Consider the following 115343-nt stretch of genomic DNA (forward strand, 5'->3'; position numbering starts at 1 on the left):
ACCGGGTCGACCTGGTGGACCGGGAACGGCTGGCCCGGCTGGTGCGCCGCGAGGCCGTCACCGTGCTGTTCCAGACCCCGGGCGCGCTCTACCGGTTGCTGCCGCCGTACCTGCGGGCGCTCGAGGAAGACGAGACCTCCCGCATCCGCTACGTCGTCCTGGGCGGCGAGGCGCTGAGCTGGTCGCGGCTGGCGTCGCTGATCGCGGACGCGCCGGGTCTGCGAACGGTGTTCGTCAACATGTACGGCATCACCGAGGGCACCATCCACGTCACGATCTTCCAGGCGTCGGCCGCCGACGTGCCCCGGGTCCCCGAGGGTGCCATCGGCGTGCCGTTGCCGTCGGCACGCTGCTACGTCCTCGACGAGGACCTGCGGCCGACCGGCCTCAACGTGCCAGGCGAGCTGTACTGCGGCGGCGCGCTCGTGGCGCACGGCTACCTGGACAACCCGGAGCTGACCGAGGCGCGGTTCCCGCCCGACCCGTACGGCGGCGGGGTCATGTACCGCACCGGCGACGTGGTGAAGTGGGGCCTCGACGGGAGCATGGTGTACCTCGGCCGCAACGACACGCAGGTGCAGGTGCGCGGCTACCGCGTCGAGCTGGCCGAGGTGGAGGGCGCGCTGCTCACCCACCCCGCGGTGCGGTCGTCCGCCGTGGCCGCCGAGGACGACGAACTCGTCGCGTTCGTGGTCCACGGGATCGGCCCGGACGCCGAGCACGACCTGCGGGCGCACCTGCGCGAGACACTGCCGGCGTACATGGTGCCGTCGCGGATCCTGACCGTGGCGACCATCCCGCTCACCGCGCACGGCAAGGTGGACCTTCCCCGCCTGCTGGCCGACAGTCGCGCGGCACGGACGGCCACCGCGCCGTCGCGGCCACCGGCCGCGGTGGTCGGCACCGGGTTGGAGGAACGGATCCGGGCCTGCTGGGTCGAGGTGCTCCGACGGCCCGACGTCGGGCTGCACGACAACTTCTTCGACCTGGGTGGCCACAGTTTCGCGCTGATCGCGCTCCAGCAGCGAATGTCCGAGGAGGGTCTGGACGTCTCGGTGACCGACCTCTTCCGCTGCGGCACGATCGCCGGCTGCGCGGCGGTGCTCCAACACACCGCGCCCGTCGTCGCGGACCCCAACGCGGCGCAGCGCCGCCAGGGCCGCGCCCTGCTGGCCGACCGGCGGCGCAGCGTGGGAGCCGGCCGTGGCTGAGCTGGACGACAGCGCAGCGGTGGCGGTGGTCGGCATGGCCATCCGGGTCCCCGGTGCCGACCGCGACCTGGACCGGTTCTGGCGACACGTCCACGACGGCGTCGACGCCGTCAGCGTCTTCACGCCCGAGCAGCTCGTCGGTTGGGGCGTACCCAAGGATCTGGTGGAACGGCCGGGCTTCGTGCCGGCCCGCGCGGTGCTCACCGACGCGGACCGCTTCGACCACCGGCTGTTCAGCTACTCGCCGTCGGACAGCGCCCTGATGGACCCGCAGCAGCGGATCCTGCTGGAGTGCGCCTGGGCGGCCCTGGAGCACGCCGGCCACCCGCCGGTCGCCGCCGACGGCAACCGGGTCGGGGTCTACGTCGGCACCGGGCTCAACGTCTACCTGCTGGACAACGTGTGGCCCAACGAGCGCGCGGTCGAGGCGGCCGGCGGCCTGGGCGTGATCATCGGCAGCGACAAGGACTTCGCCGCCACCCGGATCGCCTACAAGCTGAACCTTCAGGGGCCGGCGCTGACCGTGCAGACCGCCTGCTCGACGTCGCTCGTCGCGGTGCACCAGGCGACGCAGGCGCTGCTCACCTACGACGCCGACGTGGCACTGGCCGGCGCGGCCACCGTCGCCCCACCGACCCGGCGCGGACACCTGCACGAGCCCGGCGGCATCTTCTCCGCGGACGGTCGCTGCCGCGCCTTCGACGCCGCCGCCGACGGGACGGTGCCGGGCGACGGAGCGGGCGTGGTGGTGCTCAAGCGCCTCACCGACGCGCTGCGCGACGGCGACACGGTGCACGCGGTGATCCGTGGCTCCGCGGTCAACAACGACGGCGCCCGCAAGGCCGGCTTCACCGCGCCCGGCCCGACCGGTCAGGCCGCCGTCATCGCGGCGGCACTGCAGGTGGCCGACGTCGACCCGGACACCGTGGGCCTGGTCGAGACGCACGGCACCGGCACCGCGCTCGGCGACCCGATCGAGGTGGCGGCGCTGCGGCAGGTGTTCGACTCCGCCCGACCCGACCGGGCGCCGTGCGCCCTGGGCGCCGTCAAGTCGGTCGTCGGACACCTGGACACCGCCGCCGGGGTGATCGGCCTGATCAAGACGGTGCTGGCCCTGACACACCGGACGATTCCTCCGATCGCCCACCTCCGTACGCCCAACCCGGCGATCCGACTGGACGGCTCGGTGTTCGAGCTGCCGACGACCGCCCGACCCTGGGCGCCTGTCGACGGCGTACGCCGGGCCGGGGTGAGCGCCTTCGGCATCGGCGGCACCAACGCCCACGTGGTGCTGGAGGAGGCCCCGCCGATCCCGGCCCGACCCCGCCGGCACGTCCCGCAGCTCGTCCTGGTCTCCGCGAAGACCGCCGCGGTGGCGCAGGACAGCCTGGACCGGGTCACCGCGTTCGCGGCGGCAACCGCCCCCGGGGACCTGGCCGACCTCGCGTACACCCTGCGGACCGGCCGCGCCGAGCTGCCCTGGCGGGCCGCCGTCCTGACCGGCGTGACCGACGGGGTCGCCCGGCTGCGCAAGGTCGACTCGACGGCTCGGGCGCGCGGGGTGGCGCTGCACCTCACCGGGGCCGGAGCGGTGACCGGCAACCGACCCAACTACGACGCCGACCCGGTGTACCGGCGGACCGTCGACGAGGGCGTCGCGCTGCTGCGTGGCCACGATCTGGACGATGCGGTGCGGGAACGCGGCCACCGGCTGCTGGCCTGCGTCGGCCTGACCCGGTCGCTGCGCAGCCGGGGCGTCACCCCGCGCGCCCTGGCCGGCGACGGCGTCGGCGCGGTGGCCGCCGCCGTCGTGGCCGGGGTGATGTCGCTCGCGGACGCGCTCGCGCTGCTGCGCGACACCGACGACCCCGGGGTACGCCTGCACCCCGCCGCTCTGCCGCTGCTCATCGACGGGCGCCCCGACGACAGCGCCTTCTGGCGGGCCGCGGCCCGCCGCCCCCCGACGTCGACGCCGCCCCCCGACCTGCCCGACCCGGTGCTCTGGATCGAGGTAGGCACCACCGTCACCCCACACCTGGACGCCGATCAGCCGGCACTTCCCGCCAACCGGCACGCCCGCCTGCTGGCGACCGTGGGCGCGCTGTGGCAGCTGGGTCTCACCGACGCCTGGGACCCCGTGCACGACACCGGCCGCCGCCGGCTGCCCGCCCCCACCTACCCGTTCGCGGCCACCCGGCACTACCTGGACGCGCCCGGAGCCGACCCGACCACAGAGAGGCGACACTGATGCGCGACGTACACGACCGGACCTGGGTGGCCGGGTTCGAAGAGCTGTGGATGGAGGTGCTCGGCGTCGACACCGTCGACGACGACGACGACTTCCTCGACCTCGGCGGCCACTCGCTCAGCGCGCTGCGGCTGAGCACCCTGATCCGCCAGGAACTCCACCTCGCGGTCATGTTCGGCCACGTACTGGAGAACCCCCGCTTCGCCGACCTGCGCAAGGTCGCGAGCGAGGTGCCGCTGGAGCGGCCCCCGGCGGAGACCGCCTGATGGTCGCCCCCGACCTCGCCGCCTGGGCGCCGCTCGCCGCACGGGTGCTCGGCGGCACCCCCGAGCAGGTCCGCGCGGTGGCCGCCACCGAGTCGTTCGTCGCCCTGGGCGGCACCTCGCTCCAGGCCATCGCCCTCGTCGCGCTGGGCCAACGCGAGCTGCGGGCGGACGTGGACAGCGCCCGCCTGCTGTCGGCGCTGCCGCTGGCCCAGGCCCTCGCGGGCGCCGTGGACTTCGTCGACACCGCGCCACCCGTCGTCGCGCGGCGGCCGGCGGAGCGGGAGCTGCTGCCGGGTCAGCGGTCCATGCTGGCCGCGCACCTGCTGGACCAGGACGCGCCGTACCACCTGATGTTCACGGTGGAGGCGGACGGGCCCCTCGACCCGGCCCGGGTCCGGTGGGCGCTGCGCGAGCTGGCCACCCGACACGAGGCGCTGCGGACACGCTTCGTGCGCGACCCCCGCCAGGCCCGGATCGTGCTGCCCGCGCCCTACGAGCCGCGCCTGCTGCACCAGACGCTGCCCGACGACGACGCGGTACGCGCCGTGCACGACCTGTACGGCCCGGCCGCCGCGCGTCTGCTGCGCCCCTTCGCGCAGCCACCCGTGGTGTTCGTCCTGACCCGGACCGGCCGGCGCGACCTGCTCACCATGCTGGTGCACCACACGGTAAGCGACGGCTGGAGCATCGGACTGTTCGCGCGGGAGTTCGCCGAGTTCTACGCCGGGGACGGCCCGTCCGAGGCGGCCCCGTCGCCGGACTGGGTCGGCACCCGGCTCGCCGCGCAGGAGTCGTCCGGCGCGTTGGAGGCCGCCCTGACCCGGGTCACCGCCCGGCTGGACGGGGCACCGTGGACGGTGACGCTCCCCACCGACCTGCCGCCGGTCGCCGAGGCCGACGGTCGGGGCGCCCGGCTGCGCTTCCACCTGGACGAGACGGCGGCGGAGGCGACGACCGGGTTGGCCCGGGAGTGTGGGGTGACCGTCACGTCGGTGGCTCTGGCAGCCTGGGCGTTGACAGTGTCCCGCCGCGCCGGTCTGGACGACCTGGTGCTCGGGGTGCCGGCGGCGGGCCGGTTCGAGGCGGGCATGGACCGCCTGGTGGGCCTCTGCACCCGGGTCGTCCCGGTCCGCTGCGCGGCGACCGACGACAGCACCGTCCGGGAGTTCGTCCGCGGGATCGCCGACGCCCTGGCCGCGGCGGTCGCCGACGCCGACGTGCCGTTCGAGACTGTGGTCTCCGCGCTGGGCGCCGGCACCGACCCGGGCCGCAACCCGCTGGCCCAGCTCGGCTTCGCCGCCCACCACGAACTGGTTCCCGACGACCTGCGGGTGGGCGACCGTAGCTGGCGGGTGCACGAGGGCCACTGCGCAGGCGCGGTGTTCGACGCCCTGCTCTACCTCCAGTCGTGGTCGGATCGTCCCCGATTCGTGCTGGAGTACGCGACAGCCCTGCTGACCGCCGCCGACGCCGGGGAACTGGTCGAGTCGTTCCAAGCGGCGGTGCGGGAGCTGGCCGCCGACCCGGACGCGACGGTGCGGGACGTCACCACGCTCTCGGCGGGTCAGCACGCCAGGTTGCGCGAGCTGGGCGCGGGCGGGACGTACGACACCGCCGACGACGTGTGGCACCGGTTCGCGGCGTACGCGGAGTCCGCGGGCGAGCGGACCGCGCTCGTCGACGCGCACACCGGTCTGACGCTCACCTACCGGGACCTGCACGACGCCGCCGTCGAGCAGTCCCGCCTCCTGCACGGCCACGGGGTGCGTGCCGGCGACGCGGTTCTCCTGGAGGTGCCCCGCTCGGCCGCCGAGGCGGTGGCGGTGCTGGGCGTGCTGCGACTCGGCGCGCACTACGTGGCCGTGGACCAGCACGCCACCGCCGAGTGGCGTACCCATCTTGCGGCGACCGTCGCGGCACGGGCCCGCCTCGGTGTGGGCGAGCCCTGGCCGGGGGTCGTCGACTGCCCGCTCGTCGATCCGCGGACGCCCGTCGGGGCAGACCCGGTCGAGGCGGCGCCGAGCGACCCGGCGCGCACCGCGTACGTCTCCTTCACGTCCGGTTCGACGGGCCTGCCCAAGGGCGTCGTCGTGCCGCACCGGGCGGTGCTGCGACTGGCCGACGACCCGGGGATGTTCGCCGAGCGGCCGGGTATGCGGATGCTGCGGCTGTCCCCACTGGCGTTCGACGCGTCCACCCTGGAGCTGCTGGTGCCCCTGACCACCGGCGACACGGTGGTGGTCTTCCCGCCGGAGGACCCGACGCCACGCGGGCTGGCCGACGTCCTGAGCACCGCCGGGGTCACCCACGCCTGGCTCACCTCGGGCGTGTTCCACCTGGTCGCCGACCACCGTCCGGACGCGTTCGCCGGGTTGCGGCAGCTGTTCACCGGCGGGGGAGTGGTGTCACCGCCGCACGTGCGCCAGGTGTTGCGGGCCTGCCGGGGCCTGCGCCTGACCAACGGGTACGGCCCCACCGAGAACACCACCTTCACCACCACGTACTCCGTCGAGCACGCCGACGCGACGCCCGACCCGCTGCCGATCGGTGCTCCGGTGCACGGCACCGACCTGTCCGTCGTCGACGCGTCGGGTCGTCTCGTCCCACCGGGCGCCGTCGGCGAACTGCTGGCCGGCGGCACCGGTCTGGCCGACGGGTACCTGGGCGACCCGACGAGGACGGACGCCTCCTTCGTGGGCCACGACGGGGAACGCCGTTACCGCACCGGGGACCTGGTGCGCTGGGGCGCCGACGGCCACCTGCGCTTCCTGGGCCGCAACGACCGCCAGGTGAAGATCGCCGGACACCGGGTGGAGCCGGTCGACGTCGAGCGCCGGTTGCGGGCGCAGCCGGGCGTCCTCGACGCCGTGGTCTTTCCCACCGGTGACCCGGCGAGCGGGGTACGCCTCTGCGCGGCGCTCAAGCCCGACCCGGACGGCGTCGACGTGGCCGCCGTGCGCCGCGCGGTGGAGCCCGACCTGGCCCCGTACGCCCGGCCGCAGCAGTGGGTGACGGTGACCGAGTTCCCGCTGGACCGCAACGGCAAGGTCGACCTGCGGGCGCTGGGCACGCTGGCCCAACCGACAGCGCCGCCGGAGACCTCGGCCGCGTCGGCCCGGGTTCCCGCCCAGCGCTCGGCGTCGCTGGCCGAGTTCGAGGAGCTGGTGACGGGCGCCTGGGTGGAGGCCCTGGGCACCGACGACTTCGACGTCGACGAGGCGTTCTTCGACGTCGGCGGTGAGTCGCTGCGCCTGGCGATCGTGCGCCGGCTGCTCCAGGAGCGGCTGGCCGGCCGGACCATCCCGCTCACCGACCTCTACCGCTTCCCGACCGTCCAGACGCTGGCCCAGCATCTGCACGCGCAGACCGAGAAAGCAGGCGCACCCTCATGAACGACGACATCGCGATCGTCGGCCTGGCCGGTCGGTTCCCCGGCGCCGCCGACGTCTGGGAGTACTGGTCGAACCTGGTCGCCGGGAAGACCACTGTCAGCGCGCTGACCCGGGGCGAACTGCTGGCCGCCGGGGTGCCCGCCGACCGGCTCGACGACCCGGCGTACGTGCCGGCGCGCGGCGTCCTGGCCGACCCGGACCTGTTCGACGCGGCCTTCTTCGGCATCACGCCGAGAGAGGCGGAGACGATGGACCCGCAGCACCGGCTGCTGATGCAGACGGCGTGGGCCGCGCTGGAGTCGGCGGGGCTCGCCACCGAACGGCCGTTCGGTCGGGTCGGCGTCTTCGCCGGGGCCGGGTTCAACTACTACGCGCTGCACCACGTGTTCGCCCAGCCCGACGTCGTCGAGTCGCAGGGGCTGCTGTCGGTCGTGCTGGGCAACGAGAAGGACCACCTGGCTGCGAAGATCGCGTACCGGCTGGACCTGGGCGGGCCCGCCATCACCGTGCAGACCGCCTGCTCGACGTCGCTGGTGGCGGTGCACCTGGCCTGCCAGAGCCTGCACGCCGGCGACTCGGACGTGGCGCTCGCCGGTGGCGCCTGCGTGGCGGTGCCGCAGCAGGCCGGGTACCTCTACGAGACGAAGGGCATCATGTCGCCGGACGGCACGTGCCGTCCGTTCGACGCCGCGGCCGACGGCACCGTGCCCGGCAACGGGGTCGCCCTGGTGGTGCTCAAACGCGTCGCGGACGCCCGCCGGGACGGGGACACCGTGTACGCGGTGATCAAGGGGTCGGCGGTGAACAACGACGGCGGGATGAAGGTCGGCTACACCGCGCCGGGCATCGCCGGGCAGATCGACGTGTTGACCCGCGCGTACGCCTGCGCCGCCGTCGACCCGGCGACAGTTGGCTACCTCGAGGCGCACGGCACCGCGACCGAGGTCGGCGACGCCATCGAGCTGGCCGCGCTGACCGAGGTGTTCCGGCGCGGCGAGCGACAGTGCTCGATCGGCTCGGTCAAGGCCAACGTCGGGCACCTCGACGCCGCCGCCGGTGTCGCCGGTCTCATCAAGGCAGCACTGGCCCTGCACTTCCGGCAGATCCCGCCGCTCGCCGGCCTGAAGCAGGCCCGCCCCGAGCTGCTGGACCCCTCGACACCGTTCACGGTGGACACCGTCGCCCGTCGGTGGGAGGCCGCCGGCGGTCCACGCCGCGCTGCGGTAAGCGCCTTCGGTCTGGGCGGCACCAACGCGCACGTGGTGCTGGAGGAGGCCGACGGCCCGATCCCGCCGGAGCCGTCGGCCGCCGACGGCCCCGCCGAGCTGATCGTGCTGTCCGCGCGGACCCCGGAGGCGGTCCGCGAGGCAGCCGAGCAGGTGCACGAGTACGTGCGGCAGCGCCCCGACCTGTCCGTGCGGGACGTCGCGGTGACGGCGCAGACGTACCGCCGGCACTTCCCGCACCGATTGGCGGTGGCCGCGCGGGACGTCCCGGCGGCGCTCTCCGGGCTGCGCCGGGCGCGGGTGCGCGCGGCGGCGCGCCGACCCCGGGTGGTCTTCCTGTTCCCCGGGCAGGGTGCCGAGTTCCCGGCCATGGCGCGCGGCCTCTACGACCACTACCCGTCGGTGCGGGCCGACCTCGACCACGGGGCGGAGCTGCTGGCCCCGGTCCTCGGGCTGGACCTGCGGGACGTCCTCGTCGACGACGACCCGCACGGTGTCGTGCACCGCACGGACGTCACCCAGCCGGCCCTGGCCCTGTACGAGGTGGCGCTCGGCCGGCTGCTGCTGTCGTGGGGCGTCCGTCCGGCGGCGATGATCGGCCACTCGGTCGGTGAGTTCCCGGCCGCCGCGCTCGCCGGTGAGCTGGCCGACGACGACATGCTGCGCCTGGTCGCCACCCGGGGCCGGCTCATGCAGGACGCCCCGGAGGGTCACCTGCTGGTCGTGCTGGCCGGGCCGCGCACGGTGGAGGAACACCTCGCGGGCCTGGACGACCTCGACATCGCCGCGCGCAACGCGCCTGACGTCACCGTCGTGGCAGGGCCGCCGGCCCCGCTCGCCACGTTCCGCGAACGCCTGGACGCGGCCGGGGTGCCCTGTCGGGCGCTGCCCGCGCAGCGCGCCTTCCACACCCGGATGATGGCCGACGCGGCCCGGCTGCTTGGCGTCGAGGCCGACCGGGTGCCCCACCGACCCCGCACCCTCCCGGTCGTCAGCAGCGTCGACGGCACACTGCTCGACACCGGAAAGGCGCGTGCCGAGGGCTACTGGGCGGCACAGTTGCGCAGCCCGGTGCGCTACCACGACGCCCTGCTGACCGCGCTGGAGCTACCCGACCCCGTGCTCGTCGAGGTCGGTCCCGGCGCCGCGCTCACCGGCATGGCACGGCAGACGCCGCAGGGACGGGGGGTGCCCGGGTTCGCCGTACAGCCGCGACCGACGCCGCGGGCCGACGCCGCCGACGTCCTCGCCGGGCTCGGTGGACTGTGGACGGCCGGGGTGACTGTGGACTGGGCGGCGGTGCGCGGCGACAGACCGGCGCGGCGGGTGGCGCTGCCGACGTACCCGTTCGCCCGTACCCGGCACTGGTTGGAGGCGACAACCCCACCGGCCCCGGACACCGCCGAACCGTCGCCACCTCCCACGGCTACCGGGGAGAGCGCGGTGGTGGACGAGATCGTGGCGCTGTGGGGCCGGCTGCTCGGCTCGCCCGACATCGGGCCGGACACCGACTTCTTCACCGTCGGCGGTGAGTCCCTGCTGTTCATCCGCATGGTCAACCAGGTGCAGCGCCGCTTCGCCGTCCGCATCCCGATGGAGAAACTGTCCGCGCGACCCACGCCGCGCGCCCTGGCCGAGCTGGTGACGGCATGACCGACCACACCGACCTGGCACACGCGGCTGCGGTGGCGGCCGTGCTCACCCACCGACTCTGCGGCGCGACGTCGGTGATGGTGCGCGGCCCGCACGGCGACCACACGCTGCGCGTGCACCCGGAGCAGACGATGACCGAGGTACGCGCGCAGACGCGGACACCGTCACCCGAGCTGTCCCCGTTGGACGTGGTGCTGGTGACACCCGGCCCACCGGGCGGGACGGCGGCAACGGTGGGCCCGGTGCCGGTCTGGCTTACCGGCGAACACTGTCATCCCACCCACCTCCAGGAACGACTGGACACCCTGAGCGGATGGCTCACCGCCCATCCCGACCGCCCGGTGCGCGAGGCGGTGCTCGTCGGTCCCCGGGAGCGGGCCACGCTGCTCGGCTTCAACCCCGCGCCGACCCCCGCCCCCCGGACACCCGTGCACGAGGCGATCTGCCGGCAGGCCGAGCGCACCCCGGACGCCGTCGCACTGCGCGGCGGGGGCCGCGACCGCAGCTATCGGGACCTGCTCGATGAGGCAGCGGCGCTGGCCGGGCGACTGCGCGCCGAGGGCGTGGGCCCCGGCTCGGTCGTCGCCCTGTGCACCGAGCGGAGCCCGGAGATGGTCGTCGCGGTGCTCGGTGTCCTGCTGGCCGGAGCGGCGTACCTGCCGCTGGACCCGTCGCACCCGAGGGCCCGGCTGGACCTGATGCTCACCACCGCCGACGCCGCGCTGACGCTCGCCGACGAGCAGGGACGGGCCGCGCTCGGCAGCGGCGGCGCCCCGGCCGTTCCGGTGCGACCACTGGCCGGCGCCGACCTGCCCGCCTCGCCCGTCGACTGGCGTGGCTACCGCGCGCCGGAGGAGGTGGTGGACGGTCTGTCGTACGTCATCTTCACCTCCGGGTCGACCGGGGCGCCGAAGGGTGTGCAGATGACCCATCTGTCGCTGGCCAACAGGCTGGCGTGGATGCAGGAGGAGTACCGCATCGGGCCCGACGACGTGGTGCTGCAGAAGACGCCGTACACCTTCGACGTGTCGGTGTGGGAACTGCTCTGGGCCTTCCTGGCCGGCGCGACGCTGGTCACGGCCGAGGCCCAGGCGCACCGCGACCCGCAGGAGATGGTCGCCGTCATCGCGCGCGAGGCGGTGACCACAGTGCACTTCGTGCCGTCCATGCTCGCCCTGTTCGTCGAGGAGCCCGGGGTCGCCGCGTGCGCAGCCCTGCGCAGGGTGATCTGTAGCGGGGAGGCCCTGCCGCCGAAGCTCGTCAACAAGCTCACCGCCACCCTGCCGACGGTGCGGGTGGACAACCTGTACGGCCCCACCGAGGCCGCCATCGACGTCACCGCCTGGCCGTGCCGCCGACCCGAACCGGACCCCACCGTCCCGATCGGCAGGCCGATCACCAACGTCACGGCGTACGTGCTTGCCGACGACGGTGCGCTGGCACCGCTGGGCGTACCCGGGGAACTGGTGGTCGGCGGCGCCTGCCTGGCCCGGGGGTACGCCGGACGGCCCGACCTGACCGCCGAGCGGTTCGGCACCGTGCACGTCGCCGGGCGTCCCCAGCGGGTGTACCGCACCGGCGACCTGGCCTGGTGGTCACCGCAGGGTCACCTGAACTACGGCGGACGCATCGACACGCAGGTGAAGATCCGTGGGCAGCGGGTGGAACTCGGCGAGATCGAGTCGGTGCTGAACAGCCACCCGCTCGTCGCGAACAGCGTGGTGCTGCTCCGCGACGACCTGGGAGCGGCCCCGACCCTGGTGGCGTACGTGGTGACCGAGCGGCACACCGACGTGGGCGACGTGAGCGAGGCGGCGCTGCGGACGTTCCTGGCCGAGCATCTTCCCGACCACATGGTGCCGCTGCGCCACGTGGTGCTGCCCGAGTTGCCCGCCACCGCCAACGGCAAGGTCGACCGCCGGGCTCTGCCCGCCCCGCCGGCCCGGGTTCGCCGGCCGGTACGGGTCGGGTCACCCTCGACGTAGGGTGGCGCAGGCCCGGTTCGAGGGCCGGCGAGCCGAGCTGCGGCAGCGACGACGAACCCGTCGTCGCGCGCCCCCGGGCGGCGTCATCCGCCCGCGCGAGATCCGGAATTGGCGGCAAGCCACTCACGCGGCAGGCGGATGGTGTGGAACCACTCGCGCGGCACCTGGTCGAAGAATGGCGCTCTGAGCACCGGCGTTCCTCCACCGACGTGGTCGGCGGCTGCGGCGGCCCGCCGGACGCTGAACCACCAGCCCTCGTTCGCCCGGGACAAGACGATGCTGCCGCCCTGAACGATGCCGATGTGACGGACCGAATTTGGTCTGGAACTGGTCGTCCAGACGCGGCCCCTGAAGTGCACGATGGAGTCGATGTTGGACCACGACTCGCGCATCGCCGGCCGGCCGTACATGTCCGGGCCCAGGTAGACGCCCTGCTCGTCGATGGCGAGGAGCAGTTCCCGTCGCACCGCGCTGCCCACGCGACGACGAAACGCGGCGAGGATGGTGGCCTCGATCCCCAGCCCGACGATGAAGAACATGTAGCGAGTCGACAGGTCCTGAAGGCCGATCGTCATGGCCGTGACCGGCAACAGGCTGCACAACACCACAATGCCCGCGGTTCGGAGCCGGCTCTGTCGAACCTCGTACGTCGACGCTTTCTCCGCTCTCATGGCCCACAAGATAGCGGCGACCCCAAGCGCCATCGATCACGGTGAGCCGCCCGCGTGCCACCGGAAGATCTCGAAGGCGCGGATCTTCGTCTCAAGGAGCCGGCGCCGTTCTGCATCTCCTGACCTGGTTGACCGTGATCGCTTGCCCGTGGGGCACACCGGCTATGGTGTGCGCCACGGGCAATCGGCCGCATCGCCGCCGCCGCTGCCGACGGACCTAGGGGTACGCGGGAACGAGCGGGAGCATGGCGGAGTCCATCGACGATGTTTTTTGTGAGTTCGTTCGGGCTCGTTCGTCGGCGTTGCTGCGGACGGCGTTCCTGCTGACTGGTGACCGGCACCTGGCTGAGGATCTGGTGCAGGATGCGTTGGCCCGCACTCATCGGGGTCGGCGGCGGTTGAATGATCCCGGGCATTTTGAGGCGTACACCCGCACGGCCATGTATCACCAGCATGTGAGCTGGTGGCGGCGTCGGAAGGTGGCTGAGTCCCTGCCTGGGGAGTTGGCTGACGTGGTGCAGCCTGGTAGTGATCATGCTCGTCGTACCGACCTGAAAGTTGCCCTGCATCAGGCCCTTGCCCGCCTGACTCAGCGGCAGCGGGCCGTCCTGGTGGCCCGGTTCTTCGAGGATCGCAGCGAGGCTGAGGCCGCGGAGTTGCTGCAGTGCTCGGTCGGCACGATCAAGAGTCAGACCAGTAAGGCGTTGGCCCGGATGCGGGAGATCGCGCCCGAGTTGCTCTCGGCTGTGATGGAGGAGGCCTGATGACCGATGACCTCGGGCCCCTGCGGCAGGCCATGTCCGATCTGAGCGAGCACGGCGGCGCCGCGGACCTGTACGAGCGGACCCTGCGCAGGTCGCGTCAGTCGCAACGGCGGACAGCGCTCGCCACCGCCGCCGCGGCCACGGTGGTGGTGTTCGCCATCGGCGGTACGGTCGCTGCCGCCACCCGCGACCGCCCCGACCCGCCGACGCAACCCGGGTCGACCCGCACGGGTGACGGACCCCAGAACCCCACCTGTCCGACGACGCAGACCCTCGGAACGCTTGTCGAGCTGCCGGCCGGCTGGTCCTTCGCCCCCCGCGAAGTGGAGTGCGTGCAAACGTGGGCGGCTGCCGACGTGCAGCGCCCGAACGCCGGCGTCGTCATCTACCTGTTCCACTACACCCCGGGAACGGGCTGGCGTTTCCAGGACCAGGGCAACGGGTGGGACTGCAAGGAGATCGGCCTGACCGAAACGGCGTCGTTCTGCACATCCTGACCGCCCGTCTGCGCGTCGCGGATCAGGGTCCCGTCCAGGCCGGCGTCGAGTTCCCGTAGCGTCCGGACCAGTTCCAGTCGGGCGATGGCCGACACGTCGTACCGGCGGTGGCCGGCGGGCGTGCTGGCGGCTGTTCGGCGTTCCGGATGCCTCCCGCTGCGGTGCCTACCCCTGGCAGGGAGTGGTTGGGGCCGGCACGGCTCGCAATACTTCGAGTCATGAACGCGAGAGGACAGCTCGGCGATTTCCTCCAGGCCCGGCGCTCCCAGCTGCGCCCGGAGGACACCGGCGTTCCGACGTACGGCGAGCGGCGTCGGGTGCGGGGGCTGCGCCGGGAGGAGCTGGCCCTGCTGGCCGGGGTGAGCGTGTCGTACTACTCCCGGTTGGAGCAGGGGCAGGCGGTCAACGCCTCACCCGAGGTGCTCGACGCGCTCGCCCGGGCACTGCGGCTCGACGACGCGGAACGCCGCCACCTGGGCGAGCTGGCGGCCGGAACCCGCCGGCGGCCCGCCGTGCGTCGCCCGGCCCCGGAGCGGGTCAGCCCGGCGGTACGCCAGCTCATCACGACACTTGGTGACGTACCCGTGGTGGTGCTCGGTCGCCGGGCCGACGTGCTGGCCTGGAACACCGCCGGTCATTCCCTGTTCGCCGGCCATCTGAACCCGGAGATCCCGGACCGGCCGAACCACTACCCGAACATGGCACGGCTGGTGTTCCTGGACACGCACACCCGCGACCTGTACGCGGACTGGCCCAGCAAGGCCCGCGCGGTGGTGGCGACGCTGCGGATGACCTCCGGGCAGCACCCGGACGATCCGCTGATGGCCGCGCTGGTCGGCGAGTTGACGGTGCGGAGCCCGGAGTTCGCCGCGATGTGGGCCGACCACCGGGTGAAGGCCGGCGGCGACACCGTCTACCAGATGCGCCATCCGTTGGTCGGCGCGATGGACGTGACTCAGCAGGCCCTGCGTACCGAGAACGGCCAGACCGTGGTCGTCGCCACCACCGAACCCGGCTCGCCATCGCACGCCGCCATGACGTTGCTCGTGCACGGCACCGTCACCACCCGTGCCGGTGCCGCGCCGCCGCTCGCCAGGCGCGAATAGCGCCGCTCCCACCGGTTCGACACCAGGTGCTCCGCGAGGAGCGCCGGACCCGTCGCGCCCTTCTCAGCCCACCAACACCCGAGTAAGGACAACAATGCGCAAGAGAACGATGACAGTCGCCGTCGCTGTCGCCGCAGCGGGGCTCGCTGTGGTGACGGTCGTACCGTCAAGCGCCGCACCGGCAGCGACCACCGGGGCCCGCACCGTCGGGCCGACCCGGGCGTCGGCCGCGCCGGTGCCCTCGCGGATCGCGGTCCACTTCGACCTGGCCAAGGGACAGCTGCCGGAGAACGTGGCCCTCGGCCCGGACGGCACGGCCTACGTCACCTTCGCGGCGGCCCGACAGGTCGCCGCGGTCAGCCCGTCCGGCGGGACGCGGATCCTGGCGACCCTGCCGGCCCCCGCCGACGGCGGCGTCAACACGCCGGTGCTCGCGTTCGCGCTGACCACGGGCATCGTCCGGATGCCCGACGGCACCCTCTACTTCCTCTACGCGAGCGGCGATGCCGCCACCACGGGGCTGTACCGGCTACGGCCCGGCAAGGCCCCGCACCGCATCGCGGCGCTACCGGCCGACGGGCTCCCCAACGGCTTGGCGTACGACGCGGAGGCGAAGAGGTTCTACCTCACCGACTCGGTGCTCGGCACGATCTCGACCGTGGCCCTGAACGGCGGCCGCGCCGAGGTGTGGTCCTCGGCACCCGAACTCGCCGCGGCGGGCTTCCTCGGCGCCAACGGCATCAAGGTACGTGCCGACGCGGTGTGGGCGACCAACCTGGACCAGGGCACGCTGCTGCGGATTCCGTTGCGGCACGGCCGGCCCGGACCTGTCCGGGTGGCGGCGACCGGCCTGGTCGGTATCGACGACTTCACCTTCGTCGGTGCCGGTGATCAGCAGGTGATCGCCACGCTGAACGGCCCCAACACGGTGGTGACCATCGACGCGGCCGGTCGTTCACGGACCCTGCTGACCGTCGCCGACGGGCTGCAGAACCCGACCTCGGTGGCCGTGCGCGGTCGCACCGTCTATGTGCTCAGTGCCGCGTACACCACCGGCGTCGATCCCAACCTGGCGCTGGCCACCCTGCCGCTGCGCTGACCCGCCACACGTGGAGGAACCCATGCACGAGATTCAGTTCGGTGACGTGACGATCGCCCGGGTCGAGGAGACGCACGGCCCGATCATGCCGACCGGTGCGTTCTTTCCCACCATCGCGGCCGACGCCTGGCGTACGGAACGCGAGCTGCTGACTCCGGACCACCTCGGGGCGGACGACGACATGGTGCACGTCGCCATGCAGAGTTGGCTGCTGCGCAGCGAGGGCCGCACCATCCTGGTCGACACCGCGGTCGGCAACGACAAGGATCGGCCCGCGGTCGGACCCTGGCATCAGCAGCAGGTCAACTACCTGGACCGGCTGGCCGAGGCGGGGATCAAGCCCGAGGACGTCGACCTGGTGATCAACACACACCTGCACGTCGACCACGTCGGCTGGAACACCCGGCTCGTCGACGGTCAGTGGTTGCCAACGTTCCCGAACGCCACCTATCTGATGCCCGCGGTCGACTTCCACTACTGGAACCCCAGGAACAATCCCGGCATCGCTGGCGGTGTCAACGAGAACGCGTACGACGACAGCATCGCCCCTGTGCACGTCAACGGTCAGGTCCGGCTGTGGGAGGACACGTATGTGATCGACAGCAACCTGCGGCTGGAGGCGGCACCGGGGCACACGCCCGGCCACGCCGTGATCAAGATGGAGTCGGCCGGCGAGCGGGCGCTGTTCGCCGGTGACATCCTGCACACCCCGCTCCAGTTGCGCCACCACGATCACAGCAGTTGCTTCTGCGAGGACCCGACCCAGGCCGCGATCACTCGACGTCGCTTGCTCGACTGGGCGGCCGACACCCGGGCGCTGGTGCTGCCGGCGCACTTCAGCGGGCACTCCGCCCTCGAGGTCGAGCGGCGGGGCGAGTCGTACGCCGTCAAGCGGTGGGGATCGTTCCCCCGATACTGAGCGCTCGGATCGCCCGTCGCCGTCATCTGACGGCGGCGGGCGATCCGAGGCTTCCACCCACGCGGGGGCGGAGCGGATGGCGTGAAAGGTTCCCGCGGCGGCGTCGCTGCCGCTGGCGACTGTTGGTCTGACGGGGTTTCTAGGTCGGCAGGTGAAGGTGTTGCAGGTCCTCAGGTACTGGTAGGTCCGGTCGGTAGATCAGCAGCGGGGGCTGGCTGTCGGTGTCGGCGCGGGCGGCGGGTGCGTCGGCGAGGGTGAACTGGTCCCGGAGCCGGCCGAAGAAGTCGTCGACGTCGGCGACGATGAGCTTTGCGCGGCGTCGGGCGGGGTAGACGGCCACCCAGTCGCCGGGGTCGAGGATTCCGTGTACGCGTCCGTCGACGACGACGGTGACCTGACCGGAGCGGGGGAGTACCTGGACGCCGACTGGTTCGTCCGGGGCGGTGACGATGCTGCGGTTGAACGCCATGTGTGGGGCGACCGGGGTGAAGACGAGGGCGTTGAGGCGCGGCGACAGGACGGGTCCGCCGGCGGCGAACGAGTACGCGGTCGAGCCGGTCGGTGAGGCGACCATGACGCCGTCGGCGGAGTAGGTGGCGAACAGCCGCCCGGACAGGTACACGGCCACGCTGGTCTGCCGGTCCCGGCCGAGTTTCTCGAACACGACGTCGTTGAGGGCGTTCAGGCCCAACGGGACACCCCAACCCACCTCGTCGGGGGTGCTCGGGCGGGGGAGAGGCGGGACGGCATCGGGGCCGCGGCCGTAGCGCAGCAGAGTCCGCAGCTCCGGTGGGACCTGCAGCGGTCGCGACGCGCGCAGGGTGAGCAGCATGCGCTCCTGGACGGGTGCGCGTCCGGCCAGGGCCGCGCCGAGCACCCTGGGCAGGTCCGTCGCGGCGAACGGGGTGAGGAAGCCGACCCGGCCGGCCTTCACGCCGAGAACGGGTGCGTCGGCCTCGACGGCGACGGCCAGTCCGCGCAGGAGAGTGCCGTCGCCGCCGATGGTGACGACGAGCTGAGGTCGTTGCGCCAGGTCTGCCAGCACGTCGGCCGGGCTCTGCTCGTCCTGCCAGACGTTCAGGGTCCGCGACTCGGCACCGTGCTCGGCGCAGATCCGGGAGACCATCTCCGCCGTCTCGGCGGCCTGCGGCCTGGTCGGGTGTACGACGACGCCAACGAGCATTCGAACTCCTCCACGCTCTCTCGGCTGTCACCTCATCCAACGATGAACACTGCGGCATTTTGCCGCATCAGGCATCAGGCGGGTGCACATCGCGCCTGGGGTGTGCGCCACCAGGCTCTGCACACCGCTGATACGCAAGCCGGACGACGCCTTCGACGGCCGCCGTGGGCTTGACCCTGACGCTGCGTCAACCCTCCATGCTGACTGCCATGAGCAATTCGCCAACAACAGCTCAGGCCGAGCAGTACGCGATCCGCGTGCACGGCCTGGAGAAGTCGTTCAAGGACCTGTCGGTCCTGCGCGGCGTGGACATCGACGTGGCGCAGGGCAGCATCTTCGCTCTGCTCGGCTCGAACGGGGCCGGTAAGACCACCGTGGTGAAGATCCTCTCCACGCTACTCAAGGCCGACGCGGGGACCACCCGGGTCAACGGCTTCGACGTCGCGGAGGACGATCCGCGGCTGGCGGAGGCCGCCGACATCATGGCCTGCCTGGCAGAGCAGGCATACGCCGCCGGCAAGGTGACTCCCGGTGAGGAGGTCGACGACGATCTGCCGCACGACCTGATCGACGCGCTTGCCGTCGAGTCCGACCCGCGGGTACGGCGGCTGCGGGAGCGCGGCTGGTCCGGTTGGAACCGGATGGAGCGGCTGGCCGAGCCGCCCGGCTGACCTGCCGGCGCGGCTTCGCGCGCCTGACGCCACGGGCAGGCACGTGCTCGCCGGGGTTGGCGGGTGGGCGGCCGAGGACCCGTCCGGACCGGGTCCTGGCCGGCAGGGCGTACACATCAAAGACCAGCAGTTCCTATCCACGCCGACGTGGCATCGCCGCATCCATCCCGAGCGAGACCGACGAGCTGGCCGGGGGGTTGACCTCCTCCGGTCTGGCCTCAGGGTCATGAGTTGCTGACGGTAGGGGGCGCCAGTTCCGATCGTGGGCCGCCTGCCGTGCCAGCAGCTTTTCCTTCGCTGCTGGCCAGGCATCGTCAACGATCGCGTACAGCACGGTGTCGCGCCAGCTGCCGTCCGCCCGGCGCCGGTGTTTACGCAGTACGCCTTCGCGAGACGCTCCCAGTCGCTCGATCGCCCGCTGGGACCGGATATTCTTGATGTCGGTGTGCAAGGCGACCCGGACCGCGCCGAGGGTTTCGAACGCGAACGTCATCATGGCGAGCTTCGAGTCCGTGTTCAGCCCCGATCGCCACCAGGCCCGGCCGAGCCAGGTGTAGCCGATGGACAGTGCCAGCAAGGCGGGTTGCGGGTCGGCGAACGATGTCGTTCCGACGAACTCCTCGGTGCGCGTGTCGATCTGGGCGTAGGGGAGCCTGGTGCCGGCGGCTCTGGCGGCGAGCGCGATGGTGATGTGCCGCGTCGCGCCCTCGATGGTGACGGGTTGGCCCAGCGCGCCGCCGGGTGGGCTCTGCCAGCGGAAGACTTCCGCGTCGTCAGGTTCGGTGCCGGCCGCCGCCAGGTAGCCGGGGGCATGTTCAAGCGTCAACGGTTCCAGCCGGATCCTCCGACCGGTGAGGACGGGTAACGCGTACCAGAAATGTTCGTGAACCACGTCGCGCATGTTTCCCACAATCTTCAGGGTCCGTGCCTCAGCGCGGCCGGCTCGGTGAGGGTGCGGAACAGGAGCCAACTAAGCGCGGGCATGAGGATCAGCGGGGCGAGGGCCGCCTGGAGGGAGATCGCGTCGGCGACACCGCCGATGAGTGGACTGACCAGGCCGCCGACGCTGACGGTCAGGCCCAGGGTGATGCCACTCGCGGTACCGACGCGGGTCGGAAGATAGTCCTGGCCAAGGGTGATCTGGGGCGAGAACGGGATGTACAGCCCCGCCGAGGTGAGCGCCACGAACAGATAGAACGCCGGCCCGGGGACGAACACGACCCCCGCGACGGCGGCGACGCTCACCAGGTACGACCAGCGCACGACGGTGACCCGGTCCCAGCGGCCGGCCAGGCTGCCCCCAGTACCGTGCCCACCGCCCCACCGAGGTAGAGCACCACCAGCGCCGCCGTTCCCGCAAACGTTCCCCCACCGGCGCGCTGCGGCGCGTAGAGCGCCAGAAACGTACTCAGACCGGCAAAGGCGATGGAGCGGCAGACCACGGCCAGCGACAGCCGGCCGAACGCGGCCCTGTCGTCGGTCCCGACCCAACGCGGGGTTTCGGAACCTGCCCCCGTCGTTGGGCGCAGCGCGCGAAGGACGGGCAGGCACAGCACAGCGCCCGCTAGGGCTGGCACCACCAGCAGCGGAGTGAGTCGCAGACCGCCGCTGCCGACGACGGCAGCGACCAGCACGGGCGCGACGGTGAAGCCGAGGTTGCCGCCGAGGGAGAACCAACCCATCCCGGCGTGGCTTCCACCGCTGGCGATCCGCGCGACCCGGGCGGCCTCGGGGTGGTACGCCGCCACTCCGATCCCGGAGACGGCCACGAACGCCAGCATCAGCGGGTACGAACCGGTGATCCCGCTGCACGCGATCCCCAGTCCGCCCAGGACCGTGCTCAACGGCAACAGCCAGGGCATTGCCCACCGGTCCGTCAACGCACCGAACAGCGGTTGCGCCACCGAGGAGAGCAGCGAGGCGGCGAGCACCACGCCGGAGGCCGCCGCGTAGGTGTAGGCACGCTCGGCGATGAAGAGCGGTACGAGCGCGGCCACCGCGCCCTGGTACACGTCCACGCAACCATGCCCGACGGACAGCAAAATGATCGTTCTGTTTCTCCGCACGCCGCCATGTTCGCCGCTTCCCGACCTGTCGGGCTTCCGATAACCTGCCAACCAATGACGGGAATCCGCCATCGGCCGGTGGCGCCGACCCGCGCCCAGCGGCTGGCGTCCGGGTCCGTGATCGACCTGCACCGCCACGACGACCATCAGATCGTCTACGCCGCCCGCGGCGTGCTGGCCATCACCACCGACGCGGGTGCCTGGGTCGTCCCCGCCAGCCGCGCCATCTGGGTGCCCGCCGGAACCGCGCACGCCCACCAGGCTCACGGCGCACTCGAACTGCACCTGATCGGCCTGCCCGCGACCGAGAACCCGCTGGATCTGACGGAGCCGACCGTGCTGGCCGTCAGGCCGCTGCTGCGTGAGCTGGTCCTCGCTTACACCCGCGCCCCCCAGGATGACAGCCCCGCGCGTGCGCGGCTGCGGGCCGTCCTGCTCGACCAGCTGCGATCCTCGGCCGTGCAGCCCGTGCACCTGCCCACGCCCAGTGAGCCCCGGTTGAAGGCACTCTGCGCGATCCTGTACGCCGACCCGGCCGACAACCGCACCCTGGCCGCGCTCGGCAGGCAGGTCGGCGGGAGTGACCGTACGCTGTCCCGCCTGTTCCGCTCCAACCTCGGCATGACCTTCCCGCAGTGGCGTACCCAACTGCGGCTGCACCGTGCCCTGGTGATGCTGGCCGAGGATACCCCGGTCACCACTGTGGCCCATCGGTGTGGATGGTCCTCCGCCAGCGCGTTCATCGACGTCTTCCGGCGCGCCTTCGGGCACACCCCGGGCAGACACGAGCGCCGGTAGCCCGGACAATCCTGACCGCGCCGTGACCTGTGGGCGCGTCGGTGGTCGTCTAGCAGGTCGAGTGGAACAGCCCCGCGACGGCGGTGCCACCCCTAGCGAGGCTGTTGTAGATCTGGACTGCCTCCGTGGTCTCGGCCACGTGGACACTTACCCCACACTCCTCGAGCAGCCCGAGGGTGCGCGCGTCGACCCGCAGCTGCAGGTGCATGCCACGCGACAGAACGACGGTCGTGGCACCATGAGACAGAAGTTCCTGGACATCGTCGGGCTGGACGCCGGGGCTGTGGCGGGTGCCGGTTTCGGACCAGTCCCACGGGCGGCCACCGCCGGGGTAGAGCTTGAAGTCTTTGCCAACCCCAATGTCCTCGACGTCCATCCGGCCCCACGAGACTGACAGGACGAGCGGCGAACGAGGTGTTTTGCTAGACACGGCGTCTCCTCGTTGAAGGGAGCCGCGTGGGCTGCGGCACGGACGTAGCTCGAAGGCCCGGCGCTGGGCGGACTCCGGCCCGTACTCGTCCAACAGTCTGACAGGGCCGTACACGTCGGCGAGGAAGCGGCCCAGCTCGAGCTAGCTAGGCCGTGTCTTCAAAGGTTGAAACTTAGATATGAGCGCGGCGATGGTGACGGTGGCCTGGAGTGACGTTGCGGTCATGTCGTATCGGGTCGCGGCGTCCGTGCGGGCCGTCGAGGTGGACGAGTGTCGGCTGGCCAGGTGCGGGAGAGAGCTGGAGCCAGGAATCGTGCAGAACTGACTCCAGCGCCGAAGGTGACGATGACGGCAGGTGTTTCCGGCAGCGCGACGACGGCCAGGTCAGCCGGCCGGGGTGGGGCTTGCGGGGACAGGGAGCAGGTTGCGCTCCGCGAAGACCTTCTTGGCGACGAGCGTGGCGTTGACGGCCCGTGGCACCCCGCAGTAGACCACCGCCTGCAGCAGCGCCTCGACTATCTCCGACGGCGTCAGGCCCGCGTTGAGTGCCCCGTTGACGTGTACCTCCAGCTGGGCCCCGGCATCACCGAGGCCGGTCAGAATGCCGAGGGTGAGCAGTTCCCGGTCCCGGCGCGCGAGCTGGGGGCGGACGTAGAGATCCCCGTAGGACCAGGCGACGGAGCGACGGCTGAGCTCGGGTGAGACGTCGGCGAGGGCTTCCAGGAGCTTCTGCGCGGCGCCGCCGTCGGCCTGTCGCAGAGCCTCGAGACCCCGCTCGTACTGCTCGTCTTCCGCCATGGTCACGCCCTGCCTCTGCCAATTGTCCTGCCGGCTGATTCGGCGCCTACCCGTTGCCGTGCCGGACAAACGGGTCGCGGCCACGCGTCAGTCGGTAGGGGCCTGGCCGGTGAGATCAAGGTCGGTACCGGCCTTCGGTCGCTCGGCGGTGATGCGGAGAAGTCCTTCCACGCCGCGGAGGAAGGTCTCGGACACCAACGCGGGGTCGAAGAGGCATCCGGCTGCCATGGCGCCGTCGCGGAGCATGACGAAGTGACGCGCGGCGGGCTCTGCCGCCTCCTCCTGGACCTGCGCCATCAGCGTGGTGAGGGTGTCCAGGAACCATTGCCGGTGGGCGATGATCTCCTGTCGTACGGGGTGTTCCGTGTCCGGGTACTCCGCCGCAGCGTTCAGGAACGCGCATCCACGGAACCCGGGGGACTGGATGCTCTCAGCGATGGAGTTGGCTATGGCCAGGAGTGGGGCGACCGGCTGCGAGTCGGTGGTGATCACCGTGTCGACCGCGCCGCGATCCATCTCATGGATCTCTCGCAGATAGGCGAGGATGAGATCGTCCTTGCTGGGGAAGTGCCGGTAGAAGGTGGCCCGGGTCACCTTCGCCTCGGCGATGATCCGATCTACGCCGACGGAATGGATGCCCTCCGAGTAGAAGATCCTGGTGGCCGTGCTGAGGAGCCGGTGACGCGCCTCGGAGGGCCGGGCACCGGGTGCGGTGGACGTCATGTCGCCATGGTAGCGGATAGAACGTTCGGTCTTGACGATGTGGGTGGAGCCTGTCATGCTCGACAAGACAGAACGTTCGGTCTCCCTCACCCCTCCGCTGAAAGGGTCACCCGTGACCACCATTGCTGCATCGCCAGGTATCTCCCAGACGGCTTCCGCGCTGCGGCGGCTGTACTTCGTCCGCTTCGCGTTCGCCATCGTCTGGGCTGGTGTGACGATCGCCGCCGCCAAGGATTTCGGTCCGCTCGCGGTGGCGCTGTTCGTGCTCTACCCGTTGTTCGACGTGGGCGCTGCCATCTACGACCTCCGTTCGTCGCGGGCCACCGGCTCACCGACCCTGCTGTACGTGAACATCGCGGTAAGCCTGATCACGGCGGTCGGAGTCGGCGTCGCGGGTGCGTCCGGTGTGCCCGCCGTCCTGCGGGTCTGGGGCGCCTGGGCGGTCGTCGCCGGTCTGGTCCAGTTGGTCGTCGGTGTCACCCGTCGGAAGATGGGCGGCCAGTGGCCGATGATCATCAGTGGCGGCATCTCGGTGTTGGCCGGCGGGTCCTTCATTGCCGGCGCCGCAGCGGACAACCCCTCGCTGACAAATGCTGCCGGGTACGCCATTCCCGGTGCCATCTTCTTCCTCATCGCGGCCATCCGACTCGGCCGTGCCGCGAAGGGCAACTGACATGACCGCAATCGAGTACGACGTGGTCGTGATCGGCGCCGGTCCGGTCGGGGAGAACGTGGCCGACCGGGTCGTGCGGGGCGGGCTGACCGCCGCGATTGTCGAGCGGGAGCTGGTCGGCGGTGAATGCTCGTACTGGGCGTGCATGCCGACCAAGGCGTTGCTGCGCAGCGCGTCGGCGTTGCGCGCGGCTCGCCAGCTGCCGGGTGCGCGGGAGGCGGTGACGGGAGACCTGGACGCGGCCGCGGTGCTGGGCCGGCGGGACTCCTTCGCGTCGCACTGGCAGGACGACGGTCAGGTTTCGTGGCTGGAGTCGGCCGGCATCGCGCTGCACCGCGGTCAGGGGCGGATCAGTTCCGCCCGCGTTGTCGAGGTGACCGACGTCGACGGTGTCACGACGACGCTTACCGCGCGGCACGCCGTGGTCGTCGCGACCGGCAGCAGCGCCCTGTTGCCGGATATCCCGGGGCTGCGCGAGGCGGCGCCGTGGTCCAGCCGCGAGGCCGCTTCGGCCAGTTCGGTTCCCCGTCGCCTCGCCGTCATCGGTGGTGGCGTCGTGGCGGCCGAGATGGCGACCGCGTACGCGGCCCTGGGGTCCGCAGTGACGGTGCTGGCCCGCGACGGCCTGTTGCCGTCGGCCGAGCCGTTCGCCGGTGAACTGGTCACCGAGTCGTTGCGCGAGGCCGGTGTGTCCGTACGCCTCGGCGCGGACGCCGTCGCCGTCGACCGCGACGACAGCGGAGCCGTCCACATCAGAACTGCCTCCGACGAGCGGATCGAAGCTGACGAGGTGCTGGTGGCGGTCGGTCGCACACCGAACACCCAGGACATCGGCCTCGACCGCATCGGGTTGGCGCCGGGTGCCTGGCTGGCGGTCGACGACACCCTGCGCGTCGTCGGCGGTGGCGAGTGGCTCTATGCGGCGGGCGATGTGAACCGGCGGGTGCTGCTGACCCATCAGGGCAAGTACCAGGCGCGGGCGGTCGGCGACGTGATCGTGGCCCGGGCGAAGGGCGAGACGGTCGAGGACGGCCGGTGGGGCCGGCACGTGGCGACGGCCGACGAGCGTGCGGTGCCGCAGGTGGTCTTCACCGACCCGGAGATCGCGTCGGTGGGCCTGACCGAGGCTGCGGCCGAGGCGGCCGGGTTGCGGGTCAGGGTCGTGGATTACGACCTCGGGGCCGTCGCCGGAGCTTCCCTGCACGCCGATGGCTACCGGGGGCACGCCCGCATGGTCGTCGACGAGGACCGAAGGGTGATCGTCGGGCTCACCCTTGTCGGCCCGGACGTGGCGGAACTGATCCACGCCGCGACCATCGCCATCGTCGGCGAGGTACCGCTGGACCGGCTGTGGCATGCGGTCCCGGCCTACCCGACAGTCAGTGAGGTGTGGCTGCGGCTGTTGGAGACCTACGGCCGCTGAGTTCAGGTCTGCGGCGTTGGTTATGTCCGAAATAGAAGAAACATTCTTCCACTTCGAGGAGAGTCCGGTGCCCACCAAGATCACAATCATCATCGACAACCCGGCGAGCCCCGACGACTTCGAGCGGGCCTACGCGGACGTGAAGGCTGCCGCAGCGACGTTCCCGAAGCTGCGGCGACTCGAATCCGCGAAGGTGTGGCCGAAGGAAGATGGCACCGCTGCGCCCGCGTACCGGACGCTCGACCTCTACTTCGACAGCTACGAAGACGCCTCCGCGGCAGTCGCGACAACCGTTGCCGCTGATGTCTTCGGCACCCTCGCAGGGACGCAGGTCACGTTCAAGGGCCTGTTCTCGGACATCGAACAGGCTTGACGATTAGCGCAACCCGGGCGTAGGCGGAAAGGACGCCTGCGCCCGGTTCGTGAGCTGCAGCGGCCTCGGGGACCGCTTCCGCCCTGCGGCGGACGAACTACCTGATCGACCTTGAGCTACGGCGACGAAATGTCAGGGTTGGAGCGTGCGCAGCATCAGTGCGAGATAGCGCTGGGAAGCCGTCGCGGCGTCGAGCCCGCCGGCCAGGACGACGCCGTGATGGGCGGCGATCAGCAGCCGGAAATCGGCGACGGTCAGATCGGCGCGGACGGTGCCCGTCGCCTGTGCCTGCCGCAGCAGCCGGGCGATGACCCGTTCGGTCTCCTGCGGCCGAACGCGGTGTGCCGCGCGGCATCGACGTGCTGGTGAACAACGCGGCGATCGGCGGGGCCACGCCGACGCTGGCCACCGCACGGCCGGACGACTTCGACGAGTTGTTCGCGATCAACGTGAAAGCGCCGTTCTTTGTGATCCAGCGGGGCCTGAACCTGCTCCGCGACGGTGGCCGGATCGTCAATGTCTCGTCCGTCGCCACCCGAGTCGCGATACCCGGCACTCTTGCGTATGCCATGACGAAGGGCGCGATCAACACGTTGAGCGTCACGCTGGCACAGGAACTGGGCGCTCGGGGTATCACGGTGAACGCGGTGATGCCTGGGACCACCGCCACCGAGAACAACATGGCCTGGTTCGACGCCCAACCGGCGCTACGCGAGGTCGTCACCGGGCTCTCGGCCCTCCGTCGTGTCGGAGAGCCGGCGGATATCGCGGACGTGGTGGCCTTCCTTGCCTCTCCAGCCGCGCGATGGGTGACCGGCCAGGTGATCGACGCCTCCGGTGGGGCGCATCTCGGTCTCTCCGTCGACCAGGGGCCGCCGGAGTAGATGCGACCGGCGTCCGTCCGGTACCTGACCGGAGCGGTGGGTTGGCCGGAGGTCGTACCCGACCATGTCCCGCTCTGGGGCAGCCTCCTGCACTTCCGGCGGATCTTCGAGGGCGCCGACCGGGAAGCCGTCCTCCAGGAGACGATCACCTGTGCGGCGGCATCCTCTCCGACCTCGGCCCGGCCTGCATCGGCAGCTCGCGCTCATGGCCGATGAGCGGATGGCTGTGCCTGCGCGCTCCCCGGCGGATCAGGGTGATGCCGTAGGCGGCGACCCACACGACCCAGATCAGCCAGCCGACAAGGCCGAGGAGACCGACCGTACCGGGGTCGTCGATGGCCAGCGGGCTCAGCACGGTCGAGCCGAACTGGAGTGCGGCGGCAAGCAGACCGATCCCGCTGTGCCAGCGGCGGATCAGGCCGGCGCGTCGGCCGCTGATGGACAGGCCGGTAATGGCCAGTGCCAGGAAGGTGCCGTTGAAGACGAACAGCGCGTTGTGTAGTGCCCAGAGCCCGGCGATCGTGCTGCTGTCCTGCGCGGTCGTCGACGCGAGCGCGAGCCGGGTGGCCATCACGCCGGTGAAGGTGATGTTCTGCATGAGCACCCCGGCGAACCCGACCAGGGACCAGGCTGTGCCGTGCTCGAGGTCGGAACGCCACAGTATGGAGACCGCGCCGGCGCCGAACAGGGTGGCCAGCACCCAGGCGATCGGGGCGAGTGCTGACGCGAGGCCGACGGTGTTCTGTTGGGTGGTGAAAAATTGGACAACGTCGTTGGTCTCAGCGCCGCTGTGGGGCAGGCCGGCTGGCACCAGGAAGGCGTTGGTGGAGGCGATCACGATGGCGAAGCCGAGTCCGGCGAGTCCGGCGATCCGTGGGAACGTCCAGGCGCTTCCGACGTCGAGTTTACGCAACATATATTCAATATAAGGCCCGAAAAATGAAAGAGGCAAGCCATTGACCGCCGAGACAGGCAGGCGAAGGTACGAATCACTGCGCCGGGTGGCGCAGGCGGCAGAGACGAGGGGTGAGATCGCCAGCGCCGCTCGTCGACTGTTCCTCTCCCGCGGCTGGGCGGCGACCACGGTACGTGACGTGGCACGGGAGGCGGGGGTCTCGGTGCCGACCGTCTACGCGGTGTACGGGAACAAGATCGGGCTGATCCAGGCGCTGGCCGACGCAGCAGACATCGCCGCAAATCCGTCGCAGTCGCTCGCCGAACTGGAAGGGGCCGAGAACGATCCGGCGCGGCAGCTCGCGGCGATGGCCGGCTACGACCGACGGCTCTTCGAGCGTGCCGGTGACATCATCGCGCTCGTACGCGAGGCGGGCCGCACCGAACCTGCGCTGGCGAGCGCCTACCGCGACGGCCGTCAGCGGGGGGACGAGACCAGGATCCAGGTGTTCTCGTCGTGGCCGGGCGGCGTTCTCCGGCAAGGACCAGACGTACGGTCGGCCGTCGATATCTACGCGGCGATCTGCAACATCGACGTCTACACCACGCTGACCGGCGAACGCGGCTGGCAACCCGATCGAGTAGAGCGCTGGTGGACCGAGGCCCTGGCCCGCGAACTCCTGACCTGAAGTGTCATGAGGCGGGGTAAGCCGGTCGCAGGTGATCCGGTATCGGCGACCGAGAGGGCGACGAGCAGGAAGGCCGCGAGATAGGCCCACGAACGGTATCCCTGAAGCCACTCCCAGCGGTTACGGCGCTCCTGCCAGCGCTCCGGAGGGAAATCCTTGTCCCACCGCAACCCACCGCAACACCTCGGGCAACCCCGCCCCGTCAGGCGGGCTGCGTAGCTGATAGCCAGCACGAGCGATGCCGTCATCAGCACCGGCATCACAATCCCGAAGGTACGCAGCAGGCCCTGTTCGACCAGGATGTGGTCACGCGGCGCCAGGCGCTTGACCACCCCGGATGATCGCCGGCGCTCACGCCGAGCAATGTCGAGCTTCTCAGGACCGTCACCGGTGCCCACGATGGCGTCGCCCCTCGACAGGGTGAGGCCGGCGACTGATCCGCTGGTCGGTCAGGTCAACGACGGGACGGTCGGAGCGCGGATGTTCATCGAGCGTCCTCGCCCGGCCATGGCGCCCTGACCCGGTGCCGGGCTCAAACTTCCGTATTGTCGACCCAGCGACAAAACGGGTCCGTGGTGTCCTCGTCGCCCATCTCGGCGGGCTCCGCCACGATCTCCAGCCCGGTCGCCGGGGCGGTGACACCGAAGGTGCGGTGCAGCCAGTCCCGGTAGGGCGCATTGACGATTTCGTGGTCGGCGTCCCACGGCTCGGGCGGCGCGCTGAACTCCTCGTTCCAGCAGATCTCCCGGTAACCGATCGCCAGCAGCCGCAGAAAGTCGACCGCGTCGTCGGCGAGCACGCACGTCATCATCGAACCGCTGCCCGAACCGAGATGAACGATCCTCACCTGTCCCTGACCGTCGCGCCACAGCGCGGCCATCGAACCCTCGCCACCGGTCTGCGCGAACGGCCACAACCGTGCGGCCGCATCCGGGACCGACTCGTCGAACCAGGACCGTGCGTACGACAGGGTCTGCTCGGCGGTGTAGCCACGCAACTCGATCGAGGTGCCCACCCCGTCGTTGTCGCTCAACGAGCCGTACAGATCCCCGTCGTGCCCTTTCACCACGAAGCCCTGCTCGTCGACCCAGGCGAAGAGCAGGCGCAGCGGCTCCGGCAGGTCGAATCCGTCCGGCACCCGGGCCAGCGTCGTCTTGAGGAAGTCACCCACGCCCGGCAGCGTACGAGATCACCTCGCCCTCCCACAGTCGCAGCCGGATTGCCCGGTCGCCGACGTGCAGGATGCCGCCGACCAGTTGGCCGACCTCGTCGTGCTCCGGGTTCCAACCGCTGAGCACTCCCGCGATCACCGAGGCGAAGGGCTCCTCGCCGGAGGCGTCCCGACCGACCCAGCGGCCCCCGTCGTAGTCGTAGTCGTAGGTCGACCGCCAGCCCTCGTCACCCGGAGCCGTCGGCACGATCGTCAGGGACCAGTCGCTGCGCCCGTCGAACAGCAGGCCACGGCCGTCGTCCACGACGAGGTGGACCGGCCCGGTGGTGAGATCGACCGGGTCACCGGGCCAGTGCCAGGCCAGCCGCGTGACCGCGGCCAGGCGGCAACCGATCAGCATGCCGATCAGAATAGTCGGCGCCGTGGCCGGCCTGGTCGTGCCTACGGTCCACATCGCACGCTGGTCGGCTTGCCGGCATCGAGTCGGACATCCGGCACCGTGCCGTCGACTTCGCACTTACGCTGGACCTCGTCGCGGCCGGGCCGGGCGCCGCGCTGGTGCCGGAGCTGGCGCTGCGCCACCTGCCGCCCGGGGTGCACGTGAAGCCACTGGTCGAGCCGGTCACCGAACGACGCATCTTCTTTGTCACTCGCGCCCTCGGTGGCACGCCGCAACGGCCCGCAGTGGACGCCCTCCTGGTGCAGTTGAACGGATCGGCTCGCGTCCCTGGTGGACAGCAGCTGCCGATCATCGCCTGAGGTACGCCGTCTGACCCCAGATCGACGAGCGCGCGGACATGATCGGGAAAACGGACGTTGCCGTCCGGCATCCTTGCCGCCTACCTGGCCTTCGGGACGAGGAAAACCGGCCTTGCCGAGTTGAGTGCTCCCTGACAGGGGCTCTGTGGTACGGCTACGTTGGGGCCCATGACGACGACCTTGGGCCGGTTTACCGGCGTCACGATAGATTGTCAAGACCCACAGAAGCTGGCTGATTTCTGGTCCGCAGTGCTCGGCGGCCGGGTGATGGAGTCCCTACCCGGCTGGCGGCGAGTCATCGTTTCCGACGGCGGGCCGGTGTTGACGTTCCAACCGGTACCGGAGCCCAAGGTCGGCAAGGCGCGTCTGCACGTGGACATCGCAGTCGCCGACGTCGGTGAGGCGGTGGACCGGATCGGGACGCTGGGCGGCCGGTGGACCGGCGAACGGCACGACTATCCGGAAGGCGCGGTTCTGGTGATGGCCGACCCGGAGAACAACGAGTTCTGCGTCGTGCAGTACTACCAAAAATGACGTCCCGGCAGCACGCTGGCGGCTGAATATCCAGCCGCCAACGGAGAGTCTCGGGTCAACCCGTCGGCACGAGTCTGGAGGCAAGACGAGCATCACACCGTCGGTGTGGCCACCACGGGACGGTACCCAGTCCACGACGAGTAGCCGACCTGGCGTCAGGCTCATGCATAGCTCTTCGCGGCACTCCCGCCCTGCGGCCTTGCCGCGGCGACTCGTCGGCCTCGACCCTCCCGCCGGGAATCTCCCAGTCTGTTTTGTAGGCCGGCTCGACCAGCAGAACCCGATCCTGCGGATCGGTGATCAGCAGTCCGGCTGCCCTCCGCTTGCGCGGGAGACCAGCGGTGAATTCCTGGGGAGCGAAGGGCATGAGGGGCACGGTAGAACTCCAGGCGGCCGACCCGCCCGAATCGCCAGGCACCAACAGTGCCGGCGCATTCCGATACCAACTCCGACACCCGCTGCCGTGAGCGCGCGGGTCAGGCGCTCCGGCGTCAGCCCTGGTCTGTCCATCACGCACCCCCCATTTGCCTACGGCAATTACGTAACTGCCTAATATCCGTAGGCAAATCCGACCGTGAGGATGAAACTGATGGCGGCGGCCTTGCGGGCACCAGGGGACTGGCAGGCCTCTGCCGCTGACAGGACGCAGCGTCCGTGGGGCGGCTGGTGACAGCCCGGCGCCGGGGGAGCAGGTCGGGCGCGCCCGGGGCTCTTGCCTGAGCTGACAGAGTTCACGGCATGACCGAGTTCCGCACCGACATTCCCCGGGCCGACCTCACCGACCGGCTGGCCCGTACCCGCTGGGCCGACGAGCCGCCCGGTGCCTGCGATGACTACGGTGTGCCGCCGGTCCGGGTCCGAGTGCAGGCCGGGCGCTGGCAACATGGGTACGACTGGCGGGCGCGGGGGAGGCGCTGATGGATCTCCGAGCGCTCAACCGGGCCACGCTCGACCGCCAGCTGCTTCTGCGCCGCTCCGGTATGGACGTCCCGGCGGCCCTCGCTCACCTCGTCGGCCTGCAGGCGCAGACCCCGCACACCTGGTACGCGGGACTGTGGAGCCGGCTCGCCGACTTCCGGGCGGTCGACGTCGCGACGCTGCTGGAGAGCCGGGCGGTGGTGAGGATCGCGCTGATGCGATCGACCATCCACGTGATCGGCGCCGCGGAGGCCGCGTGGATTCGGCCACTCGTGCAGCCGGTGCTGGACCGGGACCTGTTCGCCAATCACACCCACGGGCGGTGGATGCGCGGGCTCGACACCGCTGCGGTGGCGGCGCACGCGCACGACCTGCTCGCCGAGCGGGCGATGACGCCCGCCGAGCTGGGCGCCGCACTGCTGCGGCGGTGGCCGGACAACAACGCGGCAGCGCTCGCGTACGCGGCCCGCAACCTGCTTCCGCTGGTGCAGACGCCACCTCGCGGGGTGTGGGGCCGCAGCGGCCGTACCGTCCACGCGCCGCTCGACGTCCGAGCGGACCCGCCGCCGTACCGAATGAAGATCGATGACCTGGTGCTGCGTTACCTGGCCGCGTTCGGCCCGGCGACCGTGGCCGACGCGCAGACCTGGAGCGGCCTCACCCACCTCGCGGAGGTGGTCGACCGGCTCCGGCCGCGACTGCGGACGTTCCCCGGTGGGTACGTCGACCTGCCCGACGCGCCGCGGCCCGACCCGGACACCCTGGCCCCGGTGCGGTACCTGTACGACTTCGACAACCTGCTGCTGTCCTATCGGGACCGGACGCGGGTGCTCACCGACGAGTTCCGCAACCGGGCGGTGACCCGGCACGGTCCGGTCCCCAGACCGGTACTTGTCGACGGGTTCACCGCGGGAGCGTGGACGGTCGCAGCCGAGGTTCTCACCGTTCGGCTCTTCGTACCGCTGATTGCCGCTGACCGCGACGCGGTGACCGCCGAAGGCGCGGCGCTGCTGGGTTTCCTGCACCCGGAGGCCGCGCCCGACGTGCGGCTCGTCGAGGAAGTCGAATAGGGAGGGGAACAGCACACGAACCGGCGTGTCCGCGCCGCCGTCCGGGAGAACAAGTCACATAGCGTTGGCCGCAGCCCGAGCAACGGTAGTCGATCATGAGCTGCCATGAGCGCCTTCGTACGCCTTGTCGGCGAGGGTCATCACGTTGGCGCTGGTGAGCGCGTCGATCAGGCCGTGGGTGCGGGCGGCGGTCAGGTCGTGCACGGCGCCGGGCAGGGCCGGCGAGACCCAGATGAGGCGTGCCCTGCAGTCCGTGGGGCGTCGGATCTTGGTCGACTGCTGTCCTACCGGGAGTCTCGTCCTATGTCGACACACGCTGCCTGCCACCGATCGCGACCAGGCCCATCACGATGAAAAGCCCTCAATGCCCGACCCGTACCACAACATCGCAACGCCGCCATATCGACGCCGAGCTATCGTGATCTGACCCCTGCAGCGACAGCGCGAAGGTGAGTCATGGACGTAGTCAGCACCACCGAGGTCCCGGTTGAAGACGGGTTCGCCTTCTGGCGCGAGGTAAACTCGAAGCTCTGGGTGCCCTACGATTTACGCTGTGAATCGCAGTGGGAGCCCGGATTTCGGGCTCAGGTCGGAATCAGTGAGTTCGGTCCCGTGCAGGCGACATTAATGACCACGATGCCGCACTCGGTCCACCGCACTCCCAAGCTCATTCGGCAGGCCGATCCCGAGGTGTTCAAGCTGGGTTGCCTTGTGCGCGGTGGCGGCATGATCACGCAAGACGGCCAGCGCGCAGAATTCGGCGTGGGGGACCTGATACTGTATGATACCTCCCGGCCCTACCTGGCCGAATTCACCCCCGATGTGCCAGTTAGTCAGCTGCTACTCCTGCGCTTCCCGCGTTTGTTACTGCCGTTGCCCGCTCGGGAGTTGCGGCGCCTGAGCGCAGTTCGCATCCCTGGTGCCCAAGGCATCGGCGCGTTATCTTCACAATTCCTGCTGCACCTTGCCCGGCACATGGACGAACTCAGTCCGTTGGACGCCGCCCGGCTGTCCACCCTCACCATTGACGTGTTGACAGCGGCACTGGCCAACGCGCTGGACGTCCACAGCGCGGTGCCCTCCCACACCCGACGGCGAGCGTTGATGGCTCAGATCCACGGCTTCGTCCGAGAGAATCTGGGCGATCCGCGCCTCACACCGGACGCGATTGCCGCAGCGCATCACATCTCGCTGCGATACCTGCACAAGCTGTTCCACGAGGAAGGGCGCACGGTTGCCGGCTGGGTCCGCGAGCGTCGCCTGGAGCAGTGCCGACGCGACCTCGCCAACCCCCATCTAGGCGCGCGCCCGATCCACGCGATCGCCGCCCAGTGGGGGTTCACCAGCCCGGCGCACTTCAGCCAGGCATTCCGCAGCGCCTACGGTCTTTCGCCACGCCAGTTCCGTGAGCAGTGCGCGAAAGTACGCGCAGACTAAAGACCTGTGCGCTTACCGGTAACGACAGACCCGGCTGTGGCCTGCACTCTTACCTTAGGAAGTCCGCTCAGTCATCGATTCGTGTTTTCGCGATGGAAGGGGAGCGAGGAAGTACATCGATCACTTCATGCAGCCAGCAGCATCATCTAGGCCGCAGCGGCGGCTGACAGGAGACCATTGTGAAAATGTTGTACAGAACGGCGTTTCGGATCTCGGCAGTAACCGCGATCCTCGGCGCACTCACCCTGTCCGGGACCGTGGCACAGGCAAGTCCGAGTGCCAGCTCCCGCCTGTCCCAACCCGAAACCACCGCGGTTTCGGGGCAGGCCAAGCCCGGCAGCGAGGACGTCTCCGCGCAGGTTTGCGGCTACTACGAAGACGCGGTGACGGCCTGGTACAACCACTGCGGGAGCACCCATGTGATCATCTACGTCGACGCGACGTGGCCCCGCAACGACTGGACCTGGTGCATCGGCCCGGGAACGTGGGACATCGGCGGCGCCAACGCCGTATCCAACGCCTGGTACTCGGGTCAAACTTGTTGAACCGCCAGCCAAGCGCTGCGCGATTCTCCACCTGCGTTCGGTGGTTGCGGATCAGGTCAGCGAGGCAAATGAGGGTGCGGTCGGACAGGGAAATCGCGGCAGGGTAGGACAACAGCGAGGCTTCCGGTTGGGGCATCGGATCTTGGTCGACTGCTGTCCTACCGGGAGCCTCGCCCTACATCGATCCCGGCCCCCCACCGCTGCGCTATCCACTCTTCTGCCTGCTCGGCGCTGTGGCCGCTACCGGTCAGCGCTGGGCGGGTTGTCCGTTGTCCTGCCGGCGGCGGGACTGCCGTGCGTGCCTTGACAGGAGGGCGGAGCAGCAGGACAGTCGACATTCTCATAGACGTTCAGCTATCTACGGCGGGGTGTGCCATGCGGAAGTCGCTGACTGCTGTGGCCGCCGTCGCTGTTGCCATGGTCGCGATGATGGCCGCGATCTCACATGCCAGTGCGGCGAGCGCGGCGGCCGGGTGTCGGGTGAACTACGTCGTCACCAGCCAGTGGACCGGTGGCTTCCACGCCGACATCGCGGTCACCAACGTGGGTGACCTGGTCAACGGGTGGACGCTGCGGTTCGCGTTCCCTGCAGTAGACCAGCGGCTCACGCAAACCTGGAGCGCCACCTGGGCCCAGGCGGGCCAGCAGGTCAGCGCGACCAATCTGGCCTGGAACGCGACCCTGGGCACCAATGGCTCCGCGAACATCGGTTTCGTCGGCGCCTGGTCGGGCAGCAACCCCATACCGGCGTCGTTCACGCTCAACGGCGTCACGTGCACCGGCGGCGTCCTGCCCAGCGTGACGCCGACCCGGACGCCCACACCGCCGGTCGCTGACTATCCGGCGATCGTCACCTGGCTCAGCCCGACCGCCGGCGCGGTGTACACCACGCCGGGAACCGTCCCGCTGGCGGCGACCGCGACCGTGGGAGGCGGACACGGCATCACCTCGGTGTCGTTCCGGGTGGACGGCGTCACGGTGGCCCAGGGAGTGAGGACGACCGGTGACCGGTACGAGGCGCTGTGGACACCACCGATCGGGGAGCCCGGCACCAGCACCACCTTCGTGCTGTACGTCTCGGCCGGCACCGACCAGTCGTTGTCTGGCGCTGCGCCGCCGTTGCTGGTCACCGTGGTGACACCGGCGTCCACCGGCGCCAACCACCCGCCGGCGGTGGCGTTGAGCACCCCCGGCGGGCAGACCTACTTCCTCGAGCCGACGACCGTCACGCTAGTCGCCGACGTCTCCGACACCGATCCCGGGGACCTCGTCAGCCGGGTGGAGCTCTACCTCGGCGCAACCCGGCTGGCCGTGACGCCGACCAACAGCGGACAGCGCTACCAGTTCCAGACGGCCCTGTCGGCCGGCTCGTCGTCCACCTTCACCGTGCGGGTCCACGATTCCCGCGGCGGCCTCGGCATCTCGAACCCGCTGACCTTCACCATCCGTTAGCGCCTCGGCCCTCCGTCAAGGGCTGGCCAGGCTGACCAAGGTCCTCCCACTGGCCGTCGATACGTTTGCGAGTCGACACGGCGCTCAGGGTTGATTCGACCAGGCCATCGGGGTTGGCGGTCACCGTCGTGGTGGGTGCACCTGTGGCGCCCCTCCATGACTGTCGTCTCGGAGCGTGAAATCCGCGTCCGACGCGGCCACAGTGAAGCACCGCACACCGCGGCGCCCTGGCCGGGTCCATGTACGAGTTCGAGCCGTTTCAGTACTACCTGGTTGACGAGGACCCAAACGACTCGGAGTCCCCGCTGATCGCGAGGTGAGATCCGGCCGCGCGTAGACGGCAAGAGGCCCGGCCTCCGTTGGCTGGGTGATCCCACCGGCCGGCGGCACCGCCGCCACCACCGCCCCCAAGGCCGTACCACCGCCCTGAGGCAGTACAAGAACCCCGCCGACGTCGGCAGCGACGACACGACCAGGTTCGACAAGACCACCTACACGGCCTACGCCTACGACGAACTCGGTGGCAAGACCAGCGTTCGCGCCGACTCCGTCACGGGCGCACCACGCTGCCGATCCTGATGCACGTGGAGGGGTCCACTCCGTTCGGTCGGGGCCGGTGAACTGTCGAGCAGGGCACCCAGTCGAGCGGCGGACTCGTCGGTCAGGCGATAGACGCCCTAGAGGCTGACGGAGCGTTCGAGACGACCGTCGACCACCATGCAGCGCGAAGACATCATCGCCGACACCGACGCTGGTCCAACTGGGCAGAGACTGGTGCCCCCCGCTGAACGCCACCGGCGGCCGCTGGCCGACGCAGTGCTTGCGTAGCTCCCGGCAGACGTCCTGGGTCCACAAGGCGGTGAAGGCAGCCGAGATGGCCGTGATCATAGGAGCACCGACCGACAATCTCGACCCATCATGCCGGAGCGATGATGGACCGAACCAGCATCCGGAGCTGCTACCTGAGCACGCGCGATCCGCTACCAACTAGAGGTGGTCGCAGTACGGAGAGCATCGACGGCCAAGGGCGTGGCCCAGGTCCCGCAGGAGAGCGCCCAGGCGTTCGGCCTCGCCGGCCGTGGGCGGAGTGATGGCTGCGCCGGCCGCGATGTGCTCTCCGGCCTCGTGTAGCGCGACGTACAGATCCTCCGCGGTGGTGCGGTCGAGCCGCAGAACAATGTCATCCCGCATGCGCAGACCCTAATCGCACGTTCGCGGCACCGGTTGGCCAGGGGCGGGTGCACGGATCTGCCGCTGGGCGCTTGGCAGCGTCCGCTCGCTGCTCGTCGGCCCGGTGATCGTCGAGTGCAGCCCGCCACGCCGGCCCGAGAACCACCGTGCGTTACGACCGTGCCCGCAAGACCTCCAACTACATCCTCGCCGCCTACATGGGCTCCGGGACGTAGCAAACTCTCCCGGTCTGCCGAGGAGAGCGCGCTTGCACAACGCATCGACGCGGCAATCAACAACTGTTAGCGTCACCGCCGTGACGGGGACGTTGCTATTCATCATCGGTCCGCCAGCTGTCGGAAAGATGACCGTGGGCGAGCGGATCGCTGCTCGAACTGGTCTGCGGTTGTTCCACAACCACATGGCGATCGAGCCCGTGCTGCGCTTCTTCCCATTTGGCAGCCCGCCGTTTGGGCGGCTGGTCGATCGGTTTCGCAGTGACCTCATGGAAGAGGTTGCCGCCAGCGACCTGCCTGGACTGATCTTCACCTACGTCTGGGCGTTCGACCTTCCAGAGGACGAACGAGCGGTGGACCAGTTCGCGGAGCCGTTCCGGCGACGCGGGGGCCGTGTGCTCTACCTCGAACTGGAGGCAGACCAAGCGGAACGGCTCCGGCGGAACCAATGCCCGTCACGCCTGGCAGAGAAGCCGTCCAAGCGAGATGTCGCCTTCTCCCAGCGCAACCTGCTCGAACTGGACCGCCTTCACTGCCTCACCTCGGACGGCCGGTTCGACGATCGCGCCGACTACCTTCGTATCGACAACACCCGTCTGGAACCGACCGAGGTAGCCACCGCGGCCATTTCCCATTTCGGCATTCCGTTGCTGGCTGGTCCGGGAGGCAGCCCTACGCAAGGTTGAGTCGATCTGCCCGCACTCTGGTGCCGCTGACAGGGCACGAAAGCTCAACAACGAGGATCAGTCGCAGCTTGACAGACCCTGATGAGCCGCGCCGACGTCGTGGCGTCGGCGGCGAGTTGGCCTGCTTCGGACAGGGCACTTTGGAGTTGTGTCAGCCGCTCGGGCTCTTCGACGATCTGGACGCTGCCATCGAATCCGTGGACGAAGGCGAGGGTGCCGTGGTCGCCGACCGTCATCATCGCGAATGTCGGGGCGGCGACGCACCGGGCAGCGACGGTGCCAGGGATGACGCGGACCGTTGGTGCCTCCAGCAACCGCCCTAGCTGGGCGGCTAGGACCGAGGCTCCACCGACCTGGCGGTGCAGGACCGCCTCCTGGATCAGAAATCTCGTCTGGACGCGTCCTGCGCGACGGGCCAGCCACTCCTGGCGCTGCACGACCGACGTGGCGACATCGTCGGCCGCGAAGTGGCTGGCGAGCCGCAGGGGTGCGAGGCCGGCCGCATACTCGCGGGTTTGCAGGAGGTCGGGAATCCATGTTGGCGCGTGGACGTCGATGACCGTCGCTGACCGCTCGAAGTGGGCGACCTGCTCGAACACCGCACGCACCGAGGGCGGTATCTGGAAGATCCTCCGGTCCTGCCGGGACCGTGCGATCAACACGAGCTGCCGCAGCTCGTCGACCTGCGCATGATCGTCGACGAGATAGGCGACAAGCAGTGCACGCATGTCACTGACGCTGACACCGATCGCACCGCTCTCGATCCGGATGACCTTGGACAGGGACCACTCCATCTCCTCAGCCACCTGCTCCTGCGTGAGCATGCGTTGCTCGCGGAGACGGCGTAGGCGGGTGCGTAGCAGCCAGCGCGCCACCGCAGGCGTGGGCTCCTCCACGTCCGTGGCGTCTTGAGCGGGGTGGCGGCGATCGGGCATCATGAAAGACATGGTCGACCGTTCCGGCAACAAGCGCACTCGCCGCTTTGACGCGTCGACGTTGGTGCGCGCAGTGGCGGTCGTCGCCGGAACAGCAACGGTCGGGCTCGCAACCGCTGACGAGCAGCTGTCGACAGCCCAGGTCGGCTGGCTCGTGCTCGGCGCGGTCCTCGCGACGGCCGGCGCATCGCGCTCGAACAAATCGGGCCCGGTAAAAAAAACCGCCCAAGGGTGCCATCTGGCAATCTGCGCTAGGCCGTTTGGGTAAGGCTCACGGCTTGATCCGGACCAGGTCAGGTGTGCCCAGCGGCGGCGGCGTTCCGCGTCGGGCGAACCTGCTGATGACGGCCCCAGGTCAGCTGGGGGACCTGTTTGGCCGAGGGTCGACGGCAGGTTGCGCAGGACCTGCCACTCACCCAGGTGCGGGCAGCTGAAGTGCGATGTCCGGTCTGGCGCGAACGCTGCGTGCCGCCGTCGTGACGCTGTCCGCGAGGTTGGCCCAGGCCTACGAACCTGGCGTGGTGTCCCGGAGCGACCTGGGGTTGTGCGGTCGGGGATGATGCGCCGCTGCACGGCTGGCACGTCCAACGCAACGAGATGGACAGCTCAGGGGTGCAGGTGTCCGATGGGTGTGGGCAGGTGAGTGATGTTCACCGCGATGCTCGTCGACCGTTGGTGGATGGGGGGACCGAGTGGATAGCTTCGAGCCCTCGGGATGGGTGACGGGCGGAGGCCAAATGACGCAGGGCAACGCTGAGTATCGCTACAGGAACACAGCGATACTGTCGGTGGTGGCCCAGGAGGCGCCGGTTGTCGTTACGTCTGATCAGTTCGACGAGCAGTTGGACGAGACGTTCCGGCGGCTGGGGCTGCGCCGGGGGATGCTTCAGCGGATCGCCGGCATCCAGGAGCGGCGTTGGTGGGCGGAAGGCGTCAGCTTCGCCGACGCGGCGGCGATGGCCGGGGCCAAGGCACTGTCGGAGGCGGGCGTCGACGTGCGTGACGTCGGCCTGCTGCTCAACACCTCGGTGTCACGGGCGTTTCTGGAGCCCTCGACGGCGGCGGCGATCCACCACACGCTGGAGCTGCCGCCGTCGGCACTGAACTTCGACATCGCCAACGCCTGCCTTGGGTTCGTCAACGGAATACAGGTCGCGGCCAACATGATCGATGCCGGACAGATCCGGTACGCGCTGATCGTGGCGGGCGAGAGTTCCCGCGACGCCCAGCAGGCGACGATCGACCGGCTGCGCGGGCCCGACTCGACCCGCGACGACGTGCGCGAGCAGTTCGCGACGCTGACCCTCGGGTCGGGTGCGGCAGCGATGGTGCTGGCTGCCGCCGACACCCACAAACAGGGCCACCGCCTGATCGGTGGGGTCGGTCGGGCGGCGACCCAGCATCACAGACTGTGCGAGGGAAACAGCACCCAGATGCGTACCGATGCGAAGGGCCTGCTCGACGCGGGGGTGGCCCTCGCGGCCGCGACCTGGGCGGACGCCGGGTCGTGGGACTGGCAGGACATGGACCTCTACGTGATGCACCAGGTCTCGGTGGCCCACACACGTGGTGTCGTCGACCGGCTCGGCCTCGACCCTCGAAAGGTCCCGGAGACCTTCCCGCTGTGGGGCAACGTCGGCCCGGCCTCGCTGCCGATGACACTGGCCCGCCACGCCGAGTCGCTCGACCCCGGTGACCGGGTGCTCTGCATGGGCGTCGGCTCCGGCCTGAACACCTGTGCCTTGGAAGTCGTCTGGTGAACGATCGACACACCACCCCGCCACCGGGGCTGCCCGGCCTCGACCCCGTCTGGTCCCGGTTCGTCACCGCCCGGGACAGCCAGGGCATCCAACGCACCTGGCATGTCCTGGACACCGCTGCGGCCGACTCCGACGCCTCGGCCCGCACCGTCGGAACCTTGCTCTGTGTGCACGGCAACCCCACCTGGTCGTACCTGTGGCGGCACCTGCTGGCCCGTTTCGCGCAGGCCGACGCACCGCCGTGGCGAGTGATCGCCGTCGACCACCTGGACATGGGGTTCTCGGAGCGCACCGGGACGGTACGCGGGCTGGCGCAGCGGATCGACGATCTCAGCACGGTCACCGACGCGCTGGGCCTGACCGGGCCGGTGGTGACGGTCGGGCACGACTGGGGCGGCTCCATCTCGTTGGGCTGGGCACTGCGTCACCGCGATCAGCTCCGCGGTGTCGTGCTGACCAACACCGCCGTGCATCAGCCGGCCGATTCGGCGGCGCCCACGCTGATCCGCCTGGCCCGGCTGCCCGGTGTGCTGCCCGCGGTGACCGTCCAGACGCCGACGTTCCTACAGGCCACCCTCGCCCTGGCCAACCCGCGGCTGCCGCAGGCTGTCCGGGAGGGTTACCACGCCCCGTACCGGACGGTGGAGCGGCGGGCCGCGATCGGTGGCTTCGTCGCCGACATTCCGCTGCACGCCGACCATCCGAGCTGGCCGGCGTTGCAAGGGGTCGCGCAGAATCTGCACACGTTGGCGCAGACGCCGGCACTGCTGCTCTGGGGGCCGCGCGATCCGGTTTTCGGCGCCGCGCACCTGCGGGATCTGCGGGAGCGGCTGCCGCACGCGCGGCTGCACCGGTTCGAAGGCGCGGGTCACCTGGTCGCCGAGGACGCCGACGTGGCCGGCGCGGTCGCGCAGTGGCTTGTCGATCTGGACCGGCCTCCCGTCGGCCCGCCCGCGTCGCCGACGCCGACGGTGCCGTGGCGTCCGCTGTGGGCCGAGTTGGCGGCGCGGGCCGAGGACCGCTCGGTCGCTCTCGTCGAGTTGGCGCGGAACGGCCGGCAGGTCAGCTGGGCGCTGCTGTGGCAACGGATCCGGGAGATCGCGGCGGGGCTCGCCGCGTGCGGGGTGCGACCCGGCGATCGGGTCGCCCTGCTCGTACCGCCCGGCGCCGACCTGACCGCCGCCGTCTACGCGTGCCTGCGCATCGGCGCGGTGATCGTGGTGGCCGACCCCGGGCTGGGGCTGGCCGGGATGAACCGGGCGATGCGCAGCGCCGACCCGGCGTACCTGGTGGCAGTCGGTCCTGGACTCGCCGTCGCCCGCGCCCTGCGCTGGCCCGGACGGCGTCTCGGGGCCGGCCCCGGCGCCGCCGCGTGGGGTGCGCTGACCCTGGGCAAGCTCGCCCGTCTCGGTGCCGATGTCGACGAACTGCCGTCCCCGCCCGGCCCGGACGACGACGCGGCGGTGTTGTTCACCTCCGGCTCCACCGGGCCGGCGAAGGGTGCGGTCTACACCCACCGCCAACTCGCCGCGATGCGAGACGCGCTGTCCGACATCGGTGTGCGGGCCGACGCCGGGATCGTGGCGGCGTTCGCGCCGTTCGCACTCTTCGGCCCTGCCCTCGGTGCCCCGTCGGCGATTCCGGACATGAGGGTGACCTCGCCGCGGACGTTGACCGCCACCGCTCTGGCCGAGGCGACCGCCGCGGTCGACGCCGCGTCGGTCTTCGCCTCACCGGCCGCGCTCCGCAATGTCGTCGACACCGGTGACGCCCTCGACGATCGTCAGCGCGCCGCGTTGGAGGGGGTGACATTGCTGCTCAGCGCGGGTGCGCCGGTGCCCGCCGCGCTGCTCACCCAGGCGCGGGCGCTGATGCCCAAGGCGCAGCCGCACACCCCGTACGGGATGACCGAGGTCCTGCCGGTCACCGACATCACCCTCGACGAGATCACCGAGGCCGAGCCGGGTGACGGTGTCTGTGTCGGCCGGCCGTTGCCAGGTGTCCAGGTGGCGATCGCCGCCCTGGACCCGACCGGCACGCCAGCCGAGCAGCCCGGCTTCGTGACCGGGCTGACCGGGGAGATCCTGGTCAAGGCCGGGCACACCAAGGATCGCTACGACGCGCTGTGGCTGACCGAGCGGAACAGCTCCCGCAATCCGGGCTGGCACCGCACCGGCGACGTCGGCTACCTCGATGCCGACGGCCGGCTCTGGGTGCAGGGCCGACTGGCCCACATCATCGTCACCCCCGACGGCGTGCTCACCCCGGTGGGGATCGAGCAGCAGATCGAGTCGTTGCCGCAGATCGCCCGGGCCGCGGTGGTCGGGGTGGGACCACCCGGTGTGACGCAGGTGGTGGTCGTCGCCGAAACCATGCCCGGGGCCCGCCGCGCCCAACTGGCCAGCCGGGAGCTGATCGACGCGGTACGCGCCGCGGCGACGCCGCCGATCGCGGCCGTGCTGGTGGTCCCGGACCTGCCCACGGACATCCGGCACAACTCGAAGATCGACCGGACTCGGCTGCGCCACTGGGCGGAGCGAGTACTCGCTGGCGGAAGGCTCAACCGACCGTGAAGGTCCTGGTGACCGGTGCCAGCGGCATGCTCGGCGGCGCCGTCGCCACCGCGCTACGGGCGCGCGGCGACGAGGTCCGCGTCCTGCAACGTCGGCAGAGCCGCCTGGTCGGCGTCGACGAGCGGCGTGGCGACATCACCGACCCGGAATCCGTAGCTGCCGCCGTCGAGGGCGTCGACGCCGTGGTGCACCTGGCCGCGAAGGTGTCGATGACCGGGCCGCGGCAGCAGTTCACGCACACGAACGTTCTCGGCACGGCCACCCTGCTCGCCGCCGCCCGAGCCGCAGGTGTGACGCGATTCGTGCACGTCTCCTCGCCGTCGGTCGCCCACCACGGCGCTGGCCTGGTCGGCGTGGACGCCGACCCGGCCGACCCGGACCGGGCGCGGGGCGACTACGCCCGCAGCAAGGCCTCGGCCGAGTTGCTCGCGTTGGCCGCCGACTCGGCCGACTTCGCCGTGGTGGCCCTCCGGCCGCATCTGGTCTGGGGACCGGGTGACACCCAGTTGGTGAGCCGGATCGTCGAGCGGGCCCGAGCCGGCCGGCTGGCACTTGTCGGCCAGGGTGCCGCCCTGATCGACACGACGTACGTGAGTAACGCCGCCGACGCGCTTGTCGCCGCGCTCGACCGGGCAGCCGAAGTGGACGTACACGGGCGGGCCTTCGTGGTGACCAACGGCGAGCCACGGACGGTGCGTGAACTCGTCGAACGGATCTGTGTCGCCGCCGCGGCGACGCCGCCGAGGCTCCGGGTACCGGTGGCAGTGGCGAAGACCGGCGGCGCGGCGGTGCAGCGTCTGTGGCCGGCACTTCGGCGCACCGGAGAACCGCCGATGACCCGGTTCCTGGCCGAGCAGTTGTCCACCGCGCACTGGTTCGACCAACGCCGGACCCGAGAGGCGCTGCGCTGGTCACCGAAGGTGACGCTCGACGAGGGCTTCGCCCGGCTGACCGTGGCCTACCAGCAGGAACGACGCGTCCTCGGCACCGGTAGGTCAGGCCGGTAGCGGCGGTTCGCGTGCGGGCGGTAGTGAAGTGTTCACCTTGCGCTCTTGATTCATATTGCGAAGTGCAGTTAGATTCCTCGCGCGGCGGTTGACATACGGGGTGTCAACACGGGGCGTCGCGGGTGCGTTGCGTGGAGACAAGCCTGTCCGCCCTGGGTCCGTGTGTCTGAGCGACCGTTTTACGGCGCGCTCACAGCGGAAGGCGGAAACAGCCACCCATGATTCGAGCACAACGCCTCATATCCCTGTCGGCAGCGGCCCTCATGGCGCTGGCGGCCACGGTCTTCGGCGCCGCCGGCGCCGCCCCGGCGTCCGCTGACCCGGCGCCGTCGCGCTACCCCTACAGCAACCGTGACGTCGGCTTCTCCGAGGTCGGCTGGGACTTCAAGACTCCGGGCGGCATCAGCGACCATCTGGACCGCATGCAGTCGTTCGTCCCGGGCCGCACGCCGATCATCAGGGCATGGACCGACTTTCACACGTACGCGTCGAAAGATTCCGAGGGTGCCGTCCAGATGGACTTCACCCACCTCGACCGGACGGTGATGGAGGCGCACCGCAAAGGCATGCGACCGCTCGTGACCCTGTTCGGCTCGCCCTCCTGGCTCAACGGCGGCCACCTCTGGACGGGCGACTCGAGCCAGGATCCGCCGGAGACCTGGCTGCCGGCGGACAGCGAGGCATGGAAGACACTCGTGGACCTGACGGTGCAGCACTACGGGCCGCCGCCGGGCTCGCCGCCCGGCACCCCGCCCATCGTCGACGCCTTCGAGATCTGGAACGAGCCGAACATCGACGGCTTCGGCAAGTACGACGGCGTGTACGGCGACGACGGCGTCATCCGGCCGGGGGACGGGCGCTACGACACCGCCGCCGACGCGACCGCGACACTGGCCCGGTACTGGGAGGTGGTGAAGATCGCGTCCACGGAGATCCGCACCTCGTGCGGCCAATGTTATGTGCTGGCCGGCGGGTCGGCAGGGCTCGGGGCTATCCACGGCGACGCCGCGAGGTCGCCGTCGGCGTGGCTGGACTGGGGGTACGCCCACGGTTACAAGGACACGTTCGACGCGGTCGCCCATCATCCGTACTCCGAGATGAACGAGGCCCCGGACACGCCGAAGTGTGGCGCGCCCTGGGAGAACCTGTTCGGACCGCCGGCCGAGGACACGCCCGGGCAGATCTGTGGTGAGCTGGCCGCGCTCCGCGACGTGATGGTGCGCAGGGGCGACGCGGACAAGAAGATCTGGGGCACCGAGTGGGGCTACGGGCTGATCAGCCCCAATCCCGGCTGGTGGTTCGCCACGAAACGGGACCAGCTGGTCAAGGGTGTCCGGATGTGGCAGGCGCTGGACTACACCGGCCCGCTCGTGCTGTTCTCGTACCGCGACTCCAAAGGCAACCAGTACGGCATCGTCGAGGAGAAAGGCTTCGTCAAGAAGGACGTGGCGCTCTACGACGACCTGAGCCTGGCGTTCACCAACCCCGACCTGCGGGTGCCGTTCAAGTCGCAGAGCGGGATCGGCGGGTACGACCTGTCCGATCCCCGAGACCGGGTGGTGCCGTTCGACTACGAGCACACCGGCAAGCTCGACCACCTGCTGGTCTACCGGCCGGGCACCGGGATCGTGTACGTGCTGCGGCGGAAGGCGACGGCCGGCACCGAGCGGCCCAGCTTCGAGACGGTGTTCAGGTCCACGAACGGGATCGGTGGCTTCAGTCTGAGCAGCACAAACGATCAGATCATCAGCTACGACTTCGCGCACACCGGTCGGCAGGACTACCTGGTGCTGTACCGGCCGGGTACGGGCATAGTGCACGTCGTGGGCCACGCGTCGGACGGCAGCTTCTGGCCGGTGTTCACCTCGACCAGTGGCATCGGCGGCTACGACCTGGCGTCGACGAAGGACCGGCTCGTGGCCTACGACTACGAGCACACCGGCAAGCTCGACCACCTTGTGGCGTACCGGCCCGGCGACAACGTGCTGTTCATCCTGCAGCACAGCGCCGCGGGGCCGTTCGAGACGGTCGTCGGGTCGCATCAGGGCATCGACGGTTTTGCCCTGACCAGCCCGAACGACCAGGTCATCGCCTACGACTACGCGCACACCGGTAAGCAGGACGCCCTGCTGCTGTACCGCCCCGGCGCCGGGCTCGTCACCATCGTCGGGCATGCGGCCGGCAACACCTTCTGGCCGCACCTGATCTCGTCCAACGGCATCGGCGGTTACGACCTCGCCGACTCGCGGGACCGCATCGTCGCCTTCGACTACGCCCACACCGGCATGGCCGACCACCTCGCCGTCTACCGGCCCGGCACCGGCTACCTGGACGTGGTGCGGCACGACCCCGCGGACACGTACTCGGCGGTCCACGTCTCCCACCTGGGCGTCGGCAGCGTCGGCTGGTTCGACCTGCGCAACGCCCAGGACCGTATCGTCGCCTATGACTTCGGGCAGACCGGCAAGCCGGACCATCTGCTGCTGTACCGGCCCGGGGGGCGCGCCGTCACCATCGGCACGCGATAGGAGACGCCTTAGTCCTGCAGAACCGCAGTAGGCGACACGGGTTCGACTCGCGTCCGTTGGTTCGACACTGACGGACGCGAGTCGAACGGTGGCTTGGGGAGTTGGACCGGTTGCCTGCCCGGATCGGGTCTCGGTGCCGGCGGTCCGAGCTGCGGGTGCGGGTGCGGCAGTACCTGCATGGGGTTGGGCTCTGGCCTGGGTCGGGCCAGGGCTCAGTCGAGCAGATAGCTGGCAGGGACGGCGTCGGTGAGCCAGACGCCGTTGGCGCTGCGGTAGAACTCGTGCCCGTCGGCGGCCATCGCCGCTGCGTCGATGGTGAGGATCACGACTCGACCGGCACGTCGGGCGCCGACCCGGTGGGCGGTCTCGGTGTCGGCGGAGAGATGGACGTGGTGCCGCCCGCCGCGGTGCAGGCCGGTGGCCCGGATCGACTCCAGCGCACCGGTGCTGGTGCCGTGGTAGAGGCGCTCCGGTGGGGTCACCGGGGGCAGCCCGAGGTCCACCGGGACCGAGTGGCCCTGGTTGGCCCGGACCCGCAGCACCCCGTCGGTGCCGCGCTCGACCGCGAACCGTTGCTTGTCGTTGCCGGCGACGACCGCGTCCAGCTCGGCCCGATCGATCCGTAGGGCGGCGAGCAGTCCGTCGACGGGAGTCCAACCGGCCGGGTCGAGCACCAGGCCGGCCCGTTCGGGATTGTGCCGGAGGGCCTTCGACATCCGTTTGCTCAACTTCACCAGGCGCTCGCGTTCCACGGTGGCATTGTGGGCGATCCCCGTCGGTCGAATCCAGGGGGTTTTCCGACGACCCCGAACCCGGGTGTTCTCCGGTCAGGTGCACAGACGCTCGGTCGGGCACCTACGGCATCAGCACGATCTTGCCCCGCGCATGGCGGGACTCGCTCAACTCGTGGGCGGCGCTTCCCTCGTTCAGAGCGAACACGGCAGCGACCGGCACCGTGAAACGACCCCGTTCGGCGAGTTCGCCAGCGGCAGCGATTCCGTCGAGAGCCGGTGTGTCGGCACCGGGGCCGGAACCGCGCGACAGGTGCACGCCGTGGGCCGTGGCGTTGATGTCGGCGATGCTCACCACCCTGTCCGGGCTCCCGACCAGGCCGACCAGATCGGGCAGAGAACCAGAGCCGGCACAGTCGAGGACGACATCCACCCCGCTGGGCACCAGAGTGTGAACCCGCTCGGCCAGTCCGGGGCCATAGGTGGTCGGGATCGCCCCGAGCGAGGCGACGAACTCGTGGTTGCGCTCGCTGGCCGTACCGATGACTGCCGCGCCGCGAGCGGCCGCGAGCTGGATCGCGGTCGTACCCACCCCGCCGGCCGCGCCCTCGATCAACAGCGTGGTGCCGTCCTTGACGCCCAGCCGGTCGAGCACCCGGGTGGCCGTCTCGATGTTCCCCGCCGCGCCGCCGGCCTGCTCCCAGGTCAGGGCGGCAGGCTTCGGTGCCCACGCGGCCAGGACGGCGTATTCGGCGTTCGCTCCGCCCATCTGGTCGTAGTCCGTTATCCCGAAAACCTCATCGCCGACCTGAGCGGTGGTCACCCCGTCACCGACCTCATCCACCACGCCGGCGGCGTCGACGCCGGGCACGTGCGGCAGGCGGAGCGGAATCCAGTCCTGGAATTGGCCGGCGCGGACGTACGTGTCGGCCGGATTCACACCCGAGGCCCTGACCGCCACCCGTATCTGGCCGGGTCCGGCGTGCGGTTCCGACGCCTCCGAGACCGTAAGGACGCTCGCCGGACCATACTTCGAAAATTGCAAAGCCCTCATGCGGACGGACGCTAACGCACGCTGCCGTCCGCCTCACTAAAGTGAGAGTCGTGACCGACCGTTTGCCTCACGCTCTCCGCTCCGACGCTCTGGACAACCGCGAGCGTATCCTTGAGGCCGCCCGCGCTCTCTTCGCTGAGGGTCTGGACGTGCCCATGCGCGAGGTTGCCCGGCGCGCCGGTGTGGCACCTGCCACCCTGTACCGCCGTTTTCCGACCAAGGAGATGCTGGTCACCGAGGCATTCGCCGAACAGATGCACGCGTGTCGCGCGGTTGTCGACGAGGGCCTTGCTGATCCGGATCCGTGGCACGGTTTCTGTCTGGTTATCGAGAAGATGTGTGAACTGCAGGCGCACGACCGAGGCTTTACCGCGGCTCTCATTTCGACCTTCCCCAACGCGGTTGATTTCGAAGCGCGCCGTGAATATGCGCTCACCGCGATCGACGAACTGGCCCGCCGCGCTAAGGAGGCGGGCCGCCTGCGCCCCGACTTTGTCCTGGACGATGTCCTCCTGGTGCTCATGGCCAACAGCGGTATCCACGCGGCCTCGCCGACGACCCAGGTCACCGCCTCCCGGCGCTTCGCCGCACTCGCCATCTCGGCATTCCAAGCCTCCCCGGATGTTCCGCCGCTCCCGCCCGTGGTGCGGTTGGCACCCCAGGCATCGGTTCCCAAGCGAAACCAACCGGGTTAGCCCGGGTCATCTCGGCCCGGGCAGCGACCGGGTTGGGCCCGGTTAACGCGTTGAGGTCGATCGGTCCGGGGCCCAGGATGTAGCCGTGATCCTGTTGGTTCCCGCAGACCCACTACGGCCGCGCCGCCCGGACGAGCATTTTGCGGCCGAGGCGCAGGCGGCGCGTGCTGCCGGGCTCGATGTGGCGGTGGTCGACCATGACGCGTTGGCGCGGGGCGCAGATGTACGCCGAGCGGTCGCCTCGGTATCCGGCAGTGGCATGGCCGTTTACCGCGGCTGGATGCTGCGCAGCGAGCGGTACACCATGTTCGCTGAAGCGCTCGCTGAGCGTGGAGTGGTGCTGAGGACTGACGGTGAACAGTACCGCCGGGCACATGAGTTGCCTGGCTGGTACGTGGCCCTGACGGCGGTCACCCCACCGTCGGTGTGGACGACCGGCTCGGAGCGGGCCGACTTCGATCGCGCCCGCGTCGAGCTCGGCGCGGGGCCGGCGGTGCTGCGCGACTACAGCAAGTCGATGAAGCACTACTGGAACGAAGCCGCGTTCATCCCCGACCTTGCGGACGCCGGGTCGGCGTGGAGCACGGCGAGCCGATTCCTGGAGCTGCGCGACGACGACTTTGTCGGTGGGTTCGTGTTGCGGCGCTTCGAGCAGCTCACCTCCGCCGAGGTACGCACGTGGTGGATCGACGGCGATTGTGTCCTGACCGGAGCGCACCCCGACAGCCCAGACGATCCCGCGCCGGTCGACTTCGACCCGACCCCGATCGCACCGATGATCGCCGGGCTCGGTCTGCCCTTCGTCACCGTGGACCTCGCCCTTCGTACGGACGGCGTATGGCGGGTCATCGAACTCGGCGACGGGCAGGTGAGTGACCGACCGACCACCCTCGACCCGCAAAGGATGGTCGAGGTCCTGTTTGCCCAGGCCGCCGTGGATGAGTGTATAGCGGACACGCGTGTTGGTCGTCGTGGTGGATGATGCCAGACATGATCACCAGAGAGCGCGCTGTCGCGCTCGTCGAGGCCCTGCTGATCAGGCAGCGAAGGGGGGGACAGCTGGCTGATGTGCCCGAGGTTGCGATCTGCGGTGTCGAGGAGCACGTCCTCGGGTGGTTGGTCGGCTGGCAGGCTGTCGAGTACCTGCGGTCCGGTGACATCGGCACGATGCTGGTAGGACAGGGCCCCTACTTCGTAGACGGGGAAGACGGCAGCATCCACCACATACCCGTCGTGATGTGCGGCGCGGATCGATGGGTTGACGTCTATCTCCGGCAGTACAAGGGCGTCCGACCACCAGATCCGCTGCTCGCCGAAGTCCGTGCCCTCATCCAGGGTGGGAACAGGATGGCGGCGCTGCGGTATGTCCGACAGCAGGCGCCGCGGATGAGCCCGCGCCACGCCCAGGCGTACGTCGACGCGGTGAGCGGGGGCGATGAACCCTCGGAGTGCTTGGCGAGCCTCACTCGGGAGGAAGCAGAGCCGCAGTTTTTCGCGATCGAGACGCTTGCTGGCCCGTGTGACGAGGACGCTGGAGCGTAGGCCACCAACTGCGGCGAAGCGCTCGTTCTCCCGCGCGGCCCTTCGTGCCGGTCGTCGGCATCCAGGCTGGAGGGTCAGGATCAGATCCGGCCCATCTCGTCGTCGATGCGCCGTCGTTCGGCGTCGCGTAGCTGCTGGTAGTGCTCCGCCCTGGCCTGGTCGGCGATCCTGTCGGCGGCCTCGGCGGCGGCCTGCAGAGTGACCAGAGGCAACTCGGAAAAGTGGAGCGCCTGCCTGTCCGCCTCGGTGAACACCGCCCTGGCCAACTGACCGTCGGCGGCGCCAGCCAGGAGGAACAGCTCCTGCACGTACATCCGACCGAGGCCCACGGCTGTCCAGCCGGCCACGCCGTCGAGGGCCTGGCGGCACTCACACAGCGCCTTCCAGGCGGCGTCGTGCCCGCCGGCCTGGCGTTCCAGCTGCGCCAGGGTCTGCCACGCCGAAGCGGTGTCCCACGGATTATCGGCGTACACCAGGCTCTCCCGCTGGGCCTTGGCTGCTTCGGCGAACGCGCCGAGGTCAGCCAACTGGTACCGGAGCTGGCTCAGCGTGGCTCGGTCCCGCTGGCGACCGGATGCCCAACGTGCCAGCCACTGGTGAGCCAGCTCGACGTCGCCAGTCAGTTTGGCCCGGCGCACCCACCGAATTGGGTCCTCGGCGGCCGGGTCGACCGGGAAACTCGACCGCTTCCACTGCAACCACTCCGCCACGTCGTCCTCGGGTACGAGTGGCTGGCCTGCGTCGTCGAGCAGGCGCTCCAGCACCTGGTCCCTGTCGGCGTGCTCGCTGTCGCGTACGAAATCCAGCGTGGCCTGCACCCCGGCGGCAACCAGGTGCTCGGTGTCGTAGCCACACCAGGTGTCGAAGTTGGCCCGCTTGATCTCCCAGTGCCGCCACACATCCGGTACGCGTTGATGCTCGGCGAGCAGGAAGCCGACCAGCTCGGTCTCCTCAGTCAGCCCCTGAAACGGCGCCGCACGTCGGCACACCGCCTCCTGCTCGGCCAACCACCGCAGCAGCGGGAGATCCTCTACCCGCCGGTCGTACTGCAACGCCCACAACACCAGCGCCCGCCGCGCCGCGTGGCCGTCGTGGTCATGACCCTCGGCATCGGTGGCCCGCTCGTAGCGCAGCTCCTGCCACCGGGCCGAGGAGCTCCGCATTCGGGCCAGCTCGTGACGCGCACCGTCCATCACCGGGCAAAGATCCCATCTTACGTCGCGGTGTCACGTCACGAGCCGACGACGTGCGGGGCCCGTTGGCAGACGTTTGTTGCCGGCTACAGGTTGTTGATACGGGCCAGGAGGTCCGCCTCGGTCAGGTTCTCCAGGGCCGCGTCCTGCTTGCGGCCCAGGACCGCGATCAGCTTCTCCTTCTCCAGCTTCTTGGCCGCCGCCGCCTTCGCCGCCTGGTCCTCCGCGAGGCGGACGGCGATGACGTGCTTGACGACCTCCAGCTTGGTCTCCAGGGTTGCCTTGGCCGGATTGGCCTCGGTGGTCACGAACGACTCGGTGTCGACAGCCTTGAGTTCGGCGTTGACCGCCTTGGCCACGTCATCGAGGCTGAAGCCGGACTTGGCGGTCAGCGGAAGCTCCCACAGCTGTTCCGTGGTCAGCAGTCCCTTGGCCGACGGATAGCGGAACTTCTCCCGGGTGGCCCTCTCGAAAATGGTCACGGGTAGCCTCTCTGGAATATCCGGGTGGGGAATCAGAACTGGATGCTGACGAGGCGGCGCCGGCCGCCGGTCATGGTCACCTTCGCGACGACGGAGCTGCGGATGGTGGAGCTGAAGCCGAGGCCGGAAAGCTGATCTGTGGACGGCTCGCACCTGGTGCGGTCGCCGAGAACCTCGAACACCTTGCGGTGCGGTTGCAGGTCGCCACGGAGGAACTCGTTGTAGATCCCCCGCGTCGGCTGGTCGTTGACGCACCCCTTGAGGATGAAGAAGTAGTGCCGGTTACCGACCTCGTTGTCGTCGAAGTAGTTCGGCGAGTACATGATGGTGGACACCGGCACGAACTGTTCGGTGGTGATGCCCCACAGCTCCTTGCTCGCACTGCCCGACTGCACGTCCCTACCCGGTCGGAAAGCGGTGATCACCCCGCCGGCAACCGTCATCCGGCCCACCTCGACGGTCTCCTTGTGGCCGACCGCGCGCTCGTGGCGGTAATGCTCGATCTTCCCGTTGCTCTCGGTCTCGATCACGAAGCCGACCTGGTTGCTGTCCCGCTTGCGGTACTGGTTCACCTCGATCCGGTACTCGCCGTCGGGGACCCGGTCGGTCCAGGTGACGTTCTCCACCGGCTCGCGGGAGAGCGGCGCGCTGGCGTTCATGTCGACGTCCAGCTTGTTGCGCTTTTCCTGGTACCAGATGTGGTCCCCGTTGGGCTCGTACACGTGCAGGTCCAGGTCGTCGTGGTTGAACCAGGACAGGCTCACCCGCAGCTTGCCGGTGACGTTGCCGCCGGCCCGCTTGACCCTCTCCCTGATCGAGTCGGTGACGTTGCCGCCGTACGACCAGCCGAAGTCGTTGTCCCACTTGAACAACCGCGGAGCATCCGGGCTCTGGCCGGTGGTGAGGCTGACGAGGTGCGGCTCGCGGGTGTTGGCGACCCACAGGTCGATGGTGGCGGCGCCGGGCAGGATGTCCTTCATGAAGGAGATCACGGGAATCTCCTCCGGCTTGGCGTCGCGAAGGAGCGCACCTGGCGACCGGGTGGTGGCCGCCTGCATGAGCAGCCCCTCGATACCGTCCTTCATCTGCGCCTGGGCGTCGTTGTCGACCCACAGCACGTTGGTGACCGACACGTCGGAGAGCCGGGCGAACCGTCGCTGCAACGACTCCTCGATGCCAAGCTCGGCAATGGTCCGCATGGCGGCCGTGACCATGCCCGGCGTGATCAACGCCGTGGGGCGCTGGTAGTTCTGCGGCGCCACCTTCGCCTCGAACGACCGGACCGCCTGCTCCAGGTCGACGCCCGCGGAGAGATCCTGGACGAGGGTGCCGATCACCGTGTTGCGGAACCGGGCCGCCGGGTTCATGGCGTTGGCGAAGACGAAGGCACGCCGGTCGGTCGCCTGGGTCCACCGGTTCCGCAGCGAGCGGAACTCGGTCACCGCCCGGCGATGCTCCGCGCCGCGGTAGAGGGCGTTGTTGTCGACGAGGTCGACGACGGTGTCCAGCGCGGGCCCGGTCAGCTCGGCCAGACCACGCTGGAACACCTGTACCGCGGCGTGGAAGTCGCCCTGGGCCGCGCCGACGTTCTCGGTGCGATGCCGCTGCTCCACCCGCCCGTGCAGGTGCTGCCACACCTCGACCTGCCCGTCGCGCAACGTTCGGGTGGTCTTCGTTCCGTACCGCTCCTGACCGGAACGGAAGATGGTGGACAGCGGCAGCGAGAGGACGAACTCGTCCAGAGCGGCGGCGACGACGGAGAAGACCGGGTCGGATGCCGACACCCCGGACCAGACGGTACGGACCCGCCCGTCGTGAATCTCGACGACGGTGCCGAAGTGCTTGATGAAGCCGCGACAGGTCGAGCAGTCGTACTCGGATCGCTCACGGAACCGCGGATTGGTGCCGGCGGGGAAGGAATCGAGGAAGGTGAGCCAGAGTGAGTCCCGGTCGAGACCGTCGCCCACGGTGTACAGCTCACCCTTGGACATCGTGGACAGACGTGACGTCACATCCGTCACGAACTGCTGAAAATCGTCCACCGTTCATCCCCCTTGATCGCCGGAGATCCTACGCAGGCGACGCCGATCGGGAGAACCGCGTTTCCGGCTGTCCGTACGGTCGCAGATGCTGGGACCGTGCCGGTCGCGCATCGCGCCCGGGTCCTCGACGCGGCCATGCCGGACGAGCCGGCAGCGCTGTGGGAGGACGGTCCGGGGGCTACCTGGATGACAAGCGCGCCGAGTTCCTCGTCGGTCAGGATGTCGCGGACGCCGTCCCAAGTCTCGTCACTTACTCCGTGTTCGGTCAGCTTGGTCGGTGGCATACCGCGCCTTGACTGCCTTGGGTGCAGCCGTCCGCAGGTCGAGGCGGGGTTGGCCGTTGTGTGCGTGCGTCGTCACGAGCTCTTCTGGGTGCGGTTCGGTGGTTGGAAGTGGGGCGAAGTCAGGAAGCCTGCGAAGCGGACCAGTCCGCAAAGCTGGTCCGGCCGGTGCGCGCCGCGCCGAGCGGGACCAGCGAGTCGTGCACGATCGGGACGCCGAAGTAGTCGGCGCTCACGTCGGCCCTGATGGGGCGCGCGTCTCCCTGCGCAGCCAGGACCGGACCGATGAACCGTGTGAAGGATCCGCGTTCTGGCCCGGCGATCTCGACCACCCCGCCGACTGGGGGAGAGGTGACGACCTGGGCCATCGCGACGGCGACATCTGCCGCAGCGATCGGCTGCAGGTCGGCGGTCGGCAGCACGATCTGGTCGTCCTGGGCCATACCGGCCGCCATGGCGCTGAGGTTCTCGAAGAACTGCGTGGACCGGACGGTCGTGAACGGGATGCCGGAGGCGGCGACGAGTTGTTCCTGGGCGGCCTTGGCGTTGAGATAGCCCGGGTACGCGAGCCGGTCGACGCCGACGATCGAGAGCACCACGTGGTGCCGGACCCCGGCCTCACGCGCGGCGTCGAGCAAGGTGCGCGTGGAGGTGGTGAAGAAGTTCATCACCTCCTCCGGCTCGAAGACCACCCGATTTGTCACGTCGACGACGGCTTCTGCGCCCTTGAGGGCGTCTCGTACGCCGTGGCCGGTGATGGTGTCGAAGCCGGTCTGGAGTGCTGCGGGCACGGCGTCGTGACCCTGGCCCCGTAGCAGCGCGACAACTTTCGATCCGATCAGTCCGGTTCCCCCGGCGACGACGATGCGCACGACTTTCCGCCTTTCATTGGGATATCTCTGTCCGCGATCATACCCGGATAAATGCTATCCGAGTAACGCGGGGGCGATCCTGAGGTTGTGGGGGTGCGAGCGCCGCGCGAGCATCTGGCTGGTTCCGCGGGGCGACATGAGTCATCGTGCGTGTCCGCCGCGATGAGCGGCCGCGATGGGGCCAGCGGTGCCACTCGGGTACCGCCGGGCCTCCTGCCCGCCGCGACTGCGGCCCTCGTCGATCACTGCCACTTGCTGGTGGCGCTGGTTCGCTCGATCTTTCACCAGATGTTCTGGCGTGGTGCAGCAGCTCCTGCCCGCTTGTTTCGCGCCAGTACCAACCCTGGCTCGGCCGGTGCTCAGGCGGCAGGTGGGACGACGGCCTGGATGAGGTGTGGGCCTGGTTCGGCGAGGGCGTTGGACAGTTGTTCGGTGAGTTCCTCCGCGGTCGTGGCGCCGGTGGCGGGCACGCCGAAGGACTCCGCCAGGCGCACGAAGTCGATCGCGGGACTGGTCAGGCCGAACTGCGGTGACGTCACGTCGACCACGGCGGTCCGCGGTCTGATCACGGCCTCATGATTGTGCGTACCTGGCTCAGGCAAGACCATGAGCTGGTCCCGGGAGTCGAGATCTTCCGGAGCGACCGCCGGTTCGCGATGGAGGCTTACTCGGCAAGTAACGGCCAGCTGCTGCTGCGCAGCAATCCAGTCGACGACGAGCACGAGACGACGATCGACCTGCTGTTCAAGCCGGTGGCGGCCCTCAAGATCCGAGACGGCTATGCGGGACTCGTCATCAGGTGCGCGACACGATGTAGGAAGAGTGCCGGCCCGTCGCGGCGTACTGGGGCCTACGTTCGCGGCGTTTGGGCGGTGAGAACGTCGCAGTGGTGTGCGGGCGGCGTCAGGCAGCACGCCGCCCGCACAAGTTCTGTCAGGTGCCGGCGACCACGACGACGGCGCCCGTCGCCGCCTCGATGCGGTGGATCGGGTCGAACTCGGCGTAGCTGCTACGGTCGGAACAGGTGACGCTGCCCTCGGCGACGAGGTCGTTCGTTGCTGAGGTGGCGGTGTTCCACCTCGTCACCGGCCCGCCCGAGTCGCCGCCGAGCACGGGGCCGTCCTGCGCGTGTCCGGTGACGGTGTCGACCTCCACCACCGGGGAGCCGGTGCATCCGGTGTTGCCGGTGTCGGTGACCCTGCCGTACACCAGGCCGCCGTTGGATCCGGAGATGTAGACGGCGGAGCCGATGGCGGGCCACCCGGTCAGCTTCGCCGTGACCGGGTTGGCCGTCGACGTGTCGCGCTCACCGAACCAGGAGAACCGGCTGAAGTAGGCCCCGTTCTCGCCGGCGACCATGGAGACGTCCGTGCCCAGGGTCAGGTAGTTCGAGCTGACGCGGAGGTTCCAGCCGCCGTTGTGCCAGAAGGTGGTGCCATTGGCACCGCAGTGCCCCGCGGTCGTCACCCAGTTGCTGTTCGTGCCCCCGCGAGTCATCCGGAAGCCGGTCGTGCAGTACGCGTTCACGGTACGCGGGTTGTCTCCGGCGGCGGTGACGTTGTAGTTGAACATCGCCAACCCGCCGTAGTACGGGCTGGTGTCCACCCGGCGGCTGGCGGGCGTGATCCCGGCCTGCGAGACCGACACCCGGGGAGTCACGCCGGTGGCCTTGACGGCGGCGGCGACGAGTGCGTCCGCGTCCCCGGAAGCGTGGATGACGACCTCCCCGGCCAGGCGGTCCAGCTTCACACGGTCGACGCTGGCCGCGTGGGAGCCAGCCCAGGAGCGGCTGTTCGCCAGCCGCTCGGCTGCGGCTTCCAGCCGCTTGATCGGTACCGCGGTGGTCTCGAACCGGACCGGGACCTCTCCCGCCTGCCGCGAGCGGGAGCCCACCGTGGAGCGAAGCCGGGCACCTTCGGCGTTCTGTACCTGGCGGACGACCAGTTGACCGGTCACCTCGTCGAAGTAGGTGCCGCCCGCGCCCTCGGGGTGCGCGGCGGCAGCGGCTTCCAGTCGGTGGAACTGCGCGGTCATCGCCTCGACGTCGACTGCCGCGGCAAAGCCGGGTTGCGGGGCCCGCCCGGCCGAAGATTCCTTCGCCTGACCGGTGGACGGTGTGACCGCGATCGTGGTGACTAGGCAGCAGAGCAACACCATGCTTTTACGCATGGAGCCTCCTTAGTGGATGGTGCCCGGATGGTGCGGTGATCGTATAGTCCCGATCGCGGCGGCGACGTCCTACGCATTGATAAACGACATGGTGGGACTTGTTTCATACGTCCAGACACGGAACGGGTCCAGGAGCCCTCACGAGGGGGCTCCTGGACCGCTGTCCGACGAGCGTGCGACCCGTCAGAAAATGTTCATGGCGATGCCGTTCGTGAGTGACGTGGTGCTCTGCACGCCGTCGATCTTGATCGGGTTGCCGGAGACGTGCTGCACGAAGATCCGCATGATGAAGTTACGGGTGCCGCAGGTCGGGTCGACCGGGATGCCGGACAGGGCGAAGTTCGCGACGTAGTGGTGCGCGTCGTCGCGGATCGTCTTGCGGGACGTCGCCGTGCTCGTCGTGCGACAGGTGTGCGCCGTGGTGTCCAACTGGATCATCTCGAAGCGCACATCCACCACAGCGTTCGTGCCGCGCGGCATTTCGTAGGCGTCGATGCTGCTGCTGCACGAGGCGGTACCCGTGTAGCAGGTGGTGAGTTCGAGATTGGCCAGCGCCTGGACGCTTGTGGCGTTGCTGTGGGCGTTCCACTTGTACACGGGCGTGCCGTCGTTGTAGAACACCCAGGCCGTGGAGGTGCCCGCGCCGACGTAGGTGCAGGTGCTGGACGTCCCGGTGCTGTTGCAGGTGGGGTTCTGCCACCAGCGTGCGCCCACCTGGTTGGTGTCGCTCACCTCGAGCCAGGTGTTGGTGGCGACGGCGGTCAGATGGTAGTCGGTGAGCGAGCTGGAGGCCGTGTATCCGTAGAGGCCGCAGGTGTAGGTGCCGGCCGACGGCGCGGTGAACAGCAGGTCGGCGTAGATCGGTAGATGCCCAGGCGTGGCGTAGTACGTGGTGTCCGAGCCCTCGTGGTTGCGCGATGACGTCGAGGTGGTGCCGACCACGGCGCCGCCCGCGTCCACGCACTTGAGCGTGTTGTTCATTGCGACGACCTGTGTGACGCTGCTCGTCGCCTCGAGACGGCCCCGAACGTGCCTCGACTCACCGGCCGAGAGCGTGACCGTTCGGCTCAGCAGGCGCTCCTCGACTCTCGAGTAGAAGTTGTTCCCGCCTGTCAGCGTCACCCTCGTAACCGGCCCCGCATCCGCCTGCGCGGCCTGCGCGGAGCCCGTGATGATCAGCAGCGCCACGAGCATGCTGAATGCTTTCCGCACGAATCGACTCCTTCGGAGTTGAGCAGAGGCGCCGGGGGAGGGCGCCGCGTCGGCCGCTGTCCCGGCCATGCCCCGAATCGGACCGAAGTTCGAGGTGAGTGAATGTTAATGCCGGACGATGCCCCCATGGCGCTGCTCGATGGTCAGCAGCCTCGCGAGGGGCGGACGGTGTCCACGTCGACCCGCATCCGCAGGAGGTGCCGCGACCGGCAGATGAGCATCAGGCGCGGCGGATCGGCATCCACTGCCACCAGGTGAGGCACCGCCAGAGCCATTCGAGTGGGCCGTAACGGAAGGAGCGCAGCCAGAGCAGGCTGAAGATCGCCTGTACGACCCCGATCGCCAGGCCCAGTGCGACCACGGCACCGTACGAGGACCGAGAGCCGATGTCGAGCAACGCATCACCGGCCACGATCAGGAACGACGCGGCGATGTAGTTGGTGAGCGCCACCCGACCGAGCGGCGACAGCAACGCGCCGAGCGGGCGTCGCAGGGCGGTTCGCATCAGCAGCAGGAAGCCGACGGTGAAGAGGAACGCGAAGGCGAGACCGGCCGGCAGGATGCGGTAGTTGGCGGTCGGTCCGACTCCAGCGCGGAACTGCAACCAGCCCAGCACCGCGGCGACCGGCACCGCGACGGCGAGGGCGAGGGCGAGTTGCCGGCCTCGCGACGGCAGCGTGTCCGGGATGCCGTACTCCGCGATCGCCAGGCCGAGCAGGAAGACGCCCGGGATGATGAAGACGCCGTTGAACGTGAGCGCGGCGGCGAGGGTCAACACGATGCCCAGCCCGAGCGCCCAACGGCGGGACAGGTACGACGCCGGCAGGAGCACGACCAGGCCGAACGCGGCGTAGAACTTCAACACCTCGCCGGGCTGGATCAGGGTGTGCAGCGCGCCGAAGAGACCCAGCCAGAGCAGCCGACGCAGCAGCACCAGCCGGGGGCGGTCCGTGCGCCGAGCCGCCGTCCGCAGGAAGAGCGAGAAGCTGATCCCGAAGAGCAGCGAGAAGATCGGAAACGGTCGCTGCACGAAGAGCAGCTCCCAGACGTACGCGCCGACGTGCTCGTCGGCCGGTCCGGAAACCCGGGTCAGGTGCGTCATCTGGACGATGTTGAACATGACGATGCCGAGGAGCGCGAGCCCGCGCAGTGCGTCAAGTTCGTCGATGCGGCGGCTCCCGGCCGGTTGCGCCGCAGGATCGGTGGAGTGTGCCATCCGGCAATGCCACCGCATTCGTACCCGGTCGGGGCAGACCCGGAGGTCGCCTCCGTGACCTACCTTCGTCGCGGCCCCCGGTCCCTTCGTCGCTACTCTCGCCGCTCGCCGCGCCGATGCGGGCCAGCCCGACTAACCTGCAACGCATGAGCGCGGTGGACCGCCGGAGGGTGCCGCCACTCGCCGTCGACGTGCTGATCGTCGTCGTCGCGGCGGCGGCCGGCGTGGCCCGTGAGGTCGCCTTCCCGAGCGCCGGGTCGAGGCATCTCCCGGCCCCCGTCTGGTTCTACGCGGCGGTGCAGGTCGGCGCGGCGGCCACCCTGCTGCTGCGCCGGCGCCGGCCGTACCCCATGGCCCTGGTCATCGCCGGCGTCAGCCTGCTGGTGCCGGCGTCGGCGGTCTTCCTCGCGCCGTACGCGGTGATCGTCTACGGTCGCGACCGTCGGCGGTCCTGGATGGTGATCGCGACGCTCGCGGTGTGCTGGCTGCTCGGCGCGCGGCTCTGGACGGTCGACGACCCGTTCAGCGGGCCCGGAGTGCTGGCCATCTCGGCCCTGCTCGGCCTCTACGTGAGCGCCCGCCGCCGGCTCGTCGCGGAGCTGATCGACCGCGCCGAACGCGCCGAGCAGGAGCGGCTGCTCCTTGCCGAGCAGGCCCGTAGCGACGAGCGGCTCCGGATCGCCGGCGAGATGCACGACGTGGTGACCCACCGGATCAACCTCATGGTGCTGCACGCCGGGGCGCTCGGCACCAGCACCACGGATCCCGCCGTTCGCAGCGCCGCCGAGGAACTGCGGACGACGGGCTGCCAGGCGCTGGCCGAGCTGCGCGACCTGGTCGGCGTGCTGCGGCACGGCGACCCACCGACGACCCGCGTCGCAGCGCAGGACCCGGCCGCGGAGGGCGACCTGCACGATCTCGTGACCGACTCGCGCGCGGTCGGTCTGCCGGTCCGCCTCGACGAGGAGGGAGACCCGTCGGCGCTGGCACCGGCCATGCGGCGCACGCTCTTCCGGGTGGTGCAGGAATCGCTGACGAACGTGCACAAGCACGCGCCGGGCTCGCAGGTGACCGTGTCGATCCGCTACCAGCCGGATCTGGTTCACGCGACGGTGACCAACGGCCGGCCCGAGCGCGCCCCCGACCCGGACCTCGCCGCCGCGGGTGGGGGCTCCGGCCTGGCCGGCCTGCGGAGTCGGGTCGACGTGCTGGGCGGCACCCTGGCCGCGTCGGCCACCCCGGAGGGCGGTTTCGCGGTGCGGGCCACCCTGCCCGGGTACGTGCCGACGGCCGTGCCGCGATGATCCGGATCCTGCTCGTCGACGACGAACGGATGGTCTGCGCCTACCTGCGGACGATCCTCGAAGCAGCCCCGGACGTCGAGGTCGTCGGGGAGGCGTACGACGGGGCGGAGGCCGTGGAGGCGGTGACCCGGCACCGGCCCGACCTGGTCCTGATGGACCTGCGGATGCCGGGCGTCGACGGGCTCACCGCCATCGAGCACCTCACCCGGTCCTCGGCGCCGCCGAGGATCGTCGCACTGACCACCTTCGACCTCGACGAGTACGTGCTGCGGGCGATGCGGGCGGGTGCCGTCGGTTTCCTGCTCAAGTCGACGGCGCCGGAGGATCTCGTCACCCTGGCACGGGCCGCCGCCGCCGGGCACACGGTGCTGTCCCCGACCGCGACCCAGCGGCTGGTGGCGAGCCGGCACGACGGCGAACGGGTCCGCGAACTGGTGGCCACGCTCACCGCCCGGGAGGTCGAGGTCCTCGGTTGTCTCGGCGCCGGCCGCTCCAACCAGCAGATCGCCCGACAACTGCGCCTCTCCGAGGCGACGGTCAAGGGGTACGTCTCCCGACTGTTGGAGAAGCTCGGCTGCGACAACCGCACCCAGGCGGGCCTGCTGGCGCACCGCGGCGGCATCCCGGCGAACTGAGATCGCCCGGCTCGGCAGGCCCTGCTGGCGAGTAGCAGGTGGACGCGGCATGGTTCGGCACCACAGACTGAGTCGTGACCTCTCGGAACATCCCGCTGCCGCTGGGCGAACCCGGTTGGCTGTTCCCCGCCCTGGCGGACCGGGGGGAACGCGACGCCGTTCGACAGCTTCTGCGATCCGCCGACGAGACCCTGTTCCGGGTTGGGCAGCGGCTGGGCGCACGACCCGACGCCCAACTCTGGGGCGTCACCCTGAACCGCCTCCACTATCAACGGCTCGGGCCGGAACCGGAGTTCTCGGTCACGATACTTGTGGGCGAAGGGGGAGCGGATGACATCTGGGTCGACGTGCTGTGTGCCCCGGCGGGCAGCGCGCCCTACCACCGCCCCGGACCACCATGGCAGGTGCACACGACGATCTCCCTCAGCTGTGACTCCGACCCGATCGGTTGCGGCGTCCACCAGATCGACGCCCGGACCAGCCCGCCGGTCGAGACCCCGCTCGGCGCCGCCACCGAGGTGCACGCCGCAACCGAGTGGCTGCTACGACGACTCGCCGACGAGAGCGAGGGCTCCCTTCGACAACACGACCCGAACAGTGGTCACCCACCCGCACCCCGACGCCACGACTGACCGACCGCGGTAACTCCGCCGGCCGGTTCCGCGCTGGCCGGTCTTCCTCACAGCTTCCTGACAACTCTTCGTGATCCTTGCTGCACGCCCACGCTCAGCAAGGAGAAACAGTGACGGTGAGATCTGCCCGGCTTGGATCGATGGCGGCTGTCGCGGTGATCGGCCTGGTTGGTTGCTCGGACGGGAAGACCGAGGCGCCACCGCCTCAGGTGGCGACCCGCGTCGAGCCCTCGACCTCCGCGGCCGCGTCCCCGTCGGCGGCTGCCAAGGAACGCCCCCGGCAGCGCCTCGATGACACCGAAGCGGACTATCAGGCGCTCCTTCAGCCGTACCGGACGTGCATGAAGGCCCAGGGCGTCACCAACGAGAAGGAGATGTCGGGATTCGCGAGCGGTCCGGACGTCCCGAAGAAGCAGCGCGAGGCGCAGGAAGCCTGCACGAGCTACTGGCCGTTGCCACCGTGGGAGCTGGACCCGGCGAACCCGGAAGCCAGAGACTTCACCCGCGAGGTGGTGAAGTGCCTGAAGGGCAAGGGGGTCAAGGACGTCGCGGCCGCTGCGGACGGGGTCGGTGTCGTCGCGGGCGGCTCGGGCAACGACGCCGGTTCCATCTCGATGACGGGCGACCTGCTGGACGACTGCCAGCGTTCGGTCGCTGCGGGTAGATAGTGGTGTCGAGGCGCTGGTCACGCGGTGGCCAGCGCCTCGGTCGGGGTCAGCCGGGCGGCGCGCATCGACGGGTACACACCGGCGAGGACGCCCACCAGGACCGCGCCGGCGAGGCCGGCCACCGTCGAGGTCAGTGGGACGACCACCGGCCACCCGTGGTACGCGGCATAGCCGGCGGCGGCGAGCACGCCCAGGGCGGTGCCGACGATGCCGCCCAGGGTGGCCAGTGCCACCGATTCGGTGAGGAACTGGCCGCGGATCTGGCTGCGGGTTGCCCCCAGTGCCCGACGTAGGCCGATCTCCGAGCGCCGTTCCAGTACCGAGACGACCATGGTGTTGGCCACGCCGATCCCACCAACCAGTAGTGCCACCGCGGCCAGGCCGAGGAACAGCGCCGAAAAGGCGTTCTCGGTGGCCCTTTTCGCAGCGAGCGCGTCTGACGGGCGACTGACCTGCACCTGTCCGGGTTGCTCGGGGTAGATCGTTTGCGGCAGGACGGCCCGTACCGCCTCCACCGACGCCTCCCAGGACTGGACGTAGAGGACGGTGGGGTGACCGTCGAAGTTCAGGTGTTCCCCGGCGGCGCTCCAGCCGACCAGCACCGACCTGTCGATGTCGGGCAGCAGCGGGGTGGCGGCGAGGATGCCGATCACGGTGAACCAGGTTCGGCCGATCAGTACCTGCGGACCCGGCCCACTGCGGGGCACATCGCCGATGCCGAGCCGGGTGGCCGCCACCGAGCCGAGCACGACGGTCGGGAACCGCTCGGTGGTCGCGGTCAGCCAGTGCCCGATGTGGACCCGGGCGTTGATGGCGGGTAGGAGGTCGAGGCGGGCGGCGAGGACGGTCAGCCCGGAGCCATCCTGCGGATCGGTGCGGTCGGAGCGGCGTACCAGTGTGTGGGTGTTGGCGACCGCGCTCACCCGGGTGACCGGGCCGATCCGGGCCACCATGCCCACCGACTCCTTCGGCAGCAGCACCGGCGGGTCCTGATTCGGCGTTCCCACGGCCTGCAGGGTGTTCGTGCCCAGGGCGGAGAGTTCCCGCATCAGGGCCGCCTGGCTGGAGGCGGGGATGGCGGTGACGACGATCATCGTGGCGATACCGATGGAGATGCCCAGGGCCGACAGTGCCGCCCGCGTCTTTCGGGTACGCAAACCGAGCAGGCCCAGCCCGAGCAGGTCCAGGGGCGTCAGACGGACTGTGTCCTCGCGCGTCATGGGCGTTCTCTCAAGGCCGTGTCGCTGACGAGACGGCCGTCGCGGATCTCGATCGTGCGGGGTAACCCGTCCGCGATGTCCCGGTCGTGGGTGATGATCGCGATGGTGGTGCCCTCCTCGTGCAGACGGTGCAGCAGGTTCAGCACGGCGTGACCGTTGTGGCTGTCCAGGGCCCCGGTCGGCTCGTCCGCGAGGACCAGTGCCGGCTCGTTGACCAGGGCGCGGGCGATCGCCACCCGCTGGCGTTCGCCGCCGGACAGTTGGTGAGGCAGGTGGCCGACCCGGTGTGCGAGGCCGACCCGGGCGAGCGCCTGCAGGGCGAGTGGGCGTCGGCGGCGGCGCGGCACGCCGGCGTAGAGCAGGCCGGTGGCGACGTTCTCCGCGGCGCTGAGCCCGTCGGTGAGGTGGAACTGCTGGAAGACGAAACCCACCATGCGGGCGCGCAGCGCGGACAGCCGCCGGTCGCAGAGACGCGAGACATCCATACCGGCTATCTCGACCGTCCCGTTTGTCGGCCGGTCCAGCGTGCCCATGATGTTCAACAGCGTCGACTTGCCGGAACCGGACGGCCCGACGATGGCCAGCAGCTCGCCAGCCTCGATCTCCAGGCTGACGTCGTCGAGCGCGGTCACCTGACCGGGGTAGACCATGCTTGCGTGCCGTACGGCGAGCACCGTCATGAGGTCGTCACCACTGCCGTCCCCTCGGTGAGGCCGCCGCCGGTGACTTCGACCAGACCCATGGCGAACATGCCCGTCTCGACCGCGACCAGACCGCCGCCCGCGACCTGGACGGCGTACCCTCCCTCACTGAGCGCGACAAGGGCGCCGACCGGCACTGCCAGCACGCCCTGACGGGTCTCGCCCACGAAGCCGACCTGCACGTCCGCCGAGTCCAGGTCTGCGACCGTCCTCGGATCGTCGACCGTGACCGCGACCGTCAGCTTCGGCGGCGCCCCCTCCGAGGCGCCATCCGCGACCTGCAGCGCGGTGCCGACGGTGGTCACCTTGCCGGCGGTGGTGCCCTGCGGTAGCACGACAGTGACCACATCGCCCTTGTCGATCGTGGCCGCTCGGGCCGCCTCCACCGGTACGGTGACCACCTTCTCGGTCGGGGTGACCGACATCAGCGGTGCCTGGGCAGGGTCACCGACCTGCGCCGCGAGCGAGTCGACCCGGACCGCCCCGGGCTGCACCAGGACGTCGCCGACATCGATGCGGCCGGTGACCGGCAGTCCGCTGTCCTGTTGCCAGCGCCGAACCGCCCTGATCATGGCGGTGGTCAGCACATCCTCGCCGGCACGGACGACGACGCGTCTGGTCTGCGGGCGCCGGGTAGCCGTGGCACCCGGCGCGGTCGACGGCGACGACGGAGGCTCGGGAACCGGTACGGCGGTCGGTGGAGGTTCCGGGTCGGTGACCACAACCGTGGCACCGGTACGTGGTTGCGCACCGATCGGGTAACCCAGCGCCTGGAGGTTGGCGGCCACCGTGCGGACATCACGGCCGACGGTGTTGACCTCACCGAGCGTCCGGAACAGGGGCACCGCGCCGTAGAACAGCGGCACCGCGCGGTCGTTCACGCGGTAGAGCTGCTTACCACGCGTGATCGTCGACCCCGGCGCCGGCAGCCACGTCACGACGCCGCCCTGGGTGCCCTTGAGCGGACGGGCGGTGCCGAAGCCGAGGCTGCCGGGCACCATCTCGGTGCTGGACAGGTCCGTTCTGACGACAGGTGTGGTGTCGACGGCAACCGGTTGGCCGGTCGCCGCCGATGTCACTGCTGGCCGGCCCACCCACGCCACCACCGCAGCGGTCAGCCCGGCGAGCGCGACGAGGCCGGCCAGCAACGCCCGAACTGTCTTCGACATGGCGGCGATGATGGCCGCGCACTATGAGGAACCTGTTAGGCCACGGCCACGATTCGGGCGGCGAGATCCGCACCACCACCGCCCTATAGTCGGCGGCATGTGCGCGTACGTGCTGGTCGCGGAGGACGACGAACGGCAGGCCGAGGTGCTGCGCCGGTATCTACAGGCCGACGGGCACCACACGGTGGTGGTGCACGACGGTCGCACCGCGCTCTACCAGGCCCGTGCCCGGCAACCGGAACTGGTGGTGCTGGACGTCATGATGCCTCGACTCGACGGCCTCGACGTGTGTCGCATCCTGCGCGGCGAATCCGAGGTGCCGATGCTGATGCTGACGGCCCGCTCCAGCGAGGACGACCTCATTCTCGGGCTAGAACTCGGCGCCGACGACTACCTGACCAAGCCCTACAGTCCCCGCGAGCTGACCGCCCGGGTCCGGACCCTGCTGCGCCGCGCGCAGCGCGCCCAGAACCCCACGGCGGTACGCCGGCTGGGCCGCCTCGGCATCGACCCGCAGCGCCACGAGGTGACCGCCGGTGGGGTGCGGGTCGACTGCACACCCGGCGAGTTCGCCATCCTCGCCACCATGGCCGAGCAACCCGACCGGGTCTTCACCCGTGGTCAGCTCCTCGAACACACAAGCGGCCTGGACCGCGACTCGACCGAGCGGACCATCGACGTGCACGTGATGAATCTGCGCCGAAAGATCGAGGCGGATCCACGGCGTCCGGCCCAACTGCTGACCGTCTACGGCATCGGTTACAAGCTGACCAGCGGCCTGGGCTGATGCGCGGCGACCGCGTGCCGCTGCGGCGTAGCTTGATCGTCCGGCTGCTGGCCACCTCGATCCTGGTGGCGGTCAGCGCCACCGTGACCACCGCCTGGCTCGTCGTGCAGTCGACCACCCGGGCGGTCCGGCAGGAACAGGGCCGGTCGCTGTCCGACGACACCAGCGTGTACGACCTGCTGCTCGGCTACGCGGCGACACACACCGACTGGTCCGACGTGGGTCCTGTCGTCGACGAGCGTGCTCGCCGACTCGGCCGCCGGATCACCCTCACCACCGAGGACCGGCAGGTCCTCGCCGACTCCGCCGACGGACCGTCGCTGGGCTCGGCGCGGCCCTCGGCGACGGTCGACCCGTTGCGCCTGGACCTGAAGCTGGCCGGTGGCACACAGCACATCGACCCGCGCGTCGTCGGGCCGTACCTGCTGACCGACGCGGAGCGACAGGAGTTACGCGCCGCGGCAGACCAGCAGGTCTCCTGCCTGAAGAGGGAAGGGATGGCCGCCGAGGTGGTGGAGACGGCGACGGGGCGGCCGATGGTCCGATGGCCCGACGGCGACCCGCGGCGAACACCGCTGTCCTGCGACGCCGGCGGAAAACTCGACGAGCGGACGGTGACCGAGAGTGCGGCGTTCTCCAAACTCGAGGAGATGACTCTGGCCTGCCTGGGCGCCGACGCCCTACAGGCGAAGCTGGCGATCTGGCCGGACTTCACCACGTCGTTCGGTGAGGACGGTAAGCCCGGCAACGTCACCCGCGCCCGGCAGGTCAACGCCTGCGTGCTCAAGTCGCGGCAGACCCAGCTTCAACCGTACGTCGCCCCGCCGGCGCTGCTGTTCGTGACCGATCCCGGCGACGGCACGACAGAGCCGACATTCAACCTGTCCCGGCCCAACATCATCCGCATCGCCACGGTCACCGGCGCTGTCCTGCTGCTGGCGATCCTGGTCACGATCCTGGTCGGGGCCCGCCTGGTCCGCCCACTGCGCACACTCACCGAGGCGGCCCGCCGACCGGTTCAGGACCAGGCTCGTGTGCCGGTCGCCACCAACGACGAGATCGGCTACCTCGCCGCCGCGCTCAACGACCTGGCGCAGCGTCGGGAGCGCACCGAACAGCAACGACGAGCGATGGTCAGCGACGTCGCACACGAGCTACGCACCCCGCTGACGAACCTGCGTAGTTGGCTGGAGGCCGCGCAGGACGGCCTCGCCCCCGCCGACCCGCACCTCCTCGCCCTGCTCCTCGACGAGACCGCGCAGCTGCAACACATCATCGACGACCTGCGTGACCTGGCGTCCGCGGACGCGGACACCCTGCGCATGCACCTCGAGCCGGTCTACCTGAACGACGCCCTCGCGCAGGTTGCCGACGCACACCGCGGATCCGCCGAAGCCGCAGGCGTGCGGCTGGTCGTCGAGACGCGGGGCGACCCGGAGGTGGTCGCCGATCCGGTGCGGCTGCGCCAACTCGTCGGCAACCTGGTGTCCAACGCCGTCCGCCACACTCCCGTCGGCGGAACCGTCACCATCGCCTCCCAGGTCGTCAGGGGCCAGCTCACCGTGGAGGTCGCCGACACCGGCGTCGGCATCGCACCCGACGACCTGCCCAGGATATTCGACCGGTTCTGGCGTGCGGACAGCTCGCGCACCAGAAGCACCGGCGGCAGCGGGCTGGGCCTGGCGATCGCCCGCAAGCTCACCGAGGCGCACGCCGGAACGATCTCGGTCGAGAGCACCCTCGGCATCGGGTCGACCTTCACGGTGCGGATACCTGTCACGCAGTCGCTGACCGTGTGATCGGGGGCCGTGCACGCGCAGACTCTTCGCAATGGTGAATGCTGGCCCGAATCCGCTCTCCGGTTGAACCTCCCGGATGCCGCTCCGTAGAAGGGGGCCGAGGCGGAGGGGTGGCGATGATGCGAGGACGTGGAGGGCGGCGGTGTTGATGCGGCGAGCACTGGCGTTGATGCTGCTGACGGTCGGGTTCGTGCTGTTCGCCCCGGCGTTGCCCGCGGCCGCGGTGCCTGACGAGACAGGCAGGTACTACGTGGTCGGGCCGCCGGTCAACGGCCAGCGGGAGTACCTCTACGACGTCGCCCTGCGCACCCTCGGCAACGGCAACAGGTTTCGGGAGATCACCCAACTCAACGTCGGTAGAAAGCAGCCCGACGGTGGCACCTTCACCGACGGCGTTGAGTTGCGACCCGGTTGGCTCCTCGTGCTGCCGCGCGATGCCAAGGGCTCCAGGGTACGGACCGGGGCCCTGCCACCGACCGCGGTGAAGTCCCCACTGCCACGCAGAAGCGCTGCCGTGCCCAAGCCGAGTGCCACGTCAGCCGTGCCCAGCGTTACGACGTCGAGGACCGTTGCCCAGTCACCGACGGTGGCGGTCACGATGGCGGCCCGGCGTCCCTCGGGGTCCGGCGCATCCGACACCGATCAGTTGACGTCCACCCTGATCAGGGGTGGCGCTGGCCTGCTCGCGGCGGTGTTCGCCGTCTTCGCGGTGCTGATGGTGCGCCGGGGAAGGTACGGCGTCCGCGCCGTCGCTCTGGACGACACCGGCCAGTGGCCACCGGAGCGGCACCACACCCCGATCCCCGCCGAGACCGCTGCGGACGCGCCCCCGCCCGCGCCCCCGCCCGCGCCCCCGCCCGCGCCCCCGACCGCGCCGCCGCCCGCGCCGCCGACCGGCCCGCCGTCCTCGCCGCCGATGCCGTCGGGTCCGCCGGAGTCCAGGCCGACGTCACCGGCCTCGGGCGAAGTGCCGTACCTGCGGACGGACCTGCTCAGTGCGCAGGGCCCGGTGTACGTCCAACTGGTCGGGATGGCGAGCCGGCGGGAGACGGCCGCGTACGCCTGGCTCGCCGAGACCGAGCCGGCACCCCCGGCGATCGTGCCGTTGGTGCTGGGCAGCCGGGGCCCGTGGCGGCTCCATGTCGACCTCGGTCAGACCCCCGACGTCCTCACCCTGGTCGGAACCCTCGACGACTGTCAGCGGCTGGCCGCGGCGCTGGCCCGGCGACTCCACTCCGGCGGGGTCGGAGTCGCTGTGGTCGGTGACGCGCTCGGCACCGTGGACCTGGACGGTTACCAGACACTGACCGTCCTGCCGGAGCCGCCGGCCGCCGACGAGCAGTTGCCGGATCCGTGCGTGATCTTCGTTGCCGGTCTGCCGGCAGACACGGCGGACGGCGTACGAGGGCTCGCCGCCGCGACCGGCGGACGCTGCGTGCCGGTGGTGATAGGCCCGGTTCCCGGCAGCCGGTGGTCGGTTCAGGTGGGGACCAGAGGCTGAACCCGGGTCAGTACGGCGGGAAGGGGCCCGGCCTCCGTCCCCGGCAGCCGTCGCCAGGCGTTGTCCTGAACGACGAACGCGCGGCGGACCTGGACACGTTCGTACGAGCGGCTGCCCACGATCAGCTCCACCCCAGCGGCGCGGAGCCGTTCCGCCTGGCTGTGCACCCGGTCGAGCGGAGCGAGCATCCCGGCGGTCGATGTGACGTTGATCGTGCGGCCGCGGGGCACCCGGACCTCCAACAGGAGCCGGCCGGGCCGGGCCGGCGGCGCCTTCCGGTAGAGACGCAGCCAGCCGCGCGGAAGACGGCCGCCCGACGCCGGCACGAGGACGTACGCCCGACGACTGCCCACCTTGGGCCAGCGGCGGACATCGTTGGGCAGTCCTGCGATTGTCCGGGCCCGCGACGAACAGTGGATGCGCAGCACGCCGTGCCCGCACTCGGCCGTCGGGAGGAGCCGACCGAACTGGTACGTGCGGAAGCCACCGAGCGGGGACACCCGGTCGAGTCGCGCCGCCGGTAGCAGATAGGCGTCGTTGACTCCCCGCAGATGCTGGAGACGCGCGGGGATGTGCGAGCGGAGCGTCGCCATCGGGATCGCGCCCCCGGGCGCGACGCGTACCCGGAGCAGGTAGCTGTCGTCCGGCACCGAACCGGGGTCCAGGAGGGCGATCAGGAACAGCTCCGCGCTCGGCACCCCATCGGCGACCGCGCGGGCGGGGTCTACCGGGCAGACGACGAAGGCCTCGAACTCCTCGGCGTTCACCTGCTGCCCGGGTGGCAACCATGCCGGGCCGTACCCCTGCGTTCGGCGACCCTCGGTGATCAGCTCGGGGCGTGGGAGAGTCGTGGCCGGCACCGTGACCGGCCCCTGCGCCGTGCCTGGCGTGTCGAGGTGCGGCGATGCGATGAGAGGTTTCGCGAGTCGTGGGGACACCGTGATGCTGGGGCGGGCCGACGCTGGCACGAGGAGACCGTCCGGCGTGGCGCGCATCGCCAGCGGGCCGGCGGCGGACGTGGGACGGTGCGCCTGCCACTCGACAGGGCTACCCGCGGGGTCGAGCGCGCGCAGGTCGCGATCGCCGTCTATCAATTCGGCGCTGCCGCCGGGTGGTGGAGTCCAGACCGTGGCGCCGGTCCGCTCGGCGAACTCCTGTGTCTGCTCGGCGAGGCCGCGCTGCGCCTGTGGATCGGAGGGCCAGGTCATCCACAGCCGCAGGTCGCTGCCGTAGAGGGGGAGGTTGCCGAGGAGCGCGGCGAGCTGTTCGCCACCGTGCACCTGCTGCGTTCCGCCGTAGTCCCCGACGAGGAATCCCGTCGCCCGCGCTGTCACCGCGACGGTGACCAGCCCGTCCGAGGTGGCGGTGAGCCGGTGTGCGGTGGCGCGACGGGTCACGAAGTCGGCCCGGGTGGCGAGGGCGAGCCCGGCCGGCAGCGGGAGACCGACCACGCCGATCCGGGGACGAACCACGCCCCGGTCCACCGCGAACCAGCCGGGCAGGGCGGTGGCGAGGTCCGGCGGCTGGATCACCATCCAGTCCTTCGGACGCCGGGTGACCCGGTCCAGCGGGATCGCGTGCAACGGCCCGACCTCCGCTTTCCCCCGGCTCAGGTGCCGGTGTCGAATCTCGGCCCCGTCCGGGCTGACCAGCACGTCGTGCCCGAGCATCCCGGCGACCTCGCTGAAAAGGTCGCCGTTGCGGGCGCCGTCACCGGTCAGGATCCGGACGTCGTCCGCCGATTCCCCGGAACGTCGGACCAGGTCGGCGATGCTCCGCGCGTTGAGGGTGATGCTGGGTTCCGTTGGCACCACCAGCCCGCCCCGCGGCCCGGGCTCCAGCCAGAGGTCGAACAGGCCGGGAATCCGTAGGTGCCTGCGGGGGTCGAACCGGCTGGTGGCCGGGAGCTCGTCAACGCCTCCGTCGATCGTCATCGGCACCGGGTCCACCCGCTCACCACCGTCCATTGGCCACATGTTCGTACACAAGGGTGCGCGGCAGTCGACCGGCAGTCCACGGCACCTTGCGGCCTCGGTACCCTCGGTCCGCCCACACCAGTTCTGCCCACACCACGAAGGTGATGGAACTCAGGTTCAGATTGATTTGAACGAACCGCGCGCTGATCCGCAATAGATGGTGACAGCCGGGCCGGTCGGCCGCGGCGACTGAAGGAGGCACCAGTGCTGGCGAAGCGCCCAACTCTTGCTCGCCTGATCGCGGTCCTGGCGATGGCCTGCTGTGTGATCGTGGCGGCGGCGGGGACGTCGGCGGGCCGGGCGCCGACCCCGGACCCGCAGGCGTATGTCAAGTACTACGTGGTCGCGGCGGAGCATCAGGGCCAGCCGGAGAACCTCACCGAGATCGCGAACCGCTTCCTCGGCGCTGGGGCACGCTCCGCGGAGATCTACAACCTGAACGCAGGGCGGGTCCAGGCGGACGGGGCGGGCCTGACCGACCCGGCCAAGCTCAACCCTGGTTGGCGCCTCGTGCTGCCGTGGGACGCCGCGGGAGAGGGCGTGCAGTACGGTCAGCTCGCGCCCGCCCCGAGGCCGACCCGGCCCGCCCCGAAGCCCGAGTCCACCGGCTCGCTCTCCCCGAAGCCGGGCCCCAGCACGTCGTCGGCCGGGCCACCGAGCGGCAGCGGCACGCCGGCCGGCTGCACCACCACCGCCGGGTCGAGTCGCCGGTCCAACTGGGCCCAGCTGCGGATGGCCGCCGATGGGGCCTGGGACCTGAGCCGGGGCAACGGTGTCATGGTCGCGGTCCTCGACTCCGGAGTCGACGGCAAACTGCCGCAGCTCAGTGGCCGGGTCGCGGTCGGCGCGGACGTCACGGTCGGGAACGGGCGCGGTGACACCGACTGCCTCGGTACCGGCACCGCGATGGCCGGCATCATCGCCGCCAGCGCCGGCGGCGACAACACCCCGGCCGGCATCGCGCCGGACGCCACGATCCTGCCCATCCGGATGGTCGGAGACTCCCCGCGCGGGCGGGCCATGGACGCGGCGAACGCCATCGAGGTGGCGGTCAGCGCGGGTGCCTCGGTCGTCGCGTTGGGCTCCCACGTCGACCTGGGCGACTCCACGGTGGTGGCCTCGATCACCACGGCCTTGAACCACGACGTTGTCGTCGTGGTGGGGGCGCCGACGAAACCCGTCACGGTCCCGGCGGGCGGAGAACGGTCCGCGACAGGGGCCCTGCTCCTGGCCGGCGGTGTCGGTGCCGACGGGCAGTTCGCCGAGGAGTACCAGCCGGGGACTGTCGAGGTCGTCGCTCCGGGCATCGACGTGGCGACTCTCGGGACCGGTGACACCGGCGTGCTGAGCAACACCGGAACCCAGTACGCGGTGGCATTCGTGGCCGGGCAGGCGGCGCTCGTCCGGGCTGCCTACCCGGACTTGACCGCCGTGCAGGTGGAGGAGCGCATCCGGAGCACTGCCGACGCGATGCAGGAGGGGAAGGCGGCCGACCGCTACGGCGCAGGAATGATCAACCCGGCTGCCGCTGTGGCTCGGCAGCTCGACGAGCGGCAGGTGGCAGACGCCCAGAGTGCCGAGGGCGGCGGCGGTGGTACGGCACTCGTTGTCCTGCTCGGCCTCGGGCTGGTCGCCGCCGGTGGTGTCGTCTTCGCGACGCGCATGCGCCGTCGCGCGAGCGGCGGGTAGCGGTCTGCCGCGCTCCTCCTGACGTTCCGACGCGGGTACCCGGACAGTCCGCGTACCCGCGTCGGCGCTACCGCCAGGCCCAGATCTGCTCGCGGTTCTGCACGAAGGTCCAGACGAGCAGCGGCTTGTTCGGCACGTTCACGTTCGCGTCCAGCGCCTTGCGGCTGTGCAGGTTGAGCACGCCACCCATGTTGTTCATCCGCCACACCTGGGTCGGGCTTCCGTCGCAGGCGGCGGTGTAGACGGCGGTGCCGTCCTGGGTGGGGCCCTCGGCGAGGTCCATGCAGAGTCCGGCGGCCCGGAACGTCCCGTCGGCCAGGACCGCCCACCACTGGGTCGGGTCGTCGTCGTCGCACGTCCGCAGGGTCATCCGCGTCCCCACGTCCGTTCCGTTGGTGCTGACGCAGAGCTTGCTCAACGGGTGGTAGAGCTGCCTGGTGCCGGCGGGGCGGACGGGTGGCTCGGACGGCGTCGGCGGGGGCGGCGGGTCACCGGCCGCCGGCGTCGGCGTGCCCGGCCCGGCCGGCGTCGGGATGACCGGCGTGGCCGTCGGCGGCGCGGGCGGCGCGGGCGGGGGCGGGGGTGTGGTCGTGCCGACCGCGAGCCGTCCGTCGAGTGCGTAGAATTCGGTGAGCGTCTTCACCGACTTCAGGAACGCCTTCGTGCCGGCGTCCGGGACGCCCCCGCTCTGTCGGACCGCTGTCGGCCCGCTGCGGTAGGCGTCGAGCGCGAGCAGGTAGGGGTCACCCTCAAGCAGAGACAGCTCCCCGGTCATCGCGCACATCGCGGTGCCGACGGCGGGGATCGCGACAGCAGGATCCCAGGCCGAGGCGTCGCTGGGGCCGTACGTCTGCCACACCTCGGGGAGGAACTGGGCGATTCCCCGCTGGCCGAGGGGCCCGAGCAGGTTCGGGTCGAACCCGGAGAGCGCCATCAGCTGTGCCGCGACAGCCGGGGGAGTGACCCCCTGGCAGACCGTACCGGCCCGGACGACCAGGTCGACGTACTCGGCCGGGACGCCCTTGGCGTCGGTCGCCGGCCCGGTCGGCGCGGTGCCGCCCGGCCCGCCGAACTGGGACCGCTTGCCGTAGTACGCGGCGTAGCCGCTGACCTCGTCGACGTAGTCGACGGCGTCCGGAGGCACCCCACCGGACGTGGTGACCGATTCCAGGTTGCTGTGGAAGGCGGCCACCGACAGCCGCCACGGGTCACCGGAGACCTTGGCGAGCCGCAGCTTTCCGCTGTAGTCGCAGACCTGGTGGGCCAGCGCCACGATGTTCGCGGCGCTGTCCGAGCGTTCCGCGTTCGGCCACGGCTTCCAGAGCTTCCAGTCCTCGTTGTCGAGGCCGGCGACGCCGCTACCGCCGGAGGCGGTGTCCGTCGCTCTCGGGGACAACTTCGACTCGGCCATGAGCTGGCCGGCGAGCCGGGCCGGCGTGAGCATGGGGCAGGATCGGGCCGCTGCCACGATGACCGCCAACTGGTCGTTGGAGACCGCCTCGCCGATCATCTGGTCGCGGGCCGAGGCGACGCCCCAGCTGATCGCGGCGACGGCCGCGAAGACGACGGCCAGGCCAGCGGCGGCGGCAGCCACGAGTCGGCGCGGCGCCCGGCTGAACCAGAGCCGGATGGTGCGGGGATCGGTTGTCACGGGCCATCCCTTTCGGCGTGGCGGCATCACTCTCGTGACGGATCAGCTGCCGCTTATGTTCACCACACGACCACGAATCCAACAAATTCTGTCTCGCCGGTCATTGAACCGGAGGGGGGTCCGCACCGTGGACGTGGCTGTCTCCGACGGTTCGGCGCCTCGATGCGCCGCGCCGCCCAGCATGCCGATCGATGGAGGTGGGTCCTTTGCTGACCAGACGAAAGATGCTCGGAATGGGGCTCGGGGCTGCGGTGGTCGGGGTGCCGCTGGTGGCGACACCGCTGCTGGCACGGGCCAGGGCCGAGGGCGGACTGCCACTGACCGTGGTGAACAGTACCGGCCGCTACCCGAACGACTCGATCCACATGTACATCACCGGCTACCACCCGGAAACCAGGGAGATGGGCTACGTCCGAAGCCCGGGGACGTTCACCCCGGCCTCGTTCGCCGACAACGGCCCGGACGGCTTCCTGGACCTCGCCATCCCCCTCGCCGGCTCCGGGGCGACGTCGTTCGTCCTACCGATGCTCGACGGTGGCCGGGTCTACTTCTCGATCAACGGGCGGCTGCGGTTCAAGGTGGTGGACGGCGGTGGTCGGCCCATGTTGCAGGAGCCGGCGGGAGCCGTGGACGGCGATCCGAACTTCGCAGTGTTGTGGGACTTCTGGGAATTCACCTACAACCCGAACGGGATGCACTGCAACACCACCATGGTGGACATGTTCAGCATCCCGATCTCGACCCGGCTGGTCGGCGCGGGTGAGCACACCGCCGGGAAGCTCACCGACGGCGGCCGGGACGCGATCTTCGCCGAGGTGGCCCGGCAACCTGGCTTCGAGCGCCTCATCATCGGTGACGGGCTTCGCGTCATCGCACCTGGGCACGGCATCATCGCCGGTCGCTTCTCGCCCACCTACCTCGACGGCTACATCACCCAGATCTGGGACCGGTACCGCGGCACCGACCTGCGCGTCTCCAACGAGTTCGGTGCGTTCACGGGCCGGGTGCGCGATGACGGGAGGCTGCACTTCGACGGTGGAATCACCCCCTTCGACCGGCCCACCACGATGGACGTGCTCATGTGCAACGGCACGTTCAGCAGGCCCAACGACGCCAGCGGCAAGGTGGCCGCGGCCCTGGCTGCCGGGTTCAACAGGTCGGTGCTGGACCGGCCGTACCAGCCCGTCGACGACCGGGCGGCCTTCTACCAGCACCCGATCACCAACCACTACTCCCGAATTCTGCACAACCACTCCGCGAACGGCCGGGTGTACGGCTTCCCCTACGACGACATCGTCGGGGACGCCTCGTACATCCAGGACTCGGCGCCACGGGAGGTGACGATCACCCTCACGCCCTTCGCCGGGGGTGAGGCGTCGTACCCGATCGCGCAGCCCCCGCCCGCGGTGCCGGCGGCGGTGGCGACGGGTGCGGTGGCGACGGCGGCCGTCGTCGGCCCGACCCGCGTCGCCGATCAGGAGATCGCCGCCGCCGGCTTCGATCGTGGGTACGGCGTACGGCGGGAGCCGTGCGGTGAGGGCGGCGAGAACGTCTGCGCCGTCGCCAACGGCGACTGGGTCGCCTACCAGGGAGTCGAGTTCGGTGACCAGCCGATGACGCAGTTCGTCGTCCGGGTCGCCTCAGGCGCCGGGCTGGGTCTCTCCGGGCTGGTCCAGGTGCGCCTGGGCAGCGAGACGAGTCCGCCGATCGGGACGATCGCGGTGGCCAACACCGGCGGGTGGCAGCAGTGGTTGACCATCCCGGGAAACATGGCACCGGTGACTGGCCGGCACGACGTGTACCTCACCTTCGCCAGCGGCCAGCCGCTGGAGTATCTGAACGTCAGGTGGTTGCGCTTCGCACGCTGAATCGGTTCCTCCACTGTGGACCTTTGCCCGACCCTCCACCATCGATCAACCGCTGGCCGAAACATGACGAGCGGTTGGTGCGGCTATCCTCCCCGGAGAGCGCCCGGCCGACGGCGGGCGAGGCGGCGGTGCGGTCGTACGGGTCCATCCCGTACGTCAGGGGAGGCGGTCGGTGTCGGCGGTGCACAACGAAGCGCTCGGCCCGTGGGCTGCGGACTCCGCCGCCAACGGCCCCTCCGCTGCCGAAGCTCTGATGCGGCAGATCTTCGACCAGCACCGGGCCCCGCTGCTGCGGTTCCTCACCCGGCTCGTCCTCGGCCAGCGGGAGTTGGCCGAGGATCTGGTGCAGGAGACGTTCCTGCGTACCTGGCGGAACCTGGACACGCTCGCCACCGACCCGCAGCGGATCGCCCCGTGGTTGTACACGGTCGCCCGGCACGTGGCCATCGACGCGATCCGGTCGCGACAGGCGCGTCCGCAGGAGGTCAACCTGCCGGACCTCAACCGGATCTCCTCGACCGAGGACGTGATGGATCGCGTGGTCAGCGCCCACACGGTGCAGGTGGCGTTGAAGCAGATCAGTCCGGAACACCGGCAGGTGTTGATCGAGATGTACTACCGGGGGGCTTCCATCGCGGAGGCGGCGGAGCGCCTTGGGATACCCGAGGGTACGGTAAAATCCCGTACGTACTATGCGGTTCGCGCGCTGCACGCGGCGATCGGCTCGACGGAGTCGTCGTGATCCCGGCCCGGCCGTCCCGACCTCGGCCCGTTGACCAGCCCGCAAGCCGTCCGGTGGTCCCACCATCGGGCGCGGTGTCGACGCGTTGAGGAGAAGCGTGATGGGTGCAGGCGGTGAGCACGCCACGGAGGAGCAGTCCAGGCTCGCTCTCTACCTGCTCGGCGCCCTCGACGAGGCCGAGCGTGTGTCGTTCGAGGAGCACCTCGCCGGTTGCTGGGACTGCCTGAACGAGGCGACAGCGATCGGGGCCTCGACGAGCGGTCTGGTGGGTCTGGCCGACGTCGACTGGGAGCTTCCGCCCGAGGCCGCCGCACCGCAGGCCCCTGCCCCGACGACAGGTGCCGAGCCTGCCGAGCCGGTGTCGGCGGCTGACCCGGTGGCGACCGTCGATCCCGCAGCGATCGCTGCGCCGCTGGGGGCCGACGGCCCGGCCGGCGGCACCGTCGTGCCCGACCCGGCGCGCGGCTCAGGTGATCGACCAGGTCGTGGTCCGGCCGGGTCGGTTCGACCCACCGACGCGCGGCCCGGTCGGGATCGTGCGCGCGGTGCGCGCCCGGATCGTGGCCCGACCACCGATCGCCGGGGCGCTCGTCGGTGGCGGGTCGTGGGCGGCGCGGCCGCCGTGGTTCTCGGACTGGCCCTCGCCGGTGGGGCCATCATGGTCAACGTGCTGGACGGCCCCGACCAACCGGTGCTCACCGCCACAGGTGAGGCACCCGGCTACGGCGCGAGCCTCTCCGTCTCGATCAACACCGACGACAGCGACCGCTCCACCATCCGGGTCACCGTCACCGGCCTACGGCCGGGGATCCACTACCGGCTCTACGCGGTGACCCGCGACGGGGCCACCCACACGGTACGGGACTGGATGGCCTCCAGCGGTCCGCAGGAGGTGACCGGCGAGACGTCGTTGCCGGTCGACGAGTTGGCCTTCATCACCGTCGGGACCCGCGACGGTGCCGGGATCGTCACCGCCCCGATCATCCGGGGCGCCGGCTCTCCGCGCTGAACGAGGTGAACCCGCGTACGGGGTGAGCCGTAGTGCCCCGGACAGCGGAATCCGACGCTCGCCCGGAGGTGCCACCATGCCCGAGGTAACACCCGCACCGCGACGTGACCCACAGTGGTCGCCACCGCCCCGCCATTCCGAGGCGGATCACCTGATGGACGTCAGCGCCGAGACCGTGGCGCTCGTGACACTGGGCAATGATCTGCAGATGATCGTGGATGGCCGAATCAGAGCTGGTCAGCACCTGTCCCGCTACGAGATCGAGGCGATCGAGTTCGTCAGGGACAGGCTGGCCCGTCTGGAGCCGAAGACGCCTGAGCAACCGGCCGTGGCCGGCCCGGCCGCGGCGTCGACCACACCGAGCCCCGCTGAGCGAGAGGGGAACGTTCATTGGCACGACGAATTCCTCGACCTCCTCGTGCGGGCCGCCAGGAAGGTCAAGGTCTGGATCAGGGAGCTGGAGGACGGACCGGACCAACCCGATCGGGCGTCCACGGCCGTGCCGGGCATTCCACGTCCGCTCGACCCGGGGGAGGTGCGGGGCCTGGGCGGCATCGACCCCCGAAGCGATCTGTACCGGCGTTCGAGCACGCGGTTGGGGGAGTTGCTCGACCAGAGCCCGGCCCTGCGGGCGCTCTGGTCGAACGGCCAGCTGAACACCGTGTCGAGGCACCGTCCGCCGCAGGTGATCAGACGGGCCAACATGCGGGAGGCCGCCGCCGCCGCCCTGGAGTCCCTGCGCGCCGATCCGACGTCCGCGCTGAACCGCGCTGAACGTCGGAACCCGCCGCACCTGCCGCCGCACCTGCGCACGCGAGCTGTGCCGCGGCCGGCGACACTCTGACGGCGTACCCCCCGCACTGACTCAGGTGGGGCTGGCGGACGGGAAGGAGGGCGGTGGGCCGCCGAGGCCCTGGTACTGGCCGAAACGGGCCCGAACCTTCGCCACATAACCCTGGGCCTCGGCGGTGGCCGGAATGCCACCTGCCTCGCGTACGGCAACCATGCCCTGGTCGTACGCGACAAGCGCCAGGTCGAGAGCGCTGCCGATCGCCTCCCCACTGTCGATCAGCCCCTGTGCCTCGTCTGCCAGGGCGCACAGGTACCGGCCCTGCGCCATGATCGAGTCCTTCGGGTCGAGGGCGGACGTCTTGTCGTTCTTGTCGGTGTCCTTGCCGTGCCGGTCGAAGGCGGCGGGTGGCAGTTGTGAGATGCCCAACTCGCCGTCCGTGCCGACCTTCGCGCCATCCCAATCCGACTCCACCTCGATCTGCGCCGCGATCACGATCGGGCCGATCGAGGTGCAGAGGGTGCCCGCGTCCTCGATCGTGTCCGCCAGGAGCACCGGCACCTGGGTCCGATCCAGGGTGCCCTTGCCGTCGCCCTGGAACGCGGCCAGCGACTCGTCGGCCCGGTCCCAGGCGTCGCCGCTGTCGCTGCTGCCCGGGTTGGTGAACAGGATGATCAGCACGATCAGCGGGAACAGCAGGACGCCGAGTCCGCCGATGATGAGCACCGCCCCGGCGACGACGACGGCGGCGATCGGGCTCATCAGACAGGTGGTGGCCGCGGTGATCGCCGCGCCGACCAGAACCGCGTAGCTCTTCTGCGAACCGCCGTCGTTCTTGCTCGAACCGCTCATGTCCACTCCCTCGGGATCGTTGGTGCGCGAAAAATGTCGAACCCGCCTTGAACCCGGGGCAGGGGACCGCCGTAGAGGCGTCCGTCATCCGGTCCGGGGTCGCCGGTCCAACGGGACACAGCAGCGTGTGGTTCAACGGCGGCGGCCGGAATGCCGGCCGGACCGATGGCCTCGGACGTCGACAGCGATGCGGACAGGAAGGGGGTGGTGATTCGGATGGGCGTCTCATCAGCGGTCGGTACGGCACCGCGCGTACCACCGGGATCGGCCGGTCCTGCGGTGACCTACGGCGGCGTCGCGGCCCCGCGGCGAGCCCTCTCCGAGCAGGGGGTCGGGTGGATCGCGGCGCACGGCGGTGCCGGGACCACCACGCTCACCCGGATGCTCGGCGGGACCGATCTCGGCTGTCGCTGGCCGGACGCCGCGCTCGGGGAGCCGGCGACGGTGCTGCTGGTGGCGCGCACCAACGCCGAGGGCATGGGTGCCGCCGGTCGGGCGCTGAACGCGCTGCGCGAGGGCCGCCACCCGCCCGACATGCGGCTGACCGGCCTGGTGCTGGTGGCGGACGCGCCCGGTCGGCTTCCCCTGCCGCTCGCGCGCCGGATCCGGGTGCTGCGATCGATCGCTCCGGTGCACCGCGTGCCGTGGATGCCCTCCTGGCGACTGGGGATCCCGCCCAGGCAGGTGCCGAAGGAACTGTCCAGCCTGGCCGGTGTCGTCGGTGCCGGCCGCGAGCGGCCCGGGAGCAAGCGGTGATCCACGTTGCCGGAGCGCCACATGGCGTGCCGGCGCCAGGACGGGGGCCGATGCCGTCGCTCGCGCCGCTGCCCCAGTACGACCCGCTGGGAAGCGGCGGACTGGAGCCCCTGCTCAACCTGCTCGCCTGGGCGGTCACGGCCACCAGCGTCGCCGGACTGATGATCGTCGGCATCCTGATGATGCTTCAGCTCAATCGAGGCACTCCGGGTGAGGAGAGCGCACACTTCCGCAGCTTCACCATCGTCATGTTCGCCTGCCTGCTCGGCTCCGGTGCCGGACCGCTGGTGACCTGGTTCGGCGACCTCGGACTCTGACCCCCTCTTTCCTGTTCATCCGAATCAAGCCCTACCCATGCGGTCACTTCGATGACCCACGCCCAAGGGAGATGCACCCATGCACCTGACGGACCTTCCGTACATCCTCGCCGCCTCCATCTCCACCCGCGTGCCGGAACTCCCCGGGCCCGTCGCGGGTGTCTTCGACCCCAAACCCGGCGCGCCGGGAAAGCTGAAGGAGCTCGTGGACCTGCTGCTCGGTCTGATCGCCTGGGCCGGCACCGCGGCCGGTACCGCCGGGGTGCTGATCACCGGGGTCATGATGGCCATCTCGATGAAGCGGGGCGAGAGCTCGGAGCACATGTCCCGGCTGGGCATGGTGCTCGGCGGCTGCATCCTGGTCTCGGCCGCCGGCCCGCTCGCGGACTTCTTCCTCTGACGGTCGACCGGCCAGCGGACGAGAGACATCATGTTCGGCAACAGCAGGCGGCACTCCGGCGAGGATCCGCCGTTCTGGCGGCAGCAGGGGTGGATCCTCTCGGTCGCGTTCATCGTGGGTTCGGCCCTGCTCGCCGTGGCTATCGGCGTGACGGGTCGTGGCGGGGCGTCGACAGGGTCCACCACACAGGGCGAGGCGACGACGCCACCGGTCCCATGCGCGTCCGGGGTGCCGGCAGCACCGACATCGACGGTTCCTCCCGAGGATCTGACCTGGCGGGTGCTGGAGAGCGGGAAGCGGATACCGATCTCCGCGAGCAGCGGCCCGAGAGACGCCGACGGGCAGTTCCTGCGGTGTTTCACGCACACCCCGATGGGCGCGGTGTTGGCCGCGCATGTGGTCCCGACCCAACTCGGCGAGCGCGGCTGGCGCGCCACCGTGGACCACCAGGTGATGGCGGGAACCGGTCGGGACGTCCTGGCGGGACGCCTCGGCTTCGCCACGCCCGGTACCGGTGGAGGGCACGGCAGCTATGTCGGCTTCCGCGTGGTGACGTACTCGCCGGAGGCCGCGCTGGTGCGGTTGCTCGTCAGGACCACGGCCGGGCAACACGTCGCGACCGACGTCGACCTGCGGTGGGATGCCGGCGACTGGAAGGTCCAGCCGTCCCGGGTCGGTGAGGTGCGTACGCCGTCGGAGACGGTCCTGGCGAACGCGGGTTTCACCATGTGGACGAAGTGAGAGAGGGAGACATGGACTGCGCTCCCGGAGACGCGCTCGACAGCGGCGGTACGGGCTTCTTCGACTTTCTCGGCGACCCGATCGGGACGCTCATGCGGATCGTGGCGAACATCATCCTGGCTGCGGCGATCAAGATCTTCGGGGAGCTGAGCGAGTCGGTGCCGACCCTCGGTCCCGGCTTCAGCGAGAACAGCGCCGGCGTCCCGGGGCAGATCAGTGACCAGGTCGAATGGATCGTCACCTACCTGGCCATCGGATCGGTGCTCTTCGCCGCCGCCAAGATGGCGCTCGACCGGCGGGGCGAGGCCGGCAAGGTCGCGATCCAGGGCTTCCTCCGGGTCATCCTGGTCGCGGGCGCCGGCACGTACGTCGCCGCCAATGTCGTGAAGCTCTCCGACGACTATGCCGACCACCTCTACCAGAGCGCGGCGCTGAATCTCGTCAAGAGCGTGCCGTGCATCGACCTGGGCACCACCACGGAGGCATTTCTCCTGCTGTTTCTCGCCTTCCTGCTGCTGCTCTCGGCGATCGTGCACGTCCTCATGCTCTACATCCGCCTGGGCGTGGTGACCATGCTGCTCGGCACGCTGCCGATGGCGGCTGCCGCCTCCATGACGAACTGGGGTACCGGGTGGTGGCGTAAGCACCTCGGCTGGCTGATCGCCTGGCTCATCTACAAACCCGCCGTCGGTCTGATCATGTTCTCCGGTGCCGCGATGATCTCCGAAGGTAACCGGACCAGTCTGGCCCATATGCGCATCGCCGGTGTCGGCGTACTGCTGCTGTCCGCGATCGCGATGCCCGCCCTACTCAAGATCATTGTCCCGGCAACGGCAGCCCTCGGCACGAGCGACCCATCCGGCGCCGCTGCGTCCTCCGTGGTGGGTGGTGTCGCCTCCGGGGCGAAGAAGGTCGCCGGCTCCGCGATGTCCTACAACGGTGGGAGCGGTCCGTCCGGTGCGCGCGGCGCAGGATCCTCCCAGGGCGGAGGGGGAGGACGAGGCCCCACCGGTGGCCAGGGGGCCGGCGGGGCCCCCGGGCCGAAGGGCGACCAGGGTGACCGGGGCGCGTCGGGCAGCGGTGCGAGTACGGGGGCCAGCGCGGTCCGGGCGGCCGGCGTCGTCGCCGGGGCCGCCACCGACGCGGCGGTCCGCGCCGGGCGGCACGGCAGGGCCATCGTGACGGGCGCCGTGGACGGTGCCGACGGCAACGCGGGACACAACAACTGAAGGCCGCCCGTGCCCGGACCACGGTCGGGGCACGGGCGGACAGGGCCCTGCTGTTCGAGGCGGGTCCCGATGAACGAGAGGAATCAGGTTGATGTCGGTGGAAGCCGCGGTCGAACCCACGTACGGCAATTGGCGGCGACCGCGCCGGGCCGGCCTCGGGTCGCTCGGTCTGGTCGGCACGGTCGGCGTCTTCGGTGGCCTGGTCGTGGTGCTGTTCGCGTCGATGATCTCGCTCGCGGCGGCGGTGGTGGTGGGTGTCCCGTTCCTGGTCCTGCTGACGCCCCTGGCGGTGCGTACCCAGGACGGGCGCAACGTGTATCAGCTCCTGTCCCTGCGGATCGGTTGGTCACAGCGCAAGTCCCGGGGCGAGCACCTCTATGTCTCGGGCCCGCTGTCGGCCCGCCCCGGCGGGCGGTTCCGCCCACCCGGCCTGCTCACCCGGGTGAGCGCGTTGGAGGGCCGCGACGGCTACGACCGGGCCTTCGGCGTGCTGCACCACAAGGGACGCAACCTGTACACCATCGTCCTGCGGTGCGAGCCCGACGGCGGCTCCCTGGTCGACCCGGACCAGGTCGACACCTGGGTGGCGCTCTGGGGTGAGTGGCTGGCCCGGCTCGCCCACGAACCGGCGCTGCGGGGCGCCTCGGTCGTCGTCGAGACCGCCCCCGATCCGGGGACCCGGTTGGCGAACGAGATCCTGCCCCGCCTCGCCCCGGACGCGCCGGCCGCCGCTCGGGCCGTCATGCAGGAGGTGGTCAACGACTACCCGTCCGCCTCGTCCGAGATGAACTCCTACATCACCCTCACCTACGGCACGTCCGGCGGGCCACGGCGCGACCCCGAGGACGTGGTCGCCGACCTGGCCATCCGGGTGCCGAGCCTGCTGACCGGGCTGGTCAGCGCGGGGGGAGGCGTCGCCGAACCGTTGAGTGCCGAGCAGATCGCCGAGATGGTCCGCGTCGCCTACGACCCGGCCTGCGCCGCCGAGGTGCTCAACGTTCGGGCCGAGCACGGCCACACCGGACTGGAGTGGGAGGACGCGGGGCCGGTCGCGGCGGTGGAGTCGGTCGACGCCTACCACCATGACTCCGGTGTTTCCCGGACCTGGCTGCTGACGCTCGCACCCCGGGGCACGGTGCGCGCCAGCGTGCTGCGCACGATGCTCGACGCCTCCGACGGAACCCGCCGCAAACGGGTGGCCCTGCTCTACCGACCGCTCGACCCGGCGACCTCCGCGCGGATCGTCGAGTCCGACCGGCGTACCGCGCAGTTCATGGCGACGTCCAAGCGTGGCATGGTGCAGGCCCGGGCCAGCGCCGAGGTACGCGCCGCCGAGCAGGCCGCCGCCGAGGAGGCGACCGGGGCGGGGCTGGTGGAGTTCTCGCTCATGCTCACCATCACCGTCGACACCCCCGACCAGCTCGACGACGCCTCGGTGGTCGTTCGCAACATGACTGGTTCCAGTCGGATCGCGATGCGCCCCGCCAACCGTATGCAGGCCGCCGCGTTCAGTTGCACGCTCCCGGTCGGGATCCTGCCCTGGGAGCAGACCCTGCTACCGCACGAACTCCAGGAGGCGATGTGACCGACATTCGAGCGCTCTCCACCGGCACCGCGACGCGGGCGGTCGACCTCGGTGCCGGCTGGCCGGCCGGCTACTCGGGCGGGCGGACCGCACTGACCGGACTCACCGTCGACCCGGCCGAGGGTGCCCCGGTGAGCCGGAGCAAGCAGCCCAGGAGACGTCCGGCCCCGCCGGAGTCGACGCGCGGTTGGGCGGGGCGGGGTGGCGGCCGGGTCGGCTATCTCGACTCGCCGACGATGTGGCGGGCGACAACCGTACAGGCGTGCGGGCTGTGGCCGTTCTCCGCCGGCTCCGGGGCGCCGATGTCCGGCGTACCGATCGGGCAGCATCTCTTCACCGGCGCGACGGTCTGCGGTGACCCGCTCTCCTGGTTCACCCGCGCCCGCTACATCTCGAACCCCTCGCTGTTCATGCTCGGCATGCCCGGTCTGGGAAAGTCCACGCTGATCAACCGGATGGCGGTCGGGCTGGCCGCCACCGGGGTGGTTCCGTTGGTGCTCGGCGACCTCAAACCGGACTACGCCGACACGGTCCGCGCGCTCGGTGGCCAGGTGATCCCGATCGGGCGCGGGGTGGGCGGCATCAACGTGCTGGACCCGGGGGCGATGGGCATCGCCGCCGAGCGGATCGGCGGTCAGGCGGGCAGGGCGCTCGCCGCCGAGACCCACGGCCGGGTGCTGAACATGGTGGCGGCGCTGCTGACCATCGTGCGGGGTCGGGCGCTGGACGACCACGAGCAGGCAGTGCTCTCCGCCTGCCTGCGTCACCTGCGCGACCGTACGCCGAGCCACCGCGCGGCCCTCCTGCCCGACCTGCTGCGCGTGCTGGAGGAGGGGCCCGACCGGGTCCGGGCGGTGACCCTCGACCGGGGCCAGGAGACCCGCTACCGGGACGCGGTGGACCCGCTGCACCGGTCGCTGCTGGGCATCCTCGACGGGACGTTGGGGGACACCTTCGGCTCGGAGACCTCCACCCGCATCGACCCGGACGCCCCGGCCGTGTGCATCGACATCTCCCGGATCGGTGAGGCGGACACCCAGCTCACCGCGGCGGCGATGCTCGCGGCCTGGTCCGACGGTCTGGGTACGGTGGCCGCCTCGCACGCCCTGGCCGACGCGGGGTTGGCGCCGCGCCGCTGGTTCTTCACCATCCTCGACGAGCTGTGGCGTCCGTTGCGGGCGGCCTCCGGGATCGTCGACCGGATCGACGCCCTGACCCGGCTCAACCGTTCGCTGGGGCTTGGCGACGCGAAGATCACCCACACCCTCAAGGACGCCGAGGCGCTGGGCAGTGACTCGGACCGGGCGAAGGCGCGCGGCTTCGTGGAGCGGGCCGGGATCGTCGCCTGCGCCGGCCTGCCGATGGCCGAGATGCAGGAGTTGGGCCGGGTGGTGGGCATGTCCCGGCGGGAGATCGAGCTGGTGTCGTCGTGGTCGTCCCCGCCCGGCTGGGCGAGCACCGGCACGAACGAGGAGCCACCCGGTCGCGGCCGGTTCCTGATCAAGGTCGGTGGACGGCCGGGTATCCCGATCCGGGTCACCATCACCGACACCGAGCGGCGGCTGCACGACACGAACCTGCGCTGGGTGCAGAACGGGTACGCGCAGGAACAGGCCGCCGAGCGTGCGGCTGCCCGGATGGTGGCCTTCGAGGCCGAGGCCGAGTTGGGCAACCTGACGACCCGGCCGGAGCTGGTATCCGACGGCGAGGGGTGGTCGTCGTGAGCCGCTCACCCGGTGGCCGTCCGCACGGCGCCGACCTGTTCTTCTGGGCCTTCACCGTGATGGTGTTCGCGAACGCGGCGATCTTCCTGGTGGCCTGGTTCGGCGGCACTGCCGGCGCTGCCGTGACCATGCACGGCTGGCACCCGCCACCGGTGACGCTGCACTCGTACGGCCTCCTGGTCTCCGGACGGATCGAGGTGCTCTGGCCCGGGGTCTCACCGTTCGCGGTCTACGGCGGCATGGTGGTGTCGATCGTGCTGCTCGTCCTGTCCGCCGCGCTGGGCGTCCGCAAGGTCGTGGAACTGCGCGGCCGTGGCAAGGGCCTCGCCGGCGCACACGATTTGGCGTCGCTGGCCCCGGCGGGGATCGCGGGTCGCGCCCGCGAGTTGCGCCCCTCGCTGGCAGGCATGCGGGACCTGCCGCCGGATGAGCGGGGTAACCTGCTCGGCGACCTGATGCCGAACGGACCCGAGCTGCGTTCCTCCTATGAGGACGTCGAGTTGGACCTGATGGCGCCGCGCGCCGGCAAGTCGACCGGGATCGCCATCCCCCGGGTGCTCCGGGCCCGCGGCGCGGTGCTGCTCACCTCGAACAAGTCCGACGTGTACTCGGTGACCCGGGCCGAGCGGGCGCGCATCGGCATAGTCTGGACCTTCGACCCGCAGGGCATCGCGCACACGCCTCGCGAGATGTGGTGGGACATGCTCGCCGAGTGCGTCACGATCGAGGGCGCGCGGCGGCTCGCCGGGCACTTCGTGGCCTCGGTCAACGACGACACGGCCAAGAAGGACTTCTGGATCTCGGCCGCGCAGAACACCCTCACCGCGCTGTTCCTCGCCGCCGCCCGAGGCGGGGCGACGGTCTCCGAGCTGCTGGGCTGGTTGGCCGACCCGGCCGACCGTACGCCGATCGACCTGCTCCGCGACGCCCGGATGAGCGCGATGGCCGAGCAGTTGCAGGGCACGGTGCGCGGCGCGGTGGAGACCCGGGACGGCATCTACGAGACGGCCCGCCAGTGCGTGGCCTGCCTGCTCGACCCGGAGATCCTCGCCTGGGTGTCGTACGACCCGAATCTGCCGCAGTTCCGCCCGGACCTGCACGTGCTCGGTCGGGACACGCTCTACCTGCTCTCCAAGGACGGCGGCGGCTCGGCAGCCGGTGTGATCGCCGGTATCGCCGACGCCACGCTGCGGGCCGGGGTGGTCGCCGCGGAGCGGATGGGTGGGCGGCTGGACCCGCCGATGACGGCGGTGCTCGACGAGGCGGCGAACGTCTGCCGGATCTCCGACCTGCCCGACCTCTACTCCCACCTCGGCTCCAGGGGGATCAACGTGGTGACGCTGCTGCAGAGTTACCGGCAGGGCTCGCGGGTCTGGGGCGATGCGGGGATGGACGCGCTGTGGGGCGCCGCCACGATCAAGCTGCTCGGTGCGGGCCTGGACGACGCCGACTTCGTGGAGAAGATCTCCAAGCTCGTCGGTCAGCACGACGTGCGCACGCTCAGCGTCTCGCGCAGCCGTGACGGCTCCTCGCGTTCCACCTCGTTCCGGCAGGAGAACATCCTGCCGCCGGACAAGATCCGCGCGTTGCCGAAGGGGACCGCGCTGCTGCTGGCCACCGGCATCCGCCCGGCGGTGATCCGATTGCGTCCCTGGTACAAGGAGCCCGACGCCGCCCGTATCTCCGCCGCCGCGAAACAGGAAGTCGCCGCGATCACCGAGCGAGCGGCCCGAAAGGCGTTCCGTGGTCCTCCGCCGACCCCGAGTGTGTTGCAGGCACCGCCCGACCGTTGGTGACGTCGGTCGTGCTCATGGACAGGTCCCCGCGGGCTGGATGCGGATCACTGCCGGCTGGCGCGGGCCAGCAGATACTCGCCGCCGCAGGATTCGGCGAGAGCGGAACCGAAGAGGGCGGCCGGGGTGTAGGCACCCTGCTGGCCGTCGCCGGCCAGCAGCCGGCTGGTGATCTCGGCAGGCACCGCTCCGGTGTACGCGGTGGCGGAGACCCGGTTCGAGGTCCGCAGCGGTCTGAGCTGGGCCGCCAAGAAACTTTGAGAAATTTCCGGGTAGACGGCAACCTGCGTGCGACGGATCGCATGTACCCGGTTGTAAGCGACGATCGCCACGACCCATAGGGGCTCGGAAATGTCTGCACGTCACCTCCTGCTGCTGCCCGCTGTCGCCGTCCTCATTGGACTGTCAGCCTGCGACTCCGCAGCGCCATCGGGTACTGGTCCGACCACGTCCGCTCCGACGTCGACCGCTGCGGCCAGTGGCGCCCCCAGTGCGTCGCCCGTCCCGGCAACCCCCGCAGCCGGGGGTGCCGAATGCCCCTCGGTGGCGGCCCTGCAGAAGCTGGTCGAGCTGCCGAAGGGCTGGTCTCTGGCGACGGTGAAGTGCGTCAAGGACTGGGCGGCGGCCGATCCGCAGGGCCCGACCGCGGGTGACGGCGTCTACCTGTTCCGCTACGCGTCCGGCACGGGCTGGAAGTACTACGACCAGGGCAGTGGATGGGACTGCAAGGAGCTTGGCCTCAGCGAGCCGGCGCCGTTCTGCATCTCGGATCCGGTGACGACGGCGAAGCCGGCCGGCAGCACGCCCACGAGCGCCAAGTGCCCTTCGGCGAAGACTCTTCAGACTCTGGTCGAGCTGCCGAAGGGTGTGTCCTTCGGCGGTGTGCAGTGCGTCAAGGATTGGGCGGGAGCCGATCCGCAGGGCTCGAAGGCTGGTGACGGGGTCTACCTGTTCCACTATGTGGCCGGTACGGGTTGGAAGTACTACGGCGAGGGCAGCGGGTACGACTGCGCGGATCTTGGTCTCAAGGAGCCGGCGCCGTTCTGCATCTCCTGACCTGGTTGACCGTGATCGCTTGCCCGTGGGGCACACCGGCTATGGTGTGCGCCACGGGCAATCGGCCGCATCGCCGCCGCCGCTGCCGATCACCTCAGAGGCATGGGGGGGAGCGAGCGCGGGCATGGCCGGGCAACGAAGAAGGCGTACGAGGGCCAGAAGATCACCGTGACGTTCGAGGCGAGGCGTTGCCTGCACGCCGCCGAGTGCGTCCGCGGCTTACCGGAGGTCTTCGACACGGACCAGCGCCCGTGGATCCGGCCCGATGGCGCCGAGGCCGAGCGCCTGGCCGAAGTGGTGCGGCGCTGCCCCTCCGGGGCGCGGCAGTACGAACTTGTGGACGGCGGGGCGGAGACCCCGCCCCGGCCCACGCGGATCACGCGCGACTCCACCGGGCAGTTGGTCGTGCACGGCGAGTCGGTGACGGACCTACCCGAGTAACGCGGCCGCCGCGGTCAGGGTGGCCAGCGACAGCGTCGTGGTCACCACCACCGCCTTGTTGGCCATCGTTTCGCCCACGCCGTACTCCTGGCTGTAGATGAACGTGTTCTGCGCTGTCGGCAGGCCCGCGCACACCACCACGGCGAGCAACTGGGGCGCGGACAGGTGTAGGGCCAGCCCGGCCGCGTACGCGATGACCGGTTGTGCGACGAGCTTCAGCGCGGTGATCACGGCCAGCTCGCCCAGCGGGGTCGGCTCGGCCCGCGACGGTCCGGTGCGGTGCAGCGACGCGCCGAGCGCGACCAGGGCGGCCGGCACCGCGGCACCTGACAGCAGGGTGAGCGGAGCGCCGGCCGCCGACGGTAGTCGCAGGCCGGCGGCCGAGCACGCGAGGCCAAGCAGCGACGCCAGGATCACCGGGTTGCGTACCGGCAGGGAGGCGATACGGGCGACCCGTACCCGCCCGGCCGGGTCGTTGTGCCGGTCCAGGGCGACCAGGATCACGGGCGTCACCACAAGCACCTGTAGCAGCACCACCTCCGCCAGGAACGACACGTTGCCGAGAACCTGCGTGGCGATCGGGATGCCGAGGTTCGCCGAGTTCACGTACCCGGCAGCCATGCCCCAGATCGGCCGTTCGCCGGGCTCGCGACCGAACAGCCAGCTCGCGCCGACCCACCCGAACCCGACGACCGCGGCCGTGCTCACCGCGAAGGCGAGCAGCGAGCGGTCGGCGAACCCGGACAGCGGCATCCGGGACAGGGCCAGGAAGAGGGCGGACGGCATCGCGAGGTGGAACACGAACCGGCCGAGCACCGACGCTGCCGCCTCGCCCAGCAGGCCCCAACGACAGGCCGCGTAGCCGACGGCGGTAAGGATCCAGATCGGTACGAACGCCGACACCAAGCTCATCCGTGCGTCAGCCCGCCGAGCGGCCGTCGAGGTAGCCGACGTCCGTGGAGCCGGACGCGATGTGCACGCGATAGCCCAGCTCGACTCCGGCAGCACTCGTCCGGGCCACCTCGGCGTCGCGGCCGTCCACGAATGAACGAAGGTCATCGATCAGAACGACGGTTCGACGGGCATCCACGCAAGGATCATGCCGCCCCGCCCTCATGATCCGCCAACCGGACTGCCGCTCCAGGCCGACCGCATTCCGGGTCTCGTCCGCTACGCCAGGGTGCCCGCATGTCAGGGCCGGTGCCGACCGTTGTGCGGCGTGACAATGACAGGAGTCGACCAGGGCGCAGGTTTGCGATTGTTCACGAAGACGCCGGCGCACCTGTCGCTGAATAGTTTCCTCACCAGGTTTTCCGATTCCCCCGCCACCTCGGGGAACGATTTCTAGGAGGGGAAATGCGCAGACGTCGCGTGTTCGGCATCGGGCTCGCCGCACTGCTGGCGGTCTCCGTGGCCACCGTCGCTTCGCCAGCCAGTGCGGCGGAGTCTGCGACGGCTCCCGGGACGATCCCACAGCCGGTGCTCGCAGCGGCACAGGCGCTGGCCGGGGAGCAGGCCGCAGCGACGACGCCCACGTTCAGCCGGAAGTCGACGGCTCGTGGGCCGGCCACGGCAGCCGCCGCGAATGTGATCACCTGCAGTGCGCGGGCCCAGTACCCACATGCGTCGACCGGCGGCAACGGCATCCCGGGCAGCATCGACGGCAAGGCGGATTCGTGGTGTGACGCGGCCATCCCGTACATCGGTGCTCAGGCCGAGTTGTACCAGTACGTCCCGGGCAGCGGCTTCTACCTGGTGTCGGTCGGGGGCCTGAACTCCGGCCCGGGGAACAAGAAGTACACGGGTGTCGCCTTCACGATCTGCCAGAGTGTGCCGAACTACTACGTCACCAAGGGCATCCATACGTACACCGCTCCCGGCGGCTACTACCCCCCGTCACTGACGCTGACAACGCAGTCGCCCATCGTGGAGGTCACCTGCTGAGGAGGCTGCACCGATGAACCGGTCGACCGCCGCGGTGTCAGCGGCGGTCGACCGGCTACGCCCGGAGTCGTCACGCCTCCCGCAGCCGGTCGGCGAACGCCCAGGCGACGGCGGCGGTCAGGATCCTAACGCCGCGGGTCGAGGCCGGACGCAGCCCGATCAGCTCCTCCACGCGTCGCAGGCGATAGTCGAGCGTGCGGGTGTGCACACCCAACGCCCGTGCCGTCGCCGGTCGGGACATGTCGTGCAGGTAGTTTGCGTCGAGGGTGCGGATCAGATCCGGGCCGGCTTCGAGTCGGGTGCGACCTCCGTGATCGGGGCCGGGTGCGGGGAGTCGACCAGCCCGCCTGCTCCCGAAGGCGTAATGCTCACGGAATCACCCAAAGAGGTTGCCGGTGATGTCGGCGTAGAAGAGGGCCGGGTCGCGTGAGAGGGAGGCCTTGACCCTGGCGGTGGGCTCGTCGGCGACGACCTCGATCCTGCCCGCTTCCAGTCCGTCGAGAGCCTGGGCGACCACCTCGTGCGGCGGGAGCTTGGGGATGTCGATGCCCGCCATCATGTCCGTGTCCGCGATTGCCAGCGCCAGAGCGGTGACCAGAGTCTTCTGGTCGGCCAACTCGAGGCGGATGCCGTTCGTCAGGGACCACTCGGCGGCCTTGGAGGCGGCGTAGCCGTTGCTGCCCGGGGCGAAGGTGTACCAGCTCAGCGCCGAGATGACGTTCAGAATGGCGCCACCGGCCAGCTTCGGCGCGAAGGCGCGGGTGACGTTGAGGGTGCCCCAGAAGTTGGTGTCGAAGTCGCGGCGGATGTTCTCCGTCGAAGGGCCGAGCAGCGGGGCTTGCGTGGAGGTGCCGGCGTTGTTGACGAGGATGTCGAGGTCGCCCACCGTGGCTGCCGCGGCCTCGATGGACGCTGGATCGGTGATGTCCAACTGGAGTGCGGTCGCACCGGGGATGTCGATGCTTTCCAGGCGACGCGCGGTCGCATAGACGGTGGCGCCGCGGGCCAGGAGTGCCTCGACGAAGGCCTTGCCGAGTCCGCGGTTGGCGCCGGTCACGAGTGCTGTTGAGCCGTTGATCTGCATGCCAACACGCTAGAACCTCACGTTGATGTGAGGGGCAAGTACTGCGAGGTGGATCACGGCCGCCGCCGCGGACGGCCGGGTGCCGAACGAGGTCGGCCCGGGGCGATGCGGCTGCTGGAGCGGTTCACGGACACCCCGACGTCCGTCTCCGACGCGTCCCCGGCTGACCCTGGTAGCGACCCACGTCGGGCTAAGCTCCCGGCATGATCCGGATCCGGTCGGCGTGGTCGCACTCGGCTGCGTCAGCGACCTGACACGGCGGCGATCCGTGATGGATTCCTCTTCGGCGAGCGGTGCGGCCGCGTCGATGGCACGGGCCAGTCGTCATCTGACAGATGTCTCCACGCGGCGCGGTGCCAAGACTTCAGGCAGTTGCATCGATGCATGGTCGTGCGCGCGACCACGCCTGCCGGAGGTCTGCCATGTCGACGACACACTCAGCATCCGCCCCACCGGGCTCGGCGAAGAGGCCGATCCGCAGGTGGTCGCGGCGCACACGACAGCCACGGCTGGTCATCGCGTTACTCGCCACCACCCTGATCGCGACCACCGCGACAACCGTCGCCGGCCCGGCCGCCCCGGCCTTCGCCAACGACCACTACAACACCATCGAATCAGCCGCCGAAGCCAACCGGGACTGGATGGCCCGGGTGTCGGACGACGCCAGCCTGGCCGACCTGTCCATTCCCGGCACCCACGACACCCTCGCGCTATGCGGTCAGTCGGCGGGCAACGGGGACTGCGAGTTCATCTCGACGAGCCTCACCCAGACCCAGGAACGCCACGGGTACAGCGCCGAGACCCTGGCCACCCAACTGGACGCCGGCATCCGGTCGATCGACATCCGGGTCCGGGTGGACAAGGGTGACGCCGGACTGACGTTCACCGTCCACCACGGGGTCTACTACCAGTGGGCCAACTTCACCGACGTGCTCACGAAGATCGAGACCTTCCTGCGGGCGAACCCGACCGAGACGGTCCTGCTGAACCTCAAGGCCGAGTGCCTGGGCAGCGGAGCGAGTTGTGCCGACGCGCAAAGCTACGACAGCACCGAGTGGCGCCGGAAGGTCTTCGACTCGTACCTCACCGGGCGCTACCACACCGGCAACGGTGACGAGACCCGGCAGGGCAGGGCCTGGGGAAGCCTGTTCTGGGCCGACTCCGTCAACGGTGTCCAGCAGACGACCACGCCGACCCTCGGCGCCGTACGCGGGAAGATCGTCCTGCTCGGGTTCCGCGGACCCGCCGGCGGCATCTACGGCGGCTACGGCATCGGGCAGCCCTACCCCGCCGGCGGCTCCTACGAGGGCTACGTGCAGGACAACTTCAACGTCACCCAGATCAGCGACATCGACGACAAGTGGGAGAGTGTTCGGACGCACCTGCGCAAGACCAACGGGGTGTGGGACGCCAACCGTGGCGAGCAGACCCGACACGACCACGAGCCGGGCTCGCTCTACATGAACTACACCAGCGGCACGGGGGGCCTGGCCCATCCGTACACGGTCGCCGGTGGCACCCCGTCGGCGACCGGGGTCAACGAGTTCCTCATCCAGTGCCTGCGAGCCAGCAACGACAGGTGCCCGGAGTTCTACCCGAACCGGGCGGGCAACTTCGGCGGGCGACAGACAATGGACCGGCTCGGCATCGTGATGATGGACTTCCCGGGCGGGAAGCTGATCGACGAGATCGTCGCCCGCAATCCCGCCGGCCGGGCCGGCGGCAGCCGCAACGGCGGTGCCGGCGACCCGATGGAGCAGCATGCCGGCGGCGACAACGGCGGCACCCGTCCGGTGGTGCCGACCGACCACGCGCAGTGCCGCCCGGACGGCATGATCCCGACCGCCGGCACCAGCACCCCCTACTGCCGGGTCTACCAGGGCGACGGCCGGGAGTGGCTCGGCCAGGGCCGGAGCCGCCGGGTGATCGGCTACTTCAACGGCAGCCGCACCGGCGCCGACGGCACGCCCTCCTACCTGGTCAAGAACGTGCCGTGGTCCCGGTTGACGCACATCAACTACGCGTTCGCCCGGGTCGAGAACAACCGGATCTCGGTCGGCGCGGACGGCCCGAACAACCCGGCCACCGGCATGACCTGGTCCGTCCCCGGCACGGAGATGGACCAGAGCCTGCCCTACCGAGGGCACTTCAACCTGCTGACCACCTACAAGCGTCTGCACCCCCGGGTGAAGACGCTGATCTCGGTGGGCGGCTGGGCGGAGAGCCGCGGCTTCTACGGCATGACCACCAACGCCGACGGTACGACCAACCAGGCCGGCATCAACACCTTCTCGGACTCGGTCGTCGACTTCCTCGGCCGGTACGGCTTCGACGGCGTCGACATCGACTTCGAGTACCCGACAGTGCTGGACGACACCGGCAACCCGAACGACTGGGGCGACGCGCGGTCGCGCCGAAAGGGACTGCCGACCTCGTACACGGCCCTGATGAAGACGCTGCGGGAGAAGCTGGACCGGGCGTCCGCCACCAACGGTCGCTACTACCTGCTCACCTCCGCCACGTCGGCCTCCGGCTATCTCGTGCGGGGCATGGAGAACCAGAAGGCGCTGCGCTACCAGGACTACACGAACCTCATGGCGTACGACTACCACGGCTCCTGGAACGACGTGGTCGGCCCGAACGCCGCCCTGCACGACGACGGCAAGGACCCGGAGCTGAGCGACCTGTACTCCACGCCGGAATACCAGAAGATCGGCTACTTCAACACCGACTGGGCCTTTCACCACCTGCGCGGCGCGATGCAGGCCGGACGCATCAACATCGGCATCCCGTACTACAGCCGGGGATGGCGCAACGTCACCGGCGGCAGCAACGGCATGTGGGGCAGGTCCGTCGGCAGCACCTGCCAGCCGGGCACCGGCCTGGTCCGCCCCTGCGGCGACGGCGCGGTCGGCATCGACAACATCTGGCACGACCGCGACGCCAACGGTCGGGAGGTCGGCGCGGGGGTCAACCCGATGTGGCACGCCAAGAACCTGGAACGCGACCTCACCCCCCGCTACGCCAACGCGGTCGGCCTCACCCCGGACAGCGACCCGAACGACAGGCGCACCGGCACGTACGACCGGCACTGGGACGCGACCACCCGCACCGCCTGGTTGTGGAACCCGGAGAAGAAGACGTACCTCTCCATCCAGGACACCGAGGGCCTGGACCACGTCGTGGACTACGTCAACCGCAAGGGCGCGGGTGGCGTGATGATGTGGGAACTCTCCGGTGACTACGAATGCCCGGCCGAGGCGACCCCGGACGACCCCTGCGTGATGGGCTACACCCTGACCAACCGGCTGCACGAGCGGCTCCAGGGCGCCGCCGCGTACGGCGACAGTCGCAGTGCCGGCAGTTCGGTGCAGCGTCCGGCACTGGCTCTCGACGTGAGCGTCGACCTGATCCGCTACCCGACCGACACGGCGAGTCTGTGGCCGCTGACCCCGACCGTCCGGATCAGCAACAACACCGGGGTGACCATCGGTGGCGGCCGGGACAACGTCATCTCCTTCGACCTGCCGACCTCGACGCCCCCGCTGATCAAGGACGGCAACTGGCAGACCGGCGCCCAGGGCGGCCGGTGGAAGGTGCAGGCCGGGCACACCGGCCCGAATGTCGGCACCGGGCTGTCCGGCGCCTTCCACCGGGTCAGCCTCACCCTGGACTACTGCCAGATCATCCCGGCCGGGCAGAGCCTGGACGTGCCGATCATCTACTACATCCCGGCGACCGGGCCGGTGAACACCACACTCAAGCTGGGCGGCACCACGTTCTCCTCGGTGCCGGAGCAGAATCGGGGTGCCGCGAAGGTGATCCCGGCGACCGGCGGATGCTCGGCGCCGGCGTGGGACGCCAGCAAGGTCTACAACCCGGCGACCCAGTCGGTGGAGAACATCACCGTGAAGTACGCCGGCAAGGTCTGGCAGGCCAAGTGGTGGACCCAGGGCAACGTGCCCGGCACCGGGGCCAACTCGGACCTGGAACCCTGGCGGCTCATCGGCCCGGCCAGCTGACCCGAGGGCGGTGGCATCCGGTCCGACCCCGGATGCCACCGCCGGTCACCGCTCGACGACCTCCTCCGCAGAGCGACGCAGCACCGCGCCCGCGATCTCCACCCGGCTGCGCATGTCGAGTTTCGCCAGGATCCGCGAGATGTGCGTCTGGGCCGTCCGGCGGGTGAGGAACAGGCTCTGCGCGATGTCCGGCGTCGACCGACCCGCGGCGACAAGCATGGCGACCCTGCGCTCGGTGGGGGTCAGCGCGTCCCAGCCGTGTCCGGCCCGTCTGCTCCGGGCACCCCGCACCCCACGCCGAACCCCACGACTGCGCAACCTGGCCTCGGCCCGGCGGATGTCCCAGGCGGCGCCGAATCCGCCGTACAGGTCGATCGCCTCGTTCAGGGCGGTTCGCGCCTGCGCCGTGTCGCCCCGCTCCGCCAGGACCACGGCGAGGTCCTCGAGCGTCCCGGCGAGTTCCACCGGCACGCCGCCGGCCCGGTAGTGGGCCACGGCTGAACGAAGCGCCCCCGGGTCGCCGCCGTGCAGGCCGCGACACCTGTCGGCGGACGCGGCAGCTCGGGCCGGCACCTGTTCCGCCGCCGCCTCGGCCAGGCAGGCCCGCACCCCGGCCTCCGCCGCCGACCGGTCGTCGACCGCCAGAGCGAGTCGGACGAATCGGGGCAGCCACTGGTGGGTCAGGGTCATCTCGCCCGGCCGCCGGTCGAGGAGACCGCCCAGCTGGTCCAGCGCCAACCGCAGGTCGCCGTCCTGCTCGGCGGCGAGTGACCGCGCCACGAGCAGGAAGTCGATGTTCTCCCGGTCGGCCACGGTCACCACCGGGCGGTCGAATCCCGCCCGAAGGTGGGCGGCGGCCCGGGCCCGCTCGCCCCGGTGGCCGGCGATGAGCGCGGACACCCCGTACCAGAGCCACCCCGGGCCGCCTTCGCGTAGCCCACGGTACGTCGACGCGGAGGTGTCCTGCGCGACCGCGTCGAGTTCGGCCACGGCGTCGTCCCACCGGCCCAGCCAGAACAACAACACGGCGGCGGTCACCCCGGCGGTCGTGTCGTCGGTGCGGTTGGCCGTCCGCAGAAAGTCCCGGGCGTCCCGCAGCGCCTCCTCCGCGTCCGACCACCGGCTCAGGTTCTGCAACGAGAAGATCCGCGCGTGCAGGACGAACGCCCTGAGGTCGACGTGGTCGGCGACCGGTCCCAACGTCTCGATCGCCCGCTCCACGCTGCGCAGGGCGAGCCGGTGCTGCCGCCGCACCGAGTGGCCGGCCCAGAGACCGGTCAGCGCGTACGCCGTCGCGAAGGCGTCTCCGGTCGCGGCCGCCGTCCGCAGCGCGTCCCGAGCGGTGGCGTCCGCCCCGGCCAGGTCCCCCGAGCCGGCCCGCTGGAACATCGCCCGCGAGGCGAGCAGCCGGGCCCGCCAGGCGTCGGGTAGGTCGGCGTCGGCGAGGGCCCGGTGCAGGTCGGCCATCGCCGCATCGTTGCGCCCGCCGCTGAACAGCGCACGGGCGAGCATCCAGTGCAGGTGTCCACGGTCGTCCGGGTCCACGACCAGCCCCAGGGTCTGCCGCACCCGGTGCGCGGCCTCCTCGTGGTCGCCGCTGGCGATGAGGGCTCGTGCCAGGTTCATGCCGAGAGCCACCCCGTCGGCCTCGTCACCCGGGTCGTGGTCCACCTCCCGCCGGAGCACCTCGGCCGCGAGGTGCGGCGCCCAGCCCGCAAGCACCGCTCCGGCATCGGCCAGCCACCGCCGCGCCCAGCGGTCCCCGGCGACGCCGGAGGTGAGCAGGTGCTGGGCCACGCGCTGCGGCTCGACGCTCGCGGCGTGCAACGCCCGCGCCACGTCCAGGTGCAGGGCGGAGCGCAGCGCAGCCGGTATCCCGTCGTAGAGGGCCTGCCGCAGCAACGGGTGCCGGAACCGCATCCGGGGGCCGGCCTCCACCAGGATGCCCGCCGTCACCGCCTCCTGAATGTCGGCGGTGACGTCGATCGCCGGGCGGCCCAGCAGCGCGGCGAGGTCGGTGACCGCGAACTCACCGCCGAGCAGCGCCGCCGCCCGCATCAGCTCGATGGTGCCGGCCGGAACGGAACTCAGCCTGCCCTCCAGGGTCGCGGCCAACGACCTCGGCAGCACACCCCCGGCCGATCGACGCACCTCGGCCTGCGTGCTGATGTCGACCAGGTCCTCACGAACCAGTGACTCGACAAGTTCCCGCAGGAAGAGCGGATTGCCGGCCGCCTGGTTGGCGAGCTGGACGAGCCCCGCCCCGGGTGGCGCGTCCACGAGTGCGGCGAGCAGGTCGCGGACCGCCTCCGGGCCGAGGGGACCGAGCGGGATGCGGACCACGTCCGGCCGCCGTGCGACGTCGCGCAGCCGCCGCACGGCCGACCGGTGTACGCCGGGGCGATATGCCAGGACCAGCAGTAGCGGCAGGTGTACGGCGACCGGGGCCAGCCGGCGGCACACGTCGAGGGACGCGTCGTCGGCCCACTGCACGTCGTCGACGACGAGCATCATCGGGCCGGCGGTGCACAACTCGTCGACCAGGGCGACGACCATCTCCACGGCCGCCGCCGCGTGGGCGCCGTCGGCGAGGTCGAGGGCGGACCGTCTGTCCCGCAGGAACGCCGCTATCCGCGCCCGGCGCGGATCGCTCGACCGCGGCCCGATACCCAGGCAGTCCAGGAGTACGCCGAGCAGGGGCGGGTGAGCGAGCTGGTCGGCGAGGCCCGCCGCGGTCTGGCAACCCGCCTGCGCGGCGAGACGTAGACCCGCCGCGACCACCGACGACTTGCCGATCCCCGGCTCACCCTCGACCCAGACCACGGTGCCGGTGCCGCCGCGCAGCCGGTGCACGGCGTCCCGCAGCACCGCGATCTCCGGCCCCCGGCCGACGAGCAGGCTCGCCGATCCGGCCGGCCTCTCGATCACCGACGGCCGGCCACATCGGCCGCGAACGCCGCCACCCAGGTCAACGCGGAGTTCCAGTTGATGGTGATCTCGTTGACCGACCAGGCTTCGAGATTGTCCACGTAGCAGAGCTGCGGGGCGCACCCGTGCAGCCAACTCGCCGAGAGCGGGTCCTGGAGGCTGGAGTTGGGCCCACCCGCGACCGACCCCACCGGCGGGTTCGGCAACCGGGCGTCGAACGATCTCGCGTACCACCGGCTGTGCTGGTTCTTCGCGTCGTTGCTGCCGTAGCCGGTGACGTACGACTGCCCGAGGGCGTTGCGGCCCAGCAGGTAGTCGAGGCCCTCGAAGACGGCGTCGGCGTACCTGGCACTGCCGGTGAGGTCGTAGGCGGTCGCGAGAACGACCTGGTTGTTCAGCATGGACGCGTTCGAGCCCCAGTCGTAGCGTCCCGTGGTGGGAGTGTAGGTCTGCCCGAAACGTTCGGCCTTCTGGAACGAGATCAACCGGTCCGCGGCGGCGACCACCCACCCCTTGATCTGCTCGCGGTCACTCAGCTCGGTGCCGAACCGCGCGAGGTCGAGCTGGGCCAACGCGGCCACCGAGCCCCAGTAGAAGCCGTTCTGGCTGAAGGCCGCACCGGCGGTGTGGAACCGGCTGACCCGGATGGCGGTCAGGTAGCTGGCGTCCCTGGTGGTCAGGTACAGCTCGGCGGCGGCCCAGTAGAACTCGTCGGAGACGTCCCCGTCGTTGTAGGGCCCGCCGCCGCTGCGGTCCTCGTACGGTGCGAAGAGCGCCGGGTTGGCCCGGGCCGCGGCGTACGCGCGTTCGGCCGCCGCGCGCAGCCGGGCGGCGAATCCGGCGTCGTACGGCTGGTAGATCCTCGCCGCCTGGGCCGCGACGGCGGCCAGGTTCAGGGTGGCCGCGGTCGACGGCCGGTGCAGTTCCCGTGCTTTCTTGTCCTGGTGCGGCAGCATCGGCGGTCCGGTCCAGGTCTCGTCATGCACCTTGTGATGGACCATGCCGGCCAGCGGCAGCCCGTCGGGCACCTGCATCTTCAGCATGAAGTCGAGGTTCCAGCGGGCCTCGTCGAGGATGTCCGGAACGCCGTTGCCGCGTTCCGGTACGGCCAGGGTGCCGTCGCCGAGCGCCGCCGGCCGGTTGCGTTCCCACGTCGACAGGAGCTGGTACGTGGCGATGCCGCCGTTGACGACGTACTTGCCGTGGTCACCGGCGTCGTACCAGCCGCCGGTGACGTTCAGCCGGTAGGAGCAGGTCCAGTTGTTCAGGAACGACTTCGGCTGCTGGCAGGGCACCTGGGTGTCGCCACCGTTCGGCGAGTCCGCGACGTGCCCGGCCGGGCGGGCGTACGCGGCCCCGGCGATGCCCCCGTCGATCGCGATCCCACTGCGGTTGGTGTAGAAGAACCGGGTCGCGTCGGTGCGCAGCCGGTCGTACAGGTCGGCGCGGATGTCGAACGGGTGACTGGGCCGGTCGACCCAGCCGTCGTACACCAACTCGAACCGGCCGGTGGCCGTGACCTGGCTGAAGTCGATCACATGGGTGTTGGCGCTCGCCGACGCGTCGAAGCCGGTCGGGGTGGTTCGACCCGTCGCCACCGTCGCGCCGCCGCCGGCCCGGCGCAGCGTCCACGGCACCGCGTAGGACGCGCCGTACAGCAACGTCGCCCGTTTGGGCCCGTTGGGCAGGTAGCCGTGCTGGTTCACCTTGACCTCCGGCCCGGTGTCGGCCCGGTACGCGTACTCGGCGCCGGTGAGCGTCACGTCGTCCATGCAGAACTCGTACGGCGTGCTGGACTTGCCGAGCCGGAACTGGAGCTGGGCCAACCGGTACGGCTCCGGGTAGGTCGTGGTGATGGTGTACTCGTACTCCTTCCAGGCGGTGCCGGTGGTGAAGCCCTTGTTCAGGTACGTGACGTTCGTCGGGTTGTCGAAGGGCGCGAGGTAGATCAGCGGGTTCGCCGCCGTGTTGGTGCGGGCGCGGAACCGCAGCGTGTACGTGGCGCCGCCGGGCAGGTAGATGCTGTTGTGCCCGACCAGGACGTCCCACGGGTTGGTGGACGCGGGCGCGGTCACGCAGAACGTCCCGCCCGCCAGTTTCGGCGTCATCCCCGCGTTGGTCCACCACGGCTTGTCCGTGCCGGTGAACGTGCTGTTCTGCAACAGCCGGCCGTCGAGCTGCGGTCGCGGTGGCCCACCCCCGTACGCCGGCAGCGTGCCCGCCGGTAGGTCCTGCCCGCCGCCCTGGCCGGGCTGTCCCGGGCCTGGATCCGCGCTGCCGTAGCGGGGCAGCAGCCAACCGTCGAGGCCGCCGGAGGCGGCGCTGAACAGGACGAAGTCGCTGATCAGGTCGGCGTTGAGGTCGGCGAACAGGCCGGTGGTGCCGGCGAACGGGCCGTCGTCACGGATCGGGCCCAACGACCGCCAGCCGGTCGTCGCGCTCCACGGTGCGCCGGTGTTCTCCCAGGCCTGCACTTTGCCGCTGGGGTAGTCGACGCGCAGCACGTCGGCCCGGCGGTCACCTGTGACATCCGTGAACGTCGTCTGGTAATAGCCGTCGGCGGGGGTCGCGAAGCCGCTGACCGAGTGCCAGTCGCCCGGCACCGGCGTCCGGCCCTGGGACCGGTTCTCCCAGAGGCTGGCGTGGCTCTGCCGGTCCGAGTTGATCAGGTCGTCGTCTCCGTCGCCGTCGATGTCGACGAAGCGCGGGTTCTCGTAGCGCAGGTCGTTGGCCACGAAGGAGCGTGCTCCCAACCGGATCTGCGCGGCGTCGGACTCGTTGCGGTACATCTCTATGACCCGGTACCCGGTGGGTGACTCGTCGGCGGTCCGCAACCGGAGGTAGTCGTCCCGGTCGTCGCCGTCGAGGTCGCCGAAGTGCACAGTACTGGGCAGACCCCGGTCCGGCGGGCTGATGTCACCGAGGGCGGTCCAGGTGGATCGGGGGCCGTTGTTGCGCCACGCCGGTATCCGACCGTCGGGCGCAACGATGACGTGGTCGGCGTCGCCGTCGCCGTCGAGGTCGGGGAAGTGGGTCTCCGAGCCGGCCGGGGCGGCGTCCCGGAACTCCCCGATCGGGTCCCAGCGCGGGCCGATGCCGTTGCGGGGTTCCGGTCGCCACTGGTAGAAGTCCTGCCCGACCACCAGCCGCGCGCCGAGGGCGTTGGGGGAGGGTTGCAGGGAGCCGCCGAGCCCGGGGGTGAAGATCTGCCCGTCCTTGAACTGCCACCGGGACACCTCGGCCTGCTCCGAGCAGAGGGTGCTGCCGGTGCTGCGGGAGTTCGCGGCCCAGGACAGGCACCGCTCGGTCGCCGGATCGGCCTGCGGCCAGGCGAGCTGGTACTGGCCCGCAACCGTGCTGAAGCGCACCTGAAGGGCCTCGTCGAGGCTGCCGCGCGGCGTCCTGACGTGCGGTCCGATGTCGTCGCCGTCGTTCGTCTTCGACGCGATCACCGCGTGCTCCAGGTGACGGGCGAAGAAGCGGTACGTGTCACCGGGGACCGGGGCGTAGCAGTCCCGCTCGGTGGTCGTCCGGGGCGCGAGGCCACCGCCGGCGCCACAGCCGGCGTTCACGACGTAACGGACGTACGCGTGGTCAGAGGTTCCGCCGAGAACCTCGGCGTTGATGGTGTTGTTGTTTCCGTCGCTGGCATAGGCGAAGTCCAGCTCTCTGCCGCCCTCGTGGGTGGGCTGGCCCGCCGTGACCATGTGGCTGTGCAACGCCGCCGGCATCCGTGCCGGTTCCTGGTTGAAGTCGGCGAGCACCATCCATTCGCCGGTGGGGCGACGGGCCATGAACTGCCGAGCCGTCTCGATGATGTCGGGGGCGTCGTTGGCGCTGTTCGGGCCGTTGGACTGCGCGTGGGCGGTGAAGTACCAGTCGGTGCCGATCTGGACGCCCATCATCGGCCGCGAGTTGAACCGCGAATGCACCGGCAGGATGACGGCGTCGGTCACCGTCTCCCGGGTGACGATGGCCAGGCCGTTGCGTTGCTGACCGGGGTCGGCCCAGTAGATCTGCAACAGGTCCGGGCTTTCGGACGTGCCCATGTTGTACAGATGCTCGGTGATGCCGGCCTGGGCGAACTGGCGATCGGTCCACACCGCCCGTTCGGGAGGTTCGTTGCCCGCCTCCTGGAGCGCGGCGACCTGCACTCCTTCCTGGCGGAACATCTGCTGTATACCGGTCAGCCACCGCGACTCCGACGGCCCTTCCCCTCCTTGGCGCTGGCCCCGCATGTTCCAGGACGCGGTGACCCGGTCCTGCGGGGCCGCCACCGCCGGTGTCTCCGGTTCGACCGCGGACAACAGCGTCGCCGCCGTCGTCGCCGCGATGATCGTGGCCAACCTTTTGCGTGCAGAGCCCACGTCAGATCCTCCAGGTCTCGGACACAGAGACCATGCGGTAGCGGGGCTCGACATCGCATCGGTAGAAATTGCCTATCCGTCTGGTCCGCTGTGAGGGCGGCGAAGCCGGGTGCCGAGGTCACGTACCGCCTCGTCGAACGTCCGGTCGGCTTCGCACGGGCTGTGCCCCCTGATCGGGGGCGGGAAGATGTCTCCGGTCGCCGCGGTGACGCCGTACGGGTCGCGAAGCCGTCGGTCCACCGGCGGGCGCCCGGGGGCGGCGGCGGGTACCTCGTTCGCTTGCTGGGGCGGGAGGACGCGCCCACCGATCGGGTCGGTGTCGCGCCACAGGTTCACCCACCGCCAGTCGACCCGCTCGGCGATCTCGCGGATGACCTCGTCGCTGACGTAGGCGGGGAACAGTCGGGCGTACAGCCGACGCAGGGGCGAGCCGTGGGTCAGCAGCGCGATCCGGTCGGTGACCCGTGCCGGCAGTTGGAGCACGGTCGCGGCGAGCAGGACGGAGCCGTGGCTGTGCCCGGTGAGCACCACCGCGTTGCCGGAGTCGACGAGGTAGGTGATCCGGTAGGTCAGTTCGGGTACGGCCCGCTCGGCGTAGCACGGTGGCGCGAACGGGTGCGCGGCTCGGGGCCAGAAAGTGCCCAGGTCCCACAGCACGCCCACGTACCGGCGGAATCCAGGGGTGCGGTAGGCGAAGATGCCGCCGACGACCAGACCGATGAAGATGGCGGCGATCAGGTAGCTGCCGGCGCCGATGGCGAAGTCGACGAAGCTGACCGGCAGCCCCACGTAACGCTGGATCAGTTCGCCGGGGGACGTCGGCACCAGGCCGAACGCGACCGCTGCCATGCCGATTCCGGCAAGGACGGCGTAGAGCACCGCGAGCGGCACCAGCCGCTCGGTGAACCGGGCATGGGCGATGGCTCTGCGGACCTGCCGCAGCCGGGGCGCGGCGTCGGGTGGCGCGTTGGGGAAGTCGCGGGCGACGATCGCCGACGCGGCACGGATCCGTCCCGGTCGGGACGCCAGTGATGTCACGCCGACGGCGGCGAGCGTCACCAGCACCGCCAGGGAGAAGCCGAGGATCGCCCACATGCAGGCCCGTGGCGGGCTGGTGATCAGCGCCTGTGCGGTCGGAGCGCCCCGGTTCAGGATGTCGGACACCCGGTAGACAAGTTCGGCGGAGAACGTGAGCGCCAGACTGATCGAGCCGACGGCGGCCGCAAGCGCGCCGAACCCCAGCGAGGGCGCGGCGTCCGGCCGTCGATTCCGGTGCCAGAACAGCGCCGCCCCCAGGGCAACCAGCAGTACCGCCTGACCGATGTAGAACCCGACGACGGTCAGGTTGTAGCCGGGTAGTCCGTTCCTCTCCGGCCAGGAGGCCGAACTGGTCAGCACATGGATCCAGACCAGCACGGTCAGGCCGAGGGCGATCGCGCGCAGCAGGCTTGCCAGCCGGTCGAGCCGCCGTTCGGTGGCCGCGGACAGGGGTGGGGTGCAGAGCAGAGCCGCACACGTGACCAGCAGCAGTACGGTGCCCGTCGTCAGCGCGACGGTGCCGGTCGACGAGCCCTGAGCGGCTCGGGCGCCGAGCAGGCTGAGGTCCAGCGTGGCGAACGCCACCGCGACGTGGATCGAGCGCAGTCGACCGACGATCGGCTCGTTGTCCCACCGGCCGATGGCGGTGAGGCGGGGGGCCGCAGTGGGCTGGTCGGCCGAACGGGGCACGTGCAGCGGCAGTGCCGAGCGAGCGGTGATCGCCCACACGAGGCCGATCGCGGCCATTGGCACGAGCGCGAGCGCCGCCAGGCGCAGTCCGGCCGGACGTCCCCCGAGCCAGGACAGCCAGTTCCGTCCGGCCAGGCACTCCGGCGAGGACATGCACTTCCACGCGATCACATCCAGCGCGACCCCGACGATGCTCAGCACGTACATCGAGGTCAGGGTGAGCGCCAGCAACCGGCAGAGAGCCTTGATCACCGAGTCGCCCCCGGGGCCGGCCGGCCGCATCCAGATGGCGAGGTTGATCAGCATGAACGGCAGCAGGATCACCATCGACAGCGTTCGCACGGCGTTTCCAGCCGGCAGGTTGTTCCAGCGGTAGGCCTCCAGCGTCACCCCGTCCGCCTCGCCGCCCTCGTGGATCCCCGGTCGGGGTCGGTAGAAGCCACCCTGGTGGTCACCCGCCACCTGCCGCACGTGTGGCTGGTCCAACAGCTCAGCGGGGCCGGTGGCGGACACCCCGTGCACCCGCAGTTCCACCAGGCCGCCAGCCCGAGGGCGCCCGCCCGCCTCCCGCTGATCCATCCGGTACCGGCCCCCCGGCGCGTCCGAGGCGCACACGGCCCGCTCGGCTTCTCCGACGGCCCCCGCGTGGCGGAACGGGCGTACCCCACGAAGGGGTTCACAACCCTGGGCCGTGGGCGGCGCGTCCGTCGATCTCGCGCCCGTACCGGCGGCGCTTGCCGGTCGAGCGGGTGGGACGCGGACGTTGGAATGTCACGGTGAGCTGGTGACACGGTGGCACTGCATGACATACCGGGGTGCGCGCTGCAATGGGATGTCCCGCACCGTCGAAAGGAACCCCCCGATGAGCGCCGTACCACCCGTTGGACCCTGGAAAGGGACGGAACACCCCAGCCGCTCCGAGTCGGGACGCCCGCACCTGCGCACGTCGGAGCGATCCGGGCCGGTGGTCGACAGCTCCCGGCCCTTCGGCGCCCACCTGCGCATGAGCTGGTGGAAGCCGTTCGTGGTCATCGTCGTGCCGTCGCTGGTGATGCTTGTCCTCCAGGTGCTGCTCTACCAGGTCGTCGGCGTCATCGAGGGCAGCGACGACCCGATGTCGGCGACCATGACACCGTTGAAGTTCCTGGCCATCAACATCAGCATCGGCGCGGCCGGCGTCCTGGCGATCCTGCTCCTCGGGTGGATCGCCAAGGTGCCATGGCGAAGCCTGATCAGCTTTCCCCGCGCCTTCGACGCCCGCCGCCTGACGTACTACCTGATCGGCGCGGCGTTGCTCGTGGGGGCCGGAACCGGTGTCGTGGCGCTTGTCGCGCCCGACTCCCCGGGCTGGACCACCTTCGATGTCAGCGGCACGACGATCGGCATGCTGGTGATCATCATGCTGAGCACTCCGATCCAGGCCGCCGGCGAGGAGCTGATGTTCCGAAGTGCCGTGCTGCCCGCCGCCGCGTCCTGGGTGCGCGCGGTGCGTCCGGCCCTGGGCGTCGGGCTCGCCGTCTCCGGCCTGGGCTTCGCCGTGGTGCACGGGTCGGCCGATCCCTGGCTGTTCGGGTACTACACGTTCATCGGCGTGAGCACCGGCCTGATGGCCGTCATCAGCCGTGGCATCGAGGCGCCGGTCGCCTTCCACGTCGCCAACAACGTCCTGTTCACGACCGTCAACACCCTGATGGCGGACGGCGAGACCTTCGCGATCGACCGTTCCACCGACTCTGGTGACGCGTCGCTGCTGATCCTCGGCGCTGTCAACGTCGCCATGGTGGCGCTGGTCTGGCGGCGCGAGCGGCGGGCCCGGGCCGCCACCGCGGACTGACTCCGCCAGGGCAGGGTGCCCGACGCCACACCCGTGCCAGATTGGCCAGCGACGGTCGTGACGGCACGGGCACCTGTGCTCGCAAAGCGCGGCAGCCGCCTGGTGGGCTTCGTCCACGTGGTCCTCGACGCGGGCCCGCGCTGGGGGCGGCCTCACAGCGCATGGCACCGTCCGACGACTGGGCGTCGTCACTTGACGGTCCAGGGAGGAGGATGGGGTGATGCTCCAGGCCTTCGTCGCGGAACCACCGTGCGCGGTGTGTGGGCGAGCGACAGCCCACCTCGAACTCGTCGCCCCCGCCTCCCAACCGGTGAGCTGGCAGCGCTGGTCACCAGCGCAGCGCGACGCCTACTCCGCCGCGCGGCAGCGTCACGACGGCCAGCAGTGGTGGCTGCTGTTCTCAGGAATCGTGGCGGGCAACGGACTCGGCCGACCGGTGGACCCGGCAGAGGCACAACGCATCGCCGACGCGTTCGCCAAGCCCTACCGCTACGTCGCTGTCACCACGGCGGGCTTCTACGACGACGCTGGATTCTGCGGGCAGTGCGACGCCCCGTACTGCTCTCAGCACTGGAACGTCTCCAGCACGGGCTACGGACGTTGCCCCCGGGGCCACGGCAAGAGCCTCGACCCGCACTGGTGGCCGGACGACCTCTGAAGCCGGACGCCCGCCACCGTCACCCTCTGCCCACAATCGACGCGCCGAGGACCGGCGGGATCACGTGCCGTCCTGCCACGGAGCCGGTGATCCGGTTCGGGCGCCACGATCACCGGCCGCACGGACACGCGAATCGGCGGCGACTGCCCTGGTGGGAAGTCACCGCCGATTGCGTGCTCGGGCCGGTCAGGCGGCGGAGCAGGCGGTGTCCAACTCCTTGATTGCGGTTTCCAGGGCCTTCTTGCTGGGCTTGGCGTCGGCGGACTTGCTGTACGCGTCGCTCAGGCCCATCATCTCGTCCTGGACCTTCTCGGAGGCGGCGGTGACTGCCTCGTTGGCGCCCATCGCGTGCGCCAGGATCGCGACCGACCCGGCGGCCCACTGGGCACTGACCGCGAAGTGCCCGGCCGGCGGGCCGATCTTCTCGGCCTTGGTGATCTTGGCGGCGTTGTCCTTGATGTCCTTCTTGATGTCGGCGCAGGCCTTCACCGTGGCCGCGTCGTTGGCTGCGGCGCTGGGCGTGGTGGTGGGCGCACCGCTGGTCGGGGCGGCGCTCGAGGCCGCCGGGGACGGCGGCGCTGCGGTGTTCGCAGAGTCGGGCTGAGGATCGCAGCCGGACGCCGCGATCACCGCCACAACAGCCAGGCCAGTCAGGACGAGTCGGGTTCGACTCATCGATGTTTCCCCCATGATCGTCATGTTCGGCGACGCTACCAGTCGCGCTCGAACGGGTGGGACCAGTTATCGGGCCGAGTGCGGCACCGGCGCACCTTGGTGCCGAGGCCGTCCGGACGAGCCGAGCTGAAGGGTGCGTTCGTCTGGTGAGTCACCGCAGTGCCGCTGCGAGGTCGGCGGCGTTGTCGAACGCGGGTGCCGCCCGTTCGGATTCGTCCTCGGTGAGCGTGACGGACCGGGCGCGGGCCAGCATCTCGGCCGCAGTCTGCGGATCGTCGAGCACCATCGCGAGTTCGGCGCGGTAGACAAGCACCTCCACCTGCTCGACCGGGTCGTCATCGGCATGTGGGCGGGCCAACGCGCTGTCGAGGATGCGAACGGCCTGTCCGGCGCTTCCCCTGGAATCGGCCTGCACGACCGCATTCGCCAGGGCCCTGGCCAGCCGCCCGGCAGGCGCCTCGGCTGGCACGGGTGCGGTCGCGGCGTCCCGAAAGACGCGGATCCAGTTGCCGCCCGGGTCGATGACGCTGAATCCGCCCAACCCGTCGGCGTTCTTCCGCGCCCGGGGTCGGGTCATCCGCGGCGTTCCGGACACCAGCACCTTGCCGTACGCGGCGCGCATACCGGCGACGAAGGCCCGGTGCAGTCCCTCGATGTCGGCGGTGAGTACGAGACAGGAGCCGTAGGACTGCTCCGGATCGAATCCGGCGATCTCGAAGAACTGCAGATGCAGGTCCTCCCGCTGCACCCCCACACACGCGTAGGGCTTGCGTTGCTTGTAGGTGGTGTGAAAACCGAGCACTTCGTAGAAGCTCTCGATGTCGTCGATGGAGGGGCACGGCAGCAGGGGAACGGTTCGCTCGTTGGCCATACCTCCTTCCTAAGCGTCGGAGGGCATCCATCGCCCATGGAAATAACCGATCATCACCCTCGCTTAACCGAACGGCTGATGGCTCAGACCGCGACGCGGCTCGACCGGGCTATCGGGGGCGTCTTCCTGCCAGAGTCGCGAGGGCTGCCGACGCCCGCTTCCCCGACCCCTCCGTGCACGGCGCGACGACGAATTGGGTAGCCGCGCCAGCCCGTCCCGCCCTACCTTGTTGTTCCGCGACCCACTCACGAGAGGACCGCACCCCGCGTGACACCGCCCGCTCTGTAGCCCTGACAACTTTCCCGCGCATTGGTCGCCGACGTCCGCCGTCGGCTCTGTTTCCATGCCTTCCGTCAGGTCTTCAGAGGGATCATGTCTACGCGTCCTCGTATCGCCTCGTTCCGGACCCTGCGCACGCGCGTTCCGCTGCTCGCGTTCCGCTGCGTCCACTGCCCATCCGGCCTCGCCAGCACTGGCGACGGCACGTGTCGCGTCAGTGCGCACGGCCAACTTCTCGACACTCTGTTTCCGGCCGCCCTCGTCTTCCGTGACCGCACCAGCACGATCACGGTGAACTGTCACGTCCCGGTCCGACATCTCCTGGAGGGCCGTTCCGGTAACCCCTTGCGCCGTGGGCCTGAACCGGTGCGAGAGGCACGCTGGCCTCGCCCCGGACTGCATCGCGCGGCGGTCCGCGCGCGGACGCTCATGACCGGGCGTGAACGAAGCTCAGGGCCGGCCCGATACCGGCGACGACGGTGAACAGCCGCCCTCGGAACCCGAGCCCCCATCCTTGAGTCGGGCTCGGCGCAACGGCGGCTCGGTCAGGGGTTGATCAGTCTCCACTCGCCTTCGGAGATGACGTCGACACCGCCATCGACCACCTTGATGGCGGTGTCGTCGTCGATGGCGTAGGTCGGCACCGGGATTCCGGACGCCCACTTCTGGATGTGGGACAGCGCGGTGTCCTCCATCTCCGGATGGTTGAGGTGGGGGTACAGCGTGAAGTCCACAAGCCCCAGCGCCCGGTCGGCGTCCTGCGCCATGTCGCTGCCATCGGGCACGAATCCGAGGTCGAATTCGGCGTCGCAGTTGTAGGGGGTGACCGCGATGCTCCCGGCGCTGACGCCCACATAGACCGTGTCGGTCAGCGACGGCAGGAGGGCGGCCAGGCCGGACTGGCGCAGCCAGTGAGTCAGGTACAGCACGTCGCCACCCCAGACGAGGAGGGCGTCGGCCTCCCGGACCGCCGGGACCCAGTTCTCTTCCCGAACGGTCGGCAGCGCGGTGAGCTCCAGCAACCCCAGGGACTTCCAGCCCAACTGGCACAGCGGGATGGTGGCGTGCCCGTGAACCGCCTTCCACGCCCTTTCCGCTCCGCCCGGGAAGGGGTGGACGCCGGTGGGGACTAACAGGGCCGTGGACTCGGCGATCGGCTTGCCCAGCAGGTCGACGAGCGCGTCGGAGATGCTCGGGTTACTGACACCCGACGACGTGAGAAGGAACTTCATGCAAACCGCTCTCCTGAAGCCACCGCAGAAGACACCCCGACCGGCCTCCGCACGAGGCACCAGCCCCATAAGATGCCATCGATGAAAATCATGCCATGGGCACCCGCCACGCCTGCCGATGCGGTGTCGCTGGCCACCCTGTTCCAGCAAGTCGAGGCGGTCACGCCCGTCGGCCTGGAGCAGCGCGCCGACGAGGTCATGGCGCGACTGGCAGCCCTCGGGCCGCAGCTCGGGCCACAAACCCGGGTCGGACGCGACGGCGACGGGGCCGTCGTCGCGTACGGGGAGGTCGCGGAGATGGGTGAGGTCGACGGTGTCCTCCGGATCCGGCTGGCCAACGTCGTCCATCCCGACGCTCCGAGCGACGTCCGTGCCGAGTCGTACGACTGGCTCCTCGGGCAGGCCGAGCAGGTGCGGCAGGCCCGCGGAACTGCCCAGACGGCTGTCCTCGGCACCCGGTGCGCCGAGAACGATCACGTCGTACGCGATCTGCTGATCCGGCACGGCTTCGAGTTGACCCGACACGAGCGCGACCTGGTCCTGGCACTGTCGGAACCGTTGCCCGCCGAGGTGCTGCCGCCTGGCCTGGTGGTGGAGCCGGTCGACGAGCGCTACCAGGAGTTGGCGCGGCTGGCGCACAACGAGGCGTACGCCGACAGCCCATCCGCCATCCAGCCGGACCAGCGCACCTGGCCGGCGCACGCCATCGCGCACCCCCGCTTCCTGCCCGACCTCTCCTGCCTGGTGCTCGCCGAGGTGGACGAGGGCGAGAACCCGGTGGCCGGCTTCCTGTTCGCGCTCGCCGACGACGACGACGAGAATCCGAACGTCGTGCTGCACTGTCTGGGCAGTCGGGTTCCCTGGCGCCGCCGTGGCCTCGCTACCGCCATGATCACGCGTTCCCTCCGCCGAGCCCGGTCCGCCGGCTTCGCACAGGTGCGCCTTCAGGTGAGCGACAGCAACCCGCGGGCTCTCGCGCTCTACGGCAAGCTCGGCTTCGTCGGCTCGGGGCGCGGATATCTGGTGCTGACGCGGCGCCTCGGCCCTGACGACAGCTGACAACGAGGTTCGCCCGGTATCGCGCTCGTCGAGCAGGCCGAGGCGCTGTGCCGGAAGGGCGCTGCCAGTTCCCGGCCATGGCTGCTGCGCCATGCCTGCGACGGCGACTACGTCAACGGCTACTTAGCCGGCGAGGTCGCGACCACACCGCGAATAGGTATGTCGACGCCGCCATGATCGCCGACTATCTGGTGGCCAGACGTCCACAAAGGTGTGGTTGCTATGCCGAGCAGCGGGACCGGATCGTGCAGCAATACCTCGCCGTACATGAGCGACCTGATTGGCGCGACGCGGTCCAAAATGGGCCTCGACCTGAGCGATTGATCTGGCCTTTCATTCATCACCTGGTTGAAGCAGAAGGGCGGTGACGGGTCGGCTGTCGCATAGGTCTTGTCGAGGCCCACACGGATGTGGTGCGACACCTCGCCGCCCACGGAGCGTTCGGTGGCGGATCCGAAGGCGTCAGCCACGGTGCACCCGATCGCCGCTGCGGCGGCATCCGCATTTGTCGATAATTGCTCGCCCGATTATCCAACTGACCATGATCGGATACCTTTCCGGTCACATTCTCGATCTTGGGACAGCGGGGCGACTGGATCGGCCGCTAGCATCGCGCTGATTCCCGACCCCCATTACGGAGACCTTCATGCGCACATTTGCCGCTGCCGCCCTCACGGGCGTGCTCGTGGCCGTCCTTCCGGCAACGGCCGCTCTG

General features: G+C 70.3%; 104 protein-coding genes and 3 pseudogenes (2 of these 107 only partly in view). 63 read left to right on the forward strand and 44 right to left on the reverse strand.

All coding sequences use genetic code 11. From position 1 onward, the window contains the following. The 6 genes in view from AB0C15_RS01400 to AB0C15_RS01425 are tightly spaced (each overlapping or abutting the next) and all read left to right on the forward strand, a layout consistent with a single transcriptional unit that may run on beyond the window. Positions 1-1211, forward strand: the 3' end of a protein-coding gene (locus tag AB0C15_RS01400) for an amino acid adenylation domain-containing protein (protein ID WP_357347475.1). 2017 nt of this gene lie to the left of the window's left edge; the window shows 1211 of its 3228 coding nt (coding positions 2018-3228); its start codon lies beyond the left edge, outside the window; its stop codon occupies positions 1209-1211. After that, entirely contained in the window at positions 1204-3459 is a 2256-nt protein-coding gene (locus tag AB0C15_RS01405; protein WP_357347477.1) for a beta-ketoacyl synthase N-terminal-like domain-containing protein, read from the forward strand. Before AB0C15_RS01400 ends, AB0C15_RS01405 begins: the two co-directional genes overlap by 8 nt. Further along, positions 3459-3725, forward strand: a complete 267-nt coding sequence (locus AB0C15_RS01410; protein ID WP_357347479.1) for a phosphopantetheine-binding protein — start codon at positions 3459-3461, stop codon at positions 3723-3725. Before AB0C15_RS01405 ends, AB0C15_RS01410 begins: the two co-directional genes overlap by 1 nt. After that, on the forward strand, positions 3725-7117 hold the full coding sequence (locus AB0C15_RS01415) for an amino acid adenylation domain-containing protein (protein ID WP_357347481.1): 3393 nt from the start codon (positions 3725-3727) through the stop codon (positions 7115-7117). Before AB0C15_RS01410 ends, AB0C15_RS01415 begins: the two co-directional genes overlap by 1 nt. Further along, positions 7114-9996 (forward strand): type I polyketide synthase, encoded by a 2883-nt coding sequence (locus AB0C15_RS01420; RefSeq protein ID WP_357347483.1) that lies wholly within the window; start codon positions 7114-7116, stop codon positions 9994-9996. Before AB0C15_RS01415 ends, AB0C15_RS01420 begins: the two co-directional genes overlap by 4 nt. Further along, on the forward strand, positions 9993-11981 hold the full coding sequence (locus tag AB0C15_RS01425) for an amino acid adenylation domain-containing protein (protein ID WP_357347485.1): 1989 nt from the start codon (positions 9993-9995) through the stop codon (positions 11979-11981). Before AB0C15_RS01420 ends, AB0C15_RS01425 begins: the two co-directional genes overlap by 4 nt. A gap of 83 nt (positions 11982-12064) precedes the next feature. Here the strand turns inward: AB0C15_RS01425 and AB0C15_RS01430 are convergent, their stop codons facing one another. After that, on the reverse strand, positions 12065-12652 hold the full coding sequence (locus AB0C15_RS01430) for a hypothetical protein (protein WP_357347487.1): 588 nt from the start codon (positions 12650-12652) through the stop codon (positions 12065-12067). A 245-nt stretch (positions 12653-12897) separates the two neighbouring features. On the opposite strand from AB0C15_RS01430, the gene AB0C15_RS01435 reads away from it, so the two are divergent. The 5 genes from AB0C15_RS01435 to AB0C15_RS01455 all read left to right on the forward strand — a co-directional run bounded on the left by AB0C15_RS01435 (position 12898) and on the right by AB0C15_RS01455 (position 17037). Next, positions 12898-13416, forward strand: a complete 519-nt coding sequence (locus AB0C15_RS01435) for a SigE family RNA polymerase sigma factor (protein ID WP_357347489.1) — start codon at positions 12898-12900, stop codon at positions 13414-13416. Further along, positions 13416-13913 carry a hypothetical protein gene (locus AB0C15_RS01440; RefSeq protein WP_357347491.1) on the forward strand — a complete coding sequence of 166 codons (498 nt, stop codon included), beginning with the start codon at positions 13416-13418 and terminating at the stop codon, positions 13911-13913. The genes AB0C15_RS01435 and AB0C15_RS01440 overlap by 1 nt, the downstream gene beginning before the upstream one ends. Before the next feature lie 218 nt (positions 13914-14131). Further along, positions 14132-15019, forward strand: coding sequence for a helix-turn-helix transcriptional regulator (locus AB0C15_RS01445; RefSeq protein ID WP_357347493.1), 888 nt, complete (start codon positions 14132-14134; stop codon positions 15017-15019). A gap of 94 nt (positions 15020-15113) precedes the next feature. Then, the gene (locus tag AB0C15_RS01450) at positions 15114-16118 is read left to right on the forward strand and encodes a hypothetical protein (protein WP_357347495.1); all 1005 of its coding nucleotides are present in this window, start codon (positions 15114-15116) and stop codon (positions 16116-16118) included. 22 nt (positions 16119-16140) lie between these two features. Beyond that, on the forward strand, positions 16141-17037 hold the full coding sequence (locus AB0C15_RS01455) for an MBL fold metallo-hydrolase (RefSeq protein ID WP_357347497.1): 897 nt from the start codon (positions 16141-16143) through the stop codon (positions 17035-17037). A 139-nt stretch (positions 17038-17176) separates the two neighbouring features. Here the strand turns inward: AB0C15_RS01455 and AB0C15_RS01460 are convergent, their stop codons facing one another. Beyond that, positions 17177-18220 carry an NAD(+)/NADH kinase gene (locus AB0C15_RS01460; protein ID WP_357347499.1) on the reverse strand — a complete coding sequence of 348 codons (1044 nt, stop codon included), beginning with the start codon at positions 18218-18220 and terminating at the stop codon, positions 17177-17179. A 209-nt stretch (positions 18221-18429) separates the two neighbouring features. Here AB0C15_RS01460 and AB0C15_RS01465 point away from each other — a divergent pair. Then, positions 18430-18702: pseudogene (locus AB0C15_RS01465) on the forward strand (ATP-binding cassette domain-containing protein); the annotation flags it as partial. Positions 18703-19024: 322 nt separating this feature from the next. On the opposite strand, the gene AB0C15_RS01470 reads toward AB0C15_RS01465, so the two are convergent. From AB0C15_RS01470 to AB0C15_RS01480, 3 genes are read right to left on the reverse strand one after another with little or no spacing between them, the layout of a single operon-like run. Beyond that, a complete protein-coding gene (locus AB0C15_RS01470) occupies positions 19025-19792 on the reverse strand; it encodes a GNAT family protein (protein ID WP_357347501.1) in 768 nt (255 codons plus the stop codon). A 14-nt stretch (positions 19793-19806) separates the two neighbouring features. Next, complete coding sequence (locus AB0C15_RS01475; RefSeq protein WP_357347503.1) at positions 19807-20154, reverse strand: hypothetical protein; 348 nt, start codon at positions 20152-20154, stop codon at positions 19807-19809. Next, positions 20133-20957, reverse strand: coding sequence for an MFS transporter (locus tag AB0C15_RS01480; protein ID WP_357347505.1), 825 nt, complete (start codon positions 20955-20957; stop codon positions 20133-20135). The genes AB0C15_RS01475 and AB0C15_RS01480 overlap by 22 nt, the downstream gene beginning before the upstream one ends. Positions 20958-21011: 54 nt before the next feature. On the opposite strand from AB0C15_RS01480, the gene AB0C15_RS01485 reads away from it, so the two are divergent. Beyond that, positions 21012-21755 carry a helix-turn-helix transcriptional regulator gene (locus AB0C15_RS01485; RefSeq protein ID WP_357347507.1) on the forward strand — a complete coding sequence of 248 codons (744 nt, stop codon included), beginning with the start codon at positions 21012-21014 and terminating at the stop codon, positions 21753-21755. 49 nt (positions 21756-21804) lie between these two features. Here AB0C15_RS01485 and AB0C15_RS01490 read toward each other — a convergent pair whose 3' ends face one another. Next, positions 21805-22185, reverse strand: a complete 381-nt coding sequence (locus AB0C15_RS01490) for an Mth938-like domain-containing protein (protein WP_357347509.1) — start codon at positions 22183-22185, stop codon at positions 21805-21807. Positions 22186-22363: 178 nt separating this feature from the next. Here AB0C15_RS01490 and AB0C15_RS01495 point away from each other — a divergent pair, with 178 nt between their 5' ends. Further along, the gene (locus AB0C15_RS01495; RefSeq protein ID WP_357347511.1) at positions 22364-22510 is read left to right on the forward strand and encodes a hypothetical protein; all 147 of its coding nucleotides are present in this window, start codon (positions 22364-22366) and stop codon (positions 22508-22510) included. 59 nt (positions 22511-22569) lie between these two features. Here AB0C15_RS01495 and AB0C15_RS01500 read toward each other — a convergent pair whose 3' ends face one another. Then, complete coding sequence (locus AB0C15_RS01500; protein ID WP_357347894.1) at positions 22570-22983, reverse strand: carboxymuconolactone decarboxylase family protein; 414 nt, start codon at positions 22981-22983, stop codon at positions 22570-22572. Between the two features lie 87 nt (positions 22984-23070). Continuing rightward, entirely contained in the window at positions 23071-23706 is a 636-nt protein-coding gene (locus AB0C15_RS01505) for a TetR/AcrR family transcriptional regulator (RefSeq protein ID WP_357347513.1), read from the reverse strand. Positions 23707-23818: 112 nt separating this feature from the next. Between AB0C15_RS01505 and AB0C15_RS01510 the strand changes: the two genes are divergently transcribed. The 3 genes from AB0C15_RS01510 to AB0C15_RS01520 all read left to right on the forward strand — a co-directional run bounded on the left by AB0C15_RS01510 (position 23819) and on the right by AB0C15_RS01520 (position 26175). Next, positions 23819-24379 (forward strand): hypothetical protein, encoded by a 561-nt coding sequence (locus AB0C15_RS01510; RefSeq protein ID WP_357347515.1) that lies wholly within the window; start codon positions 23819-23821, stop codon positions 24377-24379. Between the two features lies 1 nt (position 24380). Continuing rightward, a complete protein-coding gene (locus tag AB0C15_RS01515) occupies positions 24381-25802 on the forward strand; it encodes an NAD(P)/FAD-dependent oxidoreductase (RefSeq protein ID WP_357347517.1) in 1422 nt (473 codons plus the stop codon). 67 nt (positions 25803-25869) lie between these two features. Beyond that, positions 25870-26175: a hypothetical protein gene (locus AB0C15_RS01520; RefSeq protein ID WP_357347519.1), complete on the forward strand. Its 306-nt coding sequence runs from the start codon at positions 25870-25872 to the stop codon at positions 26173-26175. Between the two features lie 132 nt (positions 26176-26307). On the opposite strand, the gene AB0C15_RS01525 is transcribed toward AB0C15_RS01520, so the two are convergent. Further along, complete coding sequence (locus tag AB0C15_RS01525; protein WP_357347521.1) at positions 26308-26589, reverse strand: hypothetical protein; 282 nt, start codon at positions 26587-26589, stop codon at positions 26308-26310. Between AB0C15_RS01525 and AB0C15_RS01530 the strand changes: the two genes are divergently transcribed. Then, the gene (locus tag AB0C15_RS01530) at positions 26517-27059 is read left to right on the forward strand and encodes an SDR family oxidoreductase (protein ID WP_357347523.1); all 543 of its coding nucleotides are present in this window, start codon (positions 26517-26519) and stop codon (positions 27057-27059) included. The two genes, AB0C15_RS01525 and AB0C15_RS01530, sit on opposite strands and share 73 nt — an antisense overlap. Positions 27060-27204: 145 nt before the next feature. Here AB0C15_RS01530 and AB0C15_RS01535 read toward each other — a convergent pair whose 3' ends face one another. After that, positions 27205-27975, reverse strand: coding sequence for a hypothetical protein (locus AB0C15_RS01535; protein ID WP_357347525.1), 771 nt, complete (start codon positions 27973-27975; stop codon positions 27205-27207). Positions 27976-28060: 85 nt separating this feature from the next. On the opposite strand from AB0C15_RS01535, the gene AB0C15_RS01540 reads away from it, so the two are divergent. After that, positions 28061-28642: a helix-turn-helix domain-containing protein gene (locus AB0C15_RS01540; protein ID WP_357347527.1), complete on the forward strand. Its 582-nt coding sequence runs from the start codon at positions 28061-28063 to the stop codon at positions 28640-28642. Between the two features lie 532 nt (positions 28643-29174). Here the strand turns inward: AB0C15_RS01540 and AB0C15_RS01545 are convergent. Beyond that, positions 29175-29813, reverse strand: a complete 639-nt coding sequence (locus tag AB0C15_RS01545) for a hypothetical protein (protein WP_357347529.1) — start codon at positions 29811-29813, stop codon at positions 29175-29177. Further along, the gene (locus tag AB0C15_RS01550) at positions 29806-30213 is read right to left on the reverse strand and encodes a hypothetical protein (RefSeq protein WP_357347531.1); all 408 of its coding nucleotides are present in this window, start codon (positions 30211-30213) and stop codon (positions 29806-29808) included. Before AB0C15_RS01550 ends, AB0C15_RS01545 begins: the two co-directional genes overlap by 8 nt. A 59-nt stretch (positions 30214-30272) precedes the next feature. Between AB0C15_RS01550 and AB0C15_RS01555 the strand changes: the two are divergent. Together AB0C15_RS01555 and AB0C15_RS01560 are read left to right on the forward strand one after the other, a co-directional pair. Further along, positions 30273-30572 (forward strand): annotated as a pseudogene (locus AB0C15_RS01555) (LysR substrate-binding domain-containing protein); the annotation flags it as partial. A gap of 168 nt (positions 30573-30740) precedes the next feature. Then, the gene (locus tag AB0C15_RS01560; RefSeq protein ID WP_357347533.1) at positions 30741-31106 is read left to right on the forward strand and encodes a VOC family protein; all 366 of its coding nucleotides are present in this window, start codon (positions 30741-30743) and stop codon (positions 31104-31106) included. Between the two features lie 55 nt (positions 31107-31161). Here the strand turns inward: AB0C15_RS01560 and AB0C15_RS01565 are convergent, their stop codons facing one another. Continuing rightward, on the reverse strand, positions 31162-31473 hold the full coding sequence (locus tag AB0C15_RS01565; RefSeq protein ID WP_357347535.1) for an NUDIX hydrolase: 312 nt from the start codon (positions 31471-31473) through the stop codon (positions 31162-31164). Positions 31474-31844: 371 nt separating this feature from the next. On the opposite strand from AB0C15_RS01565, the gene AB0C15_RS01570 reads away from it, so the two are divergent. Together AB0C15_RS01570 and AB0C15_RS01575 are read left to right on the forward strand one after the other, a co-directional pair. Then, positions 31845-32024, forward strand: a complete 180-nt coding sequence (locus AB0C15_RS01570) for an epoxide hydrolase N-terminal domain-containing protein (RefSeq protein WP_357347537.1) — start codon at positions 31845-31847, stop codon at positions 32022-32024. Further along, positions 32024-33094 carry a winged helix DNA-binding domain-containing protein gene (locus AB0C15_RS01575; RefSeq protein WP_357347539.1) on the forward strand — a complete coding sequence of 357 codons (1071 nt, stop codon included), beginning with the start codon at positions 32024-32026 and terminating at the stop codon, positions 33092-33094. Before AB0C15_RS01570 ends, AB0C15_RS01575 begins: the two co-directional genes overlap by 1 nt. Positions 33095-33193: 99 nt before the next feature. Here the strand turns inward: AB0C15_RS01575 and AB0C15_RS01580 are convergent. Beyond that, a pseudogene (locus AB0C15_RS01580) lies at positions 33194-33334 on the reverse strand (transposase family protein); the annotation flags it as partial. 216 nt (positions 33335-33550) lie between these two features. Here AB0C15_RS01580 and AB0C15_RS01585 point away from each other — a divergent pair. The 3 genes from AB0C15_RS01585 (at position 33551) to AB0C15_RS01595 (ending at position 36528) form a co-directional block, all read left to right on the forward strand. Continuing rightward, on the forward strand, positions 33551-34531 hold the full coding sequence (locus tag AB0C15_RS01585) for a helix-turn-helix domain-containing protein (protein ID WP_357347541.1): 981 nt from the start codon (positions 33551-33553) through the stop codon (positions 34529-34531). Positions 34532-34716: 185 nt separating this feature from the next. Next, complete coding sequence (locus tag AB0C15_RS01590; RefSeq protein WP_357347543.1) at positions 34717-35076, forward strand: DUF6355 family natural product biosynthesis protein; 360 nt, start codon at positions 34717-34719, stop codon at positions 35074-35076. A gap of 429 nt (positions 35077-35505) precedes the next feature. Then, on the forward strand, positions 35506-36528 hold the full coding sequence (locus tag AB0C15_RS01595; RefSeq protein ID WP_357347545.1) for a cellulose binding domain-containing protein: 1023 nt from the start codon (positions 35506-35508) through the stop codon (positions 36526-36528). Between the two features lie 987 nt (positions 36529-37515). On the opposite strand, the gene AB0C15_RS01600 is transcribed toward AB0C15_RS01595, so the two are convergent. After that, the gene (locus AB0C15_RS01600) at positions 37516-37719 is read right to left on the reverse strand and encodes a hypothetical protein (RefSeq protein ID WP_357347547.1); all 204 of its coding nucleotides are present in this window, start codon (positions 37717-37719) and stop codon (positions 37516-37518) included. A gap of 295 nt (positions 37720-38014) precedes the next feature. Between AB0C15_RS01600 and AB0C15_RS01605 the strand changes: the two genes are divergently transcribed. After that, the gene (locus AB0C15_RS01605; RefSeq protein WP_357347550.1) at positions 38015-38620 is read left to right on the forward strand and encodes an AAA family ATPase; all 606 of its coding nucleotides are present in this window, start codon (positions 38015-38017) and stop codon (positions 38618-38620) included. A 44-nt stretch (positions 38621-38664) separates the two neighbouring features. On the opposite strand, the gene AB0C15_RS01610 is transcribed toward AB0C15_RS01605, so the two are convergent. After that, entirely contained in the window at positions 38665-39558 is an 894-nt protein-coding gene (locus AB0C15_RS01610) for a helix-turn-helix transcriptional regulator (RefSeq protein ID WP_357347552.1), read from the reverse strand. Positions 39559-39565: 7 nt separating this feature from the next. Here AB0C15_RS01610 and AB0C15_RS01615 point away from each other — a divergent pair, with 7 nt between their 5' ends. The 5 genes from AB0C15_RS01615 to AB0C15_RS01635 all read left to right on the forward strand — a co-directional run bounded on the left by AB0C15_RS01615 (position 39566) and on the right by AB0C15_RS01635 (position 47423). After that, entirely contained in the window at positions 39566-39823 is a 258-nt protein-coding gene (locus tag AB0C15_RS01615; protein WP_357347554.1) for a hypothetical protein, read from the forward strand. A 424-nt stretch (positions 39824-40247) separates the two neighbouring features. Continuing rightward, positions 40248-41315 (forward strand): 3-oxoacyl-ACP synthase III, encoded by a 1068-nt coding sequence (locus AB0C15_RS01620; RefSeq protein ID WP_357347555.1) that lies wholly within the window; start codon positions 40248-40250, stop codon positions 41313-41315. After that, positions 41312-43888: an alpha/beta fold hydrolase gene (locus AB0C15_RS01625; protein WP_357347557.1), complete on the forward strand. Its 2577-nt coding sequence runs from the start codon at positions 41312-41314 to the stop codon at positions 43886-43888. The genes AB0C15_RS01620 and AB0C15_RS01625 overlap by 4 nt, the downstream gene beginning before the upstream one ends. Next, positions 43885-44895, forward strand: coding sequence for an NAD-dependent epimerase/dehydratase family protein (locus AB0C15_RS01630; protein WP_357347559.1), 1011 nt, complete (start codon positions 43885-43887; stop codon positions 44893-44895). The genes AB0C15_RS01625 and AB0C15_RS01630 overlap by 4 nt, the downstream gene beginning before the upstream one ends. A 263-nt stretch (positions 44896-45158) precedes the next feature. Then, positions 45159-47423 carry a hypothetical protein gene (locus AB0C15_RS01635; RefSeq protein WP_357347561.1) on the forward strand — a complete coding sequence of 755 codons (2265 nt, stop codon included), beginning with the start codon at positions 45159-45161 and terminating at the stop codon, positions 47421-47423. 212 nt (positions 47424-47635) lie between these two features. Here AB0C15_RS01635 and AB0C15_RS01640 read toward each other — a convergent pair whose 3' ends face one another. Together AB0C15_RS01640 and AB0C15_RS01645 are read right to left on the reverse strand one after the other, a co-directional pair. Further along, positions 47636-48175, reverse strand: a complete 540-nt coding sequence (locus AB0C15_RS01640; protein WP_357347563.1) for an RNA 2'-phosphotransferase — start codon at positions 48173-48175, stop codon at positions 47636-47638. A 103-nt stretch (positions 48176-48278) separates the two neighbouring features. Further along, a complete protein-coding gene (locus tag AB0C15_RS01645) occupies positions 48279-49208 on the reverse strand; it encodes an NADP-dependent oxidoreductase (RefSeq protein ID WP_357347565.1) in 930 nt (309 codons plus the stop codon). A 50-nt stretch (positions 49209-49258) separates the two neighbouring features. Between AB0C15_RS01645 and AB0C15_RS01650 the strand changes: the two genes are divergently transcribed. The 3 genes from AB0C15_RS01650 to AB0C15_RS01660 all read left to right on the forward strand — a co-directional run bounded on the left by AB0C15_RS01650 (position 49259) and on the right by AB0C15_RS01660 (position 51445). Continuing rightward, positions 49259-49903, forward strand: coding sequence for a helix-turn-helix domain-containing protein (locus tag AB0C15_RS01650; protein ID WP_357347567.1), 645 nt, complete (start codon positions 49259-49261; stop codon positions 49901-49903). Positions 49904-49988: 85 nt separating this feature from the next. Beyond that, positions 49989-50885, forward strand: a complete 897-nt coding sequence (locus AB0C15_RS01655) for an ATP-grasp domain-containing protein (protein WP_357347569.1) — start codon at positions 49989-49991, stop codon at positions 50883-50885. An 8-nt stretch (positions 50886-50893) separates the two neighbouring features. Continuing rightward, positions 50894-51445 (forward strand): YrhB domain-containing protein, encoded by a 552-nt coding sequence (locus tag AB0C15_RS01660; RefSeq protein ID WP_357347571.1) that lies wholly within the window; start codon positions 50894-50896, stop codon positions 51443-51445. Positions 51446-51525: 80 nt separating this feature from the next. Here the strand turns inward: AB0C15_RS01660 and AB0C15_RS01665 are convergent, their stop codons facing one another. From AB0C15_RS01665 to AB0C15_RS01700, 8 genes are all read right to left on the reverse strand, one after another. Continuing rightward, complete coding sequence (locus AB0C15_RS01665; RefSeq protein ID WP_357347573.1) at positions 51526-52608, reverse strand: hypothetical protein; 1083 nt, start codon at positions 52606-52608, stop codon at positions 51526-51528. Between the two features lie 116 nt (positions 52609-52724). Continuing rightward, positions 52725-53120, reverse strand: coding sequence for a hypothetical protein (locus AB0C15_RS01670; RefSeq protein ID WP_357347575.1), 396 nt, complete (start codon positions 53118-53120; stop codon positions 52725-52727). A gap of 32 nt (positions 53121-53152) precedes the next feature. After that, positions 53153-55162 (reverse strand): hypothetical protein, encoded by a 2010-nt coding sequence (locus AB0C15_RS01675; RefSeq protein ID WP_357347577.1) that lies wholly within the window; start codon positions 55160-55162, stop codon positions 53153-53155. 403 nt (positions 55163-55565) lie between these two features. Continuing rightward, entirely contained in the window at positions 55566-56315 is a 750-nt protein-coding gene (locus tag AB0C15_RS01680; RefSeq protein WP_357347578.1) for an SDR family oxidoreductase, read from the reverse strand. 359 nt (positions 56316-56674) lie between these two features. Continuing rightward, positions 56675-56884 (reverse strand): thiamine pyrophosphate-dependent enzyme, encoded by a 210-nt coding sequence (locus AB0C15_RS01685; RefSeq protein ID WP_357347579.1) that lies wholly within the window; start codon positions 56882-56884, stop codon positions 56675-56677. Positions 56885-57248: 364 nt separating this feature from the next. Continuing rightward, a complete protein-coding gene (locus AB0C15_RS01690; protein WP_357347580.1) occupies positions 57249-58484 on the reverse strand; it encodes a hypothetical protein in 1236 nt (411 codons plus the stop codon). 183 nt (positions 58485-58667) lie between these two features. Continuing rightward, on the reverse strand, positions 58668-59696 hold the full coding sequence (locus AB0C15_RS01695) for a hypothetical protein (protein ID WP_357347582.1): 1029 nt from the start codon (positions 59694-59696) through the stop codon (positions 58668-58670). A 220-nt stretch (positions 59697-59916) separates the two neighbouring features. Continuing rightward, the gene (locus tag AB0C15_RS01700; protein WP_357347584.1) at positions 59917-60912 is read right to left on the reverse strand and encodes a DUF418 domain-containing protein; all 996 of its coding nucleotides are present in this window, start codon (positions 60910-60912) and stop codon (positions 59917-59919) included. A gap of 146 nt (positions 60913-61058) precedes the next feature. On the opposite strand from AB0C15_RS01700, the gene AB0C15_RS01705 reads away from it, so the two are divergent. The 4 genes from AB0C15_RS01705 (at position 61059) to AB0C15_RS01720 (ending at position 64151) form a co-directional block, all read left to right on the forward strand. After that, positions 61059-62216 (forward strand): histidine kinase, encoded by a 1158-nt coding sequence (locus tag AB0C15_RS01705; RefSeq protein ID WP_357347586.1) that lies wholly within the window; start codon positions 61059-61061, stop codon positions 62214-62216. Further along, entirely contained in the window at positions 62213-62851 is a 639-nt protein-coding gene (locus AB0C15_RS01710; RefSeq protein WP_357347588.1) for a response regulator transcription factor, read from the forward strand. The genes AB0C15_RS01705 and AB0C15_RS01710 overlap by 4 nt, the downstream gene beginning before the upstream one ends. Before the next feature lie 74 nt (positions 62852-62925). Beyond that, positions 62926-63483, forward strand: a complete 558-nt coding sequence (locus AB0C15_RS01715; protein WP_357347590.1) for a hypothetical protein — start codon at positions 62926-62928, stop codon at positions 63481-63483. Positions 63484-63623: 140 nt separating this feature from the next. Beyond that, positions 63624-64151 (forward strand): hypothetical protein, encoded by a 528-nt coding sequence (locus AB0C15_RS01720; protein ID WP_357347592.1) that lies wholly within the window; start codon positions 63624-63626, stop codon positions 64149-64151. A gap of 17 nt (positions 64152-64168) precedes the next feature. Here AB0C15_RS01720 and AB0C15_RS01725 read toward each other — a convergent pair whose 3' ends face one another. From AB0C15_RS01725 to AB0C15_RS01735, 3 genes are read right to left on the reverse strand one after another with little or no spacing between them, the layout of a single operon-like run. After that, positions 64169-65371 carry an ABC transporter permease gene (locus tag AB0C15_RS01725; RefSeq protein ID WP_357347594.1) on the reverse strand — a complete coding sequence of 401 codons (1203 nt, stop codon included), beginning with the start codon at positions 65369-65371 and terminating at the stop codon, positions 64169-64171. After that, on the reverse strand, positions 65368-66051 hold the full coding sequence (locus AB0C15_RS01730) for an ABC transporter ATP-binding protein (RefSeq protein ID WP_357347596.1): 684 nt from the start codon (positions 66049-66051) through the stop codon (positions 65368-65370). The genes AB0C15_RS01725 and AB0C15_RS01730 overlap by 4 nt, the downstream gene beginning before the upstream one ends. Further along, on the reverse strand, positions 66048-67241 hold the full coding sequence (locus AB0C15_RS01735; RefSeq protein WP_357347598.1) for an efflux RND transporter periplasmic adaptor subunit: 1194 nt from the start codon (positions 67239-67241) through the stop codon (positions 66048-66050). The genes AB0C15_RS01730 and AB0C15_RS01735 overlap by 4 nt, the downstream gene beginning before the upstream one ends. 97 nt (positions 67242-67338) lie before the next feature. Between AB0C15_RS01735 and AB0C15_RS01740 the strand changes: the two genes are divergently transcribed. From AB0C15_RS01740 to AB0C15_RS01750, 3 genes are all read left to right on the forward strand, one after another. After that, positions 67339-68028, forward strand: a complete 690-nt coding sequence (locus AB0C15_RS01740; RefSeq protein ID WP_357347600.1) for a response regulator transcription factor — start codon at positions 67339-67341, stop codon at positions 68026-68028. Continuing rightward, positions 68028-69827 (forward strand): HAMP domain-containing sensor histidine kinase, encoded by a 1800-nt coding sequence (locus AB0C15_RS01745; RefSeq protein ID WP_357347602.1) that lies wholly within the window; start codon positions 68028-68030, stop codon positions 69825-69827. The genes AB0C15_RS01740 and AB0C15_RS01745 overlap by 1 nt, the downstream gene beginning before the upstream one ends. A 142-nt stretch (positions 69828-69969) precedes the next feature. Beyond that, complete coding sequence (locus AB0C15_RS01750) at positions 69970-71328, forward strand: hypothetical protein (protein ID WP_357347604.1); 1359 nt, start codon at positions 69970-69972, stop codon at positions 71326-71328. On the opposite strand, the gene AB0C15_RS01755 is transcribed toward AB0C15_RS01750, so the two are convergent. After that, positions 71307-73295 carry a hypothetical protein gene (locus AB0C15_RS01755; RefSeq protein WP_357347606.1) on the reverse strand — a complete coding sequence of 663 codons (1989 nt, stop codon included), beginning with the start codon at positions 73293-73295 and terminating at the stop codon, positions 71307-71309. The genes AB0C15_RS01750 and AB0C15_RS01755 overlap by 22 nt on opposite strands. Positions 73296-73508: 213 nt before the next feature. On the opposite strand from AB0C15_RS01755, the gene AB0C15_RS01760 reads away from it, so the two are divergent. Further along, positions 73509-74993, forward strand: a complete 1485-nt coding sequence (locus AB0C15_RS01760; RefSeq protein ID WP_357347608.1) for a S8 family serine peptidase — start codon at positions 73509-73511, stop codon at positions 74991-74993. Between the two features lie 67 nt (positions 74994-75060). Here the strand turns inward: AB0C15_RS01760 and AB0C15_RS01765 are convergent, their stop codons facing one another. Continuing rightward, positions 75061-76644 carry a ricin-type beta-trefoil lectin domain protein gene (locus tag AB0C15_RS01765; protein ID WP_357347610.1) on the reverse strand — a complete coding sequence of 528 codons (1584 nt, stop codon included), beginning with the start codon at positions 76642-76644 and terminating at the stop codon, positions 75061-75063. 206 nt (positions 76645-76850) lie between these two features. Between AB0C15_RS01765 and AB0C15_RS01770 the strand changes: the two genes are divergently transcribed. From AB0C15_RS01770 to AB0C15_RS01785, 4 genes are all read left to right on the forward strand, one after another. Further along, positions 76851-78512 (forward strand): beta-1,3-glucanase family protein, encoded by a 1662-nt coding sequence (locus tag AB0C15_RS01770; RefSeq protein ID WP_357347612.1) that lies wholly within the window; start codon positions 76851-76853, stop codon positions 78510-78512. 172 nt (positions 78513-78684) lie between these two features. Beyond that, positions 78685-79254, forward strand: coding sequence for a sigma-70 family RNA polymerase sigma factor (locus AB0C15_RS01775; RefSeq protein WP_357347614.1), 570 nt, complete (start codon positions 78685-78687; stop codon positions 79252-79254). 100 nt (positions 79255-79354) lie between these two features. Further along, positions 79355-80263 carry a zf-HC2 domain-containing protein gene (locus AB0C15_RS01780; RefSeq protein ID WP_357347616.1) on the forward strand — a complete coding sequence of 303 codons (909 nt, stop codon included), beginning with the start codon at positions 79355-79357 and terminating at the stop codon, positions 80261-80263. A 154-nt stretch (positions 80264-80417) separates the two neighbouring features. Further along, positions 80418-81107 carry a hypothetical protein gene (locus AB0C15_RS01785; RefSeq protein ID WP_357347618.1) on the forward strand — a complete coding sequence of 230 codons (690 nt, stop codon included), beginning with the start codon at positions 80418-80420 and terminating at the stop codon, positions 81105-81107. Positions 81108-81128: 21 nt separating this feature from the next. On the opposite strand, the gene AB0C15_RS01790 is transcribed toward AB0C15_RS01785, so the two are convergent. Continuing rightward, entirely contained in the window at positions 81129-81905 is a 777-nt protein-coding gene (locus tag AB0C15_RS01790; protein WP_357347620.1) for a lytic transglycosylase domain-containing protein, read from the reverse strand. Between the two features lie 216 nt (positions 81906-82121). On the opposite strand from AB0C15_RS01790, the gene AB0C15_RS01795 reads away from it, so the two are divergent. The 8 genes from AB0C15_RS01795 to AB0C15_RS01830 all read left to right on the forward strand — a co-directional run bounded on the left by AB0C15_RS01795 (position 82122) and on the right by AB0C15_RS01830 (position 90453). Further along, positions 82122-82661 (forward strand): DUF6668 family protein, encoded by a 540-nt coding sequence (locus AB0C15_RS01795; protein ID WP_357347622.1) that lies wholly within the window; start codon positions 82122-82124, stop codon positions 82659-82661. A 50-nt stretch (positions 82662-82711) separates the two neighbouring features. Further along, positions 82712-82978 carry a hypothetical protein gene (locus AB0C15_RS01800; protein ID WP_357347624.1) on the forward strand — a complete coding sequence of 89 codons (267 nt, stop codon included), beginning with the start codon at positions 82712-82714 and terminating at the stop codon, positions 82976-82978. 79 nt (positions 82979-83057) lie between these two features. Beyond that, complete coding sequence (locus AB0C15_RS01805; RefSeq protein ID WP_357347626.1) at positions 83058-83378, forward strand: hypothetical protein; 321 nt, start codon at positions 83058-83060, stop codon at positions 83376-83378. A 30-nt stretch (positions 83379-83408) separates the two neighbouring features. Further along, on the forward strand, positions 83409-84119 hold the full coding sequence (locus AB0C15_RS01810; RefSeq protein WP_357347628.1) for a hypothetical protein: 711 nt from the start codon (positions 83409-83411) through the stop codon (positions 84117-84119). Further along, entirely contained in the window at positions 84116-85348 is a 1233-nt protein-coding gene (locus AB0C15_RS01815) for a hypothetical protein (protein WP_357347630.1), read from the forward strand. The genes AB0C15_RS01810 and AB0C15_RS01815 overlap by 4 nt, the downstream gene beginning before the upstream one ends. A gap of 91 nt (positions 85349-85439) precedes the next feature. Then, a complete protein-coding gene (locus tag AB0C15_RS01820; protein ID WP_357347632.1) occupies positions 85440-86933 on the forward strand; it encodes an SCO6880 family protein in 1494 nt (497 codons plus the stop codon). Further along, positions 86930-88657, forward strand: coding sequence for an ATP/GTP-binding protein (locus AB0C15_RS01825; protein ID WP_357347634.1), 1728 nt, complete (start codon positions 86930-86932; stop codon positions 88655-88657). The genes AB0C15_RS01820 and AB0C15_RS01825 overlap by 4 nt, the downstream gene beginning before the upstream one ends. Next, positions 88654-90453: a TraM recognition domain-containing protein gene (locus AB0C15_RS01830; RefSeq protein WP_357347636.1), complete on the forward strand. Its 1800-nt coding sequence runs from the start codon at positions 88654-88656 to the stop codon at positions 90451-90453. The genes AB0C15_RS01825 and AB0C15_RS01830 overlap by 4 nt, the downstream gene beginning before the upstream one ends. 44 nt (positions 90454-90497) lie before the next feature. Here AB0C15_RS01830 and AB0C15_RS01835 read toward each other — a convergent pair whose 3' ends face one another. Further along, a complete protein-coding gene (locus AB0C15_RS01835; protein ID WP_357347638.1) occupies positions 90498-90782 on the reverse strand; it encodes a hypothetical protein in 285 nt (94 codons plus the stop codon). Between the two features lie 211 nt (positions 90783-90993). Between AB0C15_RS01835 and AB0C15_RS01840 the strand changes: the two genes are divergently transcribed. Both AB0C15_RS01840 and AB0C15_RS01845 read left to right on the forward strand, forming a co-directional pair. Next, positions 90994-91506 (forward strand): hypothetical protein, encoded by a 513-nt coding sequence (locus AB0C15_RS01840; protein WP_357347640.1) that lies wholly within the window; start codon positions 90994-90996, stop codon positions 91504-91506. Between the two features lie 102 nt (positions 91507-91608). Next, positions 91609-91947 carry a (4Fe-4S)-binding protein gene (locus tag AB0C15_RS01845; RefSeq protein WP_357347642.1) on the forward strand — a complete coding sequence of 113 codons (339 nt, stop codon included), beginning with the start codon at positions 91609-91611 and terminating at the stop codon, positions 91945-91947. On the opposite strand, the gene AB0C15_RS01850 is transcribed toward AB0C15_RS01845, so the two are convergent. Together AB0C15_RS01850 and AB0C15_RS01855 are read right to left on the reverse strand one after the other, a co-directional pair. Then, on the reverse strand, positions 91936-92859 hold the full coding sequence (locus tag AB0C15_RS01850; protein WP_357347644.1) for an AEC family transporter: 924 nt from the start codon (positions 92857-92859) through the stop codon (positions 91936-91938). The two genes, AB0C15_RS01845 and AB0C15_RS01850, sit on opposite strands and share 12 nt — an antisense overlap. 7 nt (positions 92860-92866) lie before the next feature. Next, on the reverse strand, positions 92867-93037 hold the full coding sequence (locus tag AB0C15_RS01855) for a hypothetical protein (RefSeq protein WP_357347646.1): 171 nt from the start codon (positions 93035-93037) through the stop codon (positions 92867-92869). 266 nt (positions 93038-93303) lie between these two features. Here AB0C15_RS01855 and AB0C15_RS01860 point away from each other — a divergent pair, with 266 nt between their 5' ends. Continuing rightward, complete coding sequence (locus AB0C15_RS01860) at positions 93304-93891, forward strand: hypothetical protein (RefSeq protein WP_357347648.1); 588 nt, start codon at positions 93304-93306, stop codon at positions 93889-93891. 70 nt (positions 93892-93961) lie between these two features. Here AB0C15_RS01860 and AB0C15_RS01865 read toward each other — a convergent pair whose 3' ends face one another. Next, a complete protein-coding gene (locus tag AB0C15_RS01865) occupies positions 93962-94168 on the reverse strand; it encodes a helix-turn-helix domain-containing protein (protein WP_357347896.1) in 207 nt (68 codons plus the stop codon). A gap of 99 nt (positions 94169-94267) precedes the next feature. Continuing rightward, on the reverse strand, positions 94268-94975 hold the full coding sequence (locus tag AB0C15_RS01870) for an SDR family oxidoreductase (RefSeq protein ID WP_357347650.1): 708 nt from the start codon (positions 94973-94975) through the stop codon (positions 94268-94270). 422 nt (positions 94976-95397) lie between these two features. Between AB0C15_RS01870 and AB0C15_RS01875 the strand changes: the two genes are divergently transcribed. Beyond that, positions 95398-98997, forward strand: coding sequence for a phosphatidylinositol-specific phospholipase C domain-containing protein (locus AB0C15_RS01875; protein WP_357347652.1), 3600 nt, complete (start codon positions 95398-95400; stop codon positions 98995-98997). A 45-nt stretch (positions 98998-99042) separates the two neighbouring features. Here the strand turns inward: AB0C15_RS01875 and AB0C15_RS01880 are convergent, their stop codons facing one another. The 3 genes from AB0C15_RS01880 to AB0C15_RS01890 all read right to left on the reverse strand — a co-directional run bounded on the left by AB0C15_RS01880 (position 99043) and on the right by AB0C15_RS01890 (position 108599). Next, positions 99043-101925 (reverse strand): AAA family ATPase, encoded by a 2883-nt coding sequence (locus AB0C15_RS01880; protein ID WP_357347654.1) that lies wholly within the window; start codon positions 101923-101925, stop codon positions 99043-99045. Beyond that, entirely contained in the window at positions 101922-106292 is a 4371-nt protein-coding gene (locus AB0C15_RS01885; RefSeq protein WP_357347656.1) for a glycoside hydrolase family 9 protein, read from the reverse strand. Before AB0C15_RS01885 ends, AB0C15_RS01880 begins: the two co-directional genes overlap by 4 nt. 72 nt (positions 106293-106364) lie before the next feature. Beyond that, positions 106365-108599, reverse strand: a complete 2235-nt coding sequence (locus AB0C15_RS01890; RefSeq protein WP_357347658.1) for a hypothetical protein — start codon at positions 108597-108599, stop codon at positions 106365-106367. A gap of 385 nt (positions 108600-108984) precedes the next feature. Here AB0C15_RS01890 and AB0C15_RS01895 point away from each other — a divergent pair, with 385 nt between their 5' ends. Together AB0C15_RS01895 and AB0C15_RS01900 are read left to right on the forward strand one after the other, a co-directional pair. Beyond that, a complete protein-coding gene (locus tag AB0C15_RS01895; protein WP_357347660.1) occupies positions 108985-109854 on the forward strand; it encodes a CPBP family intramembrane glutamic endopeptidase in 870 nt (289 codons plus the stop codon). A gap of 220 nt (positions 109855-110074) precedes the next feature. Further along, the gene (locus tag AB0C15_RS01900) at positions 110075-110512 is read left to right on the forward strand and encodes a hypothetical protein (protein ID WP_357347662.1); all 438 of its coding nucleotides are present in this window, start codon (positions 110075-110077) and stop codon (positions 110510-110512) included. 186 nt (positions 110513-110698) lie between these two features. On the opposite strand, the gene AB0C15_RS01905 is transcribed toward AB0C15_RS01900, so the two are convergent. The 3 genes from AB0C15_RS01905 to AB0C15_RS01915 form a co-directional block, all read right to left on the reverse strand. Further along, complete coding sequence (locus AB0C15_RS01905) at positions 110699-111187, reverse strand: hypothetical protein (RefSeq protein ID WP_357347664.1); 489 nt, start codon at positions 111185-111187, stop codon at positions 110699-110701. 151 nt (positions 111188-111338) lie between these two features. Next, on the reverse strand, positions 111339-112058 hold the full coding sequence (locus AB0C15_RS01910; RefSeq protein WP_357347666.1) for a VOC family protein: 720 nt from the start codon (positions 112056-112058) through the stop codon (positions 111339-111341). A gap of 824 nt (positions 112059-112882) precedes the next feature. Next, complete coding sequence (locus tag AB0C15_RS01915) at positions 112883-113569, reverse strand: Type 1 glutamine amidotransferase-like domain-containing protein (protein WP_357347668.1); 687 nt, start codon at positions 113567-113569, stop codon at positions 112883-112885. Between the two features lie 81 nt (positions 113570-113650). Between AB0C15_RS01915 and AB0C15_RS01920 the strand changes: the two genes are divergently transcribed. After that, positions 113651-114628, forward strand: a complete 978-nt coding sequence (locus AB0C15_RS01920; protein WP_357347670.1) for a GNAT family N-acetyltransferase — start codon at positions 113651-113653, stop codon at positions 114626-114628. A 119-nt stretch (positions 114629-114747) separates the two neighbouring features. On the opposite strand, the gene AB0C15_RS01925 is transcribed toward AB0C15_RS01920, so the two are convergent. Next, the gene (locus AB0C15_RS01925; protein ID WP_357347672.1) at positions 114748-115098 is read right to left on the reverse strand and encodes a hypothetical protein; all 351 of its coding nucleotides are present in this window, start codon (positions 115096-115098) and stop codon (positions 114748-114750) included. A 176-nt stretch (positions 115099-115274) separates the two neighbouring features. Here AB0C15_RS01925 and AB0C15_RS01930 point away from each other — a divergent pair, with 176 nt between their 5' ends. Beyond that, on the forward strand, positions 115275-115343 hold the start of the coding sequence (locus AB0C15_RS01930; protein WP_357347674.1) for an SdrD B-like domain-containing protein. It continues 882 nt past the right edge of the window; the window shows 69 of its 951 coding nt (coding positions 1-69); the start codon lies at positions 115275-115277; its stop codon lies beyond the right edge, outside the window.

Source organism: Micromonospora sp. NPDC048835 (assembly GCF_040649995.1).
GTDB lineage: Bacteria > Actinomycetota > Actinomycetes > Mycobacteriales > Micromonosporaceae > Micromonospora.

Coding starts and splice junctions, on each gene's coding strand:
- AB0C15_RS01875 (WP_357347652.1), top strand. CDS start 95,398: ATGTCGACGACACACTCAGCATCCGCCCCACCGGGCTCGGCGAAGAGG.
- AB0C15_RS01905 (WP_357347664.1), bottom strand. CDS start 111,187: ATGAGTCGAACCCGACTCGTCCTGACTGGCCTGGCTGTTGTGGCGGTG.
- AB0C15_RS01600 (WP_357347547.1), bottom strand. CDS start 37,719: ATGCGGGATGACATTGTTCTGCGGCTCGACCGCACCACCGCGGAGGAT.
- AB0C15_RS01800 (WP_357347624.1), top strand. CDS start 82,712: ATGCCGTCGCTCGCGCCGCTGCCCCAGTACGACCCGCTGGGAAGCGGC.
- AB0C15_RS01900 (WP_357347662.1), top strand. CDS start 110,075: ATGCTCCAGGCCTTCGTCGCGGAACCACCGTGCGCGGTGTGTGGGCGA.
- AB0C15_RS01805 (WP_357347626.1), top strand. CDS start 83,058: ATGCACCTGACGGACCTTCCGTACATCCTCGCCGCCTCCATCTCCACC.
- AB0C15_RS01790 (WP_357347620.1), bottom strand. CDS start 81,905: ATGAGCGGTTCGAGCAAGAACGACGGCGGTTCGCAGAAGAGCTACGCG.
- AB0C15_RS01435 (WP_357347489.1), top strand. CDS start 12,898: ATGGCGGAGTCCATCGACGATGTTTTTTGTGAGTTCGTTCGGGCTCGT.
- AB0C15_RS01425 (WP_357347485.1), top strand. CDS start 9,993: ATGACCGACCACACCGACCTGGCACACGCGGCTGCGGTGGCGGCCGTG.
- AB0C15_RS01860 (WP_357347648.1), top strand. CDS start 93,304: ATGCGCAGACGTCGCGTGTTCGGCATCGGGCTCGCCGCACTGCTGGCG.
- AB0C15_RS01785 (WP_357347618.1), top strand. CDS start 80,418: ATGGACGTCAGCGCCGAGACCGTGGCGCTCGTGACACTGGGCAATGAT.
- AB0C15_RS01485 (WP_357347507.1), top strand. CDS start 21,012: ATGACGGGAATCCGCCATCGGCCGGTGGCGCCGACCCGCGCCCAGCGG.
- AB0C15_RS01700 (WP_357347584.1), bottom strand. CDS start 60,912: ATGGCACACTCCACCGATCCTGCGGCGCAACCGGCCGGGAGCCGCCGC.
- AB0C15_RS01570 (WP_357347537.1), top strand. CDS start 31,845: ATGACCGAGTTCCGCACCGACATTCCCCGGGCCGACCTCACCGACCGG.
- AB0C15_RS01460 (WP_357347499.1), bottom strand. CDS start 18,220: ATGCTCGTTGGCGTCGTCGTACACCCGACCAGGCCGCAGGCCGCCGAG.
- AB0C15_RS01535 (WP_357347525.1), bottom strand. CDS start 27,975: ATGTTGCGTAAACTCGACGTCGGAAGCGCCTGGACGTTCCCACGGATC.
- AB0C15_RS01660 (WP_357347571.1), top strand. CDS start 50,894: ATGATCACCAGAGAGCGCGCTGTCGCGCTCGTCGAGGCCCTGCTGATC.
- AB0C15_RS01665 (WP_357347573.1), bottom strand. CDS start 52,608: ATGCGGAGCTCCTCGGCCCGGTGGCAGGAGCTGCGCTACGAGCGGGCC.
- AB0C15_RS01445 (WP_357347493.1), top strand. CDS start 14,132: ATGAACGCGAGAGGACAGCTCGGCGATTTCCTCCAGGCCCGGCGCTCC.
- AB0C15_RS01495 (WP_357347511.1), top strand. CDS start 22,364: ATGAGCGCGGCGATGGTGACGGTGGCCTGGAGTGACGTTGCGGTCATG.
- AB0C15_RS01915 (WP_357347668.1), bottom strand. CDS start 113,569: ATGAAGTTCCTTCTCACGTCGTCGGGTGTCAGTAACCCGAGCATCTCC.
- AB0C15_RS01430 (WP_357347487.1), bottom strand. CDS start 12,652: ATGAGAGCGGAGAAAGCGTCGACGTACGAGGTTCGACAGAGCCGGCTC.
- AB0C15_RS01870 (WP_357347650.1), bottom strand. CDS start 94,975: ATGCAGATCAACGGCTCAACAGCACTCGTGACCGGCGCCAACCGCGGA.
- AB0C15_RS01810 (WP_357347628.1), top strand. CDS start 83,409: ATGTTCGGCAACAGCAGGCGGCACTCCGGCGAGGATCCGCCGTTCTGG.
- AB0C15_RS01730 (WP_357347596.1), bottom strand. CDS start 66,051: ATGACGGTGCTCGCCGTACGGCACGCAAGCATGGTCTACCCCGGTCAG.
- AB0C15_RS01720 (WP_357347592.1), top strand. CDS start 63,624: ATGGCGGCTGTCGCGGTGATCGGCCTGGTTGGTTGCTCGGACGGGAAG.
- AB0C15_RS01610 (WP_357347552.1), bottom strand. CDS start 39,558: ATGATGCCCGATCGCCGCCACCCCGCTCAAGACGCCACGGACGTGGAG.
- AB0C15_RS01890 (WP_357347658.1), bottom strand. CDS start 108,599: ATGGATCAGCGGGAGGCGGGCGGGCGCCCTCGGGCTGGCGGCCTGGTG.
- AB0C15_RS01455 (WP_357347497.1), top strand. CDS start 16,141: ATGCACGAGATTCAGTTCGGTGACGTGACGATCGCCCGGGTCGAGGAG.
- AB0C15_RS01440 (WP_357347491.1), top strand. CDS start 13,416: ATGACCGATGACCTCGGGCCCCTGCGGCAGGCCATGTCCGATCTGAGC.
- AB0C15_RS01635 (WP_357347561.1), top strand. CDS start 45,159: ATGGCGCTGGCGGCCACGGTCTTCGGCGCCGCCGGCGCCGCCCCGGCG.
- AB0C15_RS01575 (WP_357347539.1), top strand. CDS start 32,024: ATGGATCTCCGAGCGCTCAACCGGGCCACGCTCGACCGCCAGCTGCTT.
- AB0C15_RS01615 (WP_357347554.1), top strand. CDS start 39,566: ATGGTCGACCGTTCCGGCAACAAGCGCACTCGCCGCTTTGACGCGTCG.
- AB0C15_RS01740 (WP_357347600.1), top strand. CDS start 67,339: ATGTGCGCGTACGTGCTGGTCGCGGAGGACGACGAACGGCAGGCCGAG.
- AB0C15_RS01410 (WP_357347479.1), top strand. CDS start 3,459: ATGCGCGACGTACACGACCGGACCTGGGTGGCCGGGTTCGAAGAGCTG.
- AB0C15_RS01745 (WP_357347602.1), top strand. CDS start 68,028: ATGCGCGGCGACCGCGTGCCGCTGCGGCGTAGCTTGATCGTCCGGCTG.
- AB0C15_RS01450 (WP_357347495.1), top strand. CDS start 15,114: ATGCGCAAGAGAACGATGACAGTCGCCGTCGCTGTCGCCGCAGCGGGG.
- AB0C15_RS01550 (WP_357347531.1), bottom strand. CDS start 30,213: ATGCTGATCGGTTGCCGCCTGGCCGCGGTCACGCGGCTGGCCTGGCAC.
- AB0C15_RS01795 (WP_357347622.1), top strand. CDS start 82,122: ATGGGCGTCTCATCAGCGGTCGGTACGGCACCGCGCGTACCACCGGGA.
- AB0C15_RS01845 (WP_357347642.1), top strand. CDS start 91,609: ATGGGGGGGAGCGAGCGCGGGCATGGCCGGGCAACGAAGAAGGCGTAC.
- AB0C15_RS01470 (WP_357347501.1), bottom strand. CDS start 19,792: ATGCGCGACGTGGTTCACGAACATTTCTGGTACGCGTTACCCGTCCTC.
- AB0C15_RS01595 (WP_357347545.1), top strand. CDS start 35,506: ATGGCCGCGATCTCACATGCCAGTGCGGCGAGCGCGGCGGCCGGGTGT.
- AB0C15_RS01725 (WP_357347594.1), bottom strand. CDS start 65,371: ATGACGCGCGAGGACACAGTCCGTCTGACGCCCCTGGACCTGCTCGGG.
- AB0C15_RS01565 (WP_357347535.1), bottom strand. CDS start 31,473: ATGCCCTTCGCTCCCCAGGAATTCACCGCTGGTCTCCCGCGCAAGCGG.
- AB0C15_RS01910 (WP_357347666.1), bottom strand. CDS start 112,058: ATGGCCAACGAGCGAACCGTTCCCCTGCTGCCGTGCCCCTCCATCGAC.
- AB0C15_RS01690 (WP_357347580.1), bottom strand. CDS start 58,484: ATGCGTAAAAGCATGGTGTTGCTCTGCTGCCTAGTCACCACGATCGCG.
- AB0C15_RS01780 (WP_357347616.1), top strand. CDS start 79,355: ATGGGTGCAGGCGGTGAGCACGCCACGGAGGAGCAGTCCAGGCTCGCT.
- AB0C15_RS01515 (WP_357347517.1), top strand. CDS start 24,381: ATGACCGCAATCGAGTACGACGTGGTCGTGATCGGCGCCGGTCCGGTC.
- AB0C15_RS01710 (WP_357347588.1), top strand. CDS start 62,213: ATGATCCGGATCCTGCTCGTCGACGACGAACGGATGGTCTGCGCCTAC.
- AB0C15_RS01560 (WP_357347533.1), top strand. CDS start 30,741: ATGACGACGACCTTGGGCCGGTTTACCGGCGTCACGATAGATTGTCAA.
- AB0C15_RS01585 (WP_357347541.1), top strand. CDS start 33,551: ATGGACGTAGTCAGCACCACCGAGGTCCCGGTTGAAGACGGGTTCGCC.
- AB0C15_RS01415 (WP_357347481.1), top strand. CDS start 3,725: ATGGTCGCCCCCGACCTCGCCGCCTGGGCGCCGCTCGCCGCACGGGTG.
- AB0C15_RS01755 (WP_357347606.1), bottom strand. CDS start 73,295: ATGGACGGTGGTGAGCGGGTGGACCCGGTGCCGATGACGATCGACGGA.
- AB0C15_RS01505 (WP_357347513.1), bottom strand. CDS start 23,706: ATGACGTCCACCGCACCCGGTGCCCGGCCCTCCGAGGCGCGTCACCGG.
- AB0C15_RS01850 (WP_357347644.1), bottom strand. CDS start 92,859: ATGAGCTTGGTGTCGGCGTTCGTACCGATCTGGATCCTTACCGCCGTC.
- AB0C15_RS01420 (WP_357347483.1), top strand. CDS start 7,114: ATGAACGACGACATCGCGATCGTCGGCCTGGCCGGTCGGTTCCCCGGC.
- AB0C15_RS01820 (WP_357347632.1), top strand. CDS start 85,440: ATGTCGGTGGAAGCCGCGGTCGAACCCACGTACGGCAATTGGCGGCGA.
- AB0C15_RS01500 (WP_357347894.1), bottom strand. CDS start 22,983: ATGGCGGAAGACGAGCAGTACGAGCGGGGTCTCGAGGCTCTGCGACAG.
- AB0C15_RS01735 (WP_357347598.1), bottom strand. CDS start 67,241: ATGTCGAAGACAGTTCGGGCGTTGCTGGCCGGCCTCGTCGCGCTCGCC.
- AB0C15_RS01590 (WP_357347543.1), top strand. CDS start 34,717: ATGTTGTACAGAACGGCGTTTCGGATCTCGGCAGTAACCGCGATCCTC.
- AB0C15_RS01920 (WP_357347670.1), top strand. CDS start 113,651: ATGAAAATCATGCCATGGGCACCCGCCACGCCTGCCGATGCGGTGTCG.
- AB0C15_RS01645 (WP_357347565.1), bottom strand. CDS start 49,208: ATGAGGGCTTTGCAATTTTCGAAGTATGGTCCGGCGAGCGTCCTTACG.
- AB0C15_RS01705 (WP_357347586.1), top strand. CDS start 61,059: ATGAGCGCGGTGGACCGCCGGAGGGTGCCGCCACTCGCCGTCGACGTG.